The organism is Delftia sp. WSY_12 (genome assembly GCF_043104645.1).
GTDB classification, from domain to species: Bacteria; Pseudomonadota; Gammaproteobacteria; order Burkholderiales; family Burkholderiaceae_C; genus Comamonas; species Comamonas tsuruhatensis.
In genome coordinates this window covers 112,989-225,064 of the sequence record NZ_JBICKW010000012.1, presented here as the reverse complement: position 1 = coordinate 225,064, position 112,076 = coordinate 112,989, and the positions used below count along the sequence as shown (strand labels likewise).

The following is a 112,076-nucleotide window of genomic DNA, read 5'->3' as shown; positions in this document are numbered from 1 at the left end:
GGTTGAGGTAGCGCGCGCCGGCCGGCACGTTGACGGCCGGGTCGGCCAGTTGCTGCTGCACGCTGCGCTGGCGGCTGGCCTCCACGCCGAAGCGCTGGGCCGTGGCGGGCATCAGCTGCATCAGGCCGACTGCGCCCTTGGGCGAGATGGCCTGCGCGTCAAAGCCCGACTCGACGGCAATCACGGCCTTGAGCAGGTCGTAGTCCACCCCCGTGTGGTCCGCCGCCTTGCGCAGGTGGCCGCGCACGCTCTTGTAGCGCGGCGAGATGTCGAAGAAGCTTTGCATCCGCGTGCTCGCCTGCAGCCTGCGCCCGGCATCGCTGCCGCCGTCATCGTCGGCAGCGGCCTCGGCTTCCACCAGCGGGGGCTTGAGTCCCTGCTCGGTGCTGTCATACAGCGAGCCGCGGAAGTAGAGCTTGTAGCGCTCGTCCAGCGCCTGCGCGGCGAAGTGCGTGATGCCGCGCTCGTCCACGAAGGCCCAGAGATCGGCATGCGCGGGCTGCGCCCCCCCCCACAGCGCCAGGGCCGCGCCCAGCGCTGCAAGCGCGCGCGCGGCAGCGGCGCGCGCAGGGTGCGGGCGGTGCGGAAGGTGCTGTGGGGCAGCCGGGCGCAGGGGCATGGGGATCAGATATCCACTTCGATGGCGTCGCCGTGCAACTCCATCAGCTCGCGGCGCGCCGCAGCCTCGCCCTTGCCCATCAGCTTGGTGACGACCTGCTCGGCCGCCGCAAAGTCCAGATTCATGAACTGCACGGGCAGCAGGCGGCGCGTGTCGGGGTTGAGCGTGGTTTCCCACAGCTGCTCGGCATTCATCTCGCCCAGGCCCTTGAAGCGGCTGATCTGGCATTTCTCGCGCGGCACGCCATCCTTGGCGGACTTGTCGAGGATAGCGGTCAGCTCGCCCTCGTCCAGCGCGTACATCTTGGCTGCTGGCTTCTTGCCGCGCGCAGGCACATCGACGCGGAACAGCGGCGGAAGCGCCACATGGATGTGGCCGGCCTCGATGAGCTTGGGGAAGTGGCGGAAGAACAGCGTGAGCAGCAGCACCTGGATGTGCGAGCCGTCCACGTCGGCATCCGAAAGAATGCAGATCTTGCCGTAGCGCAGGCCGGACAGGTCGGGCGTGTCATGGGGGCCATGCGGGTCCACGCCGATGGCCACCGAGATGTCGTGGATCTCGTTGTTGGCGAACAGGCGGTCACGGTCGACTTCCCAGGTGTTGAGCACCTTGCCGCGCAGGGGCAGCACGGCCTGGGTTTCCTTGTCGCGTCCCATCTTGGCGCTGCCGCCGGCCGAGTCGCCCTCGACCAGGAAGACCTCGTTCAGGCTCAGGTCGCGGCTTTCGCAATCGGTGAGCTTGCCGGGCAGCACGGCCACGCCCGAGCCCTTGCGCTTTTCGACCTTCTGGCCCGCCTTCTGGCGGGTCTGGGCAGCCTTGATGGCGATCTCGGCCAGCTTGCGGCCCCATTCCACATGCTCGTTGAGCCACAGCTCCAGCGCAGGGCGAACGTAGCCGCTGACCAGACGCACGGCATCGCGCGAGTTCAGGCGCTCCTTGATCTGGCCCTGGAACTGCGGGTCCAGCACCTTGGCATTGAGCACGTAGCTGGCGCGCGCGAAGACGTCGTCAGGCATGAGCTTGACGCCCTTGGGCAGCAGCGAATGCATCTCGATGAAGGCCTTGACCGCCTGGAACAGGCCGTCGCGCAGGCCGCTGTCGTGCGTGCCGCCGGCCGTGGTGGGGATCAGGTTGACATAACTTTCGCGCAGCGGCGCGCCATCCTCGGTGAAGGCCACACACCAGGCGGCGCCCTCGCCTTCGGCAAAGCTGTCGTGGTTGCGGTCGGCAAAGCCCTCGCCTTCGAACAGGGGGATGACGGCCTCGCCATGCAGGCTTTGCTGCAGATAGTCGCGCAGGCCGCCCTTGAACTGCCAGGTCTGGGTGTCGCGCGTCTTCTCGTTGACCAGGGTCACCGACACGCCGGGCATGAGCACGGCCTTGCTGCGCAGCAGATGCATCAGCTCGCCCATGGGCAGCTGGGAGGATTCGAAGTAGCGGGCATCGGGCCACACGCGCACGGTCGTGCCCTGCTTGCGTTCGCCTGCGGCCAGCGGCCGCGATTGCAGGGGCTCGACCACGTCGCCGCCCGAGAAGGCGATGGTGGCCACCTTGCCCTCGCGGTGGATGCAGGCCTCAAGGCGCGTGGCCAGCGCATTCGTGACCGAGACGCCCACGCCATGCAGGCCGCCCGAGAAGCTGTAGGCGCCGCCTTTGCCCTTGTCGAACTTGCCGCCCGCATGCAGGCGGGTGAAGACCAGCTCCACCACGGGCGCCTTTTCCTCGGGGTGCATGCCGAAGGGGATGCCCCGGCCGTCGTCCTCGACGCTGTAGGAGCCGTCGGAATGCAGGGTGAAGCGGATTTTCTTGCCGAAGCCGGCCAGCGCCTCGTCGGCCGCGTTGTCGATCACCTCCTGCAGCACATGCAGGGGGTTGTCGGTGCGCGTGTACATGCCGGGACGCTGCTTGACGGGCTCCAGGCCCTTGAGCACGCGTATCGAGCCTTCGGAGTATTCGCTGGCGGAAGTAGGAGATGGTTTGACTGCCATGGGGGCGGATTGTAGTGCGCGGCCCGGCTCAGTGCTGGATACATTCACAGTCATTGACATTGACTATCCCGAAAAGGCCAGTGCCGCCAAGGGCTACGAAGTGCCGCGCTGGCGCATGGGCGACCCACGCGTCGCAGCGCAAAACCCGGAGTTTCGCTAAAGTTTGCCGCATGCACAAAAACAACCAACCCATGTCCATGGTGCAGATACTGCTGTGCGGGGGCGCAGTCGTGACGCTGTCCATGGGAATCCGGCACGGCTTCGGCCTGTGGCTGCAGCCCATCACCCAGGAGATGGGCTGGACGCGCGAGTCCTTCGCGCTGGCCATTGCCATCCAGAACCTGTCCTGGGGCGTGCTCGGCATCTTCGGCGGCATGCTGGCCGACCGCTTCGGCGCCTTCCGCGTGCTCCTGGTGGGCGCGCTGCTGTATGCGCTGGGCCTGGCCGGCATGGCCATGGCGCCCACGACAACCTGGTTCGCCCTGACGGCCGGCGTGGTGATAGGCGCAGCCCAGGCCGGCACCACCTATGCCGTGATCTACGGCGTGCTGGGCCGCCAGATTCCCGTGGCGCGGCGCAGCTGGGCCATGGGCGTGACGGCGGCGGCGGGCTCCTTCGGCCAGTTCTTCATGGTGCCCGTGGAAGGCAGCCTGATCTCGAACTTCGGCTGGTCCAACGCCCTGCTGCTGCTGTCGCTGTGCGCCCTGATGATCATTCCGCTGGCCTTCGGCCTGCGCGAGCCGGGCTTCACGGCCGGCAATACCCGACCCGTGCGCGACCAGAGCGCGGGCCAGGCCGTCGCCGAAGCGCTGCGCACGCCCAGCTTCGTGCTGCTGACGGCTGGCTACTTCGTCTGCGGCTTCCAGGTGATGTTCATCGGCGTGCACATGCCCAGCTACCTCAAGGACTACGGCCTGGCACCGCAGGTGGCCAGCATCTCGCTGGCGCTGGTGGGGCTGTTCAACATCGTCGGCACCTACGTGGCCGGCAACCTGGGCCAGCGCCTGCCCAAGCGCTACCTGCTGTCCACCATCTACTTCACGCGCTCGGTGGTGATCGTGCTCTTCCTGCTCGCGCCGCTGACGCCCTGGTCGGTCTACATCTTCTCGGCCGCCATGGGACTGCTGTGGCTGTCCACCGTGCCGCTGACCAATGCCACCGTGGCCCAGATCTTCGGCGTGCAGCATCTGTCCATGTTGAGCGGAATGGTGTTCTTCAGCCACCAGGTCGGCAGCTTCCTGGGTGTCTGGCTGGGCGGCTATCTGTATGACCACACCGGCAGCTACCAGGTGGTCTGGTACCTGGCCATCGGCCTGGGCGTGGCCGCCGGCCTGCTGAACCTGCCGATACGCGAAGCCCCGGTGGCAAGGCCGCGTGCGGCGCAGGCGGCGGCCTGACATGACGACAGCCACCACGCCCCGCCCACAGCTGCTGCGCAGGCTGGCGCTGTGGGCCGCCGTGCTGCTGGTGCTGGGCCTGGTCTTCATGCTCTATCTGCAGCCCGAGTTCATGCTGGGCATGGCCGACCAGCTCTGGGCCTGCTTCTGAAATTGAAGCGCGGCAAAGGCCTGGCGGCACAATGGCGGCCGCTTTCAATTCATTTCCGAAATTTCACATGCACGCAGCCACGCCGCCTTCGCCCTGGATCCAACGCTGGTCGCATCTTCTGGCACCCGAGGCCACCGTGCTCGACGTGGCCTGCGGCCCTGGCCGCCACATGCGCTGGTTCCATGCACGCGGCCATGCAGTGACGGGCGTGGACCGCGACGCCCAGGCCCTGGCCGGCCTGCAGGGCGTGGGCGAGCTGCTGTGCGCCGACATTGAAAACGGCCCCTGGCCCCTGCCCGGCAGGCAGTTCGGCGCCGTGGTCGTGACCCACTATCTGTGGCGCCCGCTGTGGCCGGCGCTGCTGGACAGCGTGGCCCCCGGCGGTGTGCTGCTGTACGAAACCTTTGCCCAGGGCAACGAGGCCTTCGGCAAGCCTTCCCGGCCCGATTTCCTGCTGGCGCCCGGCGAGCTGCTGCAGGCCTGCGCGGGCTGGCACATCGTGGCCTACGAGCACGGCCAGCTGGGCGAGCCCGATCGCGTGGTCCAGCGCATTGCGGCACTGCGCCCCGATGCAACAGGCCGGGAACCCGTGGCCATGCTGGCGCATCAGAAGGCGTCAGGCTCTGCAATCGCCTGAATCCCTACAGGCGACCGCCTTGGGCCTGCCTCCGACACTCGTTAGAATGATCCTTTCCCGTTTTTTCTTGCGGACATGACATCCTCCTCCGTCGCTCTCACTGGCAGCATCGTTGCCCTCATCACGCCCATGCACGAGGACGGTAGTGTTGACTACCCGGCGCTGCGAAAACTCATCGACTGGCATGTGGCCGAGGGCACGGACTGCATCGGCGTGGTGGGAACGACAGGCGAATCCCCCACCGTCAACGTGGAGGAACACTGCGAAATCATCCGCGTGTCCGTCGAGCAGGCTGCGGGCCGCGTTCCCGTGATGGCAGGCTGCGGGGCCAACAGCACGCACGAGGCCATCGAGCTGGCCCGCTACGCCAAGAAGGTCGGTGCCGACAGCCAGCTGCAGGTCGTGCCCTACTACAACAAGCCCACGCAGGAAGGCCAGTACCAGCATTTCAAGGCCATTGCCGAAGCGGTGGGCGACCTGCCTGTGGTGCTCTACAACGTGCCCGGCCGCTCGGTGGCCGACATGCAGCACGACACCGTGCTGCGCCTGGCGCAGATTCCCGCCATCATCGGCATCAAGGAAGCCACGGGCAACATCGAACGCGCCCAGTGGCTGATCCGTGAAGTGCCCGAAGGCTTCGGCGTGTACTCCGGCGATGATCCGACCGCTGTGGCACTGATGCTGTGCGGCGGCCACGGCAACATCAGCGTCACGGCCAACGTGGCGCCGCGCCTGATGAGCGATCTGTGCAAGGCGGCCCTGGCCGGCGACGTGCGCACCGCCATGGACATCCAGATGCGCCTGATGCCTGTGCACAAGAACCTCTTCGTCGAGGCCAACCCCATTCCCGTCAAGTGGGCCGCAGCCCGCCTGGGCCTTTGCGGCCCGGCCATGCGCCTGCCGATGACACCCCTGAGCAAGAATCTGGAAGCCACCGTGGAAGCCGCCCTGAGCTCCGCTGGCCTGCTGTGAGGCGCCCCGCCCCACCGACCGAACGCACCAAGGATATTCGCGTGAAACAGCCCATTGCACGTCTGAGCCTGCTGAGCCTGGCCATCGGCCTGACAGCCTGCACGACCACGTTCCAAGAGAGCAAGATCGACTACAAGAGCGCCGGCAAGCAGCAGGCGCCCACCCTGGAAGTCCCGCCAGACCTGACACAGCTGTCCACGGACTCCCGCTACGCCGTGCCCGGCGGCGTGGTCTCCGCCGCCGCCATGGAAGCCAACTCCAAGGCGCAAAAGCCGGCAGAGGGCCGAACGGCCACCGCCGCCCTGGGCGATGTGCGCATCGAGCGCAATGGCGAGCAGCGCTGGCTGGTGATCAAGCGTCCGGCCGACCAGCTGTGGGAGCCCGTGCGCGACTTCTGGCTGGAAAACGGCTTCATCTTCACCACCGAAGACCGCCAGCTCGGCATCATCGAAACCGATTGGGCCGAGAACCGCGCCAAGATCCCGCAGGACGTGATCCGCAAGACGCTGGGCAAGGTCTTCGACGGCCTGTACTCCACCAGCGAGCGCGACAGGTTCCGCACCCGCCTGGAGCGCTCGGCCGACGGCTCCACCGAGGTCTACATCACGCACCGCGGCATGCAGGAGGTGTACACCAGCGCCCAGAAGGACCAGACCATCTGGCAGCCGCGCCCCTCCGATCCGGAACTGGAAACCGAATTCCTGCGCCGCCTGATGGTCAAGCTCGGCGTGAGCCAGGAGCAGGCCGACGCCGTGGCCAAGGCCAACACCACCACGGCAGCCGCCACCGGCAGCGTGCGCATGGAATCCGCCAACGGACAGCCCGTGCTGCAGATCGACGAAGGCTTTGACCGCGCATGGCGCCGTGTCGGCGTGGCCCTGGACCGCACGGGCTTCACCGTGGAAGACCGCGACCGCAGCCGCGGCATCTACTTCGTGCGCTATGTGGCGCCCGATGCCAAGGTCGAGCCCAAGGGATTCTTCAGCAAGCTGTTCAGCCGCTCGCCCGACGCGGCCGCGCCGGTCAAGTACCAGATCCAGGTGCGCAGCGAGGGCGACAAGTCCACCGTCACCGTGCTCAACACCCAGGGCCAGCCAGAGACCTCGGCCAATGCCCAGCGCATCGTGCGCGTCATCACCGACGACATGAAGTAGGCGATCCTCACGTCGGGATTGAGGCGGCAGCCGCCGCCCTCGCCTGCAGCCACCGCGCATTCACTTGCCGGTGGCTTTTTTGCATCCGGGCCGTCGTGCATAGACCATGGATATGCATGACCGGGCCCCGATGGACGAAAAAAAACCGCAGCCCGAAGGATGCGGTTTTTTCGCAGCACAAGCCTAAGCCTGTGCCACCGGCGAAGGCCGGATTACTGCTTGGTGGCTTCCTTGGCGGCAGCGTCGGCAGCAGCCTTGGCGGCGTCTGCAGCAGCAGCGTCAGCAGCGGGAGCGGCAGGTGCAGCTGCGTCAGCGGCGGGCGCTGCGGGAGCAGCTGCGTCGGCGGCGGGAGCAGCAGGAGCGGCTTCTGCGGGAGCGGGAGCTGCCGGTGCGGGAGCTTCAACAGCAGGAGCGGGAGCGGGGGCCGGAGCCTCTTCCTTCTTGCCGCAAGCGGCCAGAGCTGCAGCAGCGATCACGGTAGCCAGGATCAGAGAGTTCTTCATCACAGTTTCCTAGAGAGTAGGTAAGAAGACAGTAAACAGGAGGGCCCCGCCGTTGCGACACCGGATGCAGGCAACCGGAGCGCTACGGCCAAGCCGCGTCAAAACATTCATTCGACTCGCGTCAGATTATAGGGAGGTTTTCCCGAAGCTGACCGAAACTGACAGCCTCAGAACAATTCCGCACAAATCCTCTTGCAAAGTCCGGATGGGGCAGTGGATTGACTGCCTTGACATGCACTGTGTAACAAAAGCAGGTGGCTGTCAATTTACTGACGGACTCAAGACAATTCTTTACAAATCTAACGAAGTCCGCCCTTGTTCAGCAGCACGCTGTCAACAGTGAATGCCCGAACTTAGCATGCCTGTGGCGCAGCGTCTACCCGGTTCAGGACAGCTTGCCGCCACGCACCCAGCCTGCGTCAAACCACGAGGACAGCAGCTCCAGCGCATCGTCGCTGGCCTTGGCCAGATCGGTGCGCGACAGCGCGCGCGTGTCGGCCAGCTTGCGCATCAGCGTGGCATCGCGGCCACCGGCCAGATAGCTTTCTCCGTTGATGAAGATGTGCCTGGCGTCATACATCATGCGGGTGCGGCGGTCCAGGACCACGCTCTCGAACATGCCGTTTTCCTCGCCATGCTCGAACCACACATTGGCCTTGGGCTCGGTCATGTACTCGCCCAGAGCGCGCTCCAGCGCCAGCGGCTCGGCCAGCGCGCGTTCCAGCGACTTGCGGGCGAAATCGTGCAGGCTGGCGGGAATCTCGCCCGGGGCTTCGACGGCCGGCTGGTCGGGATCGCGGTAGACGACCGGCACTTCGGGCTCATCGGGCTCGTCGGACATGCGCAGCAGCAGCTCGCGGGCCAGCTCGTCGCGCGCGGGCGAGCGAAAGCCGATGGAGTACGTCATGCACTCGCCTTCGGCGATGCCGTCATGGGCCCACTTCGGGGGCAGGTAGAGCATGTCGCCGGGCTCGAGCACGAATTCCTCTTCCGGCTCGAAATGCGAGAGCACCTTCAGCGGCACATCGGGCTGCAGCGACAGGTCCTTCTGGCGGCCGATGCGCCAGCGCCGGCGGCCATGGGCCTGCAGCAGGAAGACGTCGTAGCTGTCGAAATGCGGGCCGACGCCGCCCTGGTCGGTGGCAAAGCTGATCATCAGGTCGTCCAGCCGCGCCTCGGGCACGAAGCGGAACTGCTGCATCAACTGGTGCACGCCGTCGTCGTGCAGGTCCACGCCCTGCACAAGCACGGTCCAGCCGGGCTTTTGCAGCGAAGGCAGGCTGCGGCGCGACAGCGGGCCGTGGCTGAGCTTCCAGTGGCCACCGTCCTGCTGCTGGATCAGGCGCGATTCCACACCGTCCTCGCCTGCCATGGCCAACAGCCTGGCGCGCGGAATCAGGGGCTTGAAGCCCGGGATCGCCTGGCGCACCAGCAAGGGCTTCTTGTGCCAGTGGCGGCGCATGAATTGGGAAGCGGTAAGCCCGCCCAGCAGGGCAAGCGGGGTGTTGGTGTCCATGGAATGGTCCGAAATGAGCAGAAAGACAGGGCGGCATTGTCCTATGCGGCCATTGCCCTGTCCTGGCGCCAGCGCAAGCCGGCCCGAAATGGCCGGACGACGCTCAGCCCGCAGCCGTGCGCATGGCCCTGAAATCCGAGGGCGCCAGGCCCGTATAGGCCTTGAAGGCCCGGCTGAAATGCGCGCTGCTGCCAAAGCCGCAGTCCATGGCGACTTCGGTGATGGTGCGCTGCGCGTGCTCGGGCAGCAGCAGCTCGCGCATGCACAGCTCCAGCCGGCTGTGCTGTATGAAGGCGCCCAGGCTGGTCTGGCTGTCCGCAAAGGCGTTGTGCAAATGGCGCTTGCTGCAGTTGAGCGCGGCGGCCACGGACTCCACCGACAGGCCCGGATCGCGCAGATGGGCCACCACATGGGCGCGTATGCGGTCCTGCAGCGCCAGTTGCTGGGTGCCTGCCGTGCCCTGCCCGGCCAGCTCCTGCAGCGAAAGATGGACCATGTCCACCAGCAGCTCGCCCGCGCGGCGCGCCAGGTGCGGTGCCATGCCGGGCAGCTCCTGGTAGGTGCTGCGCATGGTCTCCAGCGCGATGCGGGCGATGCCCGAGCTGCCGCCCACATTGCGCCCCATCAGCCCTTCCAGCCGGATGCCCCGTTCCACGATGGCCTGGCGCGGCAGCATCACGATGAGGTGCTCCGACCATTCGGGATTGGCCACCTCGTACTCCTGCGCCGTGTCATAGATGACCCAGCTGCCCTTGCGCACGCTGGCCTCGCGGTTGTGCTGGCGCACGCTGGCCACGCCCTCCCAGGGCGCGACGATCTTCAGATAGGGGGACTCATGGGCGCGCAGGCCCTGCATGCTACGCATGACGCGGTGGCGGCCCGCCTCCAGCCGGGTCAGCACCACATCGCCGGCATTGGCCACGCGCACATGGCCTTCGAACAGGCGTTCGCCATAGACATCGGTATCCAGGCCCGCAAACAGGCTCGACATCCAGGCATGCCAGGCCGACGCCGTCTCGCCGGGCGGCAGTCCGTCGGTGCTCAACACCATGGCATCGGTCATGTGCGGTCTCTCCTGATCGCCGCACGGGTGAAGGATCTGTGTGCGGCCATGGACGTGATTATGGGAAAGTGCAGGCCTGTCGCGCCCCATGGCTTTCCCCGCGGACAGCCAGGACAAGGGTAAACCCCGGAGCCTGTGCACGATCCGTCATGCGCTTTGTGCGCGCAGCGGGCTGCCTGCGCCATCGCCTGCTTCTACGATGACCGGCACGCCCGGCAGCGCCAACGTCCAGGCCACAACCGCATACCAAGGAGACAGTCATGATCGAACAAACCATGCTCATCGCAGGCCAGGCCGCACAGGCCGGCAATGGCGCCACCTTCGAGCGCCGCAATCCGCTGGACGGATCGGTGGCCACGCGCGCCCCGGCCGCCACGCGCGAAGATGCCGTGCGCGCCGTCGAGGCCGCGCAAAAGGCCTTCCCCGCCTGGGCCGCACTGGGCCCGACCGAACGCCGCCAGATGCTGATGAAGGCATCGCAGGCGCTGGAGGCCAAGACCGAGGCCTTTGCCGCCGCCATGGCCGCCGAGACCGGCGCCTCGGGCATCTGGGCCGGCTTCAACGTGCACCTGGCCGCCAACATGTTCCTGGAGGCCGCATCGCTGACCACCCAGATCAACGGCCAGATCATTCCCTCTGACGTGCCCGGCAGCCTGGCCATGGCCGTGCGCCAGCCCGCCGGCGTGGTGCTGGGCATTGCGCCCTGGAATGCGCCCGTCATCCTGGCCGTGCGCGCCATTGCCACGCCGCTGGCCTGCGGCAACACCGTGGTGCTCAAGGGCTCGGAGCTGTGCCCCGCCACGCACGGCCTGATCATCGAGGCCCTGCAGGAAGGCGGCCTGCCGCCCGGCGTGGTCAACTTCGTGACCAATGCGCCCGAAGATGCCGGTGCCGTGGTCGAGGCCATGGTGGCCCACCCGGCCGTGCGCCGCGTGAACTTCACGGGCTCCACGCGCGTGGGCCGCATCATCGGCCAGACCTGCGCCAAGTACCTCAAGCCCGCCATTCTGGAGCTGGGCGGCAAAGCGCCCTTCGTGGTCCTGGACGATGCCGACATCGACGCCGCCGTGGCCGGCTGCACCTTCGGTGCCTTCGCCAACTCGGGCCAGATCTGCATGTCCACCGAACGCATCATCGTGGACGAGGCCGTGGCCGGGGATTTCCTGGACAAGCTGGTGGCCCGTGCCACCTCGCTGCCGCTGGGCGATCCGCGCAAGGGTCCCGTGGTGCTGGGCTCGGTGGTGGACATGGCCACCGTGGAGCGCGCCAACCGCCTGATCGACGACGCGCTGGCCAAGGGCGCAAAGCTGCTGTGCGGCGGCAAGGCCACCAACACCCTGATGGCCGCCACGCTGATCGACGGCGTCACGCCCGAGATGGACATCTTCCGCGAGGAAACCTTCGCCCCCGTCAAGGCCATCGTGCGCGTACGCGGCGAGGAGCAGGCCATCGCCATGGCCAACGACAACGAGTTCGGCCTGTCCTCGTCCGTCTACACCCGCGATACCGCACGCGGCTGGCGCGTGGCCGCGCGCATCGAGGCCGGCATCTGCCACGTCAACGGCCCCACCGTGCATGACGAGGCACAGATGCCCTTTGGCGGCGTGAAGAACTCGGGCTACGGCCACTTCGGCGGCCAGGCAGGCATCGATGCCTTCACCGAGACGCGCTGGATCACCATGCAGACCGCGCCCCGCCACTATCCGTTCTGATCGGCAGGACTCGCCGCCCGGCCTGCGCAGCAGCCGGGCCGCCGTGAGAAAATCGCGCCAACGCGGCCGCCGGCACGCCTTCGTCAAACAAGGGCGCGCGCGGCGGTCTTTCTTTTTCCCCACCGCGGCATGGGCCGCACAAGCTGCACACCATGGAAATCACAGAACAATGCGTGGTCGCTCTGACCTGGACCCTCAAGGACACCCTGGGCGAGGAACTGGACGTGCTCGATGAGCCCGTGGAGTTCCTGGTCGGCGGCGACGACCTGCTCAAGCGCATCGAGGAGGCCCTGCAGGGCCACGGCCAGGGCAAGGTCCTGGACCTGCATCTGGAGCCCGAGGAAGCCTTCGGCGACTACAACGAAAGCCTGATCTTCCTGGAGCCGCGCGCCCTGTTCCCGGCAGAGCTGGAAGAAGGCATGAGCTTCGAGGCCAGCGCCCTGCCCAAGGGCTGCAGCGCCGTGCCGCCCGACCTGCTCTACACGGTAACCGAAATCTATCCCGAGCATGTGGTGCTGGACGGCAACCATCCGCTGGCCGGCATCGCGCTGCGCCTGCACCTGAAGGTCGAAGGCGTGCGCGAAGCCACCGAGGAGGAAATCGGCCGCGGCTCGGCCGGCACCGGCTTCTTCCGCATCCAGCCCATGGCACCGGGCAACGACACGCTGCACTGAAATTGCCGCGCTGAAATGGCAAAGGGCTCCCTTCGGGGAGCCCTTTTGCATGGAGCGAGCCTGGTACTCAGCGCAGCAGCTGGTTGTTGTCCACACGCACGCTTTCGCCTACGCGCAGCTGCGGATTGCTCTGGTAGTCGAACACGCGCGTGCTGCCGTCGTTCAACTGCACGGTGACACGGTAGACATCGCGCAGGTCGCCAGGGCCGGTGTTCTTCTCGATGGCATTGCCCGCCATGGCACCGCCCACCACGCCCGCAATGGTGGCGATGTCGCGCCCGCTGCCCTTGCCCACCTGACGGCCCAGCACGCCGCCGACCACGCCACCCACCACTGCCCCGGCACCTATGCCCGAGCCACCGATGCCGCTGGGCTGCTGGATCTGAACCAGTTGCACATTGGTCACGCGCCCCTGCTGCACATAGCCACCGCCGCCCGGATAGGCCGTGCCGGGCTGGCCGCTGGCGGGATAGCCCCCGCTGGGGTAGCCCCCAGCGGGATAGCCACCTGCAGGGTAGCCGCCACCCGGATATCCGCCCTGCTGTGGATAGCCCGCGCAGGCGCTGAGCATCAGCGCTGCAATGCAGCTGGTGCCGATGGCGCCCAAGCGATGAATGGAAGGGGGCATGGAAATCTCCTGTGTACTGTCCGTGGATCGATCAAGGGCAGCCACCGACCCTGCCTGCGGCTGCATACCACTCCAACGCCCCAGGCTGCATGTGCGCCGACCGGACTGAACACTTGCTGACAAAAATCAGTCCGCCGGCCCGGCCTCAATTGCGTGCGCGAATGCTGAGCACGTTGCCGTTGTTGCCATCGACATAGAGCTTCACGGGACGGCCATCGCTGGTCTGGCCCTTGACCTGGTAGAGGCCGTCTTCCCACTCGATCTCGCGCAGGTCGCGGTAGCCCAGGACCTCCATGCGCTCGAAGACTTCGCGGATGCTCAGGCCCGGCCCCTGGAAGGCGCCGCGCACGGAGGCCACCGTGGTGGCCACGGCTTCGCCGGCCTGCACGGTCACCGAAGGACCGCCCGTGGCGGCGGCCTGGGCCTGCACCTGGGCGACCAGCCCTGCAGTGGCGATCAGAACAATGCCCAGGCCCGTCAGGCCATGGCGTGCAGCGCGGGAAATCAGTTGTTGGATGGAAGGCATGAGGTTCTCCTTGGCATGTGAAGGTCGGCGACGGGGTCGGCGACGGGGCCGGCGATTGGGCTGGCGATGCATCTGAAAAGGCCGCATCTGCCGGCTGCTGCGCCTTCGTTTCCGGTGGATTGCGACGGCGTGCAGCCATTGTTCGACGCAGGCCATGAACGCAAGCTGAAGCAGCCGTTCATCCGAGGTTCATCCACGCTGGGCTATAAAGTTTTCCATGCCCACTCCATCCTTCTCCATCCCTCGCAGGTCCTGGATGCTGCTGGCCGCACTGCTGCTGATGGCGGCGGCACTGGCCTCCTGGACCACGCCCTCGGATGCCGGCGACAGCGACCATGAACTCGCGCGCCAGGCCCTGCAGCAAGGCCGCGTGCTGCCGCTGCGCACCGTGCTCGATCAGGTCGAGCGCGACTACCAGGGCCAGGTCATCAAGGTCGAGTTCGAGCATGACGACGGCCGCTTCATCTACGAGATCCGGCTGCTGCAATCGGGCGGCCGCGTGGCCAAGCTCAAGATCGATGCACGCGATGGCAAGGTGCTGAGCTTCAAGCGCAAGGACTAGACGCAGATGCGAATCCTCGTGGTGGAAGACGAGCCCACGCTGAGCAGCCAGCTCGTGCAGGCGCTGCAGCAGGCCGGGCATACGGTGGAGACGGCGGCCGACGGCGCAACGGCCCAGTACCTGGGCGAGGTCGAGGAGTTCGATGCCGCCGTGCTGGACCTGGGCCTGCCCGTGCGCGATGGCCTGACGGTGTTGCGCGCCTGGCGCGAACAAGGGCGGGTCATGCCGGTGATGATCCTCACGGCGCGCGGCGCCTGGCATGAGAAGGTGGCCGGCATGGATGCCGGTGCCGACGACTATCTGGCCAAGCCCTTCCACATGGAAGAGCTGATGGCCCGCCTGCGCGCCCTGCTGCGCCGGCTCAGCCCGCACGCCAGCGCCCAGTGGCAATGCGGCCCCATCGTGCTGGACTCGCGCCAGGCGCGTGTGAGCGTGGCGGGCCAGCCGCTCACGCTGACCAGCCATGAATTCAAGGTGCTGGCCCTGCTGATGCAGCGCGTGGGCCAGGTGATATCGCGCACCGAGCTGTCCGAACACATCTACCCGCAGGACAGCGACCGCGACTCCAACACCATCGAGGTCTTCGTGGGCCGCCTGCGCAAGAAACTGCCGGCCGGCAGCATAGAAACCGTGCGCGGAATGGGCTACCGGCTGGTGGAAGGCGCGCCCGCTGCATGAACGCACCACAGGAAAGACAGGGATCCCGGCTCGGTGATTCGCTGCGCCTGCGCCTGCTGGCCGGCACGCTGGCCTGGGTGCTGGCGGCCGTGCTGCTGGCCGGCTGGGGACTGCGCGGACTGTTCCGCGATCACATCGCGCAGCAGTTGCAGGCGCAGCTGGTGCTGCAGCTCGACCAGCTCAGCGCAGCCGTCAACAGCCTGCCCGGCGGGCGCATTGAGGTAGGACTGGCCGTGGGCGATCCGCGCCTGGCGCAGCCGCTGTCGGGCCTTTACTGGCAGATCGACCAGGTGAGCGATGGGGCGGGCCCACCCGAGAAGGCCGGCCTGCTGCGCTCTCGTTCGCTGTGGGACCAGACACTGGACTGGCGCCAGTTCCGGGCCGATGCCGGCAATCCCGGCGAACACCGGGAAGACACGGCGTTGAGCACGGGCATGCTGCCCGATGGCCAGGGCCACCCGCTCGTGGCCGTGGCACGCCCCCTGCAATTGCCCGAAGCCGACGCGCCGCAGTTGCGCCTGATCGTTGCGGCCGACAGCGCCCTGCTGGCCGAGCCCATGCAGCGCTTCACCACCATGCTGATCGCCGCACTGGGCACGCTGGCGGCCGGGCTGGCTCTGGCCGTGGTGCTGCAGCTGCGCCTGGCGCTGCGGCCGCTGCAGTTGCTGCGCACAGGCCTGGCCGACGTGCGCAAGGGCGCCACGCCGCGCCTTGAAGGCCGGTTTCCGCAGGAACTGCGCCCCCTGGTGCAGGAGTTCAATCATGTGCTGGATGTGAACGCCGACATGGTCCAGCGCGCGCGCACGCAGGCCGGCAATCTGGCCCATGCGGTGAACACGCCGCTGTCCATCCTCGGCAATGCCGCCGCGCAGGAAGGCGGGACGCTGGCCGAGTTGGTCCGCGAGCAGGTCGCCAGCGCCAGCCGCCAGGTGGACCACCATCTGGCACGCGCCCGCGCTGCGGCCCGCCAGGCCACAGGCCTGCGCACGCCGCTGGAGCCGCCGCTGGCCTCGCTGGTGCGGACCATGGAGCGCCTGCACGCCGGCCGCGGCATCCGCTTCACGCTGAAGGGGGATGCGCAGCCTTGGGACTTTCTGGGCGACGGCCAGGACCTGATGGAAATCCTGGGCAACCTGCTGGACAACGCCGGCAAATGGGCGGCCCAGGCCGTGAGCCTGGAAGTCCAGGGCCTGGAGCACGATCAGGCCGGCGGCCCCTTGCTGCTGACGGTGGACGATGACGGCCCCGGCATCGAAGACGCCGACCTTGGCCGCATCTTCGAGCGCGGCGAGCGTCTGGACGAGCGCAGGCCCGGCGCAGGGCTGGGCCTGGATATCGTGCGTGACCTGGTGCAGACCTATGGCGGCAGCATCGCAGCCAGCCGCTCGCCGCTGGGCGGCCTGCGCATGCAGCTGCACCTGCCCGGAACGCGACGAGAGGCGTGAGCGCGGGAGGCCGCAGGGCAGCGGCTCAACCCCCTCTCAGCGCTCGCAGCACCTGCACCAGGGTGTCTGCCTGGGGAAACAGCCAGTCGGCCGCAGCGCCCAGCGCCACGGCGGCCACCAGCGCGCCCAGCACCGGCTTCCAGCTCAGGCGCAGCGCGGCCAGCAGCCAGCCTTCGCGCTCCACCACGTAGAGCGTGCGCGCCATCAGCAGCGCAAAGGCCACCTCCACCGCCACGGCCAGGAACAGGTCGGCCCCAAAGACCAGCCACAGCAGCGACCCGGCGCCCGTGACCGCGACCAGCAGCGCCGCAAACACCAGCAGCACCGGCACCAGGACGACGGCGCCGTCGTCCAGCCCATCGATGCCCGGCAGATCAAAGCCTTGCGAGGCCGAGGAAGCAGCCTCGGACATGGCGCCGCCGTCATCCCAGCTGCCGCTGGAGCCACCGCCGCCATACGAGCCGCCCTGCCCGCTGTCGAATCCGCCAGCCTCCGGCGTGCGGGCCGGTGAAGAACCGCTGCCGCCGGGCGTCACATCGGGAACATCAGACACCTCCCAGTCGCGGCGCAGCATGCATTCGGCCCACAGGCGTACCAGCAGCAGATACAGCAGATAGCCGCAGACCAGGGCCACGCCGTAGCGCAGCGCCATGCTGTGCACGCCCGCATGCAGCAAGGCCAGGCTCAGCAGCGACATGCCGGCCAGGCTGAGGCCGCCCGTCAACGCCGCATGCAGTCGCAGCCAGTGGCGCTGCTGCAGGCGCCGCCGCATGCGGTCTTCCTGCGTGAGCACCACGCGCGTCCACGACGCGGATGGGCGATGGCGAGTGCGCCGGGATGGCCTGGCCATGCGGACTCCTCCCTGAAGCGATGCCCTGGCAGCGCAGCTGCGGGCGATGTCTGGCGGAAAGCCTTATTGCTTGCCGGTGGAGCCGTAGCCGCCCGCACCGCGCTCGGAAGCCGACTCGAACTCCTCGACCACATTGAAGCTGGGCTGCACCACGGGCACGATGATCAGCTGGGCCAGGCGGTCCATGGGCTGCAGCGTGAAGGCCGTGGCCGAGCGGTTCCAGGCGCTGACCATGAGCTGGCCCTGGTAGTCGCTGTCGATCAGGCCGACCAGGTTGCCCAGCACGATGCCGTGCTTGTGGCCCATGCCCGAGCGCGGCAGGATCATGGCCGCGTAGCCGGGGTCCTTGAGGTACATGGCCATGCCAGTGGGCACCAGTTGCCATTGGCCGGGCTCCAGCGTCAGCGGCGCATCGATGCAGGCGCGCAGGTCCAGTCCCGCGCTTCCCGGCGTGGCGTAGGCGGGCATGTTCTCGCGCAGGCGCGCGTCAAGGATCTTGATATCAACGTTCATGGAAACAATCTGGGGAGCGCCTCACGGCAGGCTCTCTTGAAAAGCAAAGCGCGCATTGTGCCCCGCGCCGTCACCCGGACGACTTGAGCCCGCTGCGAAAGCCTTTGACGATGGCATTGATGATGGTGAGCAGCAAGATGAAGGGGCCGACGCCCGGAATCACCACGGCCAGGATCAGGCCGATCACGATACCCAGCAACTGGCCCGGACCTATCTTGAAGACCGTCTTCTTGACAGCCTTGGCGGCGGAGGAGGCCTGGGCTTGCTGTGCCCGCGCCGCCTGCCGGCCGCGATCGGCCCTGCCACCATTCCTGTCGCCTGCAGACGGCGGGCGCCCCGGCAGGGCAGGCACCGACGCCTGCTGCGCAGCAATGCGCGCCTTCTCGGCCGCAGCCTGCACCTGCTCGCGCACGCGCTCGACCACGGACTGGGACTGCGCGCCCGGAGTGGCCACCGCGTCGGTGAAATCGCTGCGTCCCTGCGCCATCCAGCCGTGAGCCGCAGAGCGGTACAGGGGGCTGGCGCGCAGCAGCTCATCCACATAGCGCACATAGTCGCCGTGGCGGGGACCTTCGTAGGTGTTCTGTGACATGCGGGCCTTCGATGGTGTCAAGGGGCGGGTGGCAGGCGCCGGGCGATCTCGGCCACCAGCTGGCGCGCCAGCAGGGACTTGGCGGCGTGCGGCAACTCCTGGGTGCCGGACTCGTCGATCAGCAGCAGGGCATTGTCATCCCGCCCAAAGGTTGCGGGACCGATATTGCCCACCAGCAGCGGCACCTGCTTGCGCAGGCGCTTGGCGCTGGCGTGCTGCAGCAGGTCATGGCTTTCGGCGGCGAAGCCCACGCAGTACAGCCGGCCGCTGCGTGCGGGCTCGGACTGCGCGGCGGCCGCCAGGATGTCGGGGTTCTCGACGAAGGTCAGCGTGGGGGTCTGGCCCGAGCCGTCCTTCTTGATCTTCTGGTCTGACGCCGTGGCCGGGCGCCAGTCGGCCACGGCCGCCGTGGCGATGAACACGCCAGCCTGGGGCAGTTGCTGCTGCACGGCATCGAACATCTGCTGCGCCGATTGCACGTCGATGCGCTGCACGCCGCGCGGCGTGCGCAGGTGCACGGGCCCGGCCACCAGGGTCACCTGGGCGCCCGCCTCGCGTGCGGCGCGCGCAATGGCAAAGCCCATCTTTCCGCTGGAATGGTTGGTAATGCCGCGCACCGGGTCGATGGCCTCGAAGGTCGGGCCCGCCGTGACCAGCACCTGGCGGCCCTGCAGCAGCTTGGGCGTGAAGAAGGCGGCCAGCTCCTCCATGATTTCCTCGGGCTCGAGCATGCGGCCGTCGCCCACCTCGCCACAGGCCTGGTCGCCCGTTCCCACGCCCAGCACCAGTGCGCCGTCGGCGGCCACCTGCGCCAGGTTGCGCTGCGTGGCCGGGTGTGCCCACATCTCGCGGTTCATGGCCGGAGCCAACAGCAGGGGCACGCGGTCCATGGGGCGCGCCAGGCACATCAGGCTCAGCAACTCGTCGGAGCGGCCCTGCACCAGGCGCGCGATGAAGTCGGCGCTGCAGGGCGCGATCAGCATCGCGTCGGCCTCGCGGCTGAGGTTGATGTGGGGCATGTTGTTGGGCTCGCGCGCGTCCCACTGCGATCCGTAGACGGGGCGGCCCGACAGCGCCTGCATGGTCACCGACGTGATGAACTGCTCGGCCGCCTCGGTCATCACCACCTGCACGGTGGCCCCGGCCTGTACCAGCAGGCGCACCAGCTGGGCAGATTTGTAACAAGCCACGCCTCCGGAGAGGCCGAGCACCAGATGTTTACCAGCGAACACTTCAGTCATGGCGCGCAATTTAGCAGAGCCGCAACGTCCGAGCAGCCCCGCGCGGCGCGGCGAATTCGGCGGCGCATCTATAATCCTGCTTTACCACCACCAATAAAAGACATGACCAAATTTGTCTTCGTCACAGGCGGTGTGGTGTCTTCCCTGGGCAAGGGAATCGCCTCAGCCTCCCTTGCTGCGATCCTCGAATCGCGCGGCCTCAAAGTCACTCTCATCAAGCTGGACCCGTACATCAACGTGGACCCGGGCACCATGTCGCCCTTCCAGCACGGTGAAGTGTTCGTGACCGACGATGGCGCAGAGACCGATCTGGACCTGGGCCACTACGAGCGTTTCATCGAAACGCGCATGAAGCAGTCCAACAACTTCACCACCGGCCGCATCTACCAGAGCGTTCTGGAGAAGGAGCGCCGCGGCGACTACCTGGGCAAGACCGTGCAGGTGATCCCTCACGTGACCAATGAAATCCAGGAGTACATCAAGCGCGGCGCCGGCATCGGCACGCCGGATGCCGTGGATGTGGCCATCTGCGAAGTCGGCGGCACGGTGGGCGACATCGAGTCCCTGCCCTTCCTCGAAGCCGTGCGCCAGCTGGCCCTCAAGCAGGGCCCCAACAACACGGCCTTCGTGCACCTGACCTACCTGCCCTGGATCGCCACGGCTGGCGAGCTCAAGACCAAGCCCACGCAGCACACCGTACAGAAGCTGCGCGAGATCGGCATCCAGCCCGACGCCCTGCTGTGCCGCGCCCAGCACCGCGTGCCGGACGAGGAAAAGGAAAAGATCTCGCTGTTCACCAACGTTCCCGAATGGGGCGTGATCTCCATGTGGGACGTGGACACCATCTACAAGGTGCCCCGCATGCTGCACGAGCAGGGCCTGGACGGCCTGATCTGCGACAAGCTGCGCCTGAACACGCCGCCCACCAACCTCAAGCGCTGGGATGACCTGGTCCACGAGACCGAGCACCCGCAGGGCGAGGTCAAGATCGCCATGGTCGGCAAGTACGTCGAGCTGTCGGACGCCTACAAGTCCGTCAACGAGGCACTCAAGCACGCCGGCATGCAAAGCCATGTAGCCGTGAAGATCACCCATGTGGACTCCGAGACCATCAGCGACGCCAATGCGCGCGACAAGCTCTCGCAGTACGACGCCATCCTCGTGCCCGGCGGCTTCGGCTCGCGCGGCGTGGAAGGCAAGATCTCCACGGCCCGCTACGCCCGCGAAAACAAGGTGCCCTACCTGGGCATCTGCCTGGGCATGCAGGTGGCCACCATCGAATACGCCCGCCATGTGGCCGGCCTCGAAGGCGCCAACTCCACCGAGTTCGACCCCAAGTCCGCCAACCCCGTGATCGCCCTGATCACCGAGTGGAAGGATGCCGACGGCACGGTCAAGACCCGCGACGAGAACTCCGACCTGGGCGGCACCATGCGCCTGGGCGCGCAGTCCTCCGACGTGCAGGCCGGCACGCTGGCCCACAGCATCTACGGTGACGTGGTCACCGAGCGCCACCGCCATCGCTACGAAGCCAACGTCCAGTATCTGGACCAGCTGCGCGAAGCGGGCCTGGTGATCTCGGCGCTGACCCAGCGTGAGCAGCTGACCGAGATCGTCGAACTTCCCAAGGAAGTTCACCCCTGGTACATCGGCGTGCAGTTCCACCCCGAGTTCAAGTCCACGCCGTGGAGCGGCCACCCGCTGTTCAATGCCTTCGTGAAGGCTGCGATCGAGCGCCAGAAGGCACCGCGCAAGTCCTGAGCCCCGCAACGCCGCCCACCATTTCCCAAGGAATTCCCACCATGAAACTCTGCGGCTTCGACGTCGGCCTCGACCGGCGCTTCTTTCTCATTGCAGGCCCCTGCGTCGTCGAGTCCGAACAGCTGCAGATGGACGTGGCGGGGCAGCTCAAGGAAATCACGGCGGCCCTGGGCATCCACTTCATCTTCAAGAGCAGCTACGACAAGGCCAACCGCAGCTCGGGCGCCAGCTTTCGCGGCCCGGGCATGGACAAGGGCTTGGAGATCCTCGCCAAGGTGAAGAAGGACCTGCAGGTCCCCATCCTGACCGACGTGCACACCGAGTCCGAAATCCCGGCCGTGTCCCAGGTCGTGGACGTGCTGCAGACGCCGGCCTTCCTGTGCCGCCAGACCGACTTCATCCGTGCCGTGGCCCAGTCGGGCCGGCCGGTGAACATCAAGAAGGGCCAGTTCCTGGCCCCGCATGACATGAAGAATGTCATCGACAAGGCCCGCGCCGCCGCCAAGGAGGCCGGCCTGCCCGAGGACAGCTTCATGGCCTGCGAGCGCGGCGCCAGCTTCGGCTACAACAATCTGGTCTCGGACATGCGCAGCCTGTCCATCATGCGCGAGACCGGTGCGCCCGTTGTCTTCGATGCCACGCACAGCGTGCAGCTGCCCGGCGGCAACGGCACCAGCAGCGGCGGCATGCGCGAGATGGTGCCCGTGCTCTCGCGTGCGGCCGTGGCCGTGGGCGTGGCCGGACTGTTCATGGAAACCCATCCCAATCCTCCCTGCGCCCTCAGCGACGGCCCCAACGCCGTGCCACTCAAGCACATGAAGGCCCTGCTCGAAACCCTGGTCGCGCTCGACGACGTGACCAAGAAGAACGGCTTCCTCGAAAACGATTTTGGAGTCTGACCCATGGCCAGCGGCTACATCATTGCGTCCGTCACCGTCACCAAGCCCGAGCAGTACGAGGAGTACCGCAAGTGGAGCACCGAGGCCATGCGCGCGCATGGTGCCGAAGTCTGCGTGCGCGGCGGCAAGGTCGAAGTGCTCGAAGGCGACTGGAATCCCGGCCGCACCGTGATCCTCAAGTTCCCCAGCTTCGAGGCCGCCAAGGCTTTCTACGACACGCCCGAATACCTGCGTGCCCGCGAAGCCCGCGAAGGCGCGGCCATCATGCGCATGGTCTGCGTCGAGGGCGTCTGACCGCGGCCAGCGATACCCGGCCCGTCAAGAGCGCAGCGCATACAAAGCCATCCACCCAATTTGTGCACAATGGCCGCCGCCCGATCGCAGATACTGCGCCGCGGAGCATGGCCGTGCACGGTGGCGCGGCAGCCTGCCACGCCACCGACCACCCATACCGCTTGCCCGGCAAGCACCAGGGCGCAACCTCACCGGAACCCGCCTGCACACCGATTTCAAAAACCGCAAAGGAAATGCCATGAGTGCAATCGTTGACATCGTAGGCCGCGAAGTGCTGGACAGCCGCGGCAACCCCACCGTCGAGTGCGACGTGCTGCTGGAATCGGGCGTGATGGGCCGCGCGGCCGTGCCTTCGGGCGCGTCCACCGGCTCGCGCGAAGCCATCGAGCTGCGTGACGGCGACAAGAGCCGCTACCTGGGCAAGGGCGTGCTCAAGGCCGTCGAGCACATCAACACCGAGATCTCCGAAGCCGTACTGGGCCTGGACGCCTCCGAGCAGGCCTTCCTGGACAAGACCCTGATCGACCTGGACGGCACGGACAACAAGGGCCGCCTGGGCGCCAACGCCATGCTGGCCGTCTCCATGGCCGTGGCCCGCGCCGCTGCCGAAGAGGCCGGCCTGCCGCTGTACCGCTACCTGGGCGGCATGGGCGGCATGCAGCTGCCCGTGCCGATGATGAACGTCATCAACGGCGGCGCGCACGCCAACAACAGCCTGGACCTGCAGGAATTCATGATCATCCCCGTGGGCGCGCCTTCGTTCCGCGAAGCCGTGCGCTGGGGCGCCGAAGTCTTCCACGCGCTCAAGAAGATCATCCACGACAAGGGCATGAGCACGGCCGTGGGCGACGAAGGCGGTTTTGCGCCTTCCGTGGAAAACCACGAAGCCGCCATCCAGCTGATCCTGCAGGCCATCGAGAACGCAGGCTACAAGGCCGGCGAACAGATCGCCCTGGGCCTGGACTGCGCCGCCAGCGAGTTCTACAAGGACGGCATGTACGTGCTGGCCGGTGAAGGCAACCTGACGCTGACCGCCACCCAGTGGACCGACATGCTGGCCGGCTGGTGCGACAAGTACCCCATCATCTCCATCGAGGACGGCATGGCCGAAGGCGACTGGGATGGCTGGAAGATCCTGACCGACCGCCTGGCCGCCAAGGTCCAGCTGGTGGGCGACGACCTGTTCGTCACCAACACCAAGATCCTGAAGGAAGGCATCGACAAGAAGATCGCCAACTCCATCCTGATCAAGATCAACCAGATCGGCACGCTGACCGAAACCTTCGCCGCCATCGAAATGGCCAAGCGCGCAGGCTACACGGCCGTGATCTCGCACCGCTCGGGTGAAACCGAGGATTCGACGATTGCCGACATCTCCGTGGGCACCAACGCAGGCCAGATCAAGACCGGCTCGCTGAGCCGTTCGGACCGCATCGCCAAGTACAACCAGCTGCTGCGCATCGAGGAAGACCTGGGTGACATCGCCCACTACCCCGGCCGCGAGGCTTTCTACAACCTGCGCTGAAAAGCGTTAGGCTTGCAAGCCATCGGGCCTGCAAGCCTTTTTCCTGTCAGCGATATCTGCCCCCATGGTCAACCGCGTCGTCCCCATTGTCCTGCTCGCCCTGCTGGCTGCCGTGCACGCGCAGCTGTGGCTGGGCCACGGCAGCGTGGCCTACGTCAAGGAACTGCAGCAGCAGATCCACGACCAGAACGTGGCCAACGCGCTGGAAAAAGCCGAGAATGACCGCCTGGCCTCCGAGGTCAACGACCTCAAGGACGGCCTGGCCATGGTCGAGGAGAAGGCCCGCAGCGAACTGGGCATGGTCAAGCCCAACGAGATCTTCGTGCAGATCGTGCGGCGCTGAGGATTGGGATTTCCTGCACCAAGGCCGGCTTCATGCCGGCCTTGTGTTTTTGCAACAAGGCGCCTGCGCCCCTTGCCCGGGCCTGCGCGCAAGCCGAGACAGGTACTTGGACACAGACCGCTTGCCCCCGCCCCCGGTGATTCTTCTGGGATCGCCACCCGCGCTAGCGCTTTCCATGGCCCATGCACTGCGCCAGGCCTGGCGGCACCACGGAGCATCTCCTGCCGACTGGCAATGCCTGGCGGCCGAGCCGGGGCAGTCGCTGCCGGAACATGGGGCCGTCTACCTGCTCGGACTGGATTGGAGAGCCTCCGTCACCGAGCACGAAGGGGTGAGCGATGGCCCTGCCGCACAGCTCCAGCATTGGCGCGACCAATTGCAAAGCCAGTCACGCGACTACGTGGTGCTCTACGGCAATACCGCCCGGCAATGGCAACAGCTGGCCGAGTCGCTCAGGCTCAAGGCTCCGCAAATGGACTGGTCCTGGCTGCCCGCAAGCCCCGCGCAAGGCAGCGCGCGCCTTCGCCCCTACGGCTGCGAGCAATGCAGCGACCCGGACTGCGAGCGGCGATTGTTCGACGCGCTGCGCAGCGGGCGAGACTGAAGCCGGGCGTATTTACTGGACGTTCGTCGAGGTCGGCGGCTGCTTGCCGGCCTCGGTGAACAGCTGGGCTGCGTCGATGGGATCGAATTCGTACTGCTTGCCGCAGAAGTCACAGCCCACCTCGATGCTGCCGCGCTCCTCCAGGATGCTCTCCACCTCTTCGGAGCCCAGCGACACCAGCATGGACGCCACACGGTCACGGCTGCAGGTGCACGCAAAGCGCGGATGCTCCTCGTCCTGCTGGGGCACGAAGCGCATCAGCTTCTCTTCCCAGAACAGGCGGCGCAGTATGGTCTCCACATCCAGCGTGAGCAGCTCGTCGCGCGTGAGGCTGGAGGCCAGCGTGGCGATACGGTTGTAGTCCTCGTTCAGCCCGATGGCATCCTGGCCCGACTGCTCGCTTTCGGTGGCAGCGGCCAGGTTGGCCTCACCCTTGACCGGCATGCGCTGGATCAGCAGGCCGGCGGCCACCTGGTCGTCGGCCGCCAGCACCAGCACGGTGTCCAGCTGTTCCGACTGCAGCATGTAGTGCTGCAGCGCATCGGACACCTTGGTGAAGCGCCGGCCCTGCGCATCCTGCAGCGGCACCACGCCCTGGTAGGGCTGCTGGCCCGGCTGGCGCCCCTTGGGGTCCAGCGTGATGGCACAGCGGCCGCCGCCGTGCACATTGAGCAGTTGTTCCAGCGTGGCGCCTTCGGGAGGGTCGCCGATCAGGGTGGCGGTGGCGCGCAGGCCGAAATCGGACTGCACCTCGGCCACAGCCAGCTTGACCGGGCCATCGCCCATGACCTGGAAGACCAGGGCGCCGTTGAACTTGATATTGGACTGCATGAGCACGCCCGCAGCCGCCATTTCTCCCAGCAGTTCGCTCACGGCAGCGGGGTAGGCGCCGGTCTCGCCGTTGCCCGCGCGGCGCTGCAGGATTTCCTGCCAGGCATCGGTGAGGCGAACGATGGAGCCGCGCACGGGCAGGCCTTCGAAGATGAATTTATGCAGTTCAGACACGCTGATGGATTCCGTAAAAAAGTGCCGGGCCTCGCTCAGCCCAGCTTGCGCAGCCCGGTCTTGAACCGTCGCGCATTGTCGACATAGTGTTGGGCGCTGCGGCGCAAGCCCTCGATCTGCTCGGGCGTCAATTGGCGCACGGCCTTGGCCGGGCTGCCGATGATCATCGAGCCATCGGGAAATTCCTTGCCTTCGGTGATGAGGGCGCCTGCGCCGACCAGGCAGTTGCGGCCGACCTTCGCGCCGTTGAGCACCACGGCACCGATGCCTATCAGCGACTCGTCGCCAATGGTGCAGCCATGCAGCATGACCTGGTGGCCCACGGTCACGTGGCGCCCCACGACCAGCGGCTTGCCCAGGTCGGCATGCAGCACGCTGGCGTCCTGGATGTTGCTGCCCTCACCGATGGTGATGCTCTCGCAGTCGCCGCGCAGCACGGCGCCGAACCAGATGCTGGCGTCTTCGGCCAGCTGCACATTGCCCACCACTTCGGCGCTGTCGGCCACCCAGGCCGACGCCGCCACTTCAGGGGCCACTCCATCCAGTTCATAGATCGCCATGGGTCTTTGTCTCCGTCAATTATTGGTGATGGCAGGAAACCTAGAATTGTAGGGATGGAGTTACGTCACCGCGCCCTTGAGGTCTTGTGCCTCACGGACCCCGAAGAAAAGGCCGCCGCCGCGTTGGACATGTATGCGCGGCAGGCGCTTTATTCAATAGCACCGCAGGCACCGGCCCTGCCGGATCCCGCGCCGGACCTGCCGGGCCGCCCGCTGCGGCCCGAGCTGCGCCACCACACCGCCGTTGCAAGGCGTTCGCCGGCGACGCCGGAAGGCCGGGCCGTGCTGATCCACGCCATAGCCCACATCGAGTTCAACGCCATCAATCTGGCGCTGGACGCCGTCTGGCGCTTTGACGGCATGCCGCAGCAGTACTACCTGGACTGGCTGCAGGTGGCCGCCGAGGAGGCCAAGCACTTTCGCCTGCTGCGCGAGCATCTGCGCGCGCACCTGGGCCACGACTACGGCGATTTCCCGGCCCACCAGGGCCTGTGGACCATGTGCGAGAAGACCGCCCATGACGTGGTGGCCCGCATGGCCCTGGTGCCGCGCACGCTGGAGGCACGAGGCCTGGACGCCACGCCCCAGATCCAGAACAAGCTGCGCAACACGCGTGCGCCCGATGCGCTGGCGGCGGTGGACATCCTCGACATCATCCTGCGCGAGGAAGTGGGCCACGTGGCCATAGGCAATCATTGGTACCGCTGGCTGTGCGAGCGCGAAGGCCTGGAGCCCGAGGCCCACTACCAGGCGCTGACCCTGCGCTACGAGGCGCCGCGCCTGCGCCCGCCCTTCAACGAACGCGCACGCCGCGCCGCAGGCTTCACCGATACTGAACTGGCCTGGTTGCAGCAGGTCTGAAGAAAGCCTGCCTGCGCCGTGCGGACAGGCCCAGGCCGCTCGTGAAGCCACACAATGGTTTACAAACTAGGATGGGTCCGACTCCGCAATCGGACTTGTCCCAGCAGACACTGCCTGTCGGCATATTTATTCAGAACATTCCTACAATCAGATCTGCTGCTTCCCGTGTCCCTTCGACCGAACACTCCATGACCGAATTGCCTGTCCATCTCTTCAACGATGCCCCTGTGGCCAGCCCCGCGTCCACGGATCGGGGAATGATTGCGCGCCAGGCCATCGTCAACGGGGTGCAGCAGATCATCGGCTATGAGCTTTTCAACCGTTCGCGCGCCTACCCGGACCATACGGCGGCCTCGGATGTGTCCCTGGTGTTCACGGCCCTGTCGCATGCGGGCGAAGAAGATCTGGTTGGCACCAAGCTGATGTTCGTCAACTGCACGCATGAAAGCCTGGCCGGCGGGCATCTGGAGCTGCTCAACCCCGACAAGGTGGTGCTGGAGATACCGCCGCTGGGCCTGGCCGCCCAGCAGGAGGTACAGGCCCGCCTGCCCATCCTCAGCAATCTGCGCGCACGCGGTTTCAACCTGGCCTTCAATCACACGGTGCTGGAGTCCGCCTATGCAGCCTGGCTGCCCCTGGCCGACTACATCAAGTTCGACCTGTCCGTGCTGGCCCCTGACCAGTTGGCCGTGCTGGTCAATTTTGCCGGCCGCCACACGCGCGCCGAGCTGATCGCCGAGAAGGTGGAAAGCGCCCAGCAGCATGAGCAGGTGGGCCGCCTGGGCATACAGCTGTTCCAGGGCTTCTGGTTCGCGCGGCCCACGGTGGTGCGCACCAAGCTGCTGTCGCCCTCGCAGCAAAGCATTGTCCAGCTGCTGAATCTGGTGCGCCAGCAGGCCAGCACAGATGCCATCGAGGATGTGCTCAAGAAGGATGCGGGCCTGGCTTTCAACCTGATGCGCCTGATCAATTCCGTGGGCTTCGGCGTGCAGCGCGAGATCACCTCGTTCCGCCAGGCCGTGATGCTCATGGGCCTCAAGAAGCTGTTCCGCTGGGCGGCCATGCTGCTGACCGCATCGCGCAACGGCGGCCCGCCGCCGGCCATCGGCCAGACCGCCGTGATCCGCGGGCGACTGATGGAGCTGCTGGCCCAGGAATCGCTGAGCGAGGAAGACTCCGACCAGGCCTTTGTCGTCGGCATCTTCTCGCTGCTGGGCAGCATGCTGGACCTGCCGCAGGACGTGGCCATGAGCCTGATCCCCGTGCCCGACGCCGTCTCCGCCGCCGTGCTGCGCCACGAAGGCGTGCTGGGCGAGCTGCTGATCCTGGCCCAGGCCTGCGAAGCCAGCGACGATGCAGCCTTCCACCGCAGCGCAGGCGCGCTGCGCCTGAGCAGCCAGCAGATCAACTGGGCCCATCTGCAGGCCCTGGCCTGGACCGACCAACTGGCAGACAGCTCGCTATAGCTATAAGCTATAGAACGCCATCGAAAGCCATCGCTCATCCATCTTTCTCAGCTTCCAAATGACTACCAACGACAACTCCTCCGCTCCGCCGCCCCCCCTGCCAGCCGGGGTGGAGGACGGGCAGGTGGCCGTCATTGCGCGCCAGGCCATCGTCAACGAGGCGCGCGATGTCTTCGGCTATGAGCTTTTCGACCGCTCCACGGCCCAGCATGCGCACACGGCTGCCTCCGATGCCGCCCTGCTCTTCAATGCGCTGTCGTATGCGGGCGCCGAAGCGCTGGTGGGCAAGAAGACAGTCTTCATCAACTGCACGCATGACAGCCTGGCCGGCGGCCACCTGGAACTGATCCACCCCGACAAGGTGGTGCTGGAGGTGCCCACGCTGGGCGAGAACGCCACGGCTGCCGATATCGAGGAACGCCTGCCCACCTTCCAGGCCCTGCGCCAGCGCGGCTTCCGCCTGGCCTTCAACCAGCACCTGCTGCGCCGCGCCTATGCCAGCTGGCTGCCTGCGGCCGCCTTCATCAAGCTGGACATGCAGACCTTCGCACTGGCCGATGCCGAGACCCTGGTGAAGTTCGCGCGCGCCCATACCAATGCCCAGATCGTGGCCGAAAAGGTCGAGACCTCCGAGCAGTTCGAGCGCATGCGCGACCTGGGCGTGCGGCTGTTCCAGGGCTTCTGGTTCGCCCAGCCGCAACTCGTGCAGGCGCGCACCATCCGCCCCACGCAGGCCACCATCATCCAGCTGATCAATCTGGTGCGCCAGCAGGCCAGCACGGACGAGATCGAAGCCCTGCTCAAGAAGGATCCCACGCTGTCCTTCAACCTGCTGCGCTTCATCAACTCCTCGGGCTTCGGCCTGTCGTGCGAGATCACCTCGTTCCGCCACGCGGTGATGATCCTGGGCCTCAAGAAGCTGTTCCGCTGGGCGGCCCTGCTTTTGACCACTTCGCGCGCGGGCGGCACGCCGCCGGCCGTGGGCCAGACCGCCGTGGTGCGCGGGCGCCTGATGGAGTTGCTGACGGCCGAGCTGCTCTCGCCCGAGGAGTGCGACAACGCCTTCGTGGTCGGCGTGTTCTCGCTGCTGGACGTGATGCTGGGCCAGCCCATGGAAAAGGCGCTGGAGTCCATCGCCCTGCCCCAGCCCGTGATCGATGCGCTGGTGCACAACAAGGGCGTGTTCGCGCCCTTCCTGGAGTTGACGCGTGCCTGCGAAAGCGGCGATGACGAAGGCTTCGCGCGCGCAGCCAATGCACTGCAGCTGTCCAACCACCAGGTCAACTGGGCGCATCTGCAGGCCCTGGCCTGGGCCGACAATCTCACGGCGGACGAGCCCATGGCATAGGCGGGCCCTGCACATCCGGCACCAAAGACAAAGGGCTTGCGGCCATGACGGCTGCAAGCCCTTTTTGCATGGGCGCCGGTGGCGCCCTGCGCTCCATCAATTGAGCTTGATGCCGGCTGCGCGAATGATGCGCGCGTTGGACTGGGACTCGGCCTCGATCTGGCGTGCAAAGTCCTCGGCCTTGCCGCCCATGGCCACGTTGTCGGTGGCCTCCAGCTTGGCGCGCATGTCCGGCTGGGCCAGCACCTGGTTGATCTCGGCATTGAGCTTTTGCAGCACGGGCGCAGGCGTTCCAGCGGGCGCGAAGATGCCGAACACCGAGGTCATGTTGGCGCTCTTGTAGCCCAGTTCGGCCAGCGTGGGAACGCCGGGCAGCGACTCCAGGCGCTGGGGTGCGCCCACGGCCAGGGCCTTGAACTTGCCCGCCTTGATGTGCTGCAAAACGGCCGGGCCGGCATTGGTGGACAGCACTTCGAACTGCGCGCTCAGGCCGTCATTGAGCTGCTGCCCGCCGCCCTTGTAGGGAATGTGCGTGATCCGGACCTGCGAGGCATGCATGATCTGCTCGAGCATGATGTGGCCCAGCGAGGCCAGGCCGGCCGTGGCCCAGCGCACTTCGCCGGGCTGCGCCTTGGCCTGGGCCACCAGCGCATTGAAGTCGGCCGCCGTGGAGCGGGCCGTGCCCAGCAGCAGCACGGGCGAGTACATCACGCTGGTCACGGGCACCAGGTCGCGCTGCGGATCGAACAGGGGCTTGCCCAGGTGCGGGCTCAGCGTCAGCGGGCTGATGGAGGAAAAGCCCAGCGTGTAGCCATCGGGTGCGGCCTTGGCCACCAGGTCCAGGCCGATGGCGCCGCCGGCGCCGGCCTTGTTGTCCACCACCACGGGCTGGCCCAGGCGGGCGGCCAGCTTCTCGCCCAGGGCGCGGGCCACCACATCGCTGACGCCGCCGGCCGGGTAGGAAACCACCACGCGGATGGGCCGGCTGGGCCAGGCCGCATCGGCAGCCGACGCAGACATCGGCAGGGCCGCGGCAGCCACCGTCGCCGCCAGCATGGAAGTCACCAGCACATGCCGGCGCAGGAAATCAGTCATCGAGAACTCCGCAGAAACACATCGAACACGGCGGTGATTGTTGTGCAAAGCACATATCCCCGAGGCGGGCTTTGCCACTTCGACGGTTTCAACGCCAGAAATAGGCAATCCGGCGAACCGACCACATCCAATCAACCACGCGGATGGTGCAAAGCGTGCAGCGCCTTGAGCCGCTCGCGCGCCACATGGGTGTAGATGGTGGTGGTGGAAATATCGGCATGGCCCAGCAGCATCTGCACCACGCGCAGGTCAGCGCCGTGGTTGAGCAAATGCGTGGCGAAGGCATGGCGCAGCGTGTGCGGCGACAGCGGTGCCGCAATGCCGGCCATCTGCGCACAGCGCTTGACGATGACCCAGAACATCACGCGGCTCATCGCAGCCCCTCGCTGGGTCACGAAGACCGCATCGCTGCGCTGCCCGCCCAGGATGGCACCGCGCGCCGTGGCCAGATAGCGCTCCAGCCACCAATGTGCCTCCTGGCCGAAAGGCACCAGTCTTTCCTTTTGCCCCTTGCCGGTCACGCGCAGCACGCCCGAGCGCAGATCGATGCCATGCATCGGCAGATCCACCAGCTCGCTCACGCGCAGGCCGCTGGCGTACATCAGCTCCAGCATGGCGCGGTCACGCAGGCCCAGCGGCGTATCGACATCGGGCGCCTTGAGCAGCGCCTCCACCTGAGCCTGCGTCAGCGTATGCGGCACGCGCGGCGGCTGCCGTGCCGCCAGCATGCGCACCGTGGGATCGGCCGCAATGCGCTGCTCGCGCAGCGCCCAGTGGTAGTAGCGGCGCAGCACCGTCAACCGCCGGTTGGAAGAACTGGCCTTGGTCTGCTCCACGCGCACCGCGAAATAGCCCTGCAGTTCCAGCTCGCCCGCCGCATCCAGCGCCAGCGGCGGCCGCTGGTGCGCCAGCCACCGCCCCCAGGCCGTCAGATCGCGGCGGTAGGCCGCCAGCGTATTGCGCGACAGCCCGTCTTCCAGCAGCAGCGCATCCATGAACAGGTCCAGCGCATCCAGGCTGGCCGGCAGCGGCGCGGGCCAGGATGCAGGATCGGCAGCAGGTTCGGCTTCGGCAACCGAGGGGGACACGATGGAAGCGGCAGGCACTTGGGACATCCCATCAAGCCTACAACGAAAAAAACCCGAGGTCCGCAAGGAGCCTCGGGTTCTGATCCAACCGCTCTGGGCGGTGCTTACTCCAGCGTGAGTTTTTGCTGGGCAACCACCTTCTTGTAGGTCTCGTACTCTTCCTTGATCTGCTTGGCGAACTCTTCAGGCGAGTTGCCGATGACCAGGGAGCCCGTGTCCTCGATGCGCTTGCGCACGGCCGGGTCCTGCAGCACCTTGCGCACGGCGGCGTTGATCTTGTCCACCACATCCTTGGGCATGTTCTTGGGGCCCAGGATGCCGTAGTAGGCCATGCGGTTCACCGGCTCCAGGCCCACTTCCTTGAAGGTGGGCACATTGGGCAGCACGGCCAGGCGCTGGGGCGCGGCCACCACGATGGGCACCAGGCGGTTGTCCTTGATGAACGGCAGGGCCGAGGGCAGGTTGTCCAGCACCATGGGCACCTGGCCCGCCACCACGTCGTTGAGCGCAGGGCCCGCGCCGCGGTAGGGGATGTGGGTGACGAAGGTGTTGGTCAGGCTCTTGTACAGCTCCATCAGCATGTGCTGGATGCCGCCCGTGCCCGAGGACGCATAGGAGTACTTGCCCTGGGACTTCTTGAGTTCGGCCTCGAAGCTCTTGTAGTCCTTGGCAGGGAACTTGGGGTTCACCGCAATCACGTTGGGCGTGGCCGCCACGTTGATGATGGGCGTGAAGTCCGTCAGCGTGTTGTAGGAGATCTTGGGGTTGATCGCGGGGTTGGTCGCCGTGGTCGAGACCGTGGCGATGCCCAGGCTGTAGCCATCGGGCTGCGAGCGCGCGGTTTCCATGGCGCCGATGACGCCACCGCCGCCGCCGCGGTTGTCCACCACCACGGGCTGGCCCAGTTCCTTGGTCAGGGGTTCGGCGATCACGCGGGCGATGATGTCGGTCGTGCCACCGGGGGCGAAGGGCACCACCAGCTTGATCGGCTTGGTGGGGTAGGCCTGGGCCAGGGCTCCGGTGCTTGCGAGGACCAGGGTCAGTCCCATCCAGCTGCGACGATTCATACAGGATCTCCTTTTGGGGGTCGTGTTGACGAAGAGGTTTTCATGGACATCCGCAAGGCCGTGCCTGCGGATGGATGGTCTGCGAAATGAAGGCTCGCAAACGCTGCCACGGAACAGCCATGTTGGGGCCTGGAGCCCGCTGCGCGCTTGACGGTCGTCAGGACCTGCGCTTTCGGATCGGCTGTGTGGACCCCAGCGATGCTAAGGCCCGGGGCCCGGTTGTCACAGTTTGTCGCAGCACTGATTTCCCGGTGTTTACCCCTAGCCTCGCGCCATGGTTTCTCGGGAGACGCGGCGACTGCGGGGTTGCGCTTATGCTCAGCCCCCGTGAACTACGCCGTGCTGCTCTTCCCCGATTTTTCGCTCATCGTGCTTGGCTACGTGCTGTGCCGCTTCACACAGCTCAATCGCACGGTATGGCAGGCGGTGGAGGCGCTGGTGTACTACCTGCTGTTCCCGGTGCTGCTGTTCCACTCCATCGTCAAGAGCCCGGTGGACTGGGGTGCCACCTCCCACTTGCTGGCCGCTGGCGTGTGTGCGGCCCTGGTCGGCATCGGCCTGGCCTACAGCCTGCCCTGGTGGCCGGGCCTGCGCGGCCGGATCGACACACGCGAGCATGCCGGCGCCGTGCAGGTGGCGTTTCGCTTCAACTCCTTCATCGGCCTGGCGCTGGCCAGCCGGCTGGCGGGGCCTGAGGGCCTGCTGTTCATCTCGGTGCTGATCGGCGTGAGCGTGCCGCTGTGCAATATCGCGGCCGTCTGGCCCATGGCGCGCGGCAGCAACCAGCATTTCCTGGGGCAACTGGTGCGCAATCCGCTGATCGTGGGCACGCTGTCGGGCCTGGTGTTCAGCGCGCTGGGGCTGAAGCTGCCCGCGCTGATCGAGCCGTCAGTCTCCCGCATAGGCGCAGCCTCCATCGCGCTGGGCCTGATGTCGGCCGGCGCCGGCATGCAGTTCGGCGCGCTGGCCGCCGGCAAGCTGCTGGCCGTGTGCCTGCTGGCCGTGCGGCATCTGGTGCAGCCGCTGATCGCCTATGCCATGGTGCGGGCATTTGGCCTCAGCGGTGCGCAGGCGCTGATCCTCATGGCCTTCTCGGCCCTGCCCACCGCATCGTCATGCTATGTGCTGGCCGCGCGCATGGGCTACAACGGCTCGTATGTGGCGGGGCTGGTCACGCTGTCCACGCTGCTGGGCGTGCTCAGCCTGCCCTTTGCGCTGAGCCTGCTGCAGTTCTGATGCCGCTGTGCCACGGCGCCCCTACAGCACGGCACGCATGTCGTCCGTGAAGGCGGCCGTGATGTCGTCCTGGCGTGCGCGCTTCCTGGCCACCATGGTGATGTCCACGTCATAGCTGAAGAGGGATTCGTCCAGCGCATGCAGCAGGCCGGCAGCCACATAGGGCGCTGCGTAATGTTCTGGCAGGTAGCCCAGGTGGGCGCCTGACAGGATGAGGATGGCGGCCGCCTCCATGTTGTCCGCCTCCGAGGTGACATGGCGCGGGCGCCCCGTCAGCGGCGCCTGCGGCAGTGGATAGGTGCGCCAGGTCCAGTCGGCTTCGCCCGCCTCCTGCGCGCCGATGCGGCCCGCGCGCGCGGCAAAGGGATGGCTGGCGCTGCAATAGGCCACCTGCCTTTCGCTGAACAGCCGCGTGTATTCCAGCGCCGGGGCGCGGTGCAGGAAATAGCCCACGGCGACCTGCAGCTCATCGCGCAGCAGCATTTCCTCCAGCTCGCGCGGCCCGCGCACCAGCACAGACAGGCGCACGGCCTCGTCGCGCTGGCGAAAGCGCTGTATGGCCCGCCCCATCAACGCGTTGTATTCCGTGGGTGCATTGCCGATCAGGCCGATGGCCAGGCTGCCGACCAGTTGCCTGTGCATGTTGCGCGCCTGCGCGCTGAATCCTTCCAGGCCCTGCAGCGCAGCGCGGGCCAGGTCGACGAAGCGCCGGCCCTTGGCCGTCAGGCGAAAGCCGCCGCGCCCGCGCTCGCACAGGCTGAACCCCAGGCGTGTCTCCAGCGTGGACAGCTGGCTGCTGAGCGTGGACTGCCCCACGCCAAGAATGGCCTGCGCAGCCGATACACCGCCCGCGTCGACGATGGCCAGAAAAACGCGCAGCAGCCGCAGGTCGAGATCTGAAACGGTATGGAGCATGGGGTTTTCACTCAGCAAAGATCGATGTTCATCGATGTTTGTAGATGGAACTTGAAATGGATGCAAGCCCGGCTGCTGTCTAGCATTCACGGCTGTTGCGGCGCGCTTCGGTTCACCGAAGCACGCTGCCAGCGCAGAACAAGAGGGGCGGTCCGTGACATTCACTTGCGTGAATACCGCTGTTTCAGAAGGACCCTGCACACGGGGTCGGAACAAAAGGGGAGAGAGACCATGGTGCTTGATATCTCGGTGGTAGTGATCTACGCGGCAGCCATGCTGCTGCTGGGCTGGTACGGCATGCGCCGCGCGAAGACGCAGGAGGATTTTCTCGTGGCGGGCCGCAACCTCGGGCCGGGCCTGTACATGGGCACCATGGCTGCCACGGTGATCGGCGGGGCCAGCACGGTGGGCACGGTACGCCTGGGCTACGTGTACGGCATCTCGGGCTTGTGGCTGTGCGCGGCTCTGGGTGCGGGCCTGCTGGTGCTGAACCTGTTCCTGGCCAAGCCCCTGCTCAGGCTGCGCATCTGCACCGTGACCCAGGTGCTGGAGCGGCGCTACAGCGCCCGCACCCAGCAGGCCAGCGCACTGGTGATGCTGGCCTATGCGCTGATGCTGGCGGCCACGTCGGTGATCGCCATCGGCACCGTGATGCAGGTGCTGTTCGACCTGCCTCTGTGGATCTCCATCCTGGTGGGCGGGGGCGTCGTGGTCATCTACTCGGCCGTGGGCGGCATGTGGTCGCTGACGCTGACGGACATCGTGCAGTTCGTGATCAAGACCGCGGGCCTGATGCTGATCCTGCTGCCCATCTGCCTGTACCGCGTGGGCGGCTGGGACCAGCTGGTTGCACGGCTGCCTGCGTCCAGCTTCGATGTCACACACATCGGCTGGGACACCATCGCCACCTACTTCGTGATCTATTTCTTCGGAATCATGATCGGCCAGGACGTGTGGCAGCGCGTGTTCACGGCCCGCAGCGAACGCGTGGCCGCCGTGGCGGGCAGCCTCGCCGGCCTGTACTGCGTGGTCTACGGGCTGATCGGCGCCCTGGTGGGCATGGCGGCGCGGGTGCTGCTGCCGGAACTGGACAACCCCAACAACGCCTTTGCCGCCATCGTGCAGGCCAGCCTGCCGGACGGCGTCCGCGGCCTGGTGATCGCTGCCGCGCTGGCCGCCATGATGTCCACCGCCAGCGCGGCCATGCTGGCGGGCTCCACCGTGCTGGCCGAAGACCTCGTGCCCCTGCTGCGGCAAGGCAAGCCGCTGGCCGATGTGCGCTGGCACCGGCTGCTGACGCTGCTGGTGGGCCTTGCCGTGCTGGGCATCGCCCTGGTGGTGGACGACGTGCTCAACGCCCTGACCACCGCCTACAACCTGCTCGTGGGCGGCATGCTGGTGCCGCTGATCGGCGCCATCTACTGGCGCCGCGCCACCACGGCCGGCGCCATTGCCAGCATGCTGCTGGGCTGCGCCACGGCAGTGGTCTTCATGGTCCGCGACGGATTAGCCGCCAACACGCCGATCTACGCCAGCCTGGCCATGAGCACGGCCAGTTTCATCCTCATCAGCCTGGCGCAGCGCTCGCAGCAGCGCTCCCTGTCGGGCATCCAATCCTGAACCAAGGGACACCCATGACCCTCTTTACTGCAGACAGGCTGGCGGCGCTGCGTGCGCGCTTCGGCGGAGACAACGAGTCCGTCATCCACGATCCGCATTTCCGCACCGTGGCCGCCCACATCATCGACGCCAGCGGCACGCGCAGCGCACCCTACGCAGGCATTCCCACGCTGCTGGATGCCCCCATGCACCCCATGGACTGGAGCCGCCCGGACTTCGGCGAACTGCAGGCCGCGCTGATCGGCGTGCCCATGGACCTGGGCATCAGCAACCGCAGCGGCTGCCGCTTCGGGCCCAGGGCGCTGCGCGCGATAGAGCGCGTGGGCCCCTACAACCATGTACTCAGATCCGCGCCCACGCGCGAGCTGCGCGTGGCGGACATCGGCGACGTGCCGCTATCCAGCCGCTACAGCCTGGAGCAGTCGCACCGCGACATAGAGTCGGCCTTCGCGAAGATCCATGCGGCCGGCGTGATTCCGCTGTCTGCGGGCGGAGACCACTCCATTACCCTGCCCATACTGCGCGCGCTGGGCCGCGACCGGCCACTGGCCCTGGTCCACTTCGATGCCCACTGCGATACTGGCGGCCCCTTCGACGGCAGCCGCTTCCACCACGGCGGCCCCTTTCGCCAGGCCGTGCTGGATGGCGTGCTCGACCCCACGCGGACCATCCAGATCGGCATACGCGGCGCGGCCGAATATCTCTGGGAGTTCTCCTACGAGTCGGGCATGACGGTGATCCACGCAGAGGACCTTCCCGCCCTGGGCGTGGACGGCGTCATTGCCCGTGCACGCGAGGTGGTGGGCGATGCGCCCGTCTACGTCTCCTTCGACGTCGACTGCCTGGACCCGGCCTTTGCGCCCGGCACGGGCACGCCCGAGGTGGGAGGCCTGACGGTGCGCGAAGCCCAGGCCATGGTGCGCGGCCTGGCCGGCATCCACATCGTGGGCGGTGACGTGGTCGAGGTCTCGCCCGCCTACGACGCCACCACCAACACCGCCCACGCGGGCGCGCAGATGCTGTTCGAAATCCTCAGCCTGATCTGCGCACGCCACGCCGACCGAGGCGCCGCAAGCCCTGTCTAGGTGCCCGCCCCGTCCCCGTGCCAGGTGGACGGCCCCATGCCCTCCGCCCCCGGCTCACGCAGCAGCTCCAGCGGCGTGCTGCCGTAGCGTGCCCTGAAGCGCCGGGAAAAATGCGCGAGCGAGTTGAAGCCGCAGCGCTGCGAGATTTCCGTGACGCCCAGCGTTCCCGGCTTCGCTGCGCGCAGCAGCGCATGGGCGCGCTCCAGTCGATAGTCCATGAGTTCGGCGCTGAGGCTGGTGCCTTCGCGCGACAGCCGCGATTGCAGCGAGCGCACGGAAAGTCCCAGCCTCGATGCCACGCGCTCCGGCCCCAGCGCCGGGTCCGGATATTGGCGGGCGATCAATTGGCGCACCCGGCACAACAGCACGTGCATGGGCGCGTCAGGCCGGGCTGCAGCCCTTTCGGCCCCAGCCTGCAGCACGGTCTTCAAGGTGTTGATGACCAGATCGGACAGCTGCGCGGACTCGCCCTCGGGCAGGGGAGCCTGCCATGCATGGATCAGTTGCATCTGCTGGACGAGCAGCTGCAACGACGCGCAGTCAGGCAGGCTGCGTGCCAGCAGTTGCGAAGCCATGCCTGCGCACGAATCGATCAGCGCCAGCGGCACGGCCAGCACGAGCAGGTCCACGGCTTCGTCCTGCCAGATGCGGTAGCCGCACCGCTCGTCCAGCAGGAACAGTTGGCCGGGCTGCGCATGCGACTCGCCGCCCGCAACCGCCGCGCCCGGCCCATCGAGCGCAGACACCCGGGCGCGGCCCTTGAGGTAGAGCAGGCACAGCAGGCTGGCCGGGCTCGCGCGCTGGCAACCCGCCTGCAGGCGCTGCATGCCGTGGCCCGCCGCCATCTGGATGCGGTTGAACACCACCGCGCCCACGCCACGCGATGTGAGCACGGCCTCGAAGCGCTCGGGCCGCGCCACCAGGGGCGTGTGCGGCATCTGCGCCTCACGGCTGGCATCGCTCCAGAATTGCGCTCGCCCCAGGGGGGCGACATGCATCGTGGACCACCGGTTGTATGTCATACATTCCTCGCCCGGCGCGCAGCGCGCGGCCTGTTTTTGTGAGGGGCTGTGCGGGGAAGTCGATCGCGCCCCGGGGACTCGGGCAGACGGACCGACGACAGGGCCACGCGGCAGCATGAACCCTGGATTTTCGGGATTCCGGCGCCATCAGGCCATTGGACCATTCTGAAAATCGGCAGTTGACCGGGATGAATTCCTAGGCCGTTGCGCCGAAGCGGCCCGGATCACCGCGCGATGGCTGGCAGCCGCTCGCTCCACAGCGTGGACTGGTTGCGGCCATTGCGCTTGGAGTAGTACAGCGCTGCGTCGGCACGCTCCAGGCAGCCCTGGGCCGAGGCATCGCTGCGCTGCAGCTCGTACACGCCCAGGCTGATGGTGATGTGCAGGTCTCCGGCCTTGCCCGCATCGATGGCCTGCCCGGCAATGGCTTCGCGCAGGCTTTCGGCGCGCCGCAGGCCCACCTCCGCATTGGTGTCGGACAGCAGCACGGCGAATTCCTCGCCGCCCAGCCGGCCCACCATGTCTTCCCTGCGCATCTCCTGCGCCACCGAGGCCAGCAGTTCCTTGAGCACGATGTCGCCCACCGCGTGGCCGTAGCCGTCGTTCACCTGCTTGAAGTGGTCTATGTCCAGCATGATCAGCGTGGAATGCGCGACCAGGCCGCTGCGCAGATGGTCCAGCTCCATCGCCAGCCGCTCCAGGAAGGCGCGGCGGTTGGGAATGCCCGTCAGCGCGTCGGTCAGCGCCAGCGTTTCCAGCTGGGATTCGCGCTGCTGCCGCTCCGTCGCATCGTGGAAGACCCAGCAATGGCCGATGGAGCGGTCGCCGTCGCGCAGCTGCATGCCCTCGATCTCCACATAGTGGCCATCGGGCAGCGCATGCAGGGAGCGGCCGGCCACGGGCCCTGCGCTGAGCACGTCCGCCACCGACGCCGGCAGCAGCTGGATCAGCGCCGGCATGCCCAGCCCCACAAGGGCGGCAGGCGCCATGTCCAGTTGCAGGGCAGCGGCCAGCATGCGGTTGGCCGCCAGCACATGGCGGCCCTGCGCGTCAGTGACCAGGATGCCTGCGGGAAAGCGGTCGATGATGGCCTCCAGCCGGTGCTGGGTCTCGGCCAGCGCGGTCTCGGCGCGCCGGCGCGCATCGGTGTCGATCATGGTCCAGATGACGCGGCCATCGTCCTCGTCGGGGTCCAGCAGCGAGCCCTGCATGTCGAACCAGTGGTCCGAGCCCGACGGCATGCGCAGGATCCATTCCGTGCGCACCGTGCCGCGTGCGTTGAGCTGCCCGTACAGCTGGCCGAAGCGTTCGAAACTCTCGTCGCTGACATGCAGCGAGCGCAGGTTCACGCCACCGGGCAGCCGCTCCGTCTCGATCTGGAAGGTCTGCGCCGCGCGCTCGTTGGCATAGAGGATTTCGCGCTGGGGACCGGCCATCACGATGAGGGCGCTGCCCCGGTCCAGCAAGGCCTTGATCAGGCGGGACTGCTCCACGCGCTGCTGTATGTCGGTGTGCGTGCCCAGCATGCGCACGGGCTTGCCGTCGGCATCGCGCTGGGTGATCTCGCCGCGCGACTCCACCCACAGCCAGCTGTCGGCCGAGCCGCGCAGCCGCATCTCCACACGGAAGTCGGCCCCGGCCTCGGCATGGCGCTGCAGCCGCGCCAGCACGCGCGCCCTGTCCGAGGGATGGACCATGGCGCAGAAGGCGTCGTAGTTCATGGGGAACTGGCCTGGCTCGAAGCCCAGCATCTGGTAGCAGCGCGCATCCCACTCCACATGGCCGCTGCGGCAGTCCCACTCCCACAGGCCGTCACGCACGGCACCCACCGTCAGGCGCAGGCGCTCCTCGCTGTGGCGTATGGATTCCTGTATGGCCTGGTCCTGCGTGACGTCGTGCACATAGCCATGCCACAGCAGCGAGCCGTCTTCCTCCTGCTGCGGCCGGGCGTGGCCGTGCAGCCAGCGCAGCTCGCCTCCAGGCCCGTAGACGCGGTATTTGTGCTCCCAGACATCCTTGCGCCCCACGCTGTCCTGCACCGAGGTCGCCAGGGCGGGCAGATCCTCGGGGTGCACGCGCTTGAGCAGTTCATGGTCGGCGAACCGGACGGCGTCGGCCCTTGCGCCATGCAGCTCGAAGAACCCCGGGCTGGTGAAGGGAAACTGGAACTGGCCATCCGCGCCGATGCGGAACTGGAACAGCCCCCCGGGCACCTCCTGCGCCAGCCGCGCGAAGCGCCGCTCGCCCTGCAGCCGCATGCGCTCGCTGAGCTGGCGCTGGCGCGCCAGCCACAGCGTCAGCAGTACGGCCAGCAGCAGCACCGCCGTGCCTATGCCATTGCGCAGCAGGCCGCGCTCCAGCGATTCCTCCAGCGATTCGAAGATGGCCTTCTTGTCCAGCCCTGCGCTGACGATCAGCGGATAGCCCTCCACCCTGCTCCAGGCATACATGCGCAGCACGCCATCGACCGAGGACTCGGCCTCGTAGGTGCCGCGCTCCATGGCCGGCGCGAACTGTGACACTCGCACATCGGAGACCGAACGCCCCATCACCTCGTCCTGTCCCTGCGAGCGCGCCAGATAGACACCGTCGGTGCGCAGCAGCAAGATCACGTCCTTGGCGCCATCGAAGATGGACTGGAAATACCCCGAGATGTAGTCGGGCGACAGCGACAGCACCAGCACGCCCGAGAAGCGCCCCTGGCGGTACAGCGCGCGGCTCAGCTGTATGGTCCATTTATGGGAGACGCGCCCCTGCACGGGCCGGCCGATGAACATCCCCATGGTCTCGCGGTTGGCATGGACCTGGAAATGCTCCCGGTCGCGGATCGAGACCTTGGCGGCCCGGGTCTGCGCATCCTGCTGCAGATTGGAGTAGACGATGTCCCCGCTCTCGTCGGCCACGGCGATCTGCAGGAAGGTGCCGGCCGGATAGGCATCGAAGGTGGTCTGCACGGCATGCTGAAAGACGTCGGCCTCGCCATCGGCAAAGTCGGACTCCAGGCCGCGCATGGTGTAGTCCAGGCCGGACAGCAGGGTCTGCACCTGCACCGAAACCGCATGCGACATCTGCCCCACGCGCAGCCAGGACTGGGCTTCGGTGAAGTTTCGCTGCGTGCGATGGCTGTCCACCAGCACCGTCCAGTACGCCACCGTGGCCAGCAGCACGCAGCACAGGCCTACCCAGACGGCCACGGCGGTCTGGGTGAGAGGTTCGGCGTTCAGCAGACGGAAAGGCTTTGCGCGCATATCGAACACCATGTTGAGTCACACAGACCCCGCGCCCTCAGGGGCGGTGGCCCGCAACAGGCCGCCGGGGAGCCATCAGACTGAGCGCAACAATTGTTTCACACACCAGCGCCCCGGCTTATCAGCTCAATCCGATCTTTGCGACAGTGCCCAGGCCACATGCTCGCGCACCATGGCGTCGGGATGTTCGGCGCGGCTGGCCAGCGCCTGGCGCAGTGCCGTATCGCCGGTTTCACGCCAGGCGTTTCCCAGCGCCACGGCCACGTTGCGCAGCCAGCGCGCATGGCCTATGCGCCGGATGGGACTGCCTTCGGTCAGGCGCAGGAAGGTCGCCTCGTCCCAGGCGAAGAAGTGCACCAGCTGCCCGCCAGCCAGGATCTCGCGCGCATCGAAATCAGGCAGGCGGCTGGGCTGGGCAAACTTGTTCCAGGGGCAGGCCAGCTGGCAGTCGTCGCAGCCATAGATGCGATTGGCCATCAGCGGCCGCAACTCCTCGGGAATGGCGCCCGCATGCTCGATGGTCAGGTAGGAGATGCAGCGCCGCGCATCCACCCGGTGCGGCGCCACGATGGCGCCCGTGGGGCAGGCCGTGATGCAGGCTGCGCAGCTGCCGCAGTGCGCGGTCACCGGCGCCGTGGGCTCCAGCGCCAGATCCACATAGATCTCGCCCAGGAAGAACATGGAGCCTGCCTCGCGGTTGAGCACCAGCGTGTGCTTGCCACGCCAGCCCTGGCCGCTGCGCCGGGCCAGCTCGGCCTCCAGCACGGGAGCGGAATCGGTGAAGGCGCGGTGGCCGAAGGGGCCGACCTCCTGGGCGATGCGCTCTGCCAGCTTCTGCAGCCGGTTGCGCAGCACCTTGTGGTAGTCACGGCCCCGGGCATAGACGGAGACGATGCCCTCGGCGGGCCGCTGCAGCCTCTCCCACTCCATGGCCTGCCAGGCGCCGGGCGCGTCGGCGGGCGTGTCGCGCGGCAGGTAGTCCATGCGGGCCGTGATCACGCTCACGGTGCCTGGCACCAGCTCGGCAGGCCGCGCGCGGCGCAGTCCGTGGGCCTGCATATAGTCCATCTCGCCATGGAACCCCTGGGCCAGCCACTGCATCAAACCCGGCTCCGCAGACGACAAATCCACGCCAGCCACGCCAATTTGGGAAAATCCCAGTTCGCGGGCCCAGCCTTGCATCAAAGGAACCAATTGACTGCTGCACAACATACTCCCTCGATTGTAGAAAGCGCCCGGCCGCAGGATGCGGAAACTGCGGGCCATCGCTGGATATGGGGCAGCGAGGAAGACACGCAGCGGTTTGCGCAGCAGCTCGCGGACCATCCGGCGCTGCGCAATGCCTACGTCACGCTGCACGGCGACCTGGGCGCCGGCAAGACCACGCTGGTGCGGCACTGGCTGCGCGCACTGGGCGTGCAGGGCCGCATCAAAAGCCCCACCTATGCCGTGGTGGAGCCGCACGAGGCGCCGGGCCTGTCCATCTGGCATTTCGACTTCTACCGCTTCGACGATCCGCGCGAGTGGGAGGATGCAGGATTTCGCGATATTTTCGCCAGCCCCGGTCTCAAGCTGGCAGAATGGCCCGAAAAGGCCGCAGCGCTTACGCCTGCGGCAGATATAGCTATTCATATCGAAGCAATCGACGAGACGCAGCGCCAGGTGAGCCTGATCGCCGGCACGCCCGTCGGACGCGCCGTGATCGAAGCACTCAAGGCATGAGCGACGCCCAATCCTTCTCCTATCCGTCCGGCCTGTCGCGCCGCAACCTGCTGCAGGCGGGCTCCATCGTGCTGCTGCTGGGCCGCCAGCACATTGCGCACGGCGCCACCATCGTGGCCGTGCGCGTCTGGCCTGCGCCAGAGTACACGCGCGTGACCATCGAGTCCGACCGGCCGCTGGCTGCCAAGCAGTTCTTCGTGGACCAGCCGCCTCGGCTGGCCGTGGACATTGAAGGCATCGACCTCAATCCCGCGCTGCGCGAGCTGGTCGCCAAGGTGCGCTCCGACGACCCCAACATCGCATCCATCCGCGTGGGCCAGAACTCGCCCAGCGTGGTGCGCCTGGTGATCGATCTCAAGCAGCCCGCCAAGCCCCAGGTCTTCACCCTGCAGCCGGTGGCGGCCTACAAGCACCGGCTGGTGTTCGACCTGTACCCGGCCAAGGCCGTGGACCCGCTGGAGGCGCTGATCAGCGAGCGTCTGCGTGATGCCTCCGGCGACGACACCGCCGTGGCGGCGGCACCTCCACCACCTCCACCACCTCCTGCACCCGCAATGCCCCGCCCCCCAGGCGCCGCGGCGCCGGCCCCCGACCCCCTGGGCGACCTGATCGCCCAGCACAGCGGCGGCCCGGGCGGCAAGACGCCTGCGCCGCCGCCTGCCGTGATCGCGCAGGCGCCGGCTCCCGCGGCTGCGCCGCGTCCTCCTGCCCCAGCGCCTGCGCCCGTTCCGGCCCCTGCCCCCATTGCCGCGCCCAACATCGCCACCTCGCGCCAGACCGACCGCATCATCATCGTGGCGCTGGACCCGGGCCACGGCGGCGAGGACCCCGGCGCCACCGGCCCCAGCGGCACGCGCGAGAAGGATGTGGTGCTCAAGATCGCTCACCTGCTGCGCGACCGCATCAACAACACCCGCATCGGCGGCAGCCCCATGCGCGCCTTCATGACGCGCGACGCCGACTTCTTCGTGCCGCTGGCCACCCGCGTCGAGAAAGCCCGGCGCGTTCAGGCCGACCTTTTCATCAGCATCCATGCCGATGCCTTCACCACGCCAGCTGCGCGTGGCGCCAGCGTCTTTGCGCTCAGCGACAAGGGCGCCTCCAGCACGGCCGCGCGCTGGCTGGCCAACAAGGAAAACCAGTCCGACCTCGTGGGCGGGCTGAACATGGGCTCGCAGGACCAGCACGTGCAGCGCATGCTGCTGGACATGAGCACCACGGCCCAGATCAAGGACAGCCTCAAGCTCGGCGGCGCCCTGCTGGGCGAGATCGGCAACATGGCCAAGCTGCACAAGCCGCGCGTGGAGCAGGCCGGCTTTGCCGTGCTCAAGGCGCCCGACATCCCCAGCGTGCTGGTGGAGACCGCCTTCATCAGCAACCCCGAGGAAGAAGCCCGGCTGCGCAGCAGCGCCTACCAGGTGCAGCTGGCCGACGCGCTGATGCGCGGCATCCGCAACTACTTCGCGCACAACCCGCCGCTGGCCCGCAGCCGCTCCGTCTGAGCCGCGAGGGTTGCCAGGCACGGCGGCATGCCGTCCGCCGCCGCTGTCGGACAGGCAGGACCGGACGCTTCCAAACCGCCCGGCCCCAGCTCGGGCAACTCTCCTACCACGGCCGCAGGCCGTGAATGAGAGCATGCCAACATGTTCCACACAATGCTTGCGCCACCATCCATCCGCCGAAGCAACGCAGGCCACGACAGGAGATGAACATGAAGACACGCCTTTATTCCATTGCCGCCGCTGCCGCCATTGCCTTGTTCTCTGCCGGCTGTTCCACCAACCCCAGCAACGCCCAGATCGGTACCGGCGTCGGCGCCGTGGCCGGTGGTGTGGTGGGTGACGCACTGTTCGGCAGCACGCTGGGCACCGTGGGCGGCGCAGCCGCCGGCGCACTCATCGGCAACGAGGTGGGCAAGCGCAACGACCGCCGCTGACCCCTGCCGCCGCCGTTCGGCCACTGAACGAAAAAGCCCCTTGCGCCATCACGGCGCAAGGGGCTTTTTGCTGGGCGCTGAAGGCTCAGGAAGCCGTCTTGGGCGCGCGGCCCGCGCGCCATGCGCCGAAGATGGCGATCAGGCCCGGCACCAGGATCAGGCCCCAGATGATCTTCTCCAGGTTCTCGCGCACCCAGGGCAGGTTGCCGAAGAAATAGCCGGCGGCGCTGATGCCGAACACCCAGACAATGGCTCCGCCCACGTTGAAGGCCGTGAACTTGCCCCGGTCCATGGCAGCCACACCGGCCACGAAGGGGGCAAAGGTGCGGATGAACGGCATGAAGCGGGCCAGCACGATGGTGATGCCGCCATAGCGCTCGTAGAACGCGTGGGCCTGGTCGAAGGCGCGGCGGTTGAACCAGCGCGAGTCCTCCCACTGGAACACCTTGGGCCCTATGTAGCGGCCTATGGTGTAGTTGCACTGGTCGCCCAGCACGGCCGCCACCAGCAGCACGGTGCAGGCGATCGAATAGTCCATGAGGCCCACGCCGCACAGCGCGCCGACGATGAACAGCAGCGAGTCGCCAGGCAGAAAGGGCATGACCACCACGCCCGTCTCCACGAAGACGATGAGAAACAGCAGCGCATACACCCAGGGTCCATAGGCCACGACGAAGGCCTCCAGGTGCTTGTCTATGTGCAGGATGAAGTCGATCAGGAACTGAATGATTTCCAAAAGAAGGTCCTCCGCGGCGGGCGCCGCACCGGCCCGTACTGTACTTCGCCGGCATGCCCCCACAGCCGAGCCAGAGCCAATCGCACCGCCGCGCACACCGGCGCTTGCATGGAACTACAAATGCTTGGAATCGCGCCTGTTTTGTTACACAACTTGATAAAACTCTACGAAAAACTCACGAGTGCGTCAGCTTTTTGCAGGCAAAGTCCTTGCATGCCGTCGGCACCGCCGGCCCGGCCTCACCACCATCATCAGGACAAAAGGAAGCAAGCCATGAACAAGACCCTTCGCACCTTCGAGCGCATGACTGAACGCAAGTCGGGCACCACCATGGGCCGCAGCCTGGCCGTCGCCGCCCTTGTGGCCGGCGCGCTGGCCCTGGGCGGCTGCGCCCACCGTCCCAACAACGCGCAGCTGGGCACGGGCGTGGGTGCCGTGGCCGGTGGCGTGCTGGGCAGTGCCCTGTTCGGCACCACGCTGGGAACCGTGGGCGGCGCGGCCGCCGGTGCGCTGGTCGGCAACCAGATGGGCAGCAACAGCGACCGCGCCGGCCGCCGCCGCTGAGGCCGCGCGGCCCCGGCCGCTCTCATCAAAGAGTGCCCCCGGCTCTGGCCTTTGTGGCCGGGGACGCCTCTTGGAGCCGCCTGTGCGGCTCCCTTTTTTGCGCGTGCCCAAGGCACTCCGACCCCATTCCCACAGGCCTCAAGCGGTGGATGCGAGCCCCTAGAATTGCCCTGTGAACGCATCCACCCCCTCCCCCGACACCCTTCCCCGCCGCCCCATCCGCGACCTGCCCGACGAGCTGATCAGCCAGATCGCGGCCGGCGAAGTCGTCGAGCGTCCTGCCTCGGTGGTGCGCGAACTCGTGGACAACGCCCTGGATGCCGGTGCCCGCCAGATCAACGTGCGGCTGCTGGCCGGCGGCGTGCGCCTGATCTCGGTGGAGGACGACGGCGGCGGCATCCCGCGCGATGAGCTGCCCGTGGCGTTGCGCCGCCATGCCACCAGCAAGATCACCGATCTGCACGACCTGGAGACCGTGGCCACCATGGGCTTTCGCGGCGAGGCGCTGGCGGCCATCTGCTCGGTGTCGGAGGCGTCCATTCTCTCGCGCCCTGCGGGCCAGGACTCGGCCTATCTGCTCGACGCGCGCAGCGGCGAGCTGCGCCCCGCCGCGCGCAACCAGGGCACGACGGTCGAGGTCAAGGAGCTGTTCTTCTCCACGCCGGCCCGCCGCAAATTCCTCAAGAGCGATGCCACGGAGCTGGCCCACTGCATCGAGTCCGTGCGCCGCCATGCCCTGGCCCGGCCCGACGTGGGCTTTGCCATCTGGCACGAAGGCAAGCTGGTCGAGCAGTGGCGTGCCGCCGGCAGCATGTCGGACGAAGCCCTTGCGCGCCGCCTGGGCGATGTGCTGGGCGACGCCTTCGTGCAGAACTCCGTGACCGTGGAGCACTGGTCGGGCGCCGTCCATGTCACGGGCCGCGCGGGCATTCCCGATGCGGCGCGCTCCCGGCCCGACCACCAGTTCTGCTACGTCAATGGCCGCTTCGTGCGCGACAAGGTGCTGACCCACGCCTCGCGCAGCGCCTACGAGGATGTGCTGCACGGCCACAAGCAGCCCGTGTATGCGCTGTATGTGGAGATCGACCCCGCGCGCGTGGACGTGAACGTGCACCCCACCAAGATCGAAGTACGCTTTCGCGACAGCCGCGAGGTGCACCAGGCCGTGCGCCACGCCATAGAGAACGCGCTGGCCGCACCGCGTGCCGCCGCAGCAGCCGCTGCGGCTGCCGAAGAGGCCGCGCGCACGCCCGAGCTTGCGCCCGCCGCTGCGGCAGCGCCGGCCACGGCGCCCAAGGCATCCATGCCCGCCTGGCCCCAGGCCCGCATGAGCTTTGGCGATGAGCAAGGCGGCCACAAGGTCAGCAATATGGCGGGGCTGTGGGCCCCCATGCGCGAGGCCGCAGCCGCAACGGTTGCAAGTCCGGCCCAGGCCTTGGCCGCCGAGCAGCCAGCCGTGCTCGCCGTACCCGCTGTGCCCACTGCTGCCCTGGCCCCCGTCAGCTACGCGCCCCCGGCTTACGCGCCGGCCGTCCAGTCCCCGACTGTTGCCGTTGCCGAGCCTGCTCCTGCGGATTTCTCTGCGCCCCGCACATCATCCGCAGCGGCCCCGGCAGCGTCCGACGAGCCCGTCTGGCCCCTGGGCCGCGCCGTCGCCCAGATCCACGGCGTCTACATCCTGGCCGAGAATGCCCAGGGCATGGTCGTGGTGGACATGCATGCGGCGCACGAGCGCATCGTCTACGAGCAGCTCAAGAATGCCGTCAATGCGGCAGAACAGATCCCCAGCCAGCCGCTGCTGATTCCCGCCACCTTCGCCGCCACGCCCGAGGAAGTGGCCACGGCCGAGGCCCATGGCGACACGCTGCAGGCGCTGGGCATGGAAGTCTCGCCCTTCTCTCCCAAGACCCTGGCCGTGCGTGCCGTGCCCGCCACCCTGGCCCAGGGCGATGCCGTGGAGCTGGCGCGCAGCGTGCTGGCCGAGCTGGCCCAGCACGACGCCAGCACCGTGGTGCAGCGCGCGCGCAATGAGATCCTGGCCACCATGGCCTGCCACGGCGCCGTGCGCGCCAACCGCCGCCTGACGCTGGACGAGATGAACGCCCTGCTGCGCCAGATGGAAGTCACCGAGCGATCCGACCAATGCAACCACGGCCGCCCCACCTGGCGGCAGATGAGCATGAAGGAGCTGGACGCGCTGTTCCTGCGCGGCCGGTAAACCGCCCCGGCAACACTCAGTCGCGCATTTTTGCGAAGGCCGCGAGCTGCTCGTACTTGCGGTCTTCCTCGGCGATCAGGCGCGCCAGGTCCTCGCGGCCCGTGGCCGGCACCATGCCGGCATCTTCCAGGCGCTTGCGCACGGCGGGCTCGGCCAGCGCCTCCTGCAGCGCAGCGGTGATGCGCTGGGCCGTGTCCGCAGGCAGGGCGCGCGGCGCCATCAGCGCAAACCAGCCCACCAATTCATAGCCGCGCAGCGGCGCCAGCTCGGCCATGGCCGGAACCTGGGGCAAGGCGGACAGGCGCTGCGCGCTGGTGACCGCCAGCGGCACGATGCGCCCGCTCTGCAGGAACGGTTGCGCCGCCGTGGGCGAGAGCACGGCCAGGTCCAGGCTGCCGCCCGCCAGGTCGCTGGTCAGCGGCGCCACGCCCCGGTAGGGCACATGGGCGATGGAGATGCCCGCGCGCTGGTTGAGCAGCTCTCCCGCGAAATGCAGGGTCGATCCCACGCCCGAGCTGCCGTAGCTGAACTTGCCGGGCTGGCGCTTCGCCAGCTCCAGCAAGTCGGCCATGCTCTTCACGCCCAGGCCGGGGCGTGCGGCCAGGATCAGCGGGCTGGTGGCCACCAGGCCCAGCGGCGTGAAATCGCGGCGCCCGTCATAGCGCTGCGCGGGGTTGACGATGCGCGTGGCCACCAGCTCGTTGCTGGCCCCCACCAGCAGCGTGTAGCCATCGGCCGGTGCCGAGGCCACGCGCTGGGCCGCAATGGCACCCGCCGCCCCGCCCACGTTGTCCACCACCACCGTGCCGCGCAGCCGCGCAGCCAGCCCATCCCCCACCACGCGCGCCGCCAGGTCCACCGATCCACCGGCCGGGTATCCGACGACCAGCTTCAAGGGCTTGGAGGGGAAGCTGCCCTGAGCAACGGCCGGCAGGACCAGCCCCAGCGCGGCCGCGCCCAGGAGGCTGCGGCGGCTCAGGACCTGGCGGGCCTCGGAGAAGAGAGGAAATGCAGTGCGCATGGTGGCAATCGCAGGTGAAGTCGTGAAAGGAATCCGGTGCGGGCGCGGCGCCTCAGGCGGCGGACAGAAAACGCCGGGCCAGCTTCACCCAGTAGGTGGCGGCCAGCGGCAGGATGCGGTCGTTGAAGTCGTAGCCGGGGTTGTGGACCATGCAGCCGCCCGTGCCATGGGTGTCGCCCACGCCGTTGCCCACGATCAGGTAGCTGCCCGGGCATTGTTCGAGCATGAAGGAGAAGTCCTCGCTGCCCGTCAGCGGCTGCAGGTCGGGGATCAGCGCCTGCTCGCCCAGCCAGTCGCGCGCCACCTCGCGGGCGAAGGCCGTACTGGCCGCATCGTTGACCAGGGCCGGATAGCGCCAGCGGTAGTCCACCACGGCCTCGGCCCCCAGCGTGGCGGCCTGGGCATGGGCCAGCGCGGTGATGCGTTCGCGCAGCAGGGCACGCACCTCGGGCCGGTAGGCGCGCACGGACAGGCGCAGCTCCACCTCGCCAGGGATCACGTTGGGCGCATCGCCGCCATGGATGGCGCCCACGCTGACCACGGCCATGTCGCGCGGATCGACATTGCGCGAGACCACGGTCTGCAGCGCCAGCACCAGGTGGGCCGCCGCCACCACCGGGTCGGCCGACAGATGGGGGGCCGAGCCATGGCCGCCCTTGCCGCGCACGGTGATGATCACCGTGTCCGACGAGGCCATGAACGAGCCCTCGCGAAAGCCGAACTGCCCCTCGGCAAAGCCCGGCATGTTGTGCAGCGCAAAGATGGCATCGCAGGGGAAGCGCTCGAACAGGCCGTCCTCCACCATCTTGCGGCCGCCGCCCAGGCCCTCCTCGGCCGGCTGGAAGATCAGGTGCAGCGTGCCGTCGAAGCCGCGTGCCTGGGCCAGCTCCCGCGCGGCGGCCAGCAGGATGGCGGTATGGCCGTCGTGCCCGCAGGCATGCATGCGGCCCGCATGGCGGCTGGCGTAGGGCAGGCCGGTCTGCTCGTGGATGGGCAGCGCATCCATGTCGGCGCGCAGGCCCAGCCGGCGCGTGCCCGAACCGCAGCGCAGCGTGCCGACCACGCCCGTGCCTCCCAGCCCTCGATGCACTTCATAGCCCCAGGAGGCCAGGCGCTCGGCCACCAAGTCGCTGGTGGCGAACTCCTCGAAGGCCAGTTCGGGATGGGCATGCAGGTGATGGCGCAGGGCCACCATCTCGGCCTGCGTGGCACGAATGCCGGCAAGCACCGGATCGGCGGCTTCGGCCGTGGTGGAAACGGGCGGGTCAATGTTCATGCCCGCAGTCTAGGAAGCGTGGGCAGCGGGCGGAAGACCGCCAGCGCCTGCCCTGCCAGGCATTGCCTGTCATCCCCCGGCATGCGCCGATCACAGCAATGGCAGGGATGGCGGCCATGGCACGAAACCTGCAAGATCGGCCCATGCATTCCCAGCCCCACCTCGATGCCGGTCCCGCCATGAAGCTGCACCAGATGCGCTACCTCGTCGCCGTGGCCGGCTGCGGCAGCGTGCGCGCCGCGTCACGCGCGCTGGGCATCACCCAGTCGGCCATCACCCAGGCTCTGCGCGAGCTGGAGGAAGGCCACCGCCTTGCGCTGTTCGAGCGCCAAAGCAGCGGCATCGTCCTCACGCCGGCCGGGCGCACGCTGCTGCGCCATGCCCAGCTGATCACCGGGCAGATGGCCCAGGCCGAGGATGAAATGGCCCGCCTGCGCGACACCTGCGCCGTGGCGCGCCTGTCCGTGGGCGTGACGCCCTGGGTGGGCCAGAGCCTGCTGCCCCATGTGCTGCGCGCCTTCCGCGCCGAACTGCCCCAGGTGCGGCTGGAGCTGTTCGAGGGCCTGTCGGCCGTGGCCCATCCGCGCCTGCGCGAAGGCACGCTGGACCTGCTGATCGGCCGCGTGCCCTCGGGCCCCTCGGGCGGCGACCTGCATGGCACGCCGCTGTTCCGCTACGACGCCACCGTCGTGGCCCGCACCGGCCACCCGCTGGCAGGCGCCCGTTCGCTGGCCGAGCTGATGGACTGCGACTGGCTGCTCAACTACACGCCGCCTGAAGAAGACGACCTGGTGCGGCGTCTGTTCCTGCGCCACGGCCTGCCCGTCCCCGTGGGCCACATCCACCTGGTGCATTCGGCATCGCTGCTGCTGCACCTGATCGCGCACAGCGACATGCTCTCGTTCTGCCCCTGGCCGCTGATCGAATCGGGCGTGCCCCAGGGCACCTTGGTGCCGTTGTCCCTGCGCGAGCAGTTCGAGCCCCACACCGTGGGCGTGGTCCAGCGCGGCCACGGCCCCCTGCCCTGGGTGGCCGAGCGCTTCGTGCACCACCTCATGGAGCAGGTCCACGCCTGCCGCCACAGCCCGGACCCGGTGCTGCAGCGCGTGTTCCGCTCCATCGACGTGCTGGCCTGAGGGTGCCTCAGCGCAGCGCGGCCTGGGCCACCGGCACGTCAGCCGGCACATCCCAGCCCCCGCCCAGCGCGCGGATCAGGCCCACGGCGGCCTGGTACTGCGCGGACTTCACCTGCAGCGCCTGGCGGCGGTTGCGCAGTTCGCTGCGGCGCGCATCCAGCAGGTCCAGCTGGCTGACGTAGCCGTTGCGGTAGCGCGTGTCCGACAGGCTGGTGGCGCGCTGGGCGGCCACCACGGCCTGGCCCTGCACGGTGGACTGCTCCTGCAGGATGCGGATGGACGACAGCTGGTCCTCCACCTCCTGGAAGGCCACCAGCGCCTGCTGGCGGTAGGCGGCCAGAGCGGCATCGAGCTGCGCGCCTGCGGCCTGCACACCGGCCTCGCGCCGGCCGCCGTCGAACAGCGGCAGCGACAGCAGGGCGCCCACGCCCCAGGAGCGCATGGACCACTTGAACAGGTCACCGACCTCGGGCGAGGCATGGCCGGCCGCGCCGGTCAGCGAGATGCTGGGGAACCATGCCGTCTTCGCCACGCCCACGCGCGACTGCGCGGCGAACACGGCGCGCTGGGCGGCCGAGATGTCGGGCCGGCGCATCAGCACCGTGGCCGGCACGCCGGCAGGGATGGCGGGCAGCGCCGTGGTCCAGGCACCTTCGCCCAGGCCGAAGCGCGAGGCCGAGTCACCCACCAGCACGGCCAGCGCATGCTCGACCTGGGCGCGCTGGCGGTCCAGTGCCAGCGCGTCCGATTCGGTGGCCGACAGCTCGGCCTGGATGCGCGCCACGTCCAGCTCGGCAATGTCGCCGGCCTGCAGCCGCCGCTCCGACAGGCGCAGCGTGTCGCGGTAGGCCTCCACGGTCTCGCGCATCAGGGCGCGCTCGGCGTCCAGCGCGCGCAGCTGCAGATAGGTCTGCGCGACCTCGGCCTGCACGGCCAGCCGCGTGCTTTGCAGCAGGGCCTCGCGGCCCTCGGCGTCCAGCCGCGATGCGTCGGCCGCCTGGGAAATGCGGCCGAACAGATCGACCTCATACGACAGGTTCAGCCCCGCATTGACCAGGGTGGCAGGCCGCGTGCCCGAGGCCTTGTCCAGCCCCGCGCCGCGCGTGGCCCCTGCGCCCAGGCCCAGTTGGGGCAGGCGCTCGGCATTGGCGCTGCGCGCCAGGGCGCGGGCCTCGGCCAGGCGTGCGGCCGCGGCCTGGATGCCCTGGTTGTCCAGCGTGGCCTTGTCCACCAGCGCGTTCAGCGCCGGGTCGGCAAAGGCCAGCCACCATTGGCCTCGTGCCTGGGCTTCAGCGGGCAGGGCCTGGGTCCAGCCCGCCTGCGGCGCGGCGCCTTGCTCCTTGAAGGCGGGGGCGGCCGGCAGCTCGGGCAGGCTCTGGGACACGCTGGCGCAGCCGGCCAGGGCCAGCGCCGCCACCAGGGGCAGCAGACGCCTGGACAGTTTCGAAAGCGATGGGATCTTCATGATCGGTTCCTGTTCTTGTGGTGTGGGCTCATTCATGCTCGCCACGCGCGGCAGAGGGCATGGGCAGCGCGCCGCCACCCGAGGCATGGCCGTGGGCGGGTGCATGTGCAGGGGCCTCTTCCTCCATCTCTGGACCATGCTGCTTGAGCGGCCGGTTGCCTGCCAGGCGGCGCATCAGCACGTAGAACACGGGCGTCAGGAACAGGCCGAAGGCCGTCACCCCGATCATTCCCGAGAACACGGCCACGCCCATGGCACGGCGCATTTCCGAGCCGGCGCCCGTGGACAGCACCAGGGGCAGCACGCCCATGACGAAGGCCAGCGAGGTCATCAGGATGGGGCGCAGGCGCAGCCGGCTGGCCTCGATGGCGGCCTGTATGGGCGTGCGGCCCTCGAACTCCAGCTCCCGCGCGAACTCCACGATCAGGATGGCGTTCTTCGCACTCAGCCCCACCAGCACGATGAGCCCGATCTGCGTGAAGACATTGCTGTCGCCGCCCGACAGCCAGACGCCGGTCATGGCCGCCAGCAGGCCCATGGGAACGATCAGGATGATGGCAATCGGCAGGGTCAGGCTCTCGTACTGCGCGGCCAGCACCAGGAACACCAGCAGGATGGCCAGCGGGAACACCAGCACCGCCGAATTGCCGGCCAGGATCTCCTGGTAGGTCAGGTCGGTCCATTCGAAATCGATGCCCTTGGGCAGGGTCTCGGCCGCGATGCGCTTGATGGCGTCCTGTGCCTGGCCCGAAGAGAAGCCGGGTGCGGCACCGCCGTTGATGTCGGCCGTGAGGTAGCCGTTGTAGCGCATGGCGCGCTCGGGGCCGAAGCTGGAATCCACCTTCATCAGCGCCGACAGCGGAATCATCTCGCCCGAGCTGGAGCGCACCTTGAGCATGCCCACGTCCTCGGCACGCGCGCGGTAGGGCGCGTCGGCCTGCACGCGGACGCTGTAGGTGCGGCCGAACTTGTTGAAGTCGTTCGCATACAGGCTGCCCAGGTAGATCTGCATGGTGTCGAAGATGTCCGTCACCGGCACGCCGAGCTGGCGCGCCTTGGTGCGGTCGATGTCGGCGTACAGCTGGGGCACGTTGACCTGCCAGCTGGTGAACATGCCGGTCAGCTCGGGCGTCTGGTAGGCCTTGGCCATGAAGGCCTTCACGGCCGCGTCCATCTGGTCATAGCCCAGGGAGGCGCGGTCTTCCAGCTGCAGCTTGAAGCCGCCCGTCGTGCCCAGGCCCGCCACGGGTGGCGGCGGGAACATGACGATGAAGGCGTCCTGGATGCCCGCGAAGGCCTGGTTGAGCTGGCCGGCCACGGCACCGCCGCTCTGGTCGGCGCGCTTGCGCTCGTCAAAGGGCTTGAGCGTGGCGAAGACGATGCCCGAGTTGGAGCTGTTGGTGAAGCCGTTGATGGACAGGCCCGGGAAGGCGATGGTGTCCTCCACGTTGGGGTTGTCCTTCATGATCTCGCCCATGCGGCGGATCACCTCGTCCGTGCGGTCCAGCGTGGCGCCGTCGGGCAACTGGGCAAAGCCGATCAGGTACTGCTTGTCCTGCGCGGGCACGAAGCCCGAAGGCACGGCCTTGAACAGGCCGAAGGTCACGGCGATCAGCGCCAGGTAGATGGCCAGCATTAGCGCCTTGCGCGAGATCACGCGGCCCACGCCGCCGCTGTAGGCCTCGGAGCCCCGGTGGAACATGCGGTTGAAGCCGCGGAACAGCCAGCCGAAGGCCCGGTCCATGCCGCGCGTCAGCGCGTCCTTGGGCGCATCGTGGCCGCGCAGCAGCAGGGCCGCCAGCGCGGGCGACAGGGTCAGCGAGTTGATGGCCGAGATCACCGTGGAGATGGCGATGGTCACCGCGAACTGCTTGTAGAACTGGCCCGTGAGGCCGCTGATGAAGGCCAGCGGCACGAACACCGCCACCAGCACCAGGGCGATGGCGATGATGGGCCCGGACACTTCGCGCATGGCGCGGTAGGTGGCGTTGCGCGGCGTGAGACCGGCCTCGATGTTGCGCTCCACGTTCTCGACCACGACGATGGCGTCATCCACCACGATGCCGATGGCCAGCACCAGGCCGAACAGGCTCAGCGCGTTGATGGAAAAGCCCAGCAGATGCAGCACGGCAAAGGTGCCGATCACCGACACCGGCACGGCCAGCAGCGGGATGATGGAGGCGCGCCAGGTCTGCAGGAACAGGATCACCACCAGCACCACGAGCACGATGGCCTCCAGCAGCGTGTGCACCACCGATTCGATGGAGGCGCGCACGAACTGCGTGGGGTCGTAGGCGATGCGGTACTCCAGGCCCTCGGGCATGTTCTTGTTCAGGGCCTCCATGGTCTTGCGCACGTTGGCCGAGATCTCCAGCGCATTGGAGCCCGGCGCCTGGAACACGCCCATGCCCACGGCCGGGTCGTTGTTTAGCAGCGAGCGCAGCGAATAGTCGGCCGCGCCCATCTCCAGGCGGCCGATGTCGCGCAGGCGGGTCACGGCGCCGTCGGCGCCGCTCTTGACGATGATGTCGCCGAAGTCCTCCTCGCTTTGCAGGCGGCCCTGGGCGTTGATGGACAACTGCATGTCCACGCCCGGCAGTCCCGGCGAGGCGCCGACCACACCGGCCGCAGCCTGCACGTTCTGGCCACGGATGGCGGCCACCACATCGCTGGCCGACAGGCCGCGCTGCGCCACCTTCTGCGGGTCCAGCCACACGCGCATGGCGTAGTCGCCACCGCCGAAGATCTGGATTTGGCCCACGCCCTCGATGCGCGCCAGCGGGTCCTTCACGTTCAGCACCGCGTAGTTGCGCAGGTAGTTGATGTCATAGCGCTGGTTGGGCGAGACAAGGTGCACCACCATGGTCAGGTCGGGGGCGCTCTTGACCGTGGTGATGCCCAGGCGGCGCACCTCTTCCGGCAGGCGCGGCTCGGCCTGCGAGACGCGGTTTTGCACCATCTGCTGCGCCTTGTCGGGGTCGGTGCCCAGGCGGAAGGTGACGGTCAGCGTCATCACGCCGTCGCTGGTGGCCTGGCTGCCCATGTAGAGCATGCCTTCGACGCCGTTGATCTGCTCTTCCAGCGGCGTGGCCACGGTCTCGGCGATCACCTTGGGATTGGCGCCCGGGTACTGGGCGCGCACCACCACGGATGGCGGCGCGACCTCGGGGTATTCCGAGATCGGCAGCCCGCCCATGGCGATCAGGCCGGCGATCAGCATCAGCAGCGAAAGCACGCCCGCGAAGATCGGCCGGTCAATGAAGAATTTGGATAGGTTCATGGTGTTTGGCTCCGCCACGGCAAAGCGCGGCCCATGCCGCCTGCGGTCAGGCGGCATTTCAGAGGCAGGAAAGGTGTGCGGCTAGATCAGGACTTGGTTGCGTCAGCCACTTGTTCGGCTGCCTGCCGGGTGCCCGGCTGGCGGGCATCGGCCCGCGCATCCATGGACACCTCCTTGGGCGCGACCAGGGCGCCGGGGCGGATGTGCTGCAGGCCGTTGACCACCACGCGCTCGCCAGGCTGCAGGCCCTGGGTCACGTTGCGCAGGCCGTTGACCGAGGCGCCCAGCACCACCTCGCGGTAGACGGCCTTGTTGTCGCCGCCCACCACCATCACGTACTTCTTGCTCTGGTCCGTGCCGATGGCGCGCTCGCTGACCAGCAGCATGCTGCTGTCGCGCGCCTGGCCCATGCGGATGCGGGCGAACTGGCCGGGCATGAGGGCGCCGTCCTTGTTGTCGAAGGCCGCGCGCACGCGCACCGTGCCGCTTCGGGCATCGACCTGGTTGTCGATCAGCTGCAGCCGGCCCTCGAAGGGCGTGCTGCCGGCCGTGGCCGTGCCCATCTGCACGGGAATGCTGTCGATCCTGGCGCGGTTGCCCGCGCCGCCGCCCAGCTCCTTGAGCGCGCGCGTGATGACCTGCTCATCGGCATCGAAGCTCGCATAGATGGGGCTGACCGAGACCAGCGTGGTCAGCACCGGCGCGCCCGGGCCTGCGGCCACCAGGTTGCCCACGGTGATCTCGCGCTTGCCGATGCGGCCCGACACGGGGGCGCGCACCTGGGTGTAGCCCAGGTTCAGCCGCGCCGATTGCAGGGACGCCTGGGCCGCGCGCAGATTGGCCTCGGCCTCGCTGCCTGCGTTGATGCGCTCGTCCAGCTCGCGCTGGGCAATCGCCCGCTCGTCCCACAGGCGGCGTGCACGCTCCTGCTCGCTGCGCGCATAGGACTGGCGCGCTTGGGCCGAGGCCACCTGGGCTTCGGCCCGCTCGACCTCGGCCGCATACGGTGCGGGGTCGATGGTGATCAGCAGATCGCCCTGCTTGACCAGCGCGCCCTCGCGAAAGTGCACGGCCTGCACGGCGCCGGCGACGCGGGAGCGGATGTCCACGCGCTCCACGGCTTCAAGGCGGCCCGAGAACTCGTCCCAGGCGGTGACCTCGCTTTCGGCGACCGTGGCCACCGACACAGGCGTGGCGGCGGGCTGGGCGCTGGCGGGCGCGTCATCGGCCTTGGCATCGAAGCCGTGCAGGCCGAACAGGCCGGCGCTGACGGCGAGGATGGCCGCTGCGGCGGCCGGCAGCTTCCAGCCCTTGCGCTGGGCCGAGGCGGAAGAAGAGGGTGAGGAGGATGAGGTGGATTGGGTGGACATGGTGTTTTTTTGCGTAATTCAGGGAACACGATGCCCGCCCGGCGCCTGAACGCGCCGGGAAGGCGGAATCGAAATGGAAAAACGGGGGCAGCAAGGTTCGCCGGCTGCGGCGGCGCGGGGCCTAGCCCGGTGCTGCGGGCTTGTTCATGGTGGCCTCGAAGAAGTCATGCACATGCTGGAACACGGCGGCGCTGCAGGCCGTACAGGCCTCGGCCTCGGACAGGGCCTGCGGCCAGTTCGACGCGCTGGGCAGCACATGGCTGCTGGCCGTCACGCCGGCCGCGCGCAGGCGGGCCGCATAGGCCTGGGCCTCGTCGCGCAGCGGGTCGTCGCCACCCACCAGCACCAGAGCCGGCGGCAGCTGGGCCAGGCGCAGCGAGCTGCCGGGCACGGCATAGGGATGCATGGCGTCCTTGGGGCAGCTCAGGTACTCGCGCCAGCCCGTGGCCCAGCGGCATTCGCCGGCCTCGGGCGTGGCCTCGCGCTGCGAGGCGGTGCCGGTGCAGGGATCGAGCATGGGCGACACCAGGATCTGGCCTGCCAGCGGAGGGTGGCCCCGGTCTCGCGAGATCACGGCCACGGCGGCGGCCAGGTTGCCGCCGGCTTCTTCACCCGCGAGGAACAGCGGCGCGCCCTTGCCCGCCATCTTCACGCGGTGCTTGTACAGCCACTGCAGCACGGCGTAGCCCACCTCGATGGGCTGGGGAAACGGATGCTCGGGCGCCAGCGGATAGGCCAGCGACACCACGACGGCGCCCGCCTCGGCCAGCAGCCGGCCGATGTAGCGCCCGTTGTCCAGCGTGCCGCAGACAAAGGTGCCGCCATGGAAATGCAGCACCAGAGGCGAAATCGTGCCTGGCCTGCGCTGGCCATAGGCGCGCGCAGCCACGGTGCCGTGCTCGGGCAGCTCGATGGAGAATTCTGTTTCGGCAATCTGCGCCCCGACGGCGGGGCCGTTCGGAGGCGACGAGGAAGTGGACATGGCGCGAACCTGCGGCAATAGTCGATGGTTGGAATATAGGCGGCGCCGGCCATGTCTGAAATAGCAACGCAGCCATCGCTCTGTTTCCGTTTCACGAACAATCGCCCGATACCGCGCATGTGAGAATTCCGCCGAGCCGGCATTCCCTTGCCGGGCGCTGCAGGAGCAACTTTCCATGGACCAGATCCAGGCCATGCGTGTCTTCGTTCGCGTGGTGGAAGCCGGCAACTTCACCCGCGCCGCCGATTCGCTGGACCTGCCCAAGGGCACGGTCACCAAACAGATCCAGGCGCTGGAGGCGCGCGTGCGCGTCAAGCTGCTCAACCGCACGACGCGGCGCGTCACCGTCACGCCCGATGGCGCCGCCTACTACGAACGCGCGGCACGCCTGCTCAACGACTTCGACGATCTCGAAGCCAGCATGGTCAACACCCAGACCGCGCCCAGCGGGCGGCTGCGGCTGGACGTGGGCAGCTCCATGGCCCGGCTGATCATCATTCCGGCGCTGACCGAATTCTGCGAACGCTATCCCGACATACAGATCGACCTGGGCGTGGGCGACCGCCTGGTGGACCTGATCAGCGACAACGTGGACTGCGTGATCCGCGGGGGCGAGCTCAGCGACCAGTCCCTGGTGGCGCGCCGCATCGGCTCGATGAACTGGGTCACCGTGGCCTCGCCCGCCTACCTGGCACGCCATGGCGTGCCCCAGCATCCGTCCGAACTGGATACGAAGCACCAGATCGTCGCCTTCTTCTCGGGCCATACGCGGCGCATGTACCCGCTGGAATTCCAGCGGGGCGATGAATCCATCGAGGTGGCGGGCAACTACCGCATCGCGGCCAACGACAGCAATGCCTACACGGCCGCCGTGCTGGCGGGCTTTGGCATCGCGCAGCTGGTCACGGCCTTTGCCCAGCCGCTGATCGACAGCGGCGAACTGGTCGAGGTCCTGCCCGAGTGGACCCAGCCGCCGCTGCCCATACACGTGGTCTACCCGCCCAACCGCCACCTCAGCGCCAAGGTGCGGGCCTTCGTGGACTGGGCGGCCGACCTGTTCGCGCGCCATCCCCAGCTGCAGCGCAGCTGAAAGGCCGGCGATGGGATGGCCGGGCGGGCCCAAGCCCCGTCCGGCTGCAAGGCCTTCCCAGCCACTCTTCATGTCAGCGGGCATGGCGCCAGCCATTCCCATTCGCCATGACCATGCACGCCACCGGATACGGCCGATCCAGGAGCCTGCCTGCCCGCCCACTGCTGCACGCAGCTTTCTGCCATGCACCAAATACCGTCAACCCCCTCTGAAGATGCACCGAAACACGGCACGAAGGCACCAAGCTCGGGCGCCGTTCACCAAAACGATGCATGACGGCATAACTTTTAGGCATAATCTTGGTTTGCACTCACCCCTTCCCGCAGCCGTTTTTAGTCAGAGGTTTTTTCCATGAAGTACGAGTCCGTCGGCCAGTTCCTTGATGAAGTCGCGCAACGCAATCCCGGCCAGCCCGAATTCCTGCAAGCCGTCACCGAAGTGATGGAAAGCCTGTGGCCCTTCATCGAGAAGAACCCCAAGTACGCCGAGCACGGACTGCTGGAGCGCCTGGTCGAGCCCGAGCGCGTGGTCATGTTCCGCGTGAGCTGGACCGACGACAAGGGCCAGGTGCAGGTCAACCGCGGCTTCCGCATCCAGCACAGCATGGCCATCGGCCCCTACAAGGGCGGCCTGCGTTTCCACCCCTCGGTCACGCTGTCGGTGCTCAAGTTCCTGGCGTTCGAGCAGACCTTCAAGAACGCGCTGACCACGCTGCCCATGGGCGGCGGCAAGGGCGGCTCGGACTTCGATCCCAAGGGCAAGAGCCCCGCTGAAGTCATGCGCTTTTGCCAGGCCTTCGTCACCGAGCTGTTCCGCCACGTGGGCCCGGACACCGACGTGCCGGCAGGCGACATCGGCGTGGGCGGCCGCGAAGTGGGCTTCATGGCCGGCATGTACAAGAAGCTGTCCAACAGCGCCGCCAGCGTGTTCACGGGCAAGGGCCTGTCCTTCGGCGGCTCGCTGATCCGCCCCGAAGCCACCGGCTACGGCACCGTCTACTTCGCCCAGGAAATGCTGGCCACGCGCGGCCAGTCCTTCGCAGGCAAGACCGTCTCCATCTCCGGCTCGGGCAATGTGGCCCAGTACGCCGTGGAAAAGGCCATGCAGCTGGGCGCCAAGGTGGTGTCGGTCTCCGACTCCTCGGGCACCGTGTATGACCAGGACGGCTTCACCACCGAGAAGCTGGCCATCCTGATGGACGTGAAGAACCACCGCTACGGCCGCGTGGACGAGTACGCCAAGCTGGTGGGCGCCGAGTTCCTGCGCGGCAAGACGCCGTGGCACCTGAAGGTGGACGTGGCCCTGCCCTGCGCCACGCAGAACGAACTGACCGAGGAAGATGCCAAGGTGCTGATCGCCAACGGCGTGGTCTGCGTGGCCGAAGGCGCCAACATGCCCTCGACCATCGAAGCCGCCAAGGCCTTCGAGAAGGCCGGCGTGCTGTACGCACCGGGCAAGGCCAGCAATGCCGGTGGCGTGGCCACCTCGGGCCTGGAGATGAGCCAGAACGCGGCCCGCCTGTCCTGGCCCGCCGAGGAAGTCGATGCCCGCCTGCTGCAGATCATGCAAGGCATCCACGCCGCCTGCCTGAAGTACGGCAAGCGCGAGGACGGCACGGTCAGCTACATCGACGGCGCCAACATCGCCGGCTTCGTCAAGGTAGCCGATGCCATGCTGGCCCAGGGCGTGATCTGAGCGTCAGCGCTCCCCACCCCTGACGAAAGCCCATGCAGCCTGCTGCATGGGCTTTTTTCATGGAAAGAGATGGATTCGCGCGCCTTACCTGTCGCGCACCGCATCGGCCAGCGCCGCCCAGGCCTTGAGCGTCAGCGCATGCGTGAAGGCCGCGCCCGCCACCGGGTGCGATGACAGCTTGACCACCACCATCTGCGCGGCCGGGTTCACGTGGATGAACTGGCCGTGAATGCCGGCGGCCTCGTAGGCGCCATCGGCGTTGTGCAGTACCCACCATTGGTTGCGGTAGCTGTAGCCGGGCCGCGCGGCCTGGATGCCGCGGAACTTGAACTGCTCGCGGTCGCCGCCGCGCGCAATGTCGTCCAGTACCGCCTTGTCGAAGATCTTGTGGCCGTTGAAGCTGCCGCCCAGGCGCAGCATCTCGCCCACGCGCGCCAGGTCACGCGCCGTGGCGTTCAGGCCCGCGCCCTGCAGCGGCGTGCCGGTGCTGTCCACCATCACATAGGCGTCTTCCTGCATGCCCAGCTTCTGCCAGATGTTCTCGCTCATGAGATCGCTCCAGCGCCGGCCCGTGACGCGCGAGACGATCCAGCCCAGCACCTCGGAATGCACGGTGCGGTAGACAAAGCCCTCGCCATGCGTGCCTTCCTTGGGCAGCGTCTTGAGGAAGTCGTACACATTGGTCGGCCCCGCGTAGCCGGGCGGACGCGGCAGCATGCCCGAGGCCCAGGAGTAGCCGAAGATCTCGGTCCTGGGGTCGGTGTAGTCCTCGCGAAAGCGCACGGCCCCGGTCATGTCCATGACCTGGCGCACCGTCATGTCGCCCCAGGCAGAGCCTTCCAGCTCGGGCACGTATTTAGTGACCAGGGCCTGGGGATCGATGCGCCCATCGTGGGCCAGTTGCGCGGCCATCAGGCCGGTGAACGATTTGGTGACCGAGAACAGCAGGTGCGGCGAGCTGGCCTGCATCTGGTTCTGGTAGCGCTCGAAGACCACCCGCCCCTTGTGCAGCACCACGATGGCGTCGGTGTAGGTGCGGTCCAGCCACTGGTCCACGGTGACGGGCTGGCCCTTGTCGTCGTCAAAGCGCAGGCCGCCCAGGGCCATGGGCGCTTCGGGCAGTGCCGAGGGCGCCGCCGCGCCGCGCCGGATGTTCTGCGTGGGCTGGATTTCGCGCAGGTGCTGCACCACCCAGCGCAGCTGTGGATAGCGGTAGCCGTTGGACACGTCCACGCGCTTGTCGGCGGCCGGCGGAAAGCCTTGCATCAGCCCCAGCTGCTCCAGGCGCACGCTGTCGGGCGGCGGCAGCGCGGGCGCTGCGGAGGCCTGTGCCTGGGCCGCCACCCAGCCGAGCAGTAGCACCAGCAGGGCCATGGCATGCCGGGAGCGCCGAAAGAGCGGACTGACCATCGTTGTCTCCTTGGTTTTTTGGAAACGGCCAGTCTTGCAGAAAGCCCCCGGCCGGTCACGGGTGTTCGCCCGCCCGCAGGCCGCAAGGCTGTCGTCTGCGCGACGAAGGTTTTAGTGGGGCATTCAGCGGCGCATCAAGGCCGCATCGCACCAGCGCTGCGCCACGGCCGGAGAAGTGGTGCAGACCGTGTCGTGCGTCACCGTGGTCACGGCGCGCTCCAGCAGCTGGATGTCGGCCTCGTGCTGGCGCGCCACATGCGGGTCCTCGAAGAAGATCACGCGCTGGCAGCGGCGGTCCAGCACCAGGTCGGCGATCTGCGCATCGCCGCCCAGCGGGCCGCTGTTGTAGCGGTCCACCCAGGGCCGGTCCTCGGGCCAGCCACGGCTCCAGGCCATTTCGTTGAGGCGCTGGCCCGTGGTGCCCGTGCCCACGCGCCGGCCAAAGCGCGACAGCAGCTCGAAGTTGCGCGCCGCGAAATCCAGCATGGTGGGCTTGAGCGCATCGTGGGCGATCAGCGCCAGCGTCTGCTGTGCGTAGTCGTGAAAGCGCTGCGCACCGGCATCCTTGGGCAGACCTGCCTGGATGCGCTCCATCTCGACCCAGTCCCGCGCCGAGGCCACGGTGGACAGGAAGGGCTTGCCATGGATCACGCACTGGCGCTTGAGCGCCACGGCCTCGGGAAAGATGGAGGACGGATCCACCGGGTCGGTGAAATAGATGGCCCCGTCGATGGTGCGCTCGTCACCTTCCACGCCCACCACCTCGGCCACCAGTTTCATCAGCCCGCCTTCGCGGCCATAGGGATAGCGGCGCAGGCCCCGGTAGGACGCCAGCATGCCGGCCGCCTGGATGGCATCGAAGGTGCGGCCCACGGCATGCAGGCCCAGCTGCAGCTCGCGGATGCCGGACTCGCAGGCGCGCAGCCAGCCGAACAGTGCGGCATCCTCGGTTTGGTGGTGGATTCGGTTGGCGGCCAGGCCCAGGCGTATCGGCATACAGGTTCACTCATCAACAGTGGGGAGAGGCCCGTGCAGCCAGGACAGCCTGCGGACCAGCGGCAAGAATAGCGCCAATCCATGACAGCGCCTGCCGGCACGGCAGCGGCGCTGAACTTTTGGCCGGCCCGTGCATCCATTGTTGCGTCATGCCCTCACTGCTTTCCCACCTGTGGCCCCGACGGCGCCTGCACCGGCTCACGGCAGCGCTGGGCGTGGCCGCGCTGCTGGCGGCCAGCGGCTGCTCCGTTCTGGATACCAAGCAGCGCGAATGGATCTTCCAGCCCAGCGACCGCAGCTGGCCCGGCGCCAACACGGCCGGCATGGAAGATGTCTGGATCGACATGCCAACGCAGGACGGCGCCCGCCTGCATGCGCTGTGGCTGCCCCAGCCGGCCACGGCCAGCAACGCCCCCGTGCTGCTGTACCTGCATGGCGCGCGCTGGAACGTTGCCGGCTCCTCGCCGCGCATCCGGCGGCTGCACGAGCTGGGCTTTTCGGTGCTGGCCATCGACTACCGGGGCTTTGGCAAGAGCAGCGCCGGCCTGCCGTCCGAGGAATCGGCCGCCGAGGACGCACGCGCCGGCTGGGACTGGCTGGGCCGGCACGCTCCGGACCGGCCGCGCTTCATCTTCGGCCATTCGCTGGGCGGCGCCATCGCCATCGACCTGGCGCGCAGCGTCCAGGATGAGGCCGGCGTCATGGTCGAGGCCACCTTCACCAGCATTCCCGACGTGGTCCGCAGCTTCCGCTGGGGCTGGCTGCCCGTGGGGCCGCTGATCACGCAGCGCTTTGCCTCCATCGACAAGGTGGCCGGCTTAGGCTCGCCGCTGCTGGTCGTGCACGGCAGCGCCGATCCGCTGATCCCCGCCACGCTGGGCCGCCAGCTGTTCGAGGCGGCCAGCGAGCCCAAGCGCTTCGTGCTCATCGAAGGCGGCAACCACCACAACACCCAGTCGCGCGCCATGGACCAGTACCGGCGGGCGCTGGACGAGCTGTTCGGGCTGCGCCTGCTCGCACAGGCGCCCACCGCGCCAGCTATTGCACCTCAGGTATTGCGCTAACATCCGCGCTTGCGGTGCAGGCCGCACCTGGACCTGCGGGAAGGGTTGAACCCACCTGTATGCGCCTCTCGGCGTTTTTCTCTTGCCACATGCCTTTGTGCGCCAAGCTGCAGGTCATTGGCCTTCGTGCACGGAGGTATCCCTGTGAAACGCATCCCCGCCCGGCCCGACATGGGCCATCTCAAGAAACAGGCCAAGCAACTGCTGGCCGCCTATCGCGCAGGCTCGGCCCAGGCCATGGAGCAATTGCGCGCCCACCTGCCCGCTGCCCGGGGCCGCACGGATGAAGCGCTGGCCGCCATGGACCTGCGGCTGCACGACGCCCAGTCCGCCGTGGCGCGCGAGCACGGTTTCGCCTCATGGAGCGAGCTGTCAGGCTACGTCGAGGCATGCCAGCGCCTGGCAGCGGACCCCGAGACATCCCGGCTGCACTGGCTGGCCCTGGTCTATGCCGGCGATGTGGCGGGCGGCACGCACCGCGCGCAGCCCGCGCTGGCCCGGCGCCTGCTGGACGAGCGGCCGGAGCTGCCGGGCAATGATCCCTGGATGGCCTGCGCCATCGGCAACCTGGCCGCGCTGCGCGAAGCCACGCACAGAGATCCCGGCTGGCTGCAGCGCGCAGGCGGGCCGCTGGGACTGCCGCCGCTGGTGGCCGTCACGCACTCGTGCCTGCTGCGCCTGCCCGAGTTCGCCGAGCCGCTGCGCGCCTGCGCGCGCTGGCTGCTGGACGCGGGCGCCGACCCGCTGCAGACCGTGGGCAATCGCTGGCCGCCGGCCTCGCTGCAGGCGCCCTCCGAGACCGAGCGGCTGTCAGCACTCTATGGCGCAGCAGGCCAGAACCATGATGCGCAACTGACGCAGATGCTGCTGCAGGCCGGGGCCGACCCCAACGACGGCGAATCGCTCTACCACTCTCTGGAAGGCACGCCGGCCAGCCGCGAATGCACGCGGCTGCTGCTGCAGGCGGGCGCGCGTGTGGAGGGCAGCAATGCCCTGTTCCGCGTGCTGGACCTGGACGATGAGCAGGCCCTGCGCCTGCTGCTGGACCACGGCGCCGATCCGAACGAGGACAACGGCCAGGGCGAATGGGGCCGCCCGCTGCTGTGGGCCATACGCCGGCTGCGCTCGCCCGCCCACGTGCAGGCCTTGCTGGATGCAGGAGCCGACCCGGCCACCCGCACACCGCAAGGCCTGGGCGCCGCCCGCCTGGCACGGCGCTTTGGCCTGGCCGACGTGGCCGTCCTGCTGGAACAGGCCACGGGCGCTGAACCCGCCACGCCCGAAGAACAGTTCGTTGCCGCCTGCGCCATGGGCGACCGGGCCCAGGCCGGAGGGCTTCTCGCGTCCCACCCGGGTCTGCTGCAAGGACTGTCTCACGAGCAGCTGCGCATGCTGCCCGAACTGGCAGCCCTGGGCCGCTTGGAGGCCGTGCGCTGCATGGTGGAACTGGGCTGGCCCATCGCTGCGCGCGGCGGCGACTGGGATGCATCCGCACTGAACCAGGCCGTTTTCCGTGGCGATGCCGCCATGGCGCGCTTCCTGCTGGAGCACGGCGCACAGTGGACCGAACGCCACGCCTATGGCGACAACTGCGCAGGAACCCTGTGCTGGGCATCGCTGAACCGGCCCGAATCCACGGAACCCGGCGGCGGCGACTGGCTGGGCTGCGCCCACGCCCTGCTGGACCACGGTATGCCCATGGCCCGGCCCGACCCCGAAGTACCCGGCTGCGTGCTCATCGACGGCAACCGGCAGCGGTATCCGGACGAGATCACGGATTTGCTGCTAGGGGTTGACGCGGACTAGGTCCGCCCGACCCGAAAACCCGTCCTGCCGGCTGGCCCGGCAGGATTCAGCTGCAGTGCCTGCATGGGTCAGAACAGATCAAACCGGCTCATGTAGGCATCGCATGCCAGCAGCCACGCATGTTCATCATTGGACCCCGAAGGCGGCGGGCCGATGAAGTTGTTGAGCCGGGATCTGGCGCGCAAAGGCTTGAGCAGGCGTGCCGCCTCGCCAAAGGCGGGCAGCGTCAGCCCCTGGTCCATATCCCCCAGTCCTGGGAAATCTCCTGCCCGTATCCCCAGACAGTTGCCTACATCCCCAGCCGAAAGATACTGGCTGGCCTGAACCTGCTTGCGCACCGCATCCCGACCACCCAGCTTTTCCAGCAAGGCATCACTCACAAAACTCAGCCAGTTGATGCTGTACATGGCGTTGTTGAAGTCATGGCTCATCAGCGCAAGACTGCCCAGGGCATTCAAGCCTGGAAAACGCTGCAGATAGGGGTACAGCATCTGCTGGCCCTTGCCATCGGGATCGATATTGCGCTCCTCCACTGCAGGCATGACACCCCATCCGGCAATGGCCCAGAAAGGCTGCATCAACTCCACCACCTGGGTGGTAATGCGGCCCACATTGTTTTCGGGCAGCTGATCCAGGACCCACCATGCAGGAAATGCCATGCGAATGAAAGACATGGAAGGGCCTATGCCAGGCGTCGTATATCTGTCATGCCCCCAAATACCTTCGTCATTCTCAATGCGACAGTAAAGGCGAAAGTCTTGCGCATTGTTCTCCCACACCTCAGGGGGATTTGGCTTGCCCGAAGCCATATGAAATATCAGTGCATAACCTTTTGGGTTATCAAAGCTTTTCTGCTTTTTTGCAGCCAACTTTCTTTGTGCTATCGCGCTGGTCAGCATGGCAGGCATTCCGTCGTACCAATAAACCAGTTTCTCCTTCCCTACAGCCTCACAAAAAATATCGACCACTTCCCATGCACGCTCACGCACAGCCAAGGAATCCCCTTCATGGAACACCATTTCAATGGTCCAGCCGGCTCTTGCGCAGACATCACCGAACTGATTGCACAGTACCAGCGCCTTGAGAATATCGATCGTCGCCACGGTGGCTTTTTGCAGCTCTCTGGTGCTCAAAGGTTTTTTGAAATCTTTTGCCATATCAACCCTCCATATTTCGCTATACCGAAGCCATCACCTCAAAAGGACAACCCGAGGACTCTTGCCAGTGCAGTCCCCACTATGCCTATACCTCGGAGCGCCCGCCCCAGCGCAGACGCACCGGCTGCAGCCCCGACCGCCGCCGCCGTATCCTTATTCACCCGCTCGGACAAAGAGATGGCCTTTTCCCTGTTGGCCTGCCATCGCGCTGCCTGGTTCAACACACCTTGGTTCGACTTTTCTCCATCGCCGTCGCACGCACAACTTCTTGCATCCAAGGCTTTCTTGAGAAACTTGTCTCCAAAAAGGTGCGTATAGGCCTGAAGCTGTGTCCTGCCGTCTGTCCCTTCCGCATTGGAAAAGCCATCCCCCGGAAACTTCATCTCATAGACCCGCTGCACGTTGTCCAGCACAGGCGGCAGGCGCGGGTTCTTCACCACGACCACATCCGGAATGCGCGAGCCCGCAGGCCGGCTGCGCGTGGGGCGCACGGGCTCGTTGCGCGACATGACAGGTGCTCTGTTCAGGTAAGGCACTTCCTGCTTGTAGTAGCCCCGGTAGCCTTCAAACCCATCGGCCTGCATGACCACGCCGGCCACGCAGCGCTGGCCCAGGCCGCCGGTCATGCAGCAGCAAAACAGCTCGCACAGCGCCCTGCGGTCCAGTTCGTTGTCGAAGTCCCGGGTGCCGCATACCTTGTTGAAGCCAACAAGCACGACAGCCTTGCACAGGTCCCTGGACCGCTTCAGGCGATTGAGGGCAATGAAGGCGGGAACCAGTTGCCCGCAGCTCATGTATCCGAGCGGATGGCCGGTGGCCGCTCCACTGCCCCATTCAACTCGTGGAAACGCCCTGCGCGGCTCAATGGCGCATGGATGTCTATCCTGAATGTCATTGGCTCCTTCGCCTGTGAAAGGCGCTCCCTTCCTTCTGAAAGGAAAATAATAGGAGCAATGAATTGGGCAGGTAAATCCTATTTTTCAGAGATTTCCAGGACTGAGCTGCCCGCAATTGGCAGCGGTCTCCTCTGAAAACTGGCAGAAAAAAGCCTAGGACAAGCAATGGCCAGAAAGCCTGTTTCAGGCGCCGCTCTCGCCTGTCACTCGGCAATCACCTCCTGCTGCAGGTCAAAGCCCCTGCGCTCCCGCACGCTCGTGCTGCCAGCGCCGCAACACAAACCCCAGCCACAGCGCCGTGAACACGGCCGCGCCAAAGACCCAGCCCGACAGCGCGCCCGCCATGCTGCCCGACAGCAGCGTGCCGATGGTGCAGCCCAGCCCCGTCATGGCGCCCCAGCCCAGCAAGGCGCCACCGGCCAGGCCGCGAGCCGCATCGCGCCAGGTGGGGCGGCGCGGCGTCCACTGGCGGCTGGCCACGGCAGCGCCCCAGGCACCGGCCACCAGGCCCAGCAGCAGCACGGCATGGGGCGTGAGCAGGCTGTTGAGCACGGCCGTGGCGCATCCGCCCAGGGTATCGAGGCCGTGCAGGCGCTCGGGCACCCAGCCGCCTGCCTGGGCCCAGCCGCGCACGGTGCTGCCCAGCGTGGTGGTCACGCCCAGCGGCCGCATGCGCACGATGGCGGCGGCCGCGATCAGGCCCACGGCCAGGCCGCCCAGCGCGGCGTTCCAGCGGCCTTGCCACAGTGACAGCCACAGCTGGCGCAGGCCCGGTGGCTGCGCCGGTTCTGCCGCAGGCCGGGGCCGTGCGCGGCCCGAGCGCCCATGAATGCGCCAGACCCAGGCCGCCAGCAGGCCCAGCACGGCCAGTTGCAGCGCCAGCGCGCCGCCATAGCCCAGATGGGCCGGCAGCCAGATGACGGGCGCATCGGCAATGGCCAGGCTGTACAGCGGGTTCCAGCTGCGAAACCCCAGCACGAAGCCCAGGCCCGTGCCGACCAGGGCAAAGGGCGCCACGGGCGAGCCCTCGCCCAGCCGGTACCAGTGGGCGCTGATGCACGAGCCCGAGACCGACATGCCCGCTCCAAAGGCCAGGCCCGCAAGGACCAGCACCCAGCTCACGGGACCTATGTGCATGTCGGGCGGCAACTGCCCGGGCTGGGGCACGGCCACCCAGCTGCCCAGCACCACGGTCATGCCCGCCGAGCCCACGGCCAGCGCCAGCAGGATGGAGAGCACGCCGCGCGGGTCGCCGAACTCGAACCAGTCGCGCGCATGGCAGTAAAAGCAAAAGCGCGAGCGCTGCAGCACCAGCCCCAGCAGCAGGCCCAGCGCCAGCGCAAAGACCAGGGTGCGCCCGCCGCCTTGCAGCTGCAGCTGCGCCGCCACAGGCCAGGCTGCGGCCAGCACGGCGGCCAGGGGCAGCCATCTGGTCCAGTCCCTTGCCCTGTGCCTGCCATTCACGTTCTGCGTGTGCTCACCGGTCACGCTTGTCATTGCTGCCCCCTTTTGTTGCCATCCACCCATAAAAAAGGGGCCCGCAGCCTGCGGGCCCCAAAGGAGCCGAGCTTTTGCCAAAGCCACACGTCACGCACCTGATCCGTCGAACCAAGAGCACTGACACCCCTCGCCCGGCCCCCGCCTTCAAGACAGGTTGATCGACGGCGGAATCATTTCGCGGCCCAGACCGTACCGGCCGGGTTGTTGATGGGCACGCCCACGGAGTTGCCGTATTCGGTCCACGAGCCGTCGTAGTTGCGCACCTGGTAGCCGAGGATCTTGGACAGCGCAAACCAGGTGTGGCTGGAGCGCTCGCCGATGCGGCAATAGGTGATGACGGGCTTGCTGCCGTCGATGCCCACGCCCGCATAGAGCTTCTTGAGTTCTTCGGCGGACTTGAAGCTGCCGTCCTCGCGCACGGCCTGCCCCCAGGGCACGTTGACGGCACCGGGGATGTGGCCGGCGCGGATGGCCAGCTCCGGCACGCCGGCCGGGGCGAAGACCTTGCCCTGGTATTCGTCGGCCGAGCGGATGTCGACGAGCCTGGCGTCGCTGCGACCTTCGGCCGAGGCCAGCGCATCGGTCAGGCGCGCGCGCAGCGCGGTGTTGACCTTGCCCACGCGGTAGGTGGTGGCCGCATATTCCGGGGCGCGGTTGTTGAGGGGGCGGTTCTCGGCCTCCCACTTCTTGCGGCCGCCGTCCAGCAGCTTGACGTTCTGCACGCCATAGATGTCGAAGACCCAGGCCCCCCAGGCCGCGAACCAGTTGTTGGTATCGCCGTACAGCACAACCGTGGTGCCGTCCTTCACGCCGGCCTGCGACAGCAGTTTCTCGAACTGCTCCTTGCCCACGATGTCGCGGCGCACCTTGTCGTTGAGATCGTTGTGCCACGAGAAATTGACCGCGCCCGGCACATGGGAGCGCTCGTACAGGCCGGGGTTGACGCTGACTTCGACGATGCGCACGTCGGCGCGGTTGAGGTTGGCCGCCAGCCATTCGGTGCTGACCAGCGGACCTTCGGGAACGGGCGCATTGGCATGGGCCGTGCCGCCGATCAGGGCCGCGACGTACAGCACGGTGCAGGCACCCTGGCGCAGGGTGGCGGGGATGGTGGAGAAAGCGGTCGGCGTTGCCATCACGGTCCTTTGTTCGCAGTTGCGTTGATTGCTCGGTTGGGGTCGGGTTGCTCTGCAATGCAATGTAGGCAGGGGCGGGCCGGTTCCCAACTGCGCAATCCGCAGATGGATATGCGCCGCCAAGGCATGGACAGCGGCACCCCGGGTTCTCTGCTACCCTCGGGCGCCTATGTCAGCGCCCCTGTCTCCCGCCGTCGCGCAAGCGCAGCCGGCCATGTCCCCCGTCCTGGTCGTCATCCTGCTCGGCCTGCTGCTGGGGCTTCAGCCGCTGGCCACAGATCTGTACCTGCCCGCCCTGCCCTCGATACAGGCAGCCTTCTCCACCCAGGTGTCCCAGGTGCAGCTCACGCTGACGGCCTTCCTGCTGGCCTTCGGCTGCTCGCAGCTGGCCTGGGGGCCGCTGTCCGACCGCTTCGGGCGCAGGCCCATCCTGCTGGCAGGCATGTCCATCTATGTGCTGGCGGCCCTGGGCAGCGCCAGCGCCGAGACCATGGAATCGCTGATTGCCTGGCGCGCGCTGCAGGGGGCATCGCTGGGCGCCGGCGTGATGTGTGCGCGCGCCATGGTGCGCGACCTGTTCGCGCCGCACCTGGGTGCCCAGGTCATGTCCAAGGCGCTGACCGGGCTGGGCGTGATCGCCTTCCTGAGCCCCGTCAGCGGCAGCCTGCTGGTGGATTCGCTGGGCTGGCGCTCGACCATGCTGGCCCAGGCCGTGATGGGTGCGCTGGCCCTGCTGCTGGTGGCCCTGCGCTTCACGGAGACACTGGCCCGCACCAATCCCACGGCGCTGCAGCCGCTGGCCCTGGCGCGCAACTGGATCACCATCGTGCGCCACCCGGGATTCCAGTCCTACCAGTTGCTGACCTGCTGCACCTATGCGGCCCTGTTCACCAACCTGGCCGCATCTTCCTTCACCTATATCCATGTGCTGGGCGTAAGCCGCACGGGCTACGGCCTGCTGATGGGCAGCAATGCGCTGTGCTACATCGCGGGCACCTTCCTGTGCCGCTGGCTGCTGCAGCGCATGGATGTGCGGCGCGCCGTGCAGATTGCCGGGCTGGCCAGCCTGCTGTCGGCCACGGCCATCGGCATTGCGGCGCTGGCCGATGCGCGCAGCCTCTGGGCCTATGCCCTGCCCTTCTATATCTTCCAGATCGCCCATGGCGTGCACATGCCCTGCGGCCAGAGCAATGCCATCGCGCCCTTCCCGCAGTCGGCGGGCACGGCCTCGGCGCTCAACGGCTTCACCATGATGCTCATCGCCTTTGCCATGGGACACTGGCTGGGCCTGCACCTGGACGGCCAGTCCACCCGGCCCATGGCCTTCGGCATCTGGTTCTGGGGCGTGTGCACGGCCCTGGTCGCCTGGGGGCTGGTGCGCCGCCACGGCGGGGTCGATGGCCACCGCTGATTTTCATTTCCTGCGTTTGCGTTTTTTGAATGTCCACCGCTTCCCCGCTCCCCTGCCTGGCCATCGCCGGCCCCACCGCTTCCGGCAAGACCGCTGCCGCCCTGGCCCTGGCCAGGCTGCTGGCCGAACGCGGCCAGGCCGCAGAAATCATCAGCGTGGACTCGGCCCTGGTCTATCGCGGCATGGACATCGGCACGGCCAAGCCCACGCCCGAAGAACTGGCTGCGTGCCCCCATCACCTGATCGATATCCGCGACCCGCTGCAGGCCTACAGCGCGGCCGAGTTCGTGCAGGACACGCAGCGCCTGGTGGCCGAGATCCGCGCGCGCGGCGCCCTGCCGCTGCTGGTGGGCGGCACCATGCTGTATTTCAAGGCCCTGCAGGATGGCATTGACGACATGCCGGCCGCCGACCCCGCCGTGCGCGAGCGGCTGGACGCCCAGGCCACCGAGATCGGCTGGCCCGCCATGCATGCGCTGCTGGCCCAGGTCGATCCCGCCACGGCCGCACGCCTGGCGCCGGCCGACAGCCAGCGCATACAGCGCGCGCTGGAGGTCTGGCAGGTGTCGGGCAAGCCGCTGTCCAGCTTTCATACGCGGGCGGGCAAGGATGCGGCACAGGGCCTGATCAGCCCCGGCGGCTTCTTCTCGCTGGAGCCGCAGGACCGCGCCTGGCTGCATGCACGCATCGCCCAGCGCTTCGACGCCATGCTGGACGCCGGCTTCATCGACGAAGTGCAACAGTTGCGCGCGCGCGGCGACCTGCACCTGGACCTGCCCTCCATCCGCTGCGTGGGCTACCGCCAGGCCTGGGAATCGCTGGACGGCCTGTACCCCATGGACTCGCTGCGCGAACGCGGCATTGCCGCCACGCGCCAGCTGGCCAAGCGCCAGATCACCTGGCTGCGCAGCATGCCCGCCCGCCATGCCATTGCCTGCGATATGCCCGATGCCCAGCAGCAACTGCTGCAGGCAGCGATGGCCGTGGTGGCCGCAGCAACCCAGGCCCGCAACGGCTGAACAGGAAACCGCCTTCATGACTGCCGCGCCCCGGGACAACACGCCGCTGACTCAGTCGCCGCTGCTTCAGGTCCAGGGCCTGGCGCGGCGCTACCGCAACGACGGCGGCACGGAAACCGCCGTCTTCGAGAACGTGGACTGCAGCGTGGCGCGCGGCGAGTTCGTGGCCATCGTGGGTGACTCGGGCGTGGGCAAGTCCACCTTTCTCAACTGCCTGGCCGGGCTCGATGAGTGGCAGCAGGGCCGCGTGCTGCACGAAGGCCAGGACCTGTCGGCCCTGGATGAAACCGGCCGCGCACTGTGGCGGCGCAGCCATGTGGGCTTCGTGTTCCAGGCCTTCCATGTACTGCCCCATCTGGATGTCTGGCACAACGTGGCCCTGCCGCTGATGCTGCTGCAGCGGCTGGATGCGGCGGGCTGCCAGCGCGTGCAGCAACTGCTGCAGGCCGTCGGGCTGCAGGGGCTGGAGCAGCGCCTGCCCTGGCAGCTCAGCGGCGGCCAGCTGCAGCGCGTGGCCATTGCACGCGCCCTGGTCCACGGACCGGCCCTGCTGCTGGCCGACGAGCCCACCGGCAACCTGGACCCCGGCACGGCCGCACAGGTCATGGAACTGCTGCTGCAGCAGACCCGCGAGCACCAGGCCGCCCTGGTGCTGGTCACGCACTCCATCGAGGCCGCGCGCCGTGCCGACCGCGTGCTGCGCCTGACCGCACAGGGCATGCAGCCCGCCTAGCGCCAAAGATCGCCCGCCCATGCTCGCCCTGCTTCGCACCTTTTCCTGGCAGGAGCTGCGCCAGCATCCCTGGCGCACGGCCACCGCCCTGGTGGCCATCATGCTGGGCGTGGCCCTGGGCTTTGCCGTGCATGTGATCAACCAGTCCGCGCTCGATGAGTTCTCGCGCGCCGTGCGCACGGTCAGCGGCCAGCCAGACCTGGAGTTGCGTGCCATGCAGGGCGGCCTGCCCGAATCGCTGTATGGCCGTGTTGCGCAGCAGCCCCAGGTCAGCCTGGCCGCACCCTGGATCGAAGCCACGGCCCTGGCCGGCACCGCCACGCCGGTGCAGTTGCGCGTGCTGGGCGGCGATGCGCTGCGGCTGGCGCCCGTGGCGCCTGCGCTCATGCCCCGGCTGTTCGATGGCGGCGGGCGGCTGGACCTGTTCGCGCCCGATGCGGTCTTCCTCAATGCAACGGCACTCGAAGCCCTGGGCCTGACGCCGGAGCAGGCGCGGCACACGCCCCTGCCATGGCAACTGGGCGGGCGCGCGCAGACCCTGCGCATCGCGGGCACGGTCGCTGCATCCGGCCCGCCGCTGGCCGTGATGGACATCGGTGCGCTGCAGGACAGCCTGCAGCGCTGGGGCCAGGTGGACCGCATCGATGTGCTGCTGGCCGAAGGCGCCACGCGCGAGTCCCTGCTGGCCGCGCTGCGCCGCCTGCCCGACTGGCCCGCCCAGACCCTGGCCAGCCGCCCCGGCGACGACCAGCAGCGCATAGCCGAGATGTCGCGCGCCTACCGCGTCAACCTCACGGTGCTGGCCCTGGTGGCGCTGTTCACGGGGGCGTTCCTGGTGTTCTCGGTGCTGGCGCTCAGCGTGGCCCAGCGCGCGCCGCAGTTCGCCCTGCTGGCCGTGCTGGGATTGACACCGCGCCAGCGCCTGGGCCTGGTGCTGCTGGAATCGCTACTGCTGGGCATGGTGGGCAGCGCGGCCGGCATTGCCCTGGGCGCGGGATTGGCCTGGCTGGCCCTGCACCTGCTGGGCGGTGACCTGGGCGGCGGCTACTTTGCCGGCGTGCAGCCCGCGCTGCAGTGGAGCGCCAGCGCCGCGCTGACCTTTGGCCTGCTGGGCGTGGCCGCCACCGTGGCTGGCGGCTGGTGGCCGGCGCGCCAGGCCATGGAGTTGCCGCCCGCCGCCACGCTCAAGGGCCAGGGCGCGGGCTCCGAACGCGCGGCGCGCGGCATGCCAGCCCTGCTGCTGATGGCAGCCAGCGTGGCCCTGGCCTTTGTGCCGCCCGTGGCCGGCATTCCCCTGGCCGCCTATGCCGCCGTGGCCCTGCTGCTGCTGGGCGGCATGGCCGCCCTGCCCTGGTTGCTGGGCCAGCTGTTGCGCCTGGTGCCGCAATCGCTGCTGCGCCAGCCGCTGGCCCTGCTGCCCGTGGAGCGCGCACGGCGCATGCGCCGCAGCACCACGGTGGCCGTGGGCGGCGTGGTGGCCAGCCTGAGCCTGGCCGTGGCGCTGACCGTGATGGTGGCCAGCTTCAGGGACAGCATGATCGCCTGGCTGGATGCCGTGCTGCCCGCCCCGCTGTACCTGCGCACGGCCGGCAGCGCAGGCCGTGCCGATGCCGCGCCCCTGCCCGCCGATCTGGCCGCGCGCATTGCCGCCCTGCCTGGCGTGCAGCGCGCCCAGCCCATGCGCAGCACCAGCCTGTGGCTCAGCCCGGATCGCCCCGCCGTCAGCCTGCTGCTGCGTCCGCTGTATGGCCCCCAGGGCCAGCAGTTGCCGTGGATACAAGGCCCCGTGCAAGCGCCCGCTGGCAGCACGCCCGTCTATGTCAGTGAAGCCGTGGCCCAACTCTATGGCGTGCGGCCGGGCCAGGAGTGGCCGCTGCTGGCCCAGGCCCTGCCGTCGGAAGATTCCCGCGTGTTTGTGGCCGGCATCTGGCGCGACTATGTGCGCCAGTTCGGCGCCATCGCCATGGACTGGGACGACTACCAACGGCTTGCCGACGGCAGCGCCACCACGGCAGGCCCCACCGAAATCGCCATCTGGCCGGACGGCGACGACACGGCCACGGCGCAGCAGCTGCAGGCGCGCATCCAGTCGCTGATGGCCGGGCCGGGCGCCGCGCAGGCACTGGAGTTCGCCAGCAGCGGCGCGCTGCGCGAGCGCTCCATGCGCATCTTCGACCGCAGCTTTGCCGTGACCTACTGGCTGCAGGCCGTGGCCATCGGCATCGGCCTGTTCGGCATCGCGGCCAGCTTCAGCGCCCAGGTGCTGGCGCGGCGCAAGGAATTCGGCCTGCTCGCCCACCTGGGCCTGACGCGGCGCGACATCCTGGCGGTGGTGGCCGGCGAAGGCATGGCCTGGACCACGGCCGGCGCCATCGCCGGCAGCCTGCTGGGCCTGGGCGTTGCCGTGATCCTGGTGCATGTGGTGAATCCGCAAAGCTTTCACTGGACCATGGAGCTGTCCCTGCCGTGGCCCCGCCTTTTGGCGCTGGCTGCCAGCGTGATCGCGGCAGGCACGCTGACGGCCTGGCTGGCAGGGCGTGCGGCTGCAGGGCGCGAGGCAGTGCTGGCGGTCAAGGAGGATTGGTAAGAGGCAGCCTGCGACAATGGCCGCCATGCCGCACACCACCTCCCCCTGGCTGCATGAAGCCATCAACCGCATCGAGGCCGACTACCAGCGCAGCGCCGACACGCACCTGATACCGCTGCCCCTGCCCGGCTTTGCCGGCCTGGGGATCGATCTCTACCTCAAGGACGAATCCACCCATCCCACGGGCAGCCTCAAGCACCGGCTGGCGCGCTCGCTGTTTCTCTATGCGCTGTGCAATGGCTGGGTGCATGAGGGCTCGACCATCGTCGAGGCATCGAGCGGCTCCACGGCCGTGAGCGAGGCCTACTTCGCGCGCCTGCTGGGCCTGCCCTTCGTGGCCGTGATGCCGCGCAGCACCTCGGTGGAGAAGATTGCACTGATCGAGTTCTACGGCGGCCGCTGCCATCTGGTGGACAGCGCCGCCCAGGTCTACGACGAGGCACGCGCCGTGGCCGCACAGGCCGGCGGCCACTACATGGACCAGTTCACCTATGCCGAGCGCGCCACCGACTGGCGTGGCAACAACAATATTGCGGAGAGCATGTTCACCCAGATGCGGCGCGAGCGCCATGCCGTGCCGCGCTGGATCGTGGTGGGCGCGGGCACGGGCGGCACCAGTGCCACCATCGGCCGCTACGTGCGTTTCCAGCGCCATGCCACGGGCATCTGCGTGGCCGACCCCGAGGGCTCGGTGTTCGCCGCCTACCACCGCACGGGCGATGCCACCCTCACCGCGCCGGGCTCGCGCATCGAGGGCATAGGCCGCCCGCGCGTGGAGCCCAGCTTCGTGCGCACGCTGGTGGACCGCATGGAGGAAGTGGCGGACTGCGATTCCCTGGCCGCCATGCGCAGCCTGTCCGCACTGCTGGGCCGGCGCGTGGGGCCGTCCACGGGCACCAACTACGTGGCCATGCTCAGGCTGGCCAGCGAGATGCGCCAGCGCGGCGAGCAGGGCTCCATCCTCTCGCTGCTGTGCGATGCGGGCGAGCGCTACCTGCCCACCTACCATGATGCGGACTGGGTGATGCAGCGCATCGGCGACTGCGGGCCGGCCCAGGCGCGCATCGCGCAGCTGCAAGGCTGATCCATGATGCCCCTGCCCCGCCGCCATCTGCTGGGCCTGGCTGCCGGCCTGGGCCTGGGGGCGGCAGGACTGCCCGCCCAGGCACTGCCGCCACGCACGCTGGTCTTCCCGCGCGACCACGGCAGCCACCCCGGGCTGCGCACCGAGTGGTGGTACATCACCGGCCAGGCACGCGCGGCGGGCCGGGCCTGGGGTTTCCAGATCACCTTCTTCCGGTCGCGCGTGCAGGCCACGCAGGAGCTGCGCTCCGCCTTTGCGGCGCGCCAGCTGCTGTTTGCCCATGCTGCGCTGTGCGATGTGCAGGGCGCTCGCCTGCACCACGACCAGCGCATTGCGCGCGCAGGCTTTGGCATTGCCCAGGCCAGCGAGGCCGATGCCGACGTGCGGCTGCAGGACTGGTCGCTGCAGCGCACCGATGAAGGTGCTGCCGAGCGCTATACCACGCGCCTGCGCAGCAGCACATTCGCCCTGGATCTGCGCTTTGACACCCGCCTGCCCCCCTTGCTTCAGGGCCGCGCCGGCCTGTCGCGCAAGGGTCCCGAACCCGAGCAGGCCAGCTACTACTACAGCCGCCCGCAGCTGCAGGTGAGCGGCACGCTGGAGCTGGCAGGCCAGCGCATGGCGATAGAAGCTGCACGCGAGCCCGGCGACAACCGCGCCTGGCTGGACCATGAATGGAGCCAGGCCCTGCTGCACCCCGAGGCCGTGGGCTGGGACTGGATAGGCATGAACCTGTTCGACGGCGGCGCGCTCACGGCCTTTCGCGTGCGACGGGCGGATGGCAGCGCGTTGTGGGCTGGCGGCTCGCTGCGCGGTGTGGATGGCACGCTGCAGGTCTTCGCCCACGATGCAGTGCAGTTCACGCCGCTGCGCCACTGGAGCAGCCCTGCCAGCGGAGCGCGCTACCCCGTGCAATGGCAGGTGGACACGCCCGTAGGCCGCTTCACCGTGAACGCCCTGATCGATGACCAGGAGCTGGACAGCAGCGCCTCCACCGGCGCCATCTACTGGGAGGGCCTGTGCAGCCTGCAAAAGCCCACCGGCCCGGGCCAGGAGGCGCGAGCCGGTCAGGGATACCTGGAGATGACGGGCTACGCCCGGCCGCTGCAGTTGTAGCTATGGCAGTCAACAGCATGGGCACGTAGCCCACCCCCTTGAAACCGTCCCAACCCGGCTCTCAAGGGGTACGCTTTTTCTGCAGCCGGACGATCAACTCGCCCATGATGCCCTTGCGGAACAGCAGCACGCAGACCACGAAGATCAGGCCCGTGACGATGGTCACCGACTCGCCCAGCGTGGAGAACCACTCCACGCCCGTGAGGCGCTGCAGGAAGAGGCCGAACTCGCCGATCTTGTTCTCCAGCATGACCACCACGGCCGAGCCCAGGATCGGGCCGGACAGCGTGCCCAGGCCGCCCATCAGCGTCATCAGGATCACGTGGCCGGAGGTGGTCCAGTGCACATCCGACAGCGTGGCAAAGCCCAGCACCACGGTCTTGAGCGAACCGGCCAGGCCCGTGAGCGCGGCCGAGATCACGAAGGCCAGCAGCTTGAAGCGCGCCACGTCATAGCCCAGCGAGGTCGCGCGCGGCTCGTTCTCCTTGATGGCCTTGAGCACCTGGCCGAAGGGCGAGTGGATGGTGCGCACGATCAGCAGGAAGGCCAGGACCACGATGACCAGCGTGACGTAGTACATGGTCATGTCGCTGGCCAGGTCGATGAGGCCGAACAGCTTGCCGCGCGGCACGCCCTGCAGCCCGTCCTCGCCGCCCGTGAAGGGCGCCTGCAGGCACACGAAGAACAGCATCTGGGCCAGCGCCAGCGTGATCATGGAAAAGTAGATGCCCTGGCGGCGGATGGCCAGCCAGCCGAAGATCAGCCCCAGCAGCGCGCCGCCGGCCGTGCCGGCCAGCATGGCCAGCTCGGGCGTGAAGCCCCAGCCCTTGATGGCGTAGCCCGTCACATAGGCCGCGCCGCCCAGGAAGGCCGCGTGGCCGAAGGACAGCAGGCCCGTGTAGCCCAGCAGCAGGTTGAAGGCCGAGGCGAACAGTGCGAAGCACATGAGCTTCATCACGAACACCGGATACGCGCCCAGCAGGGGCGCCGCCAGCAGGCCCAGCAGCAGCAGGCCATAGCCCCAGGGGGCAATGCGTTGAACGAGAGTCTTGGATTTCATGTGGTCGGCCCCTTGTCCTCGTTCTTGTTATTTCTCTTTGCCGAACAGGCCGGCGGGGCGGATGAGCAAAACGATGACCATGATGAAGAACACCACGGTGGACGATGCCTCGGGCCAGAAGACCTTGGTCAGGCCCTCGATCACCCCCAGGCCCAGGCCGGTGAGGATGGAGCCCATGATGGAGCCCATGCCTCCGATCACCACCACGGCGAAGACCACGATGATGAGGTTCTGCCCCATCAGCGGCGTGACCTGGTAGACGGGCGCCGCCAGCACGCCGGCAAACGCCGCCAGCGCCGCGCCGAAGGCATAGGTCAGCGTGATCATCACGGGCACGTTGACGCCGAAGGCCTCGACCAGGCGCGGGTTCTCGGTGCCGGCCCGCAGGTAGGCGCCGATGCGCGTCTTCTCGATCATGAACCAGGTGGCCACGCAGACCACGATGGAGGCCAGCACCACCCAGGCGCGGTAGTTGGGCAGGATCATGAAGCCCAGGTTGGTCGCGCCCTCCAGCAGCTCGGGCGTGTCATAGCCCAGCCCCGAGACGCCGTAGACCGAGCGGAACAGGCCCTCGATCAGCAGCGACAGGCCCAGGGTCAGCAGCAGGCCGTAGAGATGGTCGAGCTTGTAGATCCAGCGCAACAGGAAGCGCTCGATCAGCACCCCCAGCAGGCCCACCAGCAGCGGCGACAGCACCAGCATCACCCAGTAGTTGATGTTGAAGTAGCTCATGGCCATCCAGGTGACCATGGCGCCCAGCATGAACAACGCGCCGTGGGCGAAGTTGATCACGTTGAGCAGGCCGAAGATCACCGCCAGCCCCAGGCTGAGGATGGCGTAGAACGAGCCGTTGACCAGCCCCAGAAGGAGCTGGCTCATCAGGCCTGGCAGGGAAACACCAAAGATTTCCATGGGATGCAGCTGTCGTGGTTGGCCGGGTGGCGGTTGGGGGTCAGTGGCGGCGCAGCGTTACTTCCACAGCGCGCACTTGGTCTCGGCCTTGGTAGTCCAGACCTGGTCGGCGGGCAGCGTGGCCACGACCTTCAGGTAGTCCCAGGGCTTCTTGGACTCGGCGGGCTTCTTGACCTCGACCAGGTACATGTCGTGGGCAAAGGTGCCGTCGGGACGGATCGAGCCCTTGCCGTAGAAGTCGTCGATGGGCGTGCTCTTGAGATGGGCCATGACCTTGTCGGCATCCGTGGACTTCACGGCCTGCACGGCCTTGAGGTAGCTGGTCACGGCCGAGTAGTCGGCGGCCTGGATGGAGGTGGGCATGCGCTTGGTCTTGGCAAAGAAGCGCTCGGCGAACTTGCGCGCCGCGTCGTTCTGGTCCCAGTACCAGCTGGTGGTGAACTGCATGCCTTCGGTGTTCTTCAGGCCCAGGCTGTGGATGTCGGTCAGGAACACCAGCAGGCCCACGGTCTTCATGCTCTTGTTGATGCCGAATTCCTTGGCCGCCTTGATGGCGTTGATGGTGTCGCCACCGGCATTGGCCAGGCCCAGGATCTGGGCCTTGGAGGCCTGCGCCTGCAGCAGGAAGGACGAGAAGTCCGAGGCGTTGAGCGGATGCTTGACGCCGCCCACCACCTTGCCGCCCTTGGCCTTGATCACCGCCGTGGTGTCGTTCTCCAGCGCGTGGCCGAAGGCGTAGTCTGCCGTCAGGAAGAACCAGTCCTTGCCGCCGCGCTCCACCACGGCCGTGCCCGTGCCCTTGGCCAGGGCCACGGTGTCATAGGCGTAGTGCACGGTGTAGGGATTGCACTGCTCGTTGGTCAGCGCCGACGAGCCTGCGCCGCTGTTGAAGTGCACGCGCTTTTTCTCATTGGCCACCTGCGACACCGCCAGGGCCGTGCCGGAGTTGGTGCCGCTGAACACCAGCGAGATACCCTGCGTGTCCACCCACTCGCGCACCTTGGAGGCGGCGATGTCGGCCTTGTTCTGGTGGTCGGCGCTCAGCAGCTCGATGGGCTGGCCCAGCACCTTGCCGCCGAAGTCATCGATGGCCATCTGCATGGCGGTGACGGCGTTCTTGCCTTCCACGTCCGCATAGAGGCTGGACATGTCGGTCACGAAGCCGATCTTCACCTTCTCCTGTGCCATGGCAAGCGGGCTGGCCAGGCCGGCGGCGGCCAGCATGCACGACAGTGCGGTCAGTTTTGCTTTCATTGGTGTCTCCTTCGCGTTGATGTCTTGGGTTTTTTGTCACAGGGCCATGGCAGGAATGCAGCCGGCGAGCCCCAGGCGCCAGCCACGATGGATATCCGGGTCAGACTCCGAGCAGTTCGTTGAGCACGGGCATCTTGGCCTGCAGCTCGGCCGCGCCGAAACGCTCGACCACATGGCCGTGCTCGACCACGTAGAAGCGGTCGGCCAGCGGCGCCGCGAAGTGGAAGTTCTGCTCCACCATCACCACGGTGTAGCCCTTGGTGCGCAGCATGGTGATCATGCGGGCCAGCGCCTGCACAATGACGGGGGCCAGGCCTTCGGAGATCTCGTCGAGCAGCAGCAGCCGCGCGCCGGTACGCAAAATGCGCGCCACCGCCAGCATCTGCTGCTCGCCGCCCGACAGGCGCGTGCCCTGGCTGTGGCGGCGCTCGGCCAGGTTGGGGAACATGGCGTAGATCTCGTCCACGCTCATGCCCTGCTGGCCGGTCTTGAGCGGCGGCGGCAGCATCAGGTTCTCCTCGCACGAGAGGCTGGAGAAGATGCCGCGCTCTTCCGGGCAGTAGCCCACGCCCAGGTGGGCAATGCGGTGCGTGGGCAGGTGGATGGCCTCCACGCCATTGATCCTGATCGAGCCCTTGCGTGCGCCCGTCAGCCCCATGATGGCGCGCAGCGTGGACGTGCGGCCCGCGCCGTTGCGCCCCAGCAGCGTGACCACCTCGCCGGGCTGGACCACCAGGTCCATGCCGTGCAGCACATGGGATTCGCCATACCAGGCCTGCAGGCCCTTGATTTCCAATGCCGGTGCAGTCATCTCAATGCGCTCCCTGCAACTGGCCGTCGGTGGTGCCCATATACGCTTCCATCACTTGCGGGTTGCGCGAAACTTCCTCGTATGGCCCCTCGGCCAGCACGGCACCGCGCTGCAGCACCGTGATGCGGTCGGCGATGGTGGAGATCACCTTCATGTTGTGCTCCACCATGAGAATCGTGCGGCCTGCCGAGACCTTCTTGATCAGCTGGGTCACGCGGTCCACGTCTTCGTGGCCCATGCCCTGGGTGGGCTCGTCCAGCAGCATCAGCTCGGGCTCCATGGCCAGAGTGGTGGCGATCTCCAGCGCGCGCTTGCGGCCATAGGGCAGGTTGACGGTGACCTCGTCGGCCAGGTCCTGCAGGCCGACTTCGGACAGCAGCTGCATGGCGCGGTCATTGAGCATGGACAGGCTTTTTTCGCTGCGCCAGAAATGGAACTCGGTGCCCAGCTTGCGCTGCAGGCCGATGCGCACGTTCTCCAGCAGCGTGCAATGCGGGAAGACGGCCGAGATCTGGAAGGACCGGATCACGCCACGGCGCGCGATCTGCGCCGGCGCCTCCTGCGTGATGTCCTCGCCGTTGAAACGGATGGTGCCGGAGGTGGGCTCCAGGAACTTGGTCAGCAGATTGAAGCAGGTGGTCTTGCCTGCGCCATTGGGGCCGATCAAGGCATGGATGGAGCCGCGGCGCACCGAAAGGTCCACCTTGCTCACCGCCGTAAATCCCTTGAACTCTTTGGTCAGGTTCCGGGTTTCGAGAATAACGTCGCTCATGTGCGCTTCGCCTGCTCCGTTGATGCTGCCAGCCGCCAACGCGTCGCCAGAGGCTCTGGTGGGCGTTGTGCAGGGTCGGACGCATCGTAGGCTTGCCGACGTTGTGCACCGCAGCGGGAAAACGCCTACGTAGGTGCTCCTAAGCACAGGCCCTGCCCCGCACTGCAGCATGGCGCATCAAGACGAGTCGCCGCAAAAACAAGAAGCAACCACTCACACTTGAAATAATCAAGCAGTCACGGGGCTGCAAGGCGCCGCGGCTGCAGGCGGGCCCTAGGGTTCTCCATCACCTCGGCCCGGCGACGCCCACGCGGAAGGCCAGAGCGCTTCCAAAGAGATAGCAAACTACCCTTTTTGCGGCTTGGCAGACAGCGACCAATGTCTGCTGCCTTACGGGAAACACCCAGGTGGGCAATCTCCCTGTGGCCTGCTCAGTCACTATGCGAAAAGCCGCGGATATGCTTGGGTTTGTCGCCCCATCAATTGAATGGCGACAAAGCGACTCGAAGTGCTATTCAATTAATAGCACCAGGTGATTGCCTGGCATGGGAATTGGCGATCGATCGCCATGAGCGCAATTGTCGCCGCCAAGACAGCATGTGCCCGGAGCAAGTTACTGCAGCGTTTCCTTGCTGCCTTGCGGCAAGGCCAATGGAACCACGGCAATGCCTTCGTCCAGCAATTGCATGGCCTGCTCGGGACTGGCCTTGCCGCGGATGGCGCGCTCTTCGGTCTCGCCGTAGTGCATGCGGCGGGCTTCATCGGCAAAGCGTTCGCCCACGTCCTCGGTCTGCTGCGCGACCTTGCGCGACCACTGCAGCCAGGCGGCCTGCATGGCCTGCAATTGCTCACGCGCCTGGGGCGGCATGGCCGTTGAAGCAGCGGCTGCCGCGCTGGCGGCCGAGGCGGCTGCAGCAGGCTCTGCCGCCGCAGCCGGGGGCAAACTTGCAGGCTTGGCGCCAAGATTGATGCGGGGGGCGCTCAGGCGCTTGGTGATGTCGCTGTGGCCGCAGACGGGGCACAGCACCAGCTGGCGCTGCAGCTGGCTCTGGAAATCCTCTTCCGAGGCGAACCAGCCCTCGAAGAGATGGCCCTGCGGGCAATGGAGGTCGAGCACTTTCATCGCGCACCCTCATCCATGAAGCAACCGGCACCGCGGCCTCAGCCGCGGCGGTGAATCAGGAAACGATAGACGAAACCCGGGAATGCCAGTGTCAGGAACAACGCCCCCGTGATGGCATAGAACTCCCAGCCCTGGGGTGCAATCTGCCCCACGCGGCGCTCCAGCAGCAGCGCCACGCCGCCGACGATGAAGTACAGCAGCACCATCTCCAGCAGGCACAGGGCCAGCGGCTTGCGCTGGGTGCGCAGCGGCCCCAGCTGCAGCCAGCGGGGGTTGAAGAAAGGCAAATTGGCTGCCACAAGGGCAGCCAATATCACGAGCCAGATCGAAGCGGTTTGCGACAAGCCGATGTCCTCACCGCAGGGCCTTGCGCGCAAGGCCCTGCACAGGGAAAGTGGATCAGGAAGCCAGGGCGCGCACGACGGCGTCGGCGCACAGGGCCATCAGGCCGCCGGGCAGGATGCCCAGACCCAGCACCAGGGCGCCATTGAGGGTCAGCACCACGCGCACGTCCAGCGAAGCGGAAACGCTGGTGGCGGTGATGGGCTCATCAAAGTACATGACCTTGACGACGCGCAGGTAGTAGAAGGCGCCGATCAGCGACATGACCACGGCGAACACGGCCAGGGCGATGTACAGGCTGTGGCCCGAAGCCACCAGCGCCTGCAGCACCGACAGCTTGGCGTAGAAGCCGACCAGGGGCGGAATGCCGGCCATGGAGAACAGGCAGATCGCCATCACGCCGGCATACAGCGGGCTGCGCTGGTTCAGGCCGGCAAAGTCGGCGACCTCTTCGCTCTCGAAGCCTTCGCGGGCCAGCAGCTGGATCACGCCGAAGGCGGCCAGCGTGGTCAGCACATAGGTCACCACGTAGAACATGGCCGAGCTGTAGGCGTTCTCGACGGTGGCCGGATCGACCTTGCCGTCGACCACACCCGACATCAGGCCCAGCAGCACGAAGCCCATCTGCGAGATGGTCGAGTAGGCCAGCATGCGCTTGAGGTTGGTCTGCTGCAGGCCGGCCAGGTTGCCGACCAGCAGAGAGGCAATGGCAAGCACGGCCAGCATCTGCTGCCAGTCGATGGCCAGCGGCAGCAGGCCGTCCACCAGCAGGCGGATGACGATGGCGAAGGCCGCCAGCTTGGGCGCGCCACCGATCATGGTGGTGATGGCCGTGGGAGCGCCCTGGTACACGTCGGGGACCCACATGTGGAAGGGAACCACGCCCAGCTTGAAGGCCAGGCCGGAGACCACGAAGACCAGGCCGAACACCAGCACCTGGTGCTTGATTTCGCCCGAGTTGATGGCCTTGAACACCTGGCCGATGTCCAGCGAACCGGTCGCGCCGTAGAGCATGGACATGCCGTACAGCAGGAAGCCGCTGGCCATGGCGCCAAGCACGAAGTACTTCATCGCGGCCTCGACCGAAGCCGTGTGGTCGCGGCGCAGCGCCACCAGGGCGTAGCTGGACAGCGTCAGCAGCTCCAGGCCCAGGTAGATGACCAGGAAGTTGTTGCCCGAGATCATGATGAACATGCCCAGCAGCGCGAGCATGGCCAACGTGAAGAGCTCGCCGCCGCGCAGCATGTCGCGGTCAGCGGCATAGGGTCGGCCGTAGACCAGGGTGACCATCATGGCCACGGTGGCGAAACACTTGAGCCAGTTGCCCATGGCGTCGGAGACGACCATGTTGCCCCAGCCATAGAACGTGTTGCCACTGGAGGCATACATGCCTTGCAGCACGGCCACCACGCCCAGGGTCAGCAGTGTCAGAACATAGGTGCCCGTGCGGCGCGGGCTTTTGACGCCCAGGTCCACCAGGGCGATCACGCAGGCCATGACCAGGAGAAGGATCTCCGGATAGATGGCCAGCCAGCTGATGTTGTCAATCATCTCGATTCTCTCGTTTCAGTCTGGTCACTGCAGCTTGCTCATGGCCACATGCTTGAGCAGCTCGGCCACGGACACATCCATCACGTCAGTGAAGGGCTTGGGATACAGGCCCATGTACAGCACGGCGATGGCCAGCAGACCCAGCACCAGGAACTCGCGGTTGCCGATGTCGGTCAGGCCGCGCACATTGTCATTGGTGACAGGACCCAGGTAGACGCGCTTGTACATCCACAGCGTGTAGGCCGCGCCGAAGATCAGCGCCGTGGCAGCGCCCAGGCCGATCCAGAAGTTGTATTGCACGGCGCCCAGGATCACCATCCACTCGCCGACGAAGCCGGCCGTCGCGGGCAGGCCGCAGTTGGCCATGGCGAACAGCAGCGCGAAGGCCGCGAACTTGGGCATGGTGTTGACCACGCCGCCGTAGGAAGCGATTTCACGCGAGTGCACGCGGTCGTAGAGCACGCCGATGCACAGGAACATGGCGCCCGACACGAAGCCGTGGGCAATCATCTGCACGATGCCGCCGGCAATGCCCAGCGGATTGAAGATGAAGAAGCCCAGGGTCACGAAGCCCATGTGGGCCACGGACGAGTAGGCCACCAGCTTCTTCATGTCCTTTTGCACCAGGGCGACCACGCCCACGTAGATCACGGCGATCAGCGACAGGGCGATGACCAGCCAGGCCCACTTGTGCGAGGCATCGGGTGCGATGGGCATGGAAAAGCGCAGGAAACCGTAGGCGCCCAGCTTCAGCATGATGGCGGCCAGCACGGCGGAGCCGCCGGTGGGCGCTTCCACGTGCACGTCGGGCAGCCAGGTATGGACCGGCCACATCGGCACCTTCACGGCAAAGGCCGCGAAGAAGGCGAAGAAGATCAGCGTCTGGGCCGTCATGGACAGCGGCAGCTTGTGCCAGTCGAGGATCTCGAAGCTGCCACCCGACTGGGTGTACAGGTAGATCACGGCGACCAGGGTCAGCAGCGAACCCATCAGCGTGTACAGGAAGAACTTGAAGGCCGCATAGATGCGGTTGGGACCGCCCCAGATGCCGATGATCAGGTACATCGGGATCAGCGTGGCCTCGAAGAACACGTAGAACAGCAGGCCGTCCAGCGCGCTGAACACGCCGACCATCAGGCCGGACAGGATCAGGAAGGCGCCCATGTACTGGTTCACGCGCTCGGTGATGTTCTCCCACGACGCGATCACGACGATCACGGTGATGAAGGCGGTCAGCGGCACGAACCAGAACGAGATGCCATCCACGCCCAGGTGGTAGTGGATGTTGAAGCGCTCGATCCACAGCGCCTTCTCCACGAACTGCATGGCAGCCGTGCTGTTGTCGAACTGCTGTATCAGCGGCAGCGTGACGGCCAGGCCTGCCAGCGCGCCGACCAGGGCCAGCCAGCGCACTGCCTTGACCTGATCCTCGCGGCCCAGGGCCAGCAGGAGGGCGCCGAAGGCGATCGGCACCCAGATTGAAAGACTCAACCAATGCATTTTTGTTCTTCCCCTACTACTTGTTGAGCCACACGAAATACGTCATGAGAGCGAACACGCCCAGCAGCATGACCAACGCGTAGTGATAGAGATAGCCCGACTGCAGCTTGCGCACCCACTGGCCGATGCGGCCGATGAGCTTCCACGAGCCGTTGACGATGCCGCCATCGATGATGGCCTGGTCGCCGACCTTCCAGAAGAAGCTGCCGAAGGCGCGTGCGCCGCGGGCGAAGATGTTCTCGTAGACCCAGTCCACGCCGTACTTGCCTTCCAGTGCCTGGTAGACACCGATCTTCTGCATGGACGACTTGATGGCGGCAGGCACTTCGGGCTTGACCATGTAGAACAGGTAGGAGACGACGACGCCTGCCAGTGCAAGCCAGAACGGCGCGGCCGTGAAGCCGTGCAGCGCCATGGGCACCCAGCCGTGGATCTTCTCGGCCAGCTCGGCCATGGCGCCGTGCTTGCTGCCATCGACGTGGATCACACCCTTGAAGAAATCACCGAACAGCATGGGCATCAGTGCCAGGGCACCGATCACCACCGAGGGGATGGCCAGCAGCATCAGCGGGCCGGTCACGACCAGTGGCGACTCATGCGGCTTGGCATCGTGGCCATGGCCGTGGTGGTCGTCATGGGCGTGGTGGTCATCGTGGCCATGGTGGTGCGCATCGGGATTCTGGTCGTAGCGCTCCTTGCCGTGGAAGACGATGAAGTACAGGCGGAAGGAGTAGAAGGCCGTGATGAACACGCCGGCCAGCACCGCGAAATTGGCGAAGCCAGCACCCGGCAGGTTGGTGGCATGCACGGCCTCGATGATGGCGTCCTTCGAGTAGAAGCCCGAGAAGAACGGCGTGCCGATCAGCGCCAGGTTGCCCAGCAGGAACGTGATCCAGGTGATGGGCATGTACTTGCGCACGCCGCCCATCCAGCGGATGTCCTGGTTGTGGTGCATGCCCATGATCACCGAGCCGGCGCCAAGGAACAGCAGGGCCTTGAAGAAGGCGTGGGTCATCAGGTGGAACACGGCCACCGAGTAGGCCGAGGCGCCCAGGGCCACGGTCATGTAGCCCAGCTGCGACAGCGTGGAGTACGCGATCACGCGCTTGATGTCGTTCTGGATGATGCCCAGCACGCCCATGAACAGCGCCGTGATGGAGCCGATCACCAGGATGAAGCTCAGCGCGGTGTCCGACAGCTCGTACAGCGGCGACATGCGCGAGACCATGAAGATGCCGGCCGTCACCATGGTGGCGGCGTGGATCAGTGCCGAGATGGGGGTCGGGCCTTCCATCGAATCGGGCAGCCAGGCATGCAGCGGGAACTGGGCCGACTTGCCCATGGCGCCGATGAACAGGCAGATGGCCGTCACCGTCACCAGCAGCCAGCCGGTGCCCGGCAGCAGGGTGTTCTGGATCTCGGGCAGCTTGGCGAAGATCTCGCCGTAGTTCATGGTGCCCGTGTAGGCAGCGATCAGGCCGATGCCCAGGATGAAGCCGAAGTCGCCCACGCGGTTGACCAGGAAGGCCTTCATGTTGGCGAAGATGGCCGAGGGCTTGTTGTAGTAGAAGCCGATCAGCAGGTACGACACCAGGCCCACGGCTTCCCAGCCGAAGAACAGCTGCAGCAGGTTGTTGCTCATGACGAGCATCAACATGGAGAAGGTGAACAGCGAGATGTAGGAGAAGAAACGGTTGTAGCCGTCATCTTCCTGCATGTAGCCGATGGTGTAGATATGCACCATCAGCGACACGAAGGTCACCACGCACATCATCATGGCCGTGATGCTGTCGATCAGGAAACCGACTTCCATCTTCAGCCCGCCGATTTCCATCCAGGTGTAGATGGACTGGTCGAAGCGCGCCCCGTCGAAGATCACGCTGTTGAAGGTGATGGCCGACAGGATGAAGGCGATCAGCACGCCCAAAATCGTGAGGGAATGGCTGCCGCCGCGACCGATCTTGTTGCCGCCGAAGGCCGTGCCCCAGATACCCGCGAGCGCGGAACCCGCCAGCGGTGCCAGCGGCACCGCCAGGAGCATGGATGCAGAGAGTGTTTGACTCATTCTTAAGAACCTTGCAAGTTACGGCGGACTCAACCCTTGAGGGAGTTGAGATCTTCCGCATTGATGCTGGTCTTGTTGCGGAACAGAAGCACCAGGATCGCCAGACCGATGGCCGACTCGGCCGCTGCCACTGTCAGGATGAAGAACACGAACACCTGTCCGTGCATGTCACCCAGATAGCTGGAGAAGGCCACGAAGTTCATGTTGACGGCCAGGAGCATCAGCTCGATGGCCATCAGCAGCACGATCAGGTTCTTGCGGTTCAGAAAAATGCCAACGACGGAGAGCGCGAACAGCATGGCGCCCAGCGTCAAGTAATGGCCCAAAGTCAGCGTCATGCTTTTGTCTCCACGGCGGGGGTTGCCTCGGCGGCCGGTGCCTGCGGCGCCTGGGTGACCGGCACCTTGACCAGCTCGAGGCGATCCTTTGCGCGCACGCGGATCTGCTGGGCCGGGTTCACTGCCTTGCTGTCCTTGCGCTTGCGCAGGGTCAGGGCGATGGCGGCGATCATGGCCACCAGCAGGATCACGGCAGCGATCTCGACGGGGTACAGGTATTCGGTGTACAGCAGCTTGCCCAGGGCCTGGGTGTTGGAGTACTGCACGGTCTGGCCGGCAGCGTTGACCGTGGCCGCAATGGCCTTGGGCTCCTCGACACCGCTGAAGCCGCCCATCAGCACCATGCCCATTTCAAAGGCGATCAGTGCGCCGATCAGGGCAGCGAAGGGGAAATGCTTCCAGAAGCCCTGGCGCACGGCGTCGATGCGGATGTCCAGCATCATCACCACGAACAGGAACAGCACCATCACGGCGCCCAGGTAGACCAGCACCAGGGTCACGCCCAGGAACTCGGCCTTGAGCAAAAGCCAGATGCCGGCAGCCTGCGAGAAGGCCAGGATCAGGTTGAGCACGGCGTGCACGGGGTTGCGCGCCGTGACGACCCGGAAGGCTGCAAAAAGCAACACGACCGAGAACAGATAGAAGAAACCAGTTTTGGCGTCCATGGATCGAATCTTTTCAAGTGATCAAGGAGCCGCTTCAGCGGTACTTGGCGTCCGCAGCCTTGGCGGCGGCAATCTCGGGTTCGTAGCGATCGCCAACGGCCAGCAGCATGTCCTTGGTGAAGTACAGGTCGCCGCGCTTTTCTCCGTGGTATTCGAAGATATGCGTCTCGACGATGGAATCCACCGGGCAGCTTTCCTCGCAGAAGCCGCAGAAGATGCACTTGGTCAGGTCGATGTCGTAGCGCGTGGTGCGGCGCGAGCCGTCGTCACGCACATCGGACTCGATGGTGATGGCCATGGCCGGGCAGACCGCTTCGCACAGCTTGCAGGCGATGCAGCGCTCTTCGCCGTTGTCATAACGGCGCAGGGCGTGCAGTCCGCGAAAACGCGGCGACAGAGGTGTCTTTTCTTCGGGGAACTGCACCGTGACCTTGCGGCGGAAGGTGTAGCGGCCAGTCAGGGCCATGCCCTTGGCCAGTTCCCAGAGCATGAAGCTCTTGAAGAAATCTTTGATCGAAAATGGGGTAGCAGCAACCGCAGACATTCTTGCTCCGCTCAGTTCCAGATGTTCCAAGGCGAGTGCATCCAGCCACCCACGATGACCAGCCACACCAGGGTGACGGGAATGAAGATCTTCCAGCCCAGACGCATGATCTGGTCATAGCGAAAGCGCGGGAAGGTGGCACGGATCCAGATGAACATGGACACGACCAGGAAAGTCTTCGCCGCCAGCCAGATCCATCCGGGGATGAACGACAGGAAGTCGAACGGAGGCAGCCAGCCGCCCAGGAACATGATCACGGCCAGGATGGACACCAGCCACATGCTGGCGTACTCGGCCAGGAAGAAGATGGCAAAGCCCATGCCCGAGTACTCGACCATGTGGCCGGCCACGATTTCGGCTTCGCCTTCGACCACGTCGAAGGGGTGGCGGTTGGTCTCGGCCACGGCCGAGATCAGGTACACCACGAAGATCGGCAGCAGCGGCAGCCAGTTCCACGACAGAACGCTGGCACCCATGCTGGCGAACTGGCCCTGGCCCTGGCTCAGCACGATCTGCGTCAGATTCATGCTGCCCGTGACCATGATCACCACCAGGAAGCAGAAGCCCAGCGCGATCTCGTAGCTGACCATCTGCGCCGAGGCGCGCAGCGCGCCCAGGAAGGCGTACTTGGAGTTGGAGGCCCAGCCGGCAATGATCACGCCATAGACTTCGATGGACGTGATGGCCATGATCAGCAGCAGGCCGGCGTTGACGTTGGCCAGCGCCACTTCGGGACCGAAGGGGATCGCCACCCATGCCGCCAGGGCGGGCATGATGGCCATCACGGGCCCCACGTAGAACAGGCCCTTGGCGGCAGCCGTGGGCTGGATCAGTTCCTTGGTCAGCAGCTTCAGGCCATCGGCCAGGGGCTGCAGCAGGCCGAAGGGACCCACGCGGTTGGGACCCATGCGAACCTGCATGAAGCCCAGCAGCTTGCGCTCCCACAGCGTCAGGTAGGCCACGGCGCCCATCAGCGGGGCGACGATGGCGACGATGCCCAGCAGGATCCAGAGCACGGGCCAGGCCACGTCGGTCCACCAGGGGGCGGCGATCAGGCCGGCACCGGCCGTCTTGAGTGCGTCAATCATGCGGCGCCTCCCTCACGAGCCTGACGTGCATCTGCCGTCAGTTGCAGCGACGTCGCGCGGCGCACGATGCTGTCGAGCTGATAAATGCTGGCCACCACGGGCGCGGCATGGCCTGCGCCGTTGGCGATGGAATTCACGGCAGGCGCACCATTGCCCAGCAGGTTGGCCGGCACGCTGGTGGCGCCGGCGGTGGCGGCTGCGAGCACATCCTGCGACGTCTCGTAGTCCACGCCCTGCACGCCCAGCAGGTTGGCCAGAACGCGCAGCACCTTCCAGCCCGGACGGGCTTCGGCCAGCGGCTTGACCACGGCATGGAAGCTTTGCAGGCGGCCTTCGGCGTTGACGAAGCTGCCCGAGGTTTCCGTGAACGGGGCGATGGGCAGCAGCACGTCGCTGAATTCCATGTTGGCCTTGAACGGGCTCAGGGTCACGACCATCTCGGCCTTGCCCAGTGCCTCTGCGGCGCGGGCGCCGGCAGCGGAGTCGAACACGGGTTCGTTGTTCAGCAGCAGCACGGCCTTGAGGCCGCCGGCCAGCATCTGGCCTGCGTTCAGGCCCGAAGCGGCAGGCTGTGCGCCCACCCACTGCGCGCCCACCGTGTTGGCGGCTTCGGTCAGGTAGCCGACCGAGGCGCCGGTCTGCTCGGCAATCCAGTTGGCCAGCGACAGCAGGGTCGATGCCTGTGCGTGGTGCGCAGCGGCATTGCCCAGCAAGATGGCCTTGCGCTCGCCGCGCAGCAGCGCGGTGGCAATGGCCTGGGCCTCGGCATGCACGTCGGCGGCGGCCACGGGAGCGGCAACACCTTTTTCCTGCGCCACGGCGGCGGCCACATCGGCCAGCGCCTGGGCCCAGTCCGGGGCTGCCACGATGGACGCCGTCACCGGCATGGCCCAGTCGTAGACACGCTCATTGATGGCGAGCACGGTGCAGCCCTGCTTTGCCGCCTGGCGGATGCGCTGCGCGAACAGCGGATGGTCCTTGCGCAGGTTGGAGCCGAGCACCAGGACGCCTTGCAGCTTGGACAGCGAGGCGATGGGCGTGCCCAGCCACTGCACGCCCTGGGCGGCGGTGAACTCGGCATTGCGCAGGCGATGGTCGATGTTCTCGCTGCCCAGGCCGCGCACCAGCTTGCCTGCCAGGAACAGCTCTTCCAGCGTGCTGTGCGGGCTGACCAGCGCGCCGATGGCGGAGGCGCCATGGTCGTTCTTGATCTGGCGCAGGCCGTTGGCCACGTATTCGAGGGCCGTCTGCCAGTCGACCTCCTTCCACTCACCGCCCTGCTTGAGCATGGGGCGGGTCAGGCGTTCGTCACTGTTCAGGGCTTCGTAGGAGAAGCGGTCGCGGTCGGCGATCCAGCACTCGTTGACCTCTTCGTTCTCGAAGGGCACGACGCGCAGGACCTTGTGGTTCTTGACCTGGACGATGAGGTTGGCACCCGTGGAGTCATGGGGCGAGACCGACTTGCGGCGCGACAGCTCCCAGGTGCGGGCGCTGTAGCGGAAGGGCTTGCTGGTCAGCGCGCCCACGGGGCAGATGTCGATCATGTTGCCCGACAGCTCGGAGTCCACCGTATCGCCCACCACCGTGGTGATCTCGGAGTGCTCGCCGCGGTTGATCATGCCCAGCTCCATCACGCCGGACACTTCCTGTCCGAAGCGCACGCAGCGGGTGCAGTGGATGCAGCGGCTCATCTCCTGCATGGAGATCAGCGGGCCCACGTCCTTGTGGAAGACCACGCGCTTTTCTTCCTCGTAGCGCGAGGCGGAGCTGCCGTAGCCCACGGCCAGATCCTGCAGCTGGCATTCGCCGCCCTGGTCGCAGATCGGGCAGTCCAGCGGGTGATTGATGAGCAGGAACTCCATCACCGATTGCTGTGCCTTGATCGCCTTCTCGCTCTTGGTGCGCACGATCATGCCCTGCGTCACGGGCGTGGCGCAGGCGGGCATGGGCTTGGGGGCCTTTTCCACGTCCACCAGGCACATGCGGCAGTTGGCGGCGATGGAAAGTTTCTTGTGGTAGCAGAAATGCGGGATGTAGGTGCCTGCCTTCTCGGCTGCATGCATGACCATGCAGCCCTCGGCGACCTCCACCTTCTTTCCGTCCAGTTCAATTTCAACCATATGCTTTTCTCGCGATCAGGCGGCGTGGACCGTCTGCTTGGAAGCGTTCTGGATCTTCGCTTCAAACTCGTGGCGGAAGTGCTTGATCATGGCGCGCACCGGCATCGCTGCCGCATCGCCCAGCGCACAGATCGTGCGCCCCATGATGTTCACGGACACCGAGTCCAACAGCTCGATGTCTTCAGGACGGCCTTCGCCGTGCTCGATTCGGTTGACCACGCGCCACAGCCAGCCCGTGCCTTCGCGGCAGGGAGTGCACTGGCCGCAGGACTCGTGCTGGTAGAAGTAGGACAGGCGCAGCAGGCTCTCGACCATGTCGCGCGAGTCGTCCATCACGATCACGGCGCCCGAGCCCAGCATGGAGCCGGCCTTGGCGATGGAGTCGTAGTCCATCGTGCATTCCATGATGATGTCGGCCGGCAGCACGGGCGAGGACGATCCGCCGGGGATCACGGCCTTGAGCTTGCGGCCCGTGCGCACGCCGCCCGCCAGCTCCAGCAGCTTGCTGAAGGGCGTGCCCAGCGGCACTTCGTAGTTACCGGGCAGGTTGACGTCGCCGCTGACCGAGAAGATCTTGGTGCCGCCATTGTTGGGCTTGCCGCACTCCAGGTACGCAGCACCGCCGTTGCGGATGATCCAGGGAACGGCCGCAAAGGTTTCGGTGTTGTTGATGGTGGTGGGCTTGCCGTACAGGCCGAAGCTGGCCGGGAACGGCGGCTTGAAGCGCGGCTGGCCCTTCTTGCCTTCCAGCGACTCCAGCAGCGCAGTCTCTTCGCCGCAGATATAGGCGCCGAAGCCATGGTGCGCGTGCAGCTGGAAGCTGAAGCTGCTGCCCATGATGTTGTCGCCCAGGTAGCCGGCAGCGCGGGCTTCCTCCAGCGCGGCCTCGAAGCGCTCATAGGCCTCGAAGATTTCGCCGTGGATGTAGTTGTAGCCCAGGGAGATGCCCATCGCGTAGGCCGCGATGATCATGCCCTCGATCACGATGTGGGGGTTGTGCACCAGGATGTCCCGGTCCTTGCAGGTGCCCGGCTCGCCTTCGTCCGAGTTGCACACCAGGTGCTTCTGGCCCGGGAACTGGCGGGGCATGAAGCTCCACTTCAGGCCCGTGGGGAAACCTGCACCGCCGCGGCCGCGCAGTCCTGACTCCTTGACGGTGGCGATCACCTGATCCTGCGTCAGGCCTTCGCTGCCGTCCTTGCCCAGGATCTTGCGCAGCGCTTGGTAGCCGCCGCGTGCCTCGTAGTCCTTGATGGACCAGTTGGCGCCGGTCAGATCGGCATAGATCTGGGGATTGATGTGGCGGTCGTGGAAGCAGGTCTCGCTGCCCGAAGCGGCAAACCTGGCCAGGACCGATTGTGCGGCGGCGTTCATGCCTTGCCCTCCGCGGCGCGCAGGCCGTCGATCAGTTCGTCGAGCTTTTCGTTGCTCATGAAGCTGCACATGCAGCGGTCGTTCACCAGCATCACCGGCGAATCCGCGCAGGCACCCAGGCACTCGGACTGCTGCAGCGTGAACATGCCATCGGGCGTGGTCTCGCCCATCTTGATGCCCAGGCGGGATTCCAGATGGTGCAGCGCCTTGTAGCCGTCGCGCAGCTGGCAGGGCAGGTTGGTGCAGACGTTCAGCTTGAACTTGCCCACCGGCCGCTGGTTGTACATGTTGTAGAACGTGGTGACTTCGTGCACCGCGATCTCGGCCATGCCCAGGAACTCGGCGATCACGGCCTCGCTCTCGGGACTGACCCAGCCCTGCTCCTGCTGCACGATGGACAGGCAGGCCATCACGGCCGACTGCTTCTGGTCGGCCGGGTACTTGGCCACCTCGCGCGCAAAGCGCTCCTTGGTCGCTTCGGTAATCATCGGTCAACGTCTCCAAACACGATGTCCAGGGTACTCAGCACCATCACGGCGTCGGCCAGCATGTGGCCTCGGCACAGTTCGTCCATGGCGGACAGATTGGCGAATCCCGGCGGACGGATCTTCAGGCGGTAGGGCTTGTTGGCCCCGTCGCTCACGATGTAGATGCCGAACTCCCCCTTGGGGTGTTCGATGGCCGCGTAAGCCTCGCCTTCGGGCACGCGGAAACCTTCGGTGAAGAGCTTGAAGTGGTGGATCAGCTCTTCCATGTTGGACTTCATGCCTTCGCGCGGCGGCGGGGCGATCTTGTGGTTGTCCACGATCACCGGGCCCGGGTTGGCACGCAGCCAGTCCACGCACTGCTTGATGATGCGGTTGGACTGGCGCATTTCGGCCACGCGCACCAGGTAGCGGTCGTAGCAGTCGCCGGTCTTGCCCACGGGCACGTCGAAGTCCATGCGGTCATAGACCTCGTAGGGCTGCGACTTGCGCATGTCCCAGGCCACGCCGGAGGCACGCAGCATGGGGCCGGTCAGGCCCAGGTTCATGGCACGCTCGGCCGTCACCACGCCGATGTCCACGTTGCGCTGCTTCCAGATGCGGTTGTCGGTCAGCAGGGTCTCGTACTCGTCGGCGCACTTGGGAAAGCGCTGCGTGAAGTCGTCGATGAAGTCCAGCAGCGAGCCCTGGCGGTTGCGGTTCATGACCTCGACCGAGCGCGCATTGCGCACCTTGCTGGCCTTGTACTGCGGCATGGTGTCGGGCAGGTCGCGGTAGACGCCGCCCGGACGGAAATAGGCCGCGTGCATGCGCGCGCCGGAGACCGCCTCGTACATGTCCATGAGGTCTTCGCGCTCACGGAAGGTATAGATCAGCGTCGTGGAGCTGCCTGCATCGTTGCCGCTGGAGCCCAGCCACATCAGGTGATTCATGATGCGGGTGATCTCCGAATACATCACGCGGATGTACTGGGCGCGAATGGGCACCTCGATGCCCAGCAGCTTCTCGATGGCCAGGCAGTAGGCGTGCTCGTTGCACATCATGGACACGTAGTCCAGCCGGTCCATATAGGGCAGCGACTGGATGTAGGTCTTGCTCTCTGCCAGTTTTTCCGTCGCGCGGTGCAGCAGACCGATGTGCGGGTCTGCACGCTGCACCACTTCACCGTCGAGCTCCAGCACCAGGCGCAGCACGCCGTGCGCTGCCGGGTGCTGCGGACCAAAGTTCAGGGAATAGTTCTTGATTTCAGCCATGGTCGTCCATCAAAAAGGCGCCTGCAGCGCCTTCAGTGCAGGCCCCCGTAGTTGTCTTCGCGGATGATCCGCGGCGTGATCTCGCGGGGCTCGATGGTGACCGGCTGGTACACCACGCGCTGCTGTTCGGGGTCATAGCGCATCTCCACATGGCCCGACAGCGGGAAGTCCTTGCGGAAGGGATGGCCGATGAAGCCGTAGTCGGTCAGGATGCGGCGCAGGTCGTCATGGCCATCGAAGACGATGCCGAACAGGTCGAACGCCTCGCGCTCGAACCAGTTGGCGCCGGCCCAGATGGGAGTGACCGAAGCCACCACCGGAAAATCGTCGTCGGTACAGAAGACGCGAACGCGCAGGCGCTGGTTCAGGCTGATCGACAGCAGGTGGGACACCACGGCAAAGCGCGGCCCTTCGCGGCCGACTTCCGCATAGGTGGAATAGTCCACGCCACACAGGTCCACCAGGACCTCGAACCGGCAATCCGGGGCGCTGTGCAGAACCTGCATGGCCTCCAGATAGTTGGCAGCGGACACTTCGACCGTCACCTCGCCCAGGGCCACGGTCACGCTGCGCGCCTTGTCGCCCAAGGCAGCAGCCACCACATCCCGAAGCACTTCGGGGTGAATCGCAATAGCAGTCATCATCTAGCCCTTAGACGCGAGCGATGGTATGGGTGCGGCGGATCTTCTGCTGCAGCTGGATGATGCCGTAGATCAGGGCTTCCGCCGTGGGGGGGCAGCCAGGCACATAGACATCGACCGGCACGATGCGGTCACAGCCACGCACCACGGAATAGCTGTAGTGGTAGTAGCCGCCGCCATTGGCGCACGAGCCCATGGAGATGACCCAGCGGGGCTCGGACATCTGGTCATAGACCTTGCGCATGGCGGGTGCCATCTTGTTGCACAGGGTGCCGGCCACAATCATCAGGTCCGACTGGCGGGGGCTGGCACGGAAGACTTCCGAGCCAAAGCGGCCAATGTCGTAACGCGCCGCCGCAGCGTGCATCATCTCGACCGCGCAGCAGGCCAGACCAAATGTCATGGGCCACAGCGAGCCCGTCTTGGCCCAATTCACCACCGAGTCGTAACTCGTGGTGATGAAGCCTTCCTTCATCACGCCTTCGATCATCGTGTTTCCTTAGTGAACCCGCATCAGTCCCAGTCCAACGCACCCTTCTTCCATTCGTAGACAAAGCCCACGACGAGAACGGTCAGGAAAATCAGGACAGCGGCGAAACCAGCCCCACCCACGTCCCGAAGCGCAACGGCCCAGGGCAGCAGAAAGGCGATTTCCAAATCAAATAGGATGAACAGGATGGCGACGAGGTAGTAGCGCACATCGAATTTCATGCGCGCGTCTTCGAAGGCCTCGAAGCCACATTCGTAGGGAGAGTTCTTGGCGGCATCGGGCCGGTTCGGACCCAGCACATACCCCAGTACCAGGGGGACTACGCCGACACCCATGCCGACGAGAATGAACAAGAGAACGGGAAGATACTGGTCGATGTTCATCGTGTGCGGCTACCTTGAAAGGCATGCCCGCACCGATCAGCCTGATCAGCAGGGCAGGCTCTTAGTTATATCTTGGTGCCGTCGGCGAGACTCGAACTCGCACAGCTTTCGCCACTACCCCCTCAAGATAGCGTGTCTACCAATTTCACCACGACGGCTACGTCTCGATTTCGGCTGGCTCTTTATCTTCGTTGCAAAGATTCCGCCTACCGAACAATCTCTAGATTCTACTCTGAAAAACCCTCGGACCAGGAGGACCGAGGGCTTTGTTCGAAATTATTTCGTGGGGATCTGGGCCGCGCCTTCAGCACCGGCAGCAGGCGCCTGACCTGCCGCAGGAGCAGGCACTTCGCCAGCAGCGCCAGGGACGGCGGGAGCCGGTGCCGTGATGGGGGCCGCGCCTTCCAGCACGCTGCCCGAGCTGACGGGACGCGCATTGCTCAGATAGGCCAGCGCCAGCGTGGTCACGAAGAACACCGTGGCCAGGCCTGCCGTGGAGCGCGACAGAAAGTTCGCGCTGCCCGAGGCACCGAACAGGCTGCCGGAGCTGCCGCTGCCGAACGAGGCGCCCATGTCGGCGCCCTTTCCGTGCTGGATCAGGATCAGGCCGATCATGCCGAGTGCCGACAGCATCTGGACGGCGAGGATCACGCTTGCGAATGCATTCATTGGTTGTACCTACTAGTAACGCGAGAGCTAAAAAAGCGAATGGAGAAACTGCTCCGGCTCACTGGGCCGCAGCGATGATGGTCAGGAAATCCGGCGCCTTGAGCGACGCCCCGCCCACAAGACCACCGTCAATGTCGGCCTGGGCCAGAAGCTGGGCTGCATTGGAGGCATTCATGCTGCCGCCGTAGAGCAAGGGGATGCGGTCAGCCTGCCGGCTGGCAGCCGCCAGCTGGGCGCGCAGCACGGCATGCACCTGCTGCGCCTGCTCGGGTGTTGCGGTCCTGCCGGTGCCGATGGCCCAGACAGGCTCGTAGGCCACGACCAGCTCACTGATGCACTGCCCCACCTGATGGATCACGGCTGCCAGCTGGCGCTTGACGACTTCCTCGGTCTGCCCCGCCTCGCGCTCTGCCAGCGTTTCGCCCACACAGACGATGGGCGTGACGCCCTTGGCCAGCGCAGCCTGCGCCTTCAAGGCCACCACGGCATCGGTTTCACCATGGTATTGGCGACGCTCCGAGTGCCCCACCAAGGTGTAGCGCACGTCAAAATCCTGGAGCATGGCAGCCGAAAGCTCGCCCGTGTAGGCGCCCGAGTCATGCTGCGACACATCCTGCGCAGCCACGCCAATGGACGACCCTGCAAGCTCGGCCTGGGCCTGGGCCAGATAGGCGGCCGGCACGGCCACCGCCACACCCGCATTTCCACCTTCGGGCAGCCCCTGCTTGAGGGCCTTGAGCAACACGGCATTGGCAGCCAGGCTGCCATTCATCTTCCAGTTGCCGACGATGAGTTTCTTCTTCATGGTTACCACGTCAAAACGATTTTGCCGGTGTGCTGACTCGACTCCATCAGCGCGTGCGCCTTGTCGGCATCAGCGGCAGCAAAGGTGCTGTGAATCACAGGGCGGATACCGCCTGCCTCGATGAGCGGCCAGACCTCGCGCCGCAGCGCCTGGGCGATGGCCGCCTTGAAGGCGACAGGACGCGGACGCAGCGTGGAGCCCGTCACCAGCAGGCGACGGCGCAGGACCAGGCCCGCATCGAACTCCGCCTTGATGCCGCCCTGCACCGCAATGATGACCAGACGGCCATCCTCGGCCAGGCTCTGCACTTCGCGCGCCACATAGCTGCCCGCCACCATGTCCAGGATCACGTCCACGCCCTTGCCGTCGGTGATGCGCTGCACCTCCGCGGCAAAGTCCTGGGTACGGTAGTTGATGGCATGGTCGGCGCCCAGCTTCAGGCAGTCGGCGCATTTGGCATCGGAGCCAGCCGTCACGATGACCGTGGCGCCACGCGCCTTGGCCAACTGGATGGCCGTCACGCCAATGCCGCTGCTGCCGCCCTGCACCAGCAGGGTTTCGCCCGCCTGCAAGGCGCCGCGATCGAACACATTGCTCCAGACGGTGAAGAAGGTTTCAGGCAATGCCGAAGCCTCCACCTCGCTGAGCCCCGCCGGGATGGGCAGGCACTGGGCCACTGGCGCAACGCAGTACTCCGCATAGCCACCACCGGCCAGCAGCGCGCACACGCGGTCGCCCACGCGCAGGCCTGCCAGCCGCATGGCGTCGTCGTCACCCGACACGATCACCCCGGCCACTTCCAGCCCGGGCAGATCCGAGGCACCGGGCGGCGGGGCGTAGTGCCCCTTGCGCTGCAACACATCAGGACGATTGACACCGCTGGCCGAGACCTGGATCAGCAACTCCTGCGCGCCGGCCACGGGCAGCGGACGCTCGCCCAGGCGCAAGACCTCGGGACCACCAAAGTCCGTGAGTTCCACGGCACGCATGATTTGCTTTTCCATTTTTCGACCTCGCAATCCCTGTCAAAAATGCCACAAGCGCTGAACAGGTCAGCGCTTTTTCCAGTCACCGCATGCACCTGCAAGGCCACCCCCTTTTTGGGGAACGGCCTTGCCGGGCATTACTGCTGCTGTTGCTGTTGCTGCTCGCCCTCGGCAGCCGGACGACCGCCTTCACGGGGCTCGCGAGGTTCACGCGGCTCGCGGTACTCGCGTTGCTGGCGGGGCTCACGCGGCTGGCGGAACTCACGCTCGGCAGGCGCGGGGCGCTCGCTGCGCTCCATGCCGGCAGGACGCTCGGTCAACGCCTTCAGCGACAGCTTGACACGACCCTTTTCGTCGGTCTCCATGACCTTGACCTTGATGATCTGGCCTTCCTGCAGGTAGTCGGCGACGCGCTCCACGCGCTCGTGGGCAATCTGGCTGATGTGCAGCAGACCGTCCTTGCCGGGCAGCAGGTTCACGAGAGCACCGAAGTCCAGGATCTTGGTGACCGGGCCTTCGTAGATCTTGCCGATTTCGACTTCGGCCGTGATCTCTTCGATGCGGCGCTTGGCTTCGTCGGCCTTGGCGGCATCGCTGGAAGCGATGGTGATGGTGCCGTCTTCGCCGATGTCGATCTGCGTGCCGGTCTCTTCGGTCAGTGCACGGATGGTGGAGCCGCCCTTGCCGATCACGTCACGGATCTTCTCGGGGTTGATCTTCATCGTGTACAGCTTGGGAGCGAAGGACGAGATCTCGGCCTTGGCTTCGCCCATGGCTTCCTGCATCTTGCCCAGGATGTGCATGCGCGCTTCCTTGGCCTGGGCCAGGGCGACCTGCATGATTTCCTTGGTGATGCCCTGGATCTTGATGTCCATCTGCAGCGCAGTGATGCCGCTGGTGGTGCCAGCCACCTTGAAGTCCATGTCGCCCAGATGATCTTCATCACCCAGGATGTCGGTCAGCACGGCGAAGCGGTTGTCTTCCTTGATCAGGCCCATGGCGATACCGGCCACGTGGGCCTTCATCGGAACGCCCGCATCCATCATCGACAGGCAGCCGCCGCAGACCGAGGCCATGGACGAGGAGCCGTTGGACTCGGTGATTTCCGACACCACGCGAATGGTGTAGGGGAACTCCTCCTTGCTGGGCAGGCAGGCCGCCAGGGCGCGCTTGGCCAGACGGCCGTGGCCGATTTCGCGGCGCTTGGTCGAGCCCATGCGGCCCACTTCGCCAGTGGCAAAGGGAGGCATGTTGTAGTGGAACAGGAAGCGGTCCTCGAACTCGCCGGCCAGCGCGTCGATGCGCTGCGCGTCGCGCTCGGTGCCCAGCGTGGACACGACCAGGGCCTGCGTCTCGCCGCGCGTGAACAGGGCCGAGCCGTGCGTGCGGGGCAGCACGGAATTGCGGATTTCGATGGGGCGCACGGTGCGCGTGTCACGGCCGTCGATGCGCGGCTCGCCGGCCAGGATCTGGCTGCGAACGATGCGTGCCTCGATGTCGAACAGCATGCCTTCGACCTTGACGCCGTCGAACTCCACGCCCTGGGCCGTCAGGCCGGCCTTCACGGCGGCGTAGGCTTCGCGGCAGGCCTGCGTGCGGCTTTGCTTGTTGCGGATCTGGTAGGCCGCGCGCAGGGCTTCGTCACCCAGTGCGGCCACCTTGGCGATCAGCTCTTCATCCTTGGCGGGAGCGACCCAGTCCCAGACGGGCTTGCCGGCTTCGCGCACCAGTTCATGGATGGCGTCAATGGCGATGCGACCTTGCTCGTGGCCGAAGACCACGGCGCCCAGCATCACGTCTTCAGGCAGTTGCTGCGCCTCGGACTCCACCATCAGCACGGCAGCTTCAGTACCGGCCACGACCAGATCCATCTGCGAATCCTTGCGCTGGGTCTGGCCGGGGTTGAGCACGTACTCGCCATTGATGTAGCCCACGCGGGCGGCACCGATGGGACCGTTGAACGGAATGCCCGACACGGACAGGGCGGCCGACGTGGCGATCAGGGCGGCGATGTCGGCATCGACTTCGGGGTTCAGCGACACGGTGTGGATGACCACATGCACGTCGTTGTAGAAGCCTTCGGGGAACAGCGGGCGGATCGGACGGTCGATCAGGCGGCTGGTCAGGGTTTCCAGTTCGCTGGGCTTGGCTTCGCGCTTGAAGAAGCTGCCGGGGATCTTGCCTGCGGCGTAGGTCTTCTCGATGTAATCGACGGTCAGCGGGAAGAAGTCCTGGCCGGACTTGGCCTGCTTGGACGCCACCACGGTGGCCAGCACCACGGTGTCATCGATGTTGACCAGCACGGCGCCGGAAGCCTGGCGGGCGATCTCGCCGGTTTCCATGGTGACCGTGTGCTGGCCCCACTGGAAGGTCTTGGTGACTTTGTTGAAAATGGACATTGTTGCTCCTAGGGAATGTTGGCCAGATGCACTCATCCGGCCATGATGGAGAGCAATTCAGAACACGATGCCATTCCATTGCTGGATTTCTTGCTATCAAATCCGCAGCAATGGAATGACACAGCTTCGCTCTGTCTTGCTTTCTCCGAAGTAAAAAACGCCTGAGCTAGACAGGCTAACTCAGGCGTTTCGATCTCCCACCGTGCTTACTTGCGCAGGCCCAGCTTGGCGATCAGTGCGGTGTAGCGATCAGCGTCCTTGGACTTGAGGTAGTCCAGCAGCTTGCGACGGCGGCTCACCATGCGCAGCAGGCCGCGACGACCGTGGTGGTCCTTGGCATGTTGCTTGAAGTGAGGGGTCAGCTCGTTGATGCGTGCGGTCAGCAGGGCCACTTGCACTTCTGGGCTACCAGTGTCGTTGGCAGAGCGTGCGTTGGACTTGACGACTTCAGCCTTCACGGAAGATGCGATCATTTTTTTTCCTTGGAAATTGGCGCCTCAAAGACAAAAGCAAGGAGGCAGCCTTGGTTACTTGCGCCGGGACTGGAAAGGCCCCGACGTGCGTCTTGCACCATGCAAAACCCTGGGATTATAACAAGCACGCCCGGACCGGTATCCACACCTGATTTGCAGCCCTTTGCCACTTCGGCCTGCTGCCCGCCCAGAATCCCGCAAAGCCCGCGCCACAGGCATGCCGTCACGAAGCACGGATATGTGGTGCGCAGGCATTCCATACACCAAGGGAGGGCCACGCCATGGCAGTGCGTTTTTCATTCATTCCATCGACCCGACAAGCGCAGTGGCGGCAATGCGCCCTGCTCTGCCTGGTCGCGGCCCTGGGCCTGGCCCTGCCTGCCCAGGCTGCGTCCCACCGCGCCGACGCATCGGCTGCGCAAGGCTCCACGCGCAAAAAGGGCGGGCAGCGGGTCCGGGTGCCGACGCAGCGCAGCAGCTCCGACGAGTCGCCCGAGCAACGCGACAAGCGGCTTTACCGCGAATGCCAGGGCAGGCACAACGCCGGAGCATGCGCCGGATACACCGGGCAGCCGCCGGGCAGACGCCAGCGCTGACACGCTCCCAGAAACAGTCCTAGGCCGGCCTCGAATACCCAAAAATCCGGCAAAGCCTTGCCATCATTGGATTTTTTCGCACCTCTGCACGCCTGAATTCAGCCCCATTCACGGCACAACTCCTATTTTTTGACCAAAGAAACAGATTGGTCTGAAAGACATGCACGAACAACCCCAATAGATTGAGCGGCGCACGAAACAAGCAGCAACAACCAGCGTTGCGCAAGCCAATCGACGGGGAGGGATTCAAGACATGTCATCGACCAGGCCTCAGGCTCGCCCGGGCGCCGAAGGCTTCACTGCCATCGAGTTGATGGTGGTCGTCGCCATCCTCGCCGTGCTCACCACGCTGGCAGCTCCCAGCTTCAACCTCATCATCGAGCGCTGGCGTGTTCGCCAGACCGTCGAGGCCCTGCAATCGACGCTGCAGTACGCGCGCTCCGAAGCCGTGCGGCGCGGTGGCGGCGTTTTCATCCAGAAACTGCCCCAAGGCACCAAGGGCTGCACCCTGGCGGCGCAGCACGCCGACTGGGGCTGCGGCTGGGTGGTGTTCGCCGACCGCAATGGCAACAGGCACTGGGATCCCAAGGAGGAGCTGCAGCGCTTCGACACGCCCGCCCGCACCCTCGTCACCCGCTCCCGGTCTGCCTCCATCATCAGTGTGGACCGCTGGGGTCAGTTGGGCGGACTCACCGCCATGGGTTTCGCCATTGCGCCATCTCCGGCCGGAATCACTTCCGCCGCAACCCAAGGCATTTGCGTCTCGTCCGGCGGACGCATCCGGGTGGTCGGCCAGGAGGGTATTCCATGCGCCTGACACGTACCCGCAATCGGCATCCCAATGGCTTTACCCTGATCGAAACCCTGGTCGCCACCGTCATCACGGCCCTGGGTGTTCTGGGAATCCTGGGACTGCAGATGCGCACCCTGGCCGACAACCAAAGCGGCGTGCGCCGCGCCCAGGCCATCCGGCTGATCGAGGACCTCAGCGAGCGCACGCACGCCAACCCCAACTCCCTCGGACAGATCGGCCACTACGTTTCCGACTGGAATCACGCCCCCGAATCCGTCGCCGACTGCAGTGCCGCCGCATGCGGCCCGGACGCAATGGCCAGCTACCACCTCGCACGATGGAAGGCATCCGTTCGCCAACTGCTGCCAGGCGGGGCCGCCAAGGTCTTCCTCGCAGGAAACGAGGCAGCCGCCAGCGCCGGCAACGGGCGCCAGCTGGGGATCATGATCAGTTGGCGCGAGAACGAAAAGTCCGGCAAGGCCGACTACAAGGACCCCATCGGGCTTGATGGCGATGGCGATCGCATGCACGGCGACCAGGCCATGGCCTGTCCTGCAGGCAGAACCTGCCACCTGCAATACATCGCACTCAGCGCTCGCTGCGCTCCCTACCTTGCAAACAACGCAGTCCAGCTCTTCTGCGCAGGCCCATGAATCCCCATCGCATCGCCACCGCCATTGCGGCCAGACCGCGCCAACGCGGCCTGAGCCTCGTCGAACTGCTGGTCGGACTTTTCCTGGGACTGCTGATCATCGGCGTGGCCATGGGCGCACTCATGGCGTCACGCGCCGTGTCCGCCACCGTCAGCGATGCCAGTCAGTTGCAACAGCAGGCTTCCCATCTCTTCCGTGTCATGGGCCGGCAGATCCGGCAGGCGGGGTCCCTGCGGCTGCTTCTTGCATCACACAAGAGGGCAACAGAAGCCATTCACGTGGCAGACCCCGTTGCATTCGAGGCGGGCGCACTGGACTTCAACCCCGCGCACGACACCATCCAGGGCCTCGATGCACCCGGGCGCTCCCAATACAAGCTCGCCGTGGGCTACAGCAACTACACGCAGCCGCTGCACACATCGGCCATCGAGACCTCACTGCAGCGCAATTGCCTGGGGCAGACCAACAGCGACAGCCTCATCCTGAGCCGCTTTGTCCTGGACGCCAGTAAAAACACCCTGCGCTGCGCCGGAGCGCCCTCCGCGGGTGCCCAGCCCCTCGCCAGGAACGTCGCCAACTTCCAGGTGCGCTACCTGATCCAGGCGCCGGGGGGCGCCGCCCGCATCCAGTATGTCAACGCAGCCGCCGTAGGCCAGGACTGGCCTCGCGTCGTCGGCGCCGAGGTCTGCCTGGTGCTATTCGGCAACGAGGCCATCGACATGCCCGCCAACAGCAGCTATACCGACTGCGACGACAGCGACGGTACGGCCGAATCCATCCACATGGCCACGCTGCCTGCGCCCAGGACGCGGCGCCTGCACATGGTCTTTCGCAGCGTGTACCAGTTGCGCAGCCAGGGGTTGGCCGGATGACGCACAAGGCTGCAGGCATGCGACATGCCCACACCTGCGCAGCGCAGCGCCAAAAAGGCATCGCCCTGTTCATCGTGGTGGTCCTGGTCATGCTGTCCATGCTGCTCGCCCTGTGGGCGTCGCGCAGCGCACTGTTCAACGAAATGTTCGTGGGCAACGATGCCGACTACCAGCGTGCCCTGGAGGCTGCACAGGCCTTGCTGCAGGATGCCGAACTGGATATTCGGGGCGAACAGGCCAGCGGCGCCGCCTGCGCCGCCAGCAGCAGCCAGTCATCCGTCTGCCGCAGCGGTGCAGGCATCACACAGTTCCCCCGGGAAACCGGGGAAGTCGGCCTGCTGCTGGCCAGCCTCGCTGAGGCCACACCCACTGGATGCCGCGATGGCCTGTGCACCAAGCGCACGGGACCTCAGGACTTCTGGAACAACGCGGACGAAGGCCAAGGGATCACGCTGGGCCAGATGACGGCCGCTGACGTCGGCGCACGCTACGGCCAGTTCACGGGCGCCATCGCTGGCGGAAAGAGCGACTCCATCCTGGCAAATCGTGAGGCAGGAAAGGGCGGCTGGTACTGGATAGAGATCCTGCCCTATGACGTCAACGCAGGGAACTCGGGCGTCATCGCCAACGGCTCACCCCGACTGGCCCTTTACATGCAGCCCCAGGTGATCTATCGCATCACGGCCATTGCCCATGGCCGCAAGAGCAACACCCAAGTGGTGATGCAGCAGACCTACGCCCGGCAGAAACACCGCGACTGACTCAGGACACCTGACATGCCCCACCTCTGCCATCCCTGGCTCCGGCGCATCCTGCTGCCAGCGCCGACAGCCGCAGCCATGGCCGCTGCAGTCCTGGCCGCGCAAAACAGCCAGGCAATGGATATGACCCAGTCGTCGCTTGGGCCCCGAGTCAAGGTCACGATAAAGCCTGGCCTGCCGGCACCCATCCAGGTCCAGCAGGTCTTGGAGGCAGACACTCCAATTGCCAGTGTTCAGGCAGATGGCACCGAATTCGCCGCGCCCATTGAAGACTGCCCGGCCGGACAACAGGCAGATGCCAAGGGCCGCAGCAGCTCCATGGCCTCCAGCGGCAGCGTGATTACGCGGGCCGGCGTGGACATATTCAGCGCCCGCTACAGCGCAAAAGCGGCCTGGAGCGGCTGGATCAGCGCAGAAACCGTCCAGGCCGATGGCAGCCTCACCGCAACAGCCGGCTGGCAAGGCAAAACCACGGCCGGCCACCTGGATGCACTCAGCGACGAACAGGCAATCAATGACCGTCTGATCCTGACCTGGAGCGACAGACTGCAAAGAGGCGTGTCCTTCAAGTGGAATGAACTCGACCACCTGCAGAAAGCCTCCCTGGGCATCGATGTCGAAGGAAGAGCAGACAACCTGGGCAAGCACAGGCTCAACTTCATACGCGGCGACCGCCGCATGGAAGCGCCGGGACAACCGCCGCGCGTTGGCCCCACCCGTCCTTTTCGCCAGCGCAGCTCGCGCCAGGGCGACATCGTCAACTCCCAGATCTGGCATACCGGTCATCCCGTGGACAACTGGCCCCTGCCGGGCTATGCCGCCTATACCCTCGCCCAGCAGAAACGCCAGCCCATGATCTATGCAGGCGGCAATGACGGCATGCTGCATGGCTTTTCGGCCACCGACGGCAGGGAAAAGATCGCCTACATCCCACGAGGCGTGATCTCCGGACTGGCAAGACTTTCCGACCCCGACTATGACGCCCGGCATCGCTACTTTGTGGACGGCTCAGTCATGAGCGGCGACATCCCCTCGGGCAGCGTTGCGTCCTCGCAGTGGCGCACTGTGCTGGCTGGCATGGCGGGCGCCGGAGCCAAGGGCTACTTCGTGCTGGACATCACCCATCCGGAGGCTTTCAGCGAGTCCGGTGCCAGCTCGCTGGTCCTGCTTGACCGAACCCAGACACGCAACAGCGATCCCGGCGACTGCACCAGCCTGGATGACATGCGCCAGCGCGCCACTTGCCAGGAAAACAAGGACCTGGGCCATATTTTGGCGGCGCCCGTGCTGGACGATGCCAACCCGCAACGCAGCACTCAGATCACGCAGTTGAACAACAACCGCTGGGCACTGGTGACGGGCAACGGCTACCACAGCACCAACCAGCGGCCCGTGTTGCTGATCCAGTATCTCGATGGCAACCAGGAGC

Annotated in this window: 103 protein-coding genes and 1 tRNA gene (2 of these 104 cut by a window edge); 44 read left to right on the top strand and 60 right to left on the bottom strand. The window is 66.8% G+C overall.

The window, feature by feature from the left end; translation table 11 throughout:
* Together ACF8LI_RS06585 and ACF8LI_RS06580 are read right to left on the bottom strand one after the other, a co-directional pair.
* Positions 1-619 carry the 5' portion of a lytic transglycosylase domain-containing protein gene (locus ACF8LI_RS06585; protein ID WP_392414722.1) on the bottom strand. 263 nt of this gene lie to the left of the window's left edge, so only the first 619 of its 882 coding nucleotides appear in the window; the start codon lies at positions 617-619; its stop codon lies beyond the left edge, outside the window.
* Between the two features lie 5 nt (positions 620-624).
* Positions 625-2,607, bottom strand: a complete 1,983-nt coding sequence (locus tag ACF8LI_RS06580) for a DNA topoisomerase IV subunit B (protein WP_016447623.1) — start codon at positions 2,605-2,607, stop codon at positions 625-627.
* Between the two features lie 170 nt (positions 2,608-2,777).
* Here ACF8LI_RS06580 and ACF8LI_RS06575 point away from each other — a divergent pair, with 170 nt between their 5' ends.
* The 5 genes from ACF8LI_RS06575 to bamC all read left to right on the top strand — a co-directional run bounded on the left by ACF8LI_RS06575 (position 2,778) and on the right by bamC (position 6,918).
* Positions 2,778-4,004, top strand: a complete 1,227-nt coding sequence (locus tag ACF8LI_RS06575) for an MFS transporter (RefSeq protein ID WP_017404391.1) — start codon at positions 2,778-2,780, stop codon at positions 4,002-4,004.
* 1 nt (position 4,005) lies between these two features.
* Entirely contained in the window at positions 4,006-4,155 is a 150-nt protein-coding gene (locus tag ACF8LI_RS06570) for a hypothetical protein (protein WP_016447625.1), read from the top strand.
* Positions 4,156-4,222: 67 nt separating this feature from the next.
* Positions 4,223-4,792, top strand: a complete 570-nt coding sequence (locus ACF8LI_RS06565; RefSeq protein WP_374007111.1) for a class I SAM-dependent methyltransferase — start codon at positions 4,223-4,225, stop codon at positions 4,790-4,792.
* A 75-nt stretch (positions 4,793-4,867) separates the two neighbouring features.
* Complete coding sequence (gene dapA, locus ACF8LI_RS06560) at positions 4,868-5,764, top strand: 4-hydroxy-tetrahydrodipicolinate synthase (protein WP_016447627.1); 897 nt, start codon at positions 4,868-4,870, stop codon at positions 5,762-5,764.
* 41 nt (positions 5,765-5,805) lie between these two features.
* Positions 5,806-6,918 (top strand): outer membrane protein assembly factor BamC, encoded by a 1,113-nt coding sequence (gene bamC / locus ACF8LI_RS06555; RefSeq protein ID WP_016447628.1) that lies wholly within the window; start codon positions 5,806-5,808, stop codon positions 6,916-6,918.
* Between the two features lie 212 nt (positions 6,919-7,130).
* Here the strand turns inward: bamC and ACF8LI_RS06550 are convergent, their stop codons facing one another.
* The 3 genes from ACF8LI_RS06550 to ACF8LI_RS06540 all read right to left on the bottom strand — a co-directional run bounded on the left by ACF8LI_RS06550 (position 7,131) and on the right by ACF8LI_RS06540 (position 10,000).
* Entirely contained in the window at positions 7,131-7,421 is a 291-nt protein-coding gene (locus tag ACF8LI_RS06550) for a hypothetical protein (protein WP_074920994.1), read from the bottom strand.
* Positions 7,422-7,806: 385 nt separating this feature from the next.
* A complete protein-coding gene (locus ACF8LI_RS06545) occupies positions 7,807-8,937 on the bottom strand; it encodes a cupin domain-containing protein (protein ID WP_126310728.1) in 1,131 nt (376 codons plus the stop codon).
* Positions 8,938-9,040: 103 nt separating this feature from the next.
* Complete coding sequence (locus tag ACF8LI_RS06540) at positions 9,041-10,000, bottom strand: helix-turn-helix domain-containing protein (RefSeq protein WP_392414723.1); 960 nt, start codon at positions 9,998-10,000, stop codon at positions 9,041-9,043.
* Between the two features lie 260 nt (positions 10,001-10,260).
* Here ACF8LI_RS06540 and ACF8LI_RS06535 point away from each other — a divergent pair, with 260 nt between their 5' ends.
* Positions 10,261-11,712: an aldehyde dehydrogenase gene (locus ACF8LI_RS06535; RefSeq protein ID WP_392414724.1), complete on the top strand. Its 1,452-nt coding sequence runs from the start codon at positions 10,261-10,263 to the stop codon at positions 11,710-11,712.
* Positions 11,713-11,864: 152 nt separating this feature from the next.
* Entirely contained in the window at positions 11,865-12,386 is a 522-nt protein-coding gene (locus ACF8LI_RS06530; protein WP_043789867.1) for a peptidylprolyl isomerase, read from the top strand.
* 67 nt (positions 12,387-12,453) lie between these two features.
* Here ACF8LI_RS06530 and ACF8LI_RS06525 read toward each other — a convergent pair whose 3' ends face one another.
* Complete coding sequence (locus ACF8LI_RS06525; protein WP_046239712.1) at positions 12,454-13,014, bottom strand: glycine zipper 2TM domain-containing protein; 561 nt, start codon at positions 13,012-13,014, stop codon at positions 12,454-12,456.
* Positions 13,015-13,159: 145 nt separating this feature from the next.
* Positions 13,160-13,540 (bottom strand): PepSY domain-containing protein, encoded by a 381-nt coding sequence (locus ACF8LI_RS06520; RefSeq protein ID WP_392414725.1) that lies wholly within the window; start codon positions 13,538-13,540, stop codon positions 13,160-13,162.
* Positions 13,541-13,796: 256 nt separating this feature from the next.
* On the opposite strand from ACF8LI_RS06520, the gene ACF8LI_RS06515 reads away from it, so the two are divergent.
* The 3 genes from ACF8LI_RS06515 to ACF8LI_RS06505 are packed head-to-tail and all read left to right on the top strand — an operon-like array spanning position 13,797 to position 16,225.
* Positions 13,797-14,102 carry a PepSY domain-containing protein gene (locus ACF8LI_RS06515; RefSeq protein ID WP_012206897.1) on the top strand — a complete coding sequence of 102 codons (306 nt, stop codon included), beginning with the start codon at positions 13,797-13,799 and terminating at the stop codon, positions 14,100-14,102.
* A 6-nt stretch (positions 14,103-14,108) separates the two neighbouring features.
* Positions 14,109-14,780 carry a response regulator transcription factor gene (locus tag ACF8LI_RS06510; RefSeq protein ID WP_016447636.1) on the top strand — a complete coding sequence of 224 codons (672 nt, stop codon included), beginning with the start codon at positions 14,109-14,111 and terminating at the stop codon, positions 14,778-14,780.
* Positions 14,777-16,225: a sensor histidine kinase gene (locus ACF8LI_RS06505; RefSeq protein ID WP_392414726.1), complete on the top strand. Its 1,449-nt coding sequence runs from the start codon at positions 14,777-14,779 to the stop codon at positions 16,223-16,225. The genes ACF8LI_RS06510 and ACF8LI_RS06505 overlap by 4 nt, the downstream gene beginning before the upstream one ends.
* A 25-nt stretch (positions 16,226-16,250) precedes the next feature.
* Here ACF8LI_RS06505 and ACF8LI_RS06500 read toward each other — a convergent pair whose 3' ends face one another.
* The 4 genes from ACF8LI_RS06500 to coaBC form a co-directional block, all read right to left on the bottom strand.
* Entirely contained in the window at positions 16,251-17,075 is an 825-nt protein-coding gene (locus tag ACF8LI_RS06500) for a hypothetical protein (RefSeq protein WP_392414727.1), read from the bottom strand.
* A 63-nt stretch (positions 17,076-17,138) separates the two neighbouring features.
* On the bottom strand, positions 17,139-17,588 hold the full coding sequence (dut, locus tag ACF8LI_RS06495; protein ID WP_017404378.1) for a dUTP diphosphatase: 450 nt from the start codon (positions 17,586-17,588) through the stop codon (positions 17,139-17,141).
* A 70-nt stretch (positions 17,589-17,658) separates the two neighbouring features.
* Positions 17,659-18,180: a hypothetical protein gene (locus tag ACF8LI_RS06490; RefSeq protein ID WP_203400536.1), complete on the bottom strand. Its 522-nt coding sequence runs from the start codon at positions 18,178-18,180 to the stop codon at positions 17,659-17,661.
* Between the two features lie 17 nt (positions 18,181-18,197).
* Entirely contained in the window at positions 18,198-19,421 is a 1,224-nt protein-coding gene (gene coaBC / locus ACF8LI_RS06485) for a bifunctional phosphopantothenoylcysteine decarboxylase/phosphopantothenate--cysteine ligase CoaBC (RefSeq protein ID WP_338500040.1), read from the bottom strand.
* Between the two features lie 102 nt (positions 19,422-19,523).
* Here coaBC and ACF8LI_RS06480 point away from each other — a divergent pair, with 102 nt between their 5' ends.
* The 6 genes from ACF8LI_RS06480 (at position 19,524) to ACF8LI_RS06455 (ending at position 24,847) form a co-directional block, all read left to right on the top strand.
* Complete coding sequence (locus tag ACF8LI_RS06480; protein ID WP_016447642.1) at positions 19,524-21,182, top strand: CTP synthase; 1,659 nt, start codon at positions 19,524-19,526, stop codon at positions 21,180-21,182.
* A gap of 41 nt (positions 21,183-21,223) precedes the next feature.
* Positions 21,224-22,081: a 3-deoxy-8-phosphooctulonate synthase gene (kdsA, locus tag ACF8LI_RS06475; RefSeq protein ID WP_016447643.1), complete on the top strand. Its 858-nt coding sequence runs from the start codon at positions 21,224-21,226 to the stop codon at positions 22,079-22,081.
* Between the two features lie 3 nt (positions 22,082-22,084).
* A complete protein-coding gene (locus tag ACF8LI_RS06470) occupies positions 22,085-22,375 on the top strand; it encodes a DUF1330 domain-containing protein (protein ID WP_016447644.1) in 291 nt (96 codons plus the stop codon).
* 238 nt (positions 22,376-22,613) lie between these two features.
* On the top strand, positions 22,614-23,900 hold the full coding sequence (gene eno / locus ACF8LI_RS06465) for a phosphopyruvate hydratase (RefSeq protein ID WP_012206907.1): 1,287 nt from the start codon (positions 22,614-22,616) through the stop codon (positions 23,898-23,900).
* Positions 23,901-23,964: 64 nt separating this feature from the next.
* Positions 23,965-24,243, top strand: coding sequence for a cell division protein FtsB (gene ftsB / locus ACF8LI_RS06460; RefSeq protein WP_017404372.1), 279 nt, complete (start codon positions 23,965-23,967; stop codon positions 24,241-24,243).
* Between the two features lie 175 nt (positions 24,244-24,418).
* Positions 24,419-24,847 (top strand): hypothetical protein, encoded by a 429-nt coding sequence (locus tag ACF8LI_RS06455; RefSeq protein WP_017404371.1) that lies wholly within the window; start codon positions 24,419-24,421, stop codon positions 24,845-24,847.
* Positions 24,848-24,859: 12 nt separating this feature from the next.
* Here ACF8LI_RS06455 and ACF8LI_RS06450 read toward each other — a convergent pair whose 3' ends face one another.
* Together ACF8LI_RS06450 and ACF8LI_RS06445 are read right to left on the bottom strand one after the other, a co-directional pair.
* A complete protein-coding gene (locus tag ACF8LI_RS06450) occupies positions 24,860-25,852 on the bottom strand; it encodes an Hsp33 family molecular chaperone HslO (RefSeq protein WP_017404370.1) in 993 nt (330 codons plus the stop codon).
* 35 nt (positions 25,853-25,887) lie between these two features.
* A complete protein-coding gene (locus ACF8LI_RS06445; RefSeq protein WP_252652839.1) occupies positions 25,888-26,412 on the bottom strand; it encodes a gamma carbonic anhydrase family protein in 525 nt (174 codons plus the stop codon).
* A 54-nt stretch (positions 26,413-26,466) separates the two neighbouring features.
* On the opposite strand from ACF8LI_RS06445, the gene ACF8LI_RS06440 reads away from it, so the two are divergent.
* The 3 genes from ACF8LI_RS06440 to ACF8LI_RS06430 all read left to right on the top strand — a co-directional run bounded on the left by ACF8LI_RS06440 (position 26,467) and on the right by ACF8LI_RS06430 (position 30,087).
* Positions 26,467-27,273, top strand: a complete 807-nt coding sequence (locus ACF8LI_RS06440) for a ferritin-like domain-containing protein (protein ID WP_046240924.1) — start codon at positions 26,467-26,469, stop codon at positions 27,271-27,273.
* Positions 27,274-27,461: 188 nt separating this feature from the next.
* On the top strand, positions 27,462-28,739 hold the full coding sequence (locus ACF8LI_RS06435; protein WP_016451246.1) for an EAL and HDOD domain-containing protein: 1,278 nt from the start codon (positions 27,462-27,464) through the stop codon (positions 28,737-28,739).
* 58 nt (positions 28,740-28,797) lie between these two features.
* Positions 28,798-30,087: an EAL and HDOD domain-containing protein gene (locus ACF8LI_RS06430; protein WP_016447651.1), complete on the top strand. Its 1,290-nt coding sequence runs from the start codon at positions 28,798-28,800 to the stop codon at positions 30,085-30,087.
* 96 nt (positions 30,088-30,183) lie between these two features.
* Here ACF8LI_RS06430 and ACF8LI_RS06425 read toward each other — a convergent pair whose 3' ends face one another.
* The 3 genes from ACF8LI_RS06425 to ACF8LI_RS06415 form a co-directional block, all read right to left on the bottom strand.
* Positions 30,184-31,182, bottom strand: a complete 999-nt coding sequence (locus ACF8LI_RS06425; RefSeq protein WP_016447652.1) for a tripartite tricarboxylate transporter substrate binding protein — start codon at positions 31,180-31,182, stop codon at positions 30,184-30,186.
* 131 nt (positions 31,183-31,313) lie between these two features.
* Positions 31,314-32,297 carry a site-specific tyrosine recombinase XerD gene (gene xerD / locus ACF8LI_RS06420; protein ID WP_046240923.1) on the bottom strand — a complete coding sequence of 328 codons (984 nt, stop codon included), beginning with the start codon at positions 32,295-32,297 and terminating at the stop codon, positions 31,314-31,316.
* Positions 32,298-32,374: 77 nt separating this feature from the next.
* Positions 32,375-33,337, bottom strand: a complete 963-nt coding sequence (locus ACF8LI_RS06415; protein ID WP_016447654.1) for a tripartite tricarboxylate transporter substrate binding protein BugE — start codon at positions 33,335-33,337, stop codon at positions 32,375-32,377.
* Between the two features lie 327 nt (positions 33,338-33,664).
* On the opposite strand from ACF8LI_RS06415, the gene ACF8LI_RS06410 reads away from it, so the two are divergent.
* On the top strand, positions 33,665-34,573 hold the full coding sequence (locus ACF8LI_RS06410) for an AEC family transporter (RefSeq protein ID WP_252652837.1): 909 nt from the start codon (positions 33,665-33,667) through the stop codon (positions 34,571-34,573).
* 21 nt (positions 34,574-34,594) lie between these two features.
* Here the strand turns inward: ACF8LI_RS06410 and ACF8LI_RS06405 are convergent, their stop codons facing one another.
* Positions 34,595-35,488: a LysR family transcriptional regulator gene (locus ACF8LI_RS06405; protein WP_016447656.1), complete on the bottom strand. Its 894-nt coding sequence runs from the start codon at positions 35,486-35,488 to the stop codon at positions 34,595-34,597.
* Positions 35,489-35,719: 231 nt separating this feature from the next.
* Here ACF8LI_RS06405 and ACF8LI_RS06400 point away from each other — a divergent pair, with 231 nt between their 5' ends.
* Positions 35,720-37,108 (top strand): sodium:solute symporter, encoded by a 1,389-nt coding sequence (locus ACF8LI_RS06400; RefSeq protein ID WP_392414728.1) that lies wholly within the window; start codon positions 35,720-35,722, stop codon positions 37,106-37,108.
* Positions 37,109-37,122: 14 nt separating this feature from the next.
* Complete coding sequence (speB, locus tag ACF8LI_RS06395) at positions 37,123-38,193, top strand: agmatinase (protein WP_016451242.1); 1,071 nt, start codon at positions 37,123-37,125, stop codon at positions 38,191-38,193.
* Here the strand turns inward: speB and ACF8LI_RS06390 are convergent.
* The 3 genes from ACF8LI_RS06390 to queG form a co-directional block, all read right to left on the bottom strand.
* Positions 38,190-39,191, bottom strand: a complete 1,002-nt coding sequence (locus ACF8LI_RS06390; RefSeq protein WP_074921003.1) for a helix-turn-helix transcriptional regulator — start codon at positions 39,189-39,191, stop codon at positions 38,190-38,192. The two genes, speB and ACF8LI_RS06390, sit on opposite strands and share 4 nt — an antisense overlap.
* A gap of 248 nt (positions 39,192-39,439) precedes the next feature.
* The gene (locus tag ACF8LI_RS06385; RefSeq protein ID WP_016451240.1) at positions 39,440-42,475 is read right to left on the bottom strand and encodes a diguanylate cyclase; all 3,036 of its coding nucleotides are present in this window, start codon (positions 42,473-42,475) and stop codon (positions 39,440-39,442) included.
* Between the two features lie 114 nt (positions 42,476-42,589).
* A complete protein-coding gene (gene queG, locus ACF8LI_RS06380; protein ID WP_034399415.1) occupies positions 42,590-43,645 on the bottom strand; it encodes a tRNA epoxyqueuosine(34) reductase QueG in 1,056 nt (351 codons plus the stop codon).
* Between the two features lie 12 nt (positions 43,646-43,657).
* On the opposite strand from queG, the gene tsaE reads away from it, so the two are divergent.
* The 3 genes from tsaE (at position 43,658) to ACF8LI_RS06365 (ending at position 46,121) form a co-directional block, all read left to right on the top strand.
* The gene (tsaE, locus tag ACF8LI_RS06375; RefSeq protein WP_016447663.1) at positions 43,658-44,185 is read left to right on the top strand and encodes a tRNA (adenosine(37)-N6)-threonylcarbamoyltransferase complex ATPase subunit type 1 TsaE; all 528 of its coding nucleotides are present in this window, start codon (positions 43,658-43,660) and stop codon (positions 44,183-44,185) included.
* On the top strand, positions 44,182-45,687 hold the full coding sequence (locus ACF8LI_RS06370; protein ID WP_312840772.1) for an N-acetylmuramoyl-L-alanine amidase: 1,506 nt from the start codon (positions 44,182-44,184) through the stop codon (positions 45,685-45,687). Before tsaE ends, ACF8LI_RS06370 begins: the two co-directional genes overlap by 4 nt.
* Positions 45,688-45,896: 209 nt before the next feature.
* Positions 45,897-46,121, top strand: coding sequence for a glycine zipper domain-containing protein (locus ACF8LI_RS06365; protein ID WP_016447665.1), 225 nt, complete (start codon positions 45,897-45,899; stop codon positions 46,119-46,121).
* 85 nt (positions 46,122-46,206) lie between these two features.
* Here ACF8LI_RS06365 and ACF8LI_RS06360 read toward each other — a convergent pair whose 3' ends face one another.
* Positions 46,207-46,857, bottom strand: coding sequence for a DedA family protein (locus tag ACF8LI_RS06360; RefSeq protein WP_016447666.1), 651 nt, complete (start codon positions 46,855-46,857; stop codon positions 46,207-46,209).
* A gap of 273 nt (positions 46,858-47,130) precedes the next feature.
* Between ACF8LI_RS06360 and ACF8LI_RS06355 the strand changes: the two genes are divergently transcribed.
* Together ACF8LI_RS06355 and mutL are read left to right on the top strand one after the other, a co-directional pair.
* Positions 47,131-47,421: a glycine zipper 2TM domain-containing protein gene (locus tag ACF8LI_RS06355; RefSeq protein WP_016451238.1), complete on the top strand. Its 291-nt coding sequence runs from the start codon at positions 47,131-47,133 to the stop codon at positions 47,419-47,421.
* Between the two features lie 172 nt (positions 47,422-47,593).
* Positions 47,594-49,639, top strand: coding sequence for a DNA mismatch repair endonuclease MutL (mutL, locus tag ACF8LI_RS06350; protein WP_016451237.1), 2,046 nt, complete (start codon positions 47,594-47,596; stop codon positions 49,637-49,639).
* A 16-nt stretch (positions 49,640-49,655) separates the two neighbouring features.
* Here the strand turns inward: mutL and ACF8LI_RS06345 are convergent, their stop codons facing one another.
* Complete coding sequence (locus ACF8LI_RS06345; protein ID WP_392414729.1) at positions 49,656-50,660, bottom strand: Bug family tripartite tricarboxylate transporter substrate binding protein; 1,005 nt, start codon at positions 50,658-50,660, stop codon at positions 49,656-49,658.
* A 52-nt stretch (positions 50,661-50,712) separates the two neighbouring features.
* A complete protein-coding gene (locus ACF8LI_RS06340; protein WP_070080928.1) occupies positions 50,713-51,936 on the bottom strand; it encodes a M20 aminoacylase family protein in 1,224 nt (407 codons plus the stop codon).
* Positions 51,937-52,052: 116 nt separating this feature from the next.
* Between ACF8LI_RS06340 and ACF8LI_RS06335 the strand changes: the two genes are divergently transcribed.
* On the top strand, positions 52,053-53,072 hold the full coding sequence (locus ACF8LI_RS06335; RefSeq protein ID WP_074921123.1) for a LysR family transcriptional regulator: 1,020 nt from the start codon (positions 52,053-52,055) through the stop codon (positions 53,070-53,072).
* A 7-nt stretch (positions 53,073-53,079) separates the two neighbouring features.
* On the opposite strand, the gene ACF8LI_RS06330 is transcribed toward ACF8LI_RS06335, so the two are convergent.
* The 4 genes from ACF8LI_RS06330 to ACF8LI_RS06315 form a co-directional block, all read right to left on the bottom strand.
* The gene (locus ACF8LI_RS06330; RefSeq protein WP_392414730.1) at positions 53,080-54,537 is read right to left on the bottom strand and encodes an efflux transporter outer membrane subunit; all 1,458 of its coding nucleotides are present in this window, start codon (positions 54,535-54,537) and stop codon (positions 53,080-53,082) included.
* A gap of 28 nt (positions 54,538-54,565) precedes the next feature.
* Positions 54,566-57,817 carry an efflux RND transporter permease subunit gene (locus tag ACF8LI_RS06325; protein WP_392414731.1) on the bottom strand — a complete coding sequence of 1,084 codons (3,252 nt, stop codon included), beginning with the start codon at positions 57,815-57,817 and terminating at the stop codon, positions 54,566-54,568.
* An 86-nt stretch (positions 57,818-57,903) separates the two neighbouring features.
* Entirely contained in the window at positions 57,904-59,187 is a 1,284-nt protein-coding gene (locus ACF8LI_RS06320; RefSeq protein ID WP_016447674.1) for an efflux RND transporter periplasmic adaptor subunit, read from the bottom strand.
* A 121-nt stretch (positions 59,188-59,308) separates the two neighbouring features.
* Positions 59,309-60,169, bottom strand: coding sequence for an alpha/beta hydrolase (locus tag ACF8LI_RS06315; protein ID WP_016451230.1), 861 nt, complete (start codon positions 60,167-60,169; stop codon positions 59,309-59,311).
* Between the two features lie 175 nt (positions 60,170-60,344).
* Here ACF8LI_RS06315 and ACF8LI_RS06310 point away from each other — a divergent pair, with 175 nt between their 5' ends.
* The gene (locus ACF8LI_RS06310) at positions 60,345-61,259 is read left to right on the top strand and encodes a LysR family transcriptional regulator (protein ID WP_012206938.1); all 915 of its coding nucleotides are present in this window, start codon (positions 60,345-60,347) and stop codon (positions 61,257-61,259) included.
* Positions 61,260-61,610: 351 nt separating this feature from the next.
* Positions 61,611-62,954, top strand: coding sequence for an NADP-specific glutamate dehydrogenase (gene gdhA, locus ACF8LI_RS06305; RefSeq protein WP_016447677.1), 1,344 nt, complete (start codon positions 61,611-61,613; stop codon positions 62,952-62,954).
* An 84-nt stretch (positions 62,955-63,038) separates the two neighbouring features.
* Here gdhA and ACF8LI_RS06300 read toward each other — a convergent pair whose 3' ends face one another.
* Together ACF8LI_RS06300 and ACF8LI_RS06295 are read right to left on the bottom strand one after the other, a co-directional pair.
* Positions 63,039-64,364, bottom strand: a complete 1,326-nt coding sequence (locus tag ACF8LI_RS06300; RefSeq protein WP_392414732.1) for a serine hydrolase domain-containing protein — start codon at positions 64,362-64,364, stop codon at positions 63,039-63,041.
* A gap of 123 nt (positions 64,365-64,487) precedes the next feature.
* The gene (locus ACF8LI_RS06295; RefSeq protein ID WP_016447679.1) at positions 64,488-65,360 is read right to left on the bottom strand and encodes a methylglyoxal synthase; all 873 of its coding nucleotides are present in this window, start codon (positions 65,358-65,360) and stop codon (positions 64,488-64,490) included.
* 149 nt (positions 65,361-65,509) lie between these two features.
* Between ACF8LI_RS06295 and ACF8LI_RS06290 the strand changes: the two genes are divergently transcribed.
* Together ACF8LI_RS06290 and ACF8LI_RS06285 are read left to right on the top strand one after the other, a co-directional pair.
* A complete protein-coding gene (locus ACF8LI_RS06290) occupies positions 65,510-66,424 on the top strand; it encodes an alpha/beta hydrolase (RefSeq protein WP_392414733.1) in 915 nt (304 codons plus the stop codon).
* Between the two features lie 144 nt (positions 66,425-66,568).
* Positions 66,569-68,230, top strand: coding sequence for an ankyrin repeat domain-containing protein (locus ACF8LI_RS06285; protein ID WP_392414734.1), 1,662 nt, complete (start codon positions 66,569-66,571; stop codon positions 68,228-68,230).
* A gap of 68 nt (positions 68,231-68,298) precedes the next feature.
* Here the strand turns inward: ACF8LI_RS06285 and ACF8LI_RS06280 are convergent, their stop codons facing one another.
* From ACF8LI_RS06280 to ACF8LI_RS06265, 4 genes are all read right to left on the bottom strand, one after another.
* A complete protein-coding gene (locus ACF8LI_RS06280; RefSeq protein ID WP_209801631.1) occupies positions 68,299-69,387 on the bottom strand; it encodes a type VI immunity family protein in 1,089 nt (362 codons plus the stop codon).
* 38 nt (positions 69,388-69,425) lie between these two features.
* Positions 69,426-70,181, bottom strand: a complete 756-nt coding sequence (locus ACF8LI_RS06275) for a hypothetical protein (RefSeq protein ID WP_392414735.1) — start codon at positions 70,179-70,181, stop codon at positions 69,426-69,428.
* A 333-nt stretch (positions 70,182-70,514) separates the two neighbouring features.
* The gene (locus ACF8LI_RS06270; RefSeq protein ID WP_016451221.1) at positions 70,515-71,780 is read right to left on the bottom strand and encodes a YeeE/YedE family protein; all 1,266 of its coding nucleotides are present in this window, start codon (positions 71,778-71,780) and stop codon (positions 70,515-70,517) included.
* Positions 71,781-71,953: 173 nt separating this feature from the next.
* Entirely contained in the window at positions 71,954-72,919 is a 966-nt protein-coding gene (locus ACF8LI_RS06265; RefSeq protein WP_017407485.1) for a sulfurtransferase, read from the bottom strand.
* A gap of 214 nt (positions 72,920-73,133) precedes the next feature.
* On the opposite strand from ACF8LI_RS06265, the gene ACF8LI_RS06260 reads away from it, so the two are divergent.
* Genes ACF8LI_RS06260 through ACF8LI_RS06235 form a run of 6 tightly spaced genes read left to right on the top strand, consistent with a single transcriptional unit; the run spans position 73,134 to position 80,869 of the window.
* Positions 73,134-74,330, top strand: a complete 1,197-nt coding sequence (locus tag ACF8LI_RS06260) for a multidrug effflux MFS transporter (RefSeq protein ID WP_392414736.1) — start codon at positions 73,134-73,136, stop codon at positions 74,328-74,330.
* Positions 74,331-74,359: 29 nt separating this feature from the next.
* The gene (miaA, locus tag ACF8LI_RS06255) at positions 74,360-75,349 is read left to right on the top strand and encodes a tRNA (adenosine(37)-N6)-dimethylallyltransferase MiaA (protein WP_392414737.1); all 990 of its coding nucleotides are present in this window, start codon (positions 74,360-74,362) and stop codon (positions 75,347-75,349) included.
* 16 nt (positions 75,350-75,365) lie between these two features.
* Complete coding sequence (locus tag ACF8LI_RS06250; protein ID WP_392414738.1) at positions 75,366-76,082, top strand: ABC transporter ATP-binding protein; 717 nt, start codon at positions 75,366-75,368, stop codon at positions 76,080-76,082.
* A 19-nt stretch (positions 76,083-76,101) separates the two neighbouring features.
* Positions 76,102-78,669, top strand: coding sequence for an FtsX-like permease family protein (locus ACF8LI_RS06245; RefSeq protein WP_392414739.1), 2,568 nt, complete (start codon positions 76,102-76,104; stop codon positions 78,667-78,669).
* 16 nt (positions 78,670-78,685) lie between these two features.
* Positions 78,686-79,753: a PLP-dependent cysteine synthase family protein gene (locus ACF8LI_RS06240; RefSeq protein WP_016447693.1), complete on the top strand. Its 1,068-nt coding sequence runs from the start codon at positions 78,686-78,688 to the stop codon at positions 79,751-79,753.
* A 3-nt stretch (positions 79,754-79,756) separates the two neighbouring features.
* Positions 79,757-80,869, top strand: coding sequence for a lipocalin-like domain-containing protein (locus ACF8LI_RS06235; RefSeq protein WP_392414740.1), 1,113 nt, complete (start codon positions 79,757-79,759; stop codon positions 80,867-80,869).
* Between the two features lie 61 nt (positions 80,870-80,930).
* On the opposite strand, the gene ACF8LI_RS06230 is transcribed toward ACF8LI_RS06235, so the two are convergent.
* The 27 genes from ACF8LI_RS06230 to rpsO form a co-directional block, all read right to left on the bottom strand.
* Positions 80,931-81,929: a branched-chain amino acid ABC transporter permease gene (locus tag ACF8LI_RS06230; RefSeq protein WP_016447695.1), complete on the bottom strand. Its 999-nt coding sequence runs from the start codon at positions 81,927-81,929 to the stop codon at positions 80,931-80,933.
* 27 nt (positions 81,930-81,956) lie between these two features.
* Positions 81,957-82,841, bottom strand: coding sequence for a branched-chain amino acid ABC transporter permease (locus ACF8LI_RS06225; protein ID WP_012206960.1), 885 nt, complete (start codon positions 82,839-82,841; stop codon positions 81,957-81,959).
* Positions 82,842-82,898: 57 nt separating this feature from the next.
* Positions 82,899-84,095, bottom strand: coding sequence for an ABC transporter substrate-binding protein (locus tag ACF8LI_RS06220; RefSeq protein ID WP_016447696.1), 1,197 nt, complete (start codon positions 84,093-84,095; stop codon positions 82,899-82,901).
* A gap of 100 nt (positions 84,096-84,195) precedes the next feature.
* Positions 84,196-84,906, bottom strand: a complete 711-nt coding sequence (locus ACF8LI_RS06215) for an ABC transporter ATP-binding protein (RefSeq protein ID WP_016447697.1) — start codon at positions 84,904-84,906, stop codon at positions 84,196-84,198.
* Position 84,907: 1 nt separating this feature from the next.
* Positions 84,908-85,678 carry an ABC transporter ATP-binding protein gene (locus ACF8LI_RS06210; protein WP_016447698.1) on the bottom strand — a complete coding sequence of 257 codons (771 nt, stop codon included), beginning with the start codon at positions 85,676-85,678 and terminating at the stop codon, positions 84,908-84,910.
* A 613-nt stretch (positions 85,679-86,291) separates the two neighbouring features.
* Positions 86,292-86,801: a DUF1178 family protein gene (locus ACF8LI_RS06205; RefSeq protein ID WP_034363788.1), complete on the bottom strand. Its 510-nt coding sequence runs from the start codon at positions 86,799-86,801 to the stop codon at positions 86,292-86,294.
* A 38-nt stretch (positions 86,802-86,839) separates the two neighbouring features.
* Positions 86,840-87,145, bottom strand: a complete 306-nt coding sequence (locus ACF8LI_RS06200) for a DUF2818 family protein (protein ID WP_016447700.1) — start codon at positions 87,143-87,145, stop codon at positions 86,840-86,842.
* A gap of 55 nt (positions 87,146-87,200) precedes the next feature.
* Complete coding sequence (gene nuoN / locus ACF8LI_RS06195) at positions 87,201-88,694, bottom strand: NADH-quinone oxidoreductase subunit NuoN (RefSeq protein ID WP_016447701.1); 1,494 nt, start codon at positions 88,692-88,694, stop codon at positions 87,201-87,203.
* Between the two features lie 24 nt (positions 88,695-88,718).
* On the bottom strand, positions 88,719-90,194 hold the full coding sequence (locus ACF8LI_RS06190; RefSeq protein ID WP_046239124.1) for an NADH-quinone oxidoreductase subunit M: 1,476 nt from the start codon (positions 90,192-90,194) through the stop codon (positions 88,719-88,721).
* A gap of 16 nt (positions 90,195-90,210) precedes the next feature.
* On the bottom strand, positions 90,211-92,235 hold the full coding sequence (gene nuoL / locus ACF8LI_RS06185) for an NADH-quinone oxidoreductase subunit L (RefSeq protein ID WP_016447703.1): 2,025 nt from the start codon (positions 92,233-92,235) through the stop codon (positions 90,211-90,213).
* A 53-nt stretch (positions 92,236-92,288) separates the two neighbouring features.
* Complete coding sequence (gene nuoK / locus ACF8LI_RS06180) at positions 92,289-92,597, bottom strand: NADH-quinone oxidoreductase subunit NuoK (protein WP_016447704.1); 309 nt, start codon at positions 92,595-92,597, stop codon at positions 92,289-92,291.
* Positions 92,594-93,262 (bottom strand): NADH-quinone oxidoreductase subunit J, encoded by a 669-nt coding sequence (locus tag ACF8LI_RS06175; RefSeq protein ID WP_012206970.1) that lies wholly within the window; start codon positions 93,260-93,262, stop codon positions 92,594-92,596. The genes nuoK and ACF8LI_RS06175 overlap by 4 nt, the downstream gene beginning before the upstream one ends.
* 34 nt (positions 93,263-93,296) lie before the next feature.
* Positions 93,297-93,806, bottom strand: a complete 510-nt coding sequence (nuoI, locus tag ACF8LI_RS06170) for an NADH-quinone oxidoreductase subunit NuoI (protein WP_016447705.1) — start codon at positions 93,804-93,806, stop codon at positions 93,297-93,299.
* 11 nt (positions 93,807-93,817) lie between these two features.
* Positions 93,818-94,894: an NADH-quinone oxidoreductase subunit NuoH gene (gene nuoH / locus ACF8LI_RS06165; RefSeq protein WP_016447706.1), complete on the bottom strand. Its 1,077-nt coding sequence runs from the start codon at positions 94,892-94,894 to the stop codon at positions 93,818-93,820.
* Positions 94,891-97,014, bottom strand: coding sequence for an NADH-quinone oxidoreductase subunit NuoG (gene nuoG, locus ACF8LI_RS06160; RefSeq protein ID WP_016447707.1), 2,124 nt, complete (start codon positions 97,012-97,014; stop codon positions 94,891-94,893). Before nuoG ends, nuoH begins: the two co-directional genes overlap by 4 nt.
* Before the next feature lie 15 nt (positions 97,015-97,029).
* Entirely contained in the window at positions 97,030-98,388 is a 1,359-nt protein-coding gene (gene nuoF, locus ACF8LI_RS06155) for an NADH-quinone oxidoreductase subunit NuoF (protein ID WP_016447708.1), read from the bottom strand.
* Positions 98,385-98,876 (bottom strand): NADH-quinone oxidoreductase subunit NuoE, encoded by a 492-nt coding sequence (gene nuoE / locus ACF8LI_RS06150; RefSeq protein WP_016447709.1) that lies wholly within the window; start codon positions 98,874-98,876, stop codon positions 98,385-98,387. The genes nuoF and nuoE overlap by 4 nt, the downstream gene beginning before the upstream one ends.
* Positions 98,873-100,126, bottom strand: a complete 1,254-nt coding sequence (locus ACF8LI_RS06145; RefSeq protein WP_016447710.1) for an NADH-quinone oxidoreductase subunit D — start codon at positions 100,124-100,126, stop codon at positions 98,873-98,875. Before ACF8LI_RS06145 ends, nuoE begins: the two co-directional genes overlap by 4 nt.
* A gap of 32 nt (positions 100,127-100,158) precedes the next feature.
* Positions 100,159-100,767 carry an NADH-quinone oxidoreductase subunit C gene (locus ACF8LI_RS06140; protein ID WP_026062051.1) on the bottom strand — a complete coding sequence of 203 codons (609 nt, stop codon included), beginning with the start codon at positions 100,765-100,767 and terminating at the stop codon, positions 100,159-100,161.
* A gap of 10 nt (positions 100,768-100,777) precedes the next feature.
* Positions 100,778-101,257: an NADH-quinone oxidoreductase subunit B family protein gene (locus tag ACF8LI_RS06135; RefSeq protein WP_012206978.1), complete on the bottom strand. Its 480-nt coding sequence runs from the start codon at positions 101,255-101,257 to the stop codon at positions 100,778-100,780.
* Between the two features lie 23 nt (positions 101,258-101,280).
* Entirely contained in the window at positions 101,281-101,640 is a 360-nt protein-coding gene (locus ACF8LI_RS06130; RefSeq protein ID WP_012206979.1) for an NADH-quinone oxidoreductase subunit A, read from the bottom strand.
* 73 nt (positions 101,641-101,713) lie between these two features.
* Positions 101,714-101,798 (bottom strand) — tRNA-Leu (locus ACF8LI_RS06125).
* A 118-nt stretch (positions 101,799-101,916) separates the two neighbouring features.
* Positions 101,917-102,309 (bottom strand): preprotein translocase subunit SecG, encoded by a 393-nt coding sequence (gene secG / locus ACF8LI_RS06120; protein ID WP_016447712.1) that lies wholly within the window; start codon positions 102,307-102,309, stop codon positions 101,917-101,919.
* Positions 102,310-102,367: 58 nt separating this feature from the next.
* Positions 102,368-103,114: a triose-phosphate isomerase gene (gene tpiA, locus ACF8LI_RS06115; RefSeq protein WP_017404094.1), complete on the bottom strand. Its 747-nt coding sequence runs from the start codon at positions 103,112-103,114 to the stop codon at positions 102,368-102,370.
* 2 nt (positions 103,115-103,116) lie between these two features.
* Positions 103,117-104,118: an NAD(P)H-quinone oxidoreductase gene (locus ACF8LI_RS06110; protein ID WP_016447714.1), complete on the bottom strand. Its 1,002-nt coding sequence runs from the start codon at positions 104,116-104,118 to the stop codon at positions 103,117-103,119.
* Positions 104,119-104,237: 119 nt separating this feature from the next.
* Positions 104,238-106,499: a polyribonucleotide nucleotidyltransferase gene (pnp, locus tag ACF8LI_RS06105; RefSeq protein ID WP_017404092.1), complete on the bottom strand. Its 2,262-nt coding sequence runs from the start codon at positions 106,497-106,499 to the stop codon at positions 104,238-104,240.
* Positions 106,500-106,705: 206 nt separating this feature from the next.
* The gene (gene rpsO / locus ACF8LI_RS06100; protein WP_012206984.1) at positions 106,706-106,972 is read right to left on the bottom strand and encodes a 30S ribosomal protein S15; all 267 of its coding nucleotides are present in this window, start codon (positions 106,970-106,972) and stop codon (positions 106,706-106,708) included.
* Positions 106,973-107,253: 281 nt separating this feature from the next.
* Between rpsO and ACF8LI_RS06095 the strand changes: the two genes are divergently transcribed.
* From ACF8LI_RS06095 to ACF8LI_RS06070, 6 genes are all read left to right on the top strand, one after another.
* Positions 107,254-107,568, top strand: a complete 315-nt coding sequence (locus tag ACF8LI_RS06095) for a hypothetical protein (RefSeq protein ID WP_203400510.1) — start codon at positions 107,254-107,256, stop codon at positions 107,566-107,568.
* 253 nt (positions 107,569-107,821) lie between these two features.
* Entirely contained in the window at positions 107,822-108,385 is a 564-nt protein-coding gene (locus tag ACF8LI_RS06090) for a GspH/FimT family pseudopilin (protein WP_016447717.1), read from the top strand.
* Positions 108,376-109,014, top strand: a complete 639-nt coding sequence (gene pilV, locus ACF8LI_RS06085) for a type IV pilus modification protein PilV (protein WP_392414741.1) — start codon at positions 108,376-108,378, stop codon at positions 109,012-109,014. Before ACF8LI_RS06090 ends, pilV begins: the two co-directional genes overlap by 10 nt.
* The gene (locus ACF8LI_RS06080; RefSeq protein WP_392414742.1) at positions 109,011-109,886 is read left to right on the top strand and encodes a PilW family protein; all 876 of its coding nucleotides are present in this window, start codon (positions 109,011-109,013) and stop codon (positions 109,884-109,886) included. The genes pilV and ACF8LI_RS06080 overlap by 4 nt, the downstream gene beginning before the upstream one ends.
* A complete protein-coding gene (locus ACF8LI_RS06075; RefSeq protein ID WP_392414743.1) occupies positions 109,883-110,647 on the top strand; it encodes a PilX N-terminal domain-containing pilus assembly protein in 765 nt (254 codons plus the stop codon). Before ACF8LI_RS06080 ends, ACF8LI_RS06075 begins: the two co-directional genes overlap by 4 nt.
* Before the next feature lie 15 nt (positions 110,648-110,662).
* On the top strand, positions 110,663-112,076 hold the 5' portion of the coding sequence (locus tag ACF8LI_RS06070; RefSeq protein ID WP_392414744.1) for a pilus assembly protein. It continues 1,073 nt past the right edge of the window; the window shows 1,414 of its 2,487 coding nt (coding positions 1-1,414); the start codon lies at positions 110,663-110,665; its stop codon lies off the right edge, out of view.

Bases quoted from the DNA above. Each gene is read 5' to 3' on its own strand.
- ACF8LI_RS06580 (WP_016447623.1), bottom strand. From the start codon at position 2,607: ATGGCAGTCAAACCATCTCCTACTTCCGCCAGCGAATACTCCGAAGGC.
- ACF8LI_RS06575 (WP_017404391.1), top strand. From the start codon at position 2,778: ATGCACAAAAACAACCAACCCATGTCCATGGTGCAGATACTGCTGTGC.
- ACF8LI_RS06570 (WP_016447625.1), top strand. From the start codon at position 4,006: ATGACGACAGCCACCACGCCCCGCCCACAGCTGCTGCGCAGGCTGGCG.
- ACF8LI_RS06565 (WP_374007111.1), top strand. From the start codon at position 4,223: ATGCACGCAGCCACGCCGCCTTCGCCCTGGATCCAACGCTGGTCGCAT.
- dapA (WP_016447627.1), top strand. From the start codon at position 4,868: ATGACATCCTCCTCCGTCGCTCTCACTGGCAGCATCGTTGCCCTCATC.
- ACF8LI_RS06550 (WP_074920994.1), bottom strand. From the start codon at position 7,421: ATGAAGAACTCTCTGATCCTGGCTACCGTGATCGCTGCTGCAGCTCTG.
- ACF8LI_RS06545 (WP_126310728.1), bottom strand. From the start codon at position 8,937: ATGGACACCAACACCCCGCTTGCCCTGCTGGGCGGGCTTACCGCTTCC.
- ACF8LI_RS06540 (WP_392414723.1), bottom strand. From the start codon at position 10,000: ATGACCGATGCCATGGTGTTGAGCACCGACGGACTGCCGCCCGGCGAG.
- ACF8LI_RS06535 (WP_392414724.1), top strand. From the start codon at position 10,261: ATGATCGAACAAACCATGCTCATCGCAGGCCAGGCCGCACAGGCCGGC.
- ACF8LI_RS06530 (WP_043789867.1), top strand. From the start codon at position 11,865: ATGGAAATCACAGAACAATGCGTGGTCGCTCTGACCTGGACCCTCAAG.
- ACF8LI_RS06525 (WP_046239712.1), bottom strand. From the start codon at position 13,014: ATGCCCCCTTCCATTCATCGCTTGGGCGCCATCGGCACCAGCTGCATT.
- ACF8LI_RS06520 (WP_392414725.1), bottom strand. From the start codon at position 13,540: ATGCCTTCCATCCAACAACTGATTTCCCGCGCTGCACGCCATGGCCTG.
- ACF8LI_RS06515 (WP_012206897.1), top strand. From the start codon at position 13,797: ATGCTGCTGGCCGCACTGCTGCTGATGGCGGCGGCACTGGCCTCCTGG.
- ACF8LI_RS06510 (WP_016447636.1), top strand. From the start codon at position 14,109: ATGCGAATCCTCGTGGTGGAAGACGAGCCCACGCTGAGCAGCCAGCTC.
- ACF8LI_RS06505 (WP_392414726.1), top strand. From the start codon at position 14,777: ATGAACGCACCACAGGAAAGACAGGGATCCCGGCTCGGTGATTCGCTG.
- ACF8LI_RS06500 (WP_392414727.1), bottom strand. From the start codon at position 17,075: ATGGCCAGGCCATCCCGGCGCACTCGCCATCGCCCATCCGCGTCGTGG.
- dut (WP_017404378.1), bottom strand. From the start codon at position 17,588: ATGAACGTTGATATCAAGATCCTTGACGCGCGCCTGCGCGAGAACATG.
- ACF8LI_RS06490 (WP_203400536.1), bottom strand. From the start codon at position 18,180: ATGTCACAGAACACCTACGAAGGTCCCCGCCACGGCGACTATGTGCGC.
- coaBC (WP_338500040.1), bottom strand. From the start codon at position 19,421: ATGACTGAAGTGTTCGCTGGTAAACATCTGGTGCTCGGCCTCTCCGGA.
- ACF8LI_RS06480 (WP_016447642.1), top strand. From the start codon at position 19,524: ATGACCAAATTTGTCTTCGTCACAGGCGGTGTGGTGTCTTCCCTGGGC.
- kdsA (WP_016447643.1), top strand. From the start codon at position 21,224: ATGAAACTCTGCGGCTTCGACGTCGGCCTCGACCGGCGCTTCTTTCTC.
- ACF8LI_RS06470 (WP_016447644.1), top strand. From the start codon at position 22,085: ATGGCCAGCGGCTACATCATTGCGTCCGTCACCGTCACCAAGCCCGAG.
- eno (WP_012206907.1), top strand. From the start codon at position 22,614: ATGAGTGCAATCGTTGACATCGTAGGCCGCGAAGTGCTGGACAGCCGC.
- ftsB (WP_017404372.1), top strand. From the start codon at position 23,965: ATGGTCAACCGCGTCGTCCCCATTGTCCTGCTCGCCCTGCTGGCTGCC.
- ACF8LI_RS06455 (WP_017404371.1), top strand. From the start codon at position 24,419: ATGGCCCATGCACTGCGCCAGGCCTGGCGGCACCACGGAGCATCTCCT.
- ACF8LI_RS06445 (WP_252652839.1), bottom strand. From the start codon at position 26,412: ATGGCGATCTATGAACTGGATGGAGTGGCCCCTGAAGTGGCGGCGTCG.
- ACF8LI_RS06440 (WP_046240924.1), top strand. From the start codon at position 26,467: ATGGAGTTACGTCACCGCGCCCTTGAGGTCTTGTGCCTCACGGACCCC.
- ACF8LI_RS06435 (WP_016451246.1), top strand. From the start codon at position 27,462: ATGACCGAATTGCCTGTCCATCTCTTCAACGATGCCCCTGTGGCCAGC.
- ACF8LI_RS06430 (WP_016447651.1), top strand. From the start codon at position 28,798: ATGACTACCAACGACAACTCCTCCGCTCCGCCGCCCCCCCTGCCAGCC.
- ACF8LI_RS06425 (WP_016447652.1), bottom strand. From the start codon at position 31,182: ATGACTGATTTCCTGCGCCGGCATGTGCTGGTGACTTCCATGCTGGCG.
- xerD (WP_046240923.1), bottom strand. From the start codon at position 32,297: ATGTCCCAAGTGCCTGCCGCTTCCATCGTGTCCCCCTCGGTTGCCGAA.
- ACF8LI_RS06415 (WP_016447654.1), bottom strand. From the start codon at position 33,337: ATGAATCGTCGCAGCTGGATGGGACTGACCCTGGTCCTCGCAAGCACC.
- ACF8LI_RS06405 (WP_016447656.1), bottom strand. From the start codon at position 35,488: ATGCTCCATACCGTTTCAGATCTCGACCTGCGGCTGCTGCGCGTTTTT.
- ACF8LI_RS06400 (WP_392414728.1), top strand. From the start codon at position 35,720: ATGGTGCTTGATATCTCGGTGGTAGTGATCTACGCGGCAGCCATGCTG.
- speB (WP_016451242.1), top strand. From the start codon at position 37,123: ATGACCCTCTTTACTGCAGACAGGCTGGCGGCGCTGCGTGCGCGCTTC.
- ACF8LI_RS06390 (WP_074921003.1), bottom strand. From the start codon at position 39,191: ATGCATGTCGCCCCCCTGGGGCGAGCGCAATTCTGGAGCGATGCCAGC.
- ACF8LI_RS06385 (WP_016451240.1), bottom strand. From the start codon at position 42,475: ATGGTGTTCGATATGCGCGCAAAGCCTTTCCGTCTGCTGAACGCCGAA.
- queG (WP_034399415.1), bottom strand. From the start codon at position 43,645: ATGCAAGGCTGGGCCCGCGAACTGGGATTTTCCCAAATTGGCGTGGCT.
- ACF8LI_RS06370 (WP_312840772.1), top strand. From the start codon at position 44,182: ATGAGCGACGCCCAATCCTTCTCCTATCCGTCCGGCCTGTCGCGCCGC.
- ACF8LI_RS06365 (WP_016447665.1), top strand. From the start codon at position 45,897: ATGAAGACACGCCTTTATTCCATTGCCGCCGCTGCCGCCATTGCCTTG.
- ACF8LI_RS06355 (WP_016451238.1), top strand. From the start codon at position 47,131: ATGAACAAGACCCTTCGCACCTTCGAGCGCATGACTGAACGCAAGTCG.
- ACF8LI_RS06345 (WP_392414729.1), bottom strand. From the start codon at position 50,660: ATGCGCACTGCATTTCCTCTCTTCTCCGAGGCCCGCCAGGTCCTGAGC.
- ACF8LI_RS06340 (WP_070080928.1), bottom strand. From the start codon at position 51,936: ATGAACATTGACCCGCCCGTTTCCACCACGGCCGAAGCCGCCGATCCG.
- ACF8LI_RS06335 (WP_074921123.1), top strand. From the start codon at position 52,053: ATGGCACGAAACCTGCAAGATCGGCCCATGCATTCCCAGCCCCACCTC.
- ACF8LI_RS06330 (WP_392414730.1), bottom strand. From the start codon at position 54,537: ATGAAGATCCCATCGCTTTCGAAACTGTCCAGGCGTCTGCTGCCCCTG.
- ACF8LI_RS06325 (WP_392414731.1), bottom strand. From the start codon at position 57,817: ATGAACCTATCCAAATTCTTCATTGACCGGCCGATCTTCGCGGGCGTG.
- ACF8LI_RS06320 (WP_016447674.1), bottom strand. From the start codon at position 59,187: ATGTCCACCCAATCCACCTCATCCTCCTCACCCTCTTCTTCCGCCTCG.
- ACF8LI_RS06315 (WP_016451230.1), bottom strand. From the start codon at position 60,169: ATGTCCACTTCCTCGTCGCCTCCGAACGGCCCCGCCGTCGGGGCGCAG.
- ACF8LI_RS06310 (WP_012206938.1), top strand. From the start codon at position 60,345: ATGGACCAGATCCAGGCCATGCGTGTCTTCGTTCGCGTGGTGGAAGCC.
- gdhA (WP_016447677.1), top strand. From the start codon at position 61,611: ATGAAGTACGAGTCCGTCGGCCAGTTCCTTGATGAAGTCGCGCAACGC.
- ACF8LI_RS06300 (WP_392414732.1), bottom strand. From the start codon at position 64,364: ATGGTCAGTCCGCTCTTTCGGCGCTCCCGGCATGCCATGGCCCTGCTG.
- ACF8LI_RS06295 (WP_016447679.1), bottom strand. From the start codon at position 65,360: ATGCCGATACGCCTGGGCCTGGCCGCCAACCGAATCCACCACCAAACC.
- ACF8LI_RS06290 (WP_392414733.1), top strand. From the start codon at position 65,510: ATGCCCTCACTGCTTTCCCACCTGTGGCCCCGACGGCGCCTGCACCGG.
- ACF8LI_RS06280 (WP_209801631.1), bottom strand. From the start codon at position 69,387: ATGGCAAAAGATTTCAAAAAACCTTTGAGCACCAGAGAGCTGCAAAAA.
- ACF8LI_RS06275 (WP_392414735.1), bottom strand. From the start codon at position 70,181: ATGAGCTGCGGGCAACTGGTTCCCGCCTTCATTGCCCTCAATCGCCTG.
- ACF8LI_RS06270 (WP_016451221.1), bottom strand. From the start codon at position 71,780: ATGACAAGCGTGACCGGTGAGCACACGCAGAACGTGAATGGCAGGCAC.
- ACF8LI_RS06265 (WP_017407485.1), bottom strand. From the start codon at position 72,919: ATGGCAACGCCGACCGCTTTCTCCACCATCCCCGCCACCCTGCGCCAG.
- ACF8LI_RS06260 (WP_392414736.1), top strand. From the start codon at position 73,134: ATGTCCCCCGTCCTGGTCGTCATCCTGCTCGGCCTGCTGCTGGGGCTT.
- miaA (WP_392414737.1), top strand. From the start codon at position 74,360: ATGTCCACCGCTTCCCCGCTCCCCTGCCTGGCCATCGCCGGCCCCACC.
- ACF8LI_RS06250 (WP_392414738.1), top strand. From the start codon at position 75,366: ATGACTGCCGCGCCCCGGGACAACACGCCGCTGACTCAGTCGCCGCTG.
- ACF8LI_RS06245 (WP_392414739.1), top strand. From the start codon at position 76,102: ATGCTCGCCCTGCTTCGCACCTTTTCCTGGCAGGAGCTGCGCCAGCAT.
- ACF8LI_RS06240 (WP_016447693.1), top strand. From the start codon at position 78,686: ATGGCCGCCATGCCGCACACCACCTCCCCCTGGCTGCATGAAGCCATC.
- ACF8LI_RS06235 (WP_392414740.1), top strand. From the start codon at position 79,757: ATGATGCCCCTGCCCCGCCGCCATCTGCTGGGCCTGGCTGCCGGCCTG.
- ACF8LI_RS06230 (WP_016447695.1), bottom strand. From the start codon at position 81,929: ATGAAATCCAAGACTCTCGTTCAACGCATTGCCCCCTGGGGCTATGGC.
- ACF8LI_RS06225 (WP_012206960.1), bottom strand. From the start codon at position 82,841: ATGGAAATCTTTGGTGTTTCCCTGCCAGGCCTGATGAGCCAGCTCCTT.
- ACF8LI_RS06220 (WP_016447696.1), bottom strand. From the start codon at position 84,095: ATGAAAGCAAAACTGACCGCACTGTCGTGCATGCTGGCCGCCGCCGGC.
- ACF8LI_RS06215 (WP_016447697.1), bottom strand. From the start codon at position 84,906: ATGACTGCACCGGCATTGGAAATCAAGGGCCTGCAGGCCTGGTATGGC.
- ACF8LI_RS06210 (WP_016447698.1), bottom strand. From the start codon at position 85,678: ATGAGCGACGTTATTCTCGAAACCCGGAACCTGACCAAAGAGTTCAAG.
- ACF8LI_RS06205 (WP_034363788.1), bottom strand. From the start codon at position 86,801: ATGAAAGTGCTCGACCTCCATTGCCCGCAGGGCCATCTCTTCGAGGGC.
- nuoN (WP_016447701.1), bottom strand. From the start codon at position 88,694: ATGATTGACAACATCAGCTGGCTGGCCATCTATCCGGAGATCCTTCTC.
- ACF8LI_RS06190 (WP_046239124.1), bottom strand. From the start codon at position 90,194: ATGCATTGGTTGAGTCTTTCAATCTGGGTGCCGATCGCCTTCGGCGCC.
- nuoL (WP_016447703.1), bottom strand. From the start codon at position 92,235: ATGCTCCTGGCGGTGCCGCTGGCACCGCTGGCGGGTTCCGCGCTCGCG.
- nuoK (WP_016447704.1), bottom strand. From the start codon at position 92,597: ATGACGCTGACTTTGGGCCATTACTTGACGCTGGGCGCCATGCTGTTC.
- ACF8LI_RS06175 (WP_012206970.1), bottom strand. From the start codon at position 93,262: ATGGACGCCAAAACTGGTTTCTTCTATCTGTTCTCGGTCGTGTTGCTT.
- nuoI (WP_016447705.1), bottom strand. From the start codon at position 93,806: ATGTCTGCGGTTGCTGCTACCCCATTTTCGATCAAAGATTTCTTCAAG.
- nuoH (WP_016447706.1), bottom strand. From the start codon at position 94,894: ATGATTGACGCACTCAAGACGGCCGGTGCCGGCCTGATCGCCGCCCCC.
- nuoG (WP_016447707.1), bottom strand. From the start codon at position 97,014: ATGGTTGAAATTGAACTGGACGGAAAGAAGGTGGAGGTCGCCGAGGGC.
- nuoF (WP_016447708.1), bottom strand. From the start codon at position 98,388: ATGAACGCCGCCGCACAATCGGTCCTGGCCAGGTTTGCCGCTTCGGGC.
- nuoE (WP_016447709.1), bottom strand. From the start codon at position 98,876: ATGATTACCGAAGCGACCAAGGAGCGCTTTGCGCGCGAGGTGGCCAAG.
- ACF8LI_RS06145 (WP_016447710.1), bottom strand. From the start codon at position 100,126: ATGGCTGAAATCAAGAACTATTCCCTGAACTTTGGTCCGCAGCACCCG.
- ACF8LI_RS06140 (WP_026062051.1), bottom strand. From the start codon at position 100,767: ATGACTGCTATTGCGATTCACCCCGAAGTGCTTCGGGATGTGGTGGCT.
- ACF8LI_RS06135 (WP_012206978.1), bottom strand. From the start codon at position 101,257: ATGATCGAAGGCGTGATGAAGGAAGGCTTCATCACCACGAGTTACGAC.
- ACF8LI_RS06130 (WP_012206979.1), bottom strand. From the start codon at position 101,640: ATGAACATCGACCAGTATCTTCCCGTTCTCTTGTTCATTCTCGTCGGC.
- secG (WP_016447712.1), bottom strand. From the start codon at position 102,309: ATGAATGCATTCGCAAGCGTGATCCTCGCCGTCCAGATGCTGTCGGCA.
- tpiA (WP_017404094.1), bottom strand. From the start codon at position 103,114: ATGAAGAAGAAACTCATCGTCGGCAACTGGAAGATGAATGGCAGCCTG.
- ACF8LI_RS06110 (WP_016447714.1), bottom strand. From the start codon at position 104,118: ATGGAAAAGCAAATCATGCGTGCCGTGGAACTCACGGACTTTGGTGGT.
- pnp (WP_017404092.1), bottom strand. From the start codon at position 106,499: ATGTCCATTTTCAACAAAGTCACCAAGACCTTCCAGTGGGGCCAGCAC.
- rpsO (WP_012206984.1), bottom strand. From the start codon at position 106,972: ATGATCGCATCTTCCGTGAAGGCTGAAGTCGTCAAGTCCAACGCACGC.
- ACF8LI_RS06095 (WP_203400510.1), top strand. From the start codon at position 107,254: ATGGCAGTGCGTTTTTCATTCATTCCATCGACCCGACAAGCGCAGTGG.
- ACF8LI_RS06090 (WP_016447717.1), top strand. From the start codon at position 107,822: ATGTCATCGACCAGGCCTCAGGCTCGCCCGGGCGCCGAAGGCTTCACT.
- pilV (WP_392414741.1), top strand. From the start codon at position 108,376: ATGCGCCTGACACGTACCCGCAATCGGCATCCCAATGGCTTTACCCTG.
- ACF8LI_RS06080 (WP_392414742.1), top strand. From the start codon at position 109,011: ATGAATCCCCATCGCATCGCCACCGCCATTGCGGCCAGACCGCGCCAA.
- ACF8LI_RS06075 (WP_392414743.1), top strand. From the start codon at position 109,883: ATGACGCACAAGGCTGCAGGCATGCGACATGCCCACACCTGCGCAGCG.